Annotated in this window: 87 protein-coding genes, 1 tRNA gene and 1 pseudogene (1 of these 89 running past the window's edge); 22 read left to right on the top strand and 67 right to left on the bottom strand. The window is 54.5% G+C overall.

Features of this window, described 5'->3' with window-relative positions; genetic code table 11:
- The 7 genes and pseudogenes from B3M32_RS11440 to B3M32_RS11470 all read right to left on the bottom strand — a co-directional run.
- Positions 1–472, bottom strand: a pseudogene (locus tag B3M32_RS11440) (serine hydroxymethyltransferase); the annotation flags it as partial.
- 86 nt (positions 473–558) lie between these two features.
- Entirely contained in the window at positions 559–2247 is a 1689-nt protein-coding gene (locus tag B3M32_RS11445) for a right-handed parallel beta-helix repeat-containing protein (RefSeq protein WP_290747009.1), read from the bottom strand.
- Complete coding sequence (locus B3M32_RS11450; protein WP_290747013.1) at positions 2237–3148, bottom strand: TIGR02147 family protein; 912 nt, start codon at positions 3146–3148, stop codon at positions 2237–2239. The genes B3M32_RS11445 and B3M32_RS11450 overlap by 11 nt, the downstream gene beginning before the upstream one ends.
- A 102-nt stretch (positions 3149–3250) precedes the next feature.
- The gene (locus tag B3M32_RS11455; protein WP_290747015.1) at positions 3251–4984 is read right to left on the bottom strand and encodes a GDSL-type esterase/lipase family protein; all 1734 of its coding nucleotides are present in this window, start codon (positions 4982–4984) and stop codon (positions 3251–3253) included.
- Positions 4985–5089: 105 nt separating this feature from the next.
- Positions 5090–6943, bottom strand: coding sequence for a GDSL-type esterase/lipase family protein (locus B3M32_RS11460; protein ID WP_290747018.1), 1854 nt, complete (start codon positions 6941–6943; stop codon positions 5090–5092).
- A gap of 26 nt (positions 6944–6969) precedes the next feature.
- Positions 6970–9558 carry a rhamnogalacturonan lyase gene (locus B3M32_RS11465; protein WP_290747021.1) on the bottom strand — a complete coding sequence of 863 codons (2589 nt, stop codon included), beginning with the start codon at positions 9556–9558 and terminating at the stop codon, positions 6970–6972.
- Positions 9559–9616: 58 nt separating this feature from the next.
- The gene (locus B3M32_RS11470; RefSeq protein WP_290747024.1) at positions 9617–12283 is read right to left on the bottom strand and encodes a carbohydrate-binding protein; all 2667 of its coding nucleotides are present in this window, start codon (positions 12281–12283) and stop codon (positions 9617–9619) included.
- A gap of 269 nt (positions 12284–12552) precedes the next feature.
- On the opposite strand from B3M32_RS11470, the gene B3M32_RS11475 reads away from it, so the two are divergent.
- The 3 genes from B3M32_RS11475 to B3M32_RS11485 are packed head-to-tail and all read left to right on the top strand — an operon-like array spanning position 12553 to position 16561.
- The gene (locus B3M32_RS11475) at positions 12553–13563 is read left to right on the top strand and encodes a YihY/virulence factor BrkB family protein (protein WP_290747027.1); all 1011 of its coding nucleotides are present in this window, start codon (positions 12553–12555) and stop codon (positions 13561–13563) included.
- Positions 13538–14161, top strand: coding sequence for a hypothetical protein (locus tag B3M32_RS11480; protein WP_290747030.1), 624 nt, complete (start codon positions 13538–13540; stop codon positions 14159–14161). Before B3M32_RS11475 ends, B3M32_RS11480 begins: the two co-directional genes overlap by 26 nt.
- Positions 14162–14197: 36 nt before the next feature.
- Entirely contained in the window at positions 14198–16561 is a 2364-nt protein-coding gene (locus tag B3M32_RS11485) for an ABC transporter (protein WP_290747032.1), read from the top strand.
- On the opposite strand, the gene B3M32_RS11490 is transcribed toward B3M32_RS11485, so the two are convergent.
- The 4 genes from B3M32_RS11490 to B3M32_RS11505 form a co-directional block, all read right to left on the bottom strand.
- Positions 16562–17737 carry an iron-containing alcohol dehydrogenase gene (locus tag B3M32_RS11490; protein ID WP_290747035.1) on the bottom strand — a complete coding sequence of 392 codons (1176 nt, stop codon included), beginning with the start codon at positions 17735–17737 and terminating at the stop codon, positions 16562–16564.
- 123 nt (positions 17738–17860) lie between these two features.
- Positions 17861–20422, bottom strand: coding sequence for an InlB B-repeat-containing protein (locus B3M32_RS11495; protein WP_290747038.1), 2562 nt, complete (start codon positions 20420–20422; stop codon positions 17861–17863).
- Between the two features lie 110 nt (positions 20423–20532).
- A complete protein-coding gene (locus B3M32_RS11500; RefSeq protein WP_290747040.1) occupies positions 20533–22035 on the bottom strand; it encodes a glycosyl hydrolase 53 family protein in 1503 nt (500 codons plus the stop codon).
- 42 nt (positions 22036–22077) lie between these two features.
- Positions 22078–24621: an InlB B-repeat-containing protein gene (locus B3M32_RS11505; RefSeq protein WP_290747043.1), complete on the bottom strand. Its 2544-nt coding sequence runs from the start codon at positions 24619–24621 to the stop codon at positions 22078–22080.
- Between the two features lie 84 nt (positions 24622–24705).
- On the opposite strand from B3M32_RS11505, the gene B3M32_RS11510 reads away from it, so the two are divergent.
- From B3M32_RS11510 to B3M32_RS11530, 5 genes are all read left to right on the top strand, one after another.
- Complete coding sequence (locus B3M32_RS11510) at positions 24706–26076, top strand: THUMP-like domain-containing protein (RefSeq protein ID WP_290747045.1); 1371 nt, start codon at positions 24706–24708, stop codon at positions 26074–26076.
- Positions 26077–26158: 82 nt separating this feature from the next.
- On the top strand, positions 26159–26836 hold the full coding sequence (gene ung / locus B3M32_RS11515) for a uracil-DNA glycosylase (protein ID WP_290747047.1): 678 nt from the start codon (positions 26159–26161) through the stop codon (positions 26834–26836).
- 25 nt (positions 26837–26861) lie between these two features.
- Complete coding sequence (locus tag B3M32_RS11520) at positions 26862–27191, top strand: DUF4321 domain-containing protein (protein WP_290747049.1); 330 nt, start codon at positions 26862–26864, stop codon at positions 27189–27191.
- A complete protein-coding gene (gene gatA, locus B3M32_RS11525; RefSeq protein WP_290747051.1) occupies positions 27191–28609 on the top strand; it encodes an Asp-tRNA(Asn)/Glu-tRNA(Gln) amidotransferase subunit GatA in 1419 nt (472 codons plus the stop codon). Before B3M32_RS11520 ends, gatA begins: the two co-directional genes overlap by 1 nt.
- Positions 28609–29487 carry a hypothetical protein gene (locus B3M32_RS11530; protein WP_290747053.1) on the top strand — a complete coding sequence of 293 codons (879 nt, stop codon included), beginning with the start codon at positions 28609–28611 and terminating at the stop codon, positions 29485–29487. The genes gatA and B3M32_RS11530 overlap by 1 nt, the downstream gene beginning before the upstream one ends.
- A 108-nt stretch (positions 29488–29595) precedes the next feature.
- Here the strand turns inward: B3M32_RS11530 and guaB are convergent, their stop codons facing one another.
- The 7 genes from guaB to B3M32_RS11565 form a co-directional block, all read right to left on the bottom strand.
- Complete coding sequence (gene guaB / locus B3M32_RS11535) at positions 29596–31053, bottom strand: IMP dehydrogenase (protein ID WP_290747055.1); 1458 nt, start codon at positions 31051–31053, stop codon at positions 29596–29598.
- A gap of 101 nt (positions 31054–31154) precedes the next feature.
- A complete protein-coding gene (gene pth, locus B3M32_RS11540) occupies positions 31155–31709 on the bottom strand; it encodes an aminoacyl-tRNA hydrolase (protein WP_290747057.1) in 555 nt (184 codons plus the stop codon).
- Between the two features lie 2 nt (positions 31710–31711).
- The gene (locus B3M32_RS11545; RefSeq protein WP_290747059.1) at positions 31712–32734 is read right to left on the bottom strand and encodes a hypothetical protein; all 1023 of its coding nucleotides are present in this window, start codon (positions 32732–32734) and stop codon (positions 31712–31714) included.
- A 121-nt stretch (positions 32735–32855) separates the two neighbouring features.
- Positions 32856–33506, bottom strand: coding sequence for a 50S ribosomal protein L25 (locus B3M32_RS11550; protein ID WP_290747061.1), 651 nt, complete (start codon positions 33504–33506; stop codon positions 32856–32858).
- Between the two features lie 33 nt (positions 33507–33539).
- Positions 33540–33611: transfer RNA gene (locus tag B3M32_RS11555), tRNA-Gln, on the bottom strand.
- 62 nt (positions 33612–33673) lie between these two features.
- Positions 33674–34552 (bottom strand): 4-(cytidine 5'-diphospho)-2-C-methyl-D-erythritol kinase, encoded by an 879-nt coding sequence (gene ispE, locus B3M32_RS11560; protein ID WP_290747063.1) that lies wholly within the window; start codon positions 34550–34552, stop codon positions 33674–33676.
- 151 nt (positions 34553–34703) lie between these two features.
- Positions 34704–37568 carry a DNA translocase FtsK gene (locus B3M32_RS11565; protein WP_290747065.1) on the bottom strand — a complete coding sequence of 955 codons (2865 nt, stop codon included), beginning with the start codon at positions 37566–37568 and terminating at the stop codon, positions 34704–34706.
- A gap of 60 nt (positions 37569–37628) precedes the next feature.
- Between B3M32_RS11565 and B3M32_RS11570 the strand changes: the two genes are divergently transcribed.
- Complete coding sequence (locus B3M32_RS11570) at positions 37629–40694, top strand: CHASE2 domain-containing protein (protein WP_290747067.1); 3066 nt, start codon at positions 37629–37631, stop codon at positions 40692–40694.
- 37 nt (positions 40695–40731) lie between these two features.
- Here the strand turns inward: B3M32_RS11570 and panC are convergent, their stop codons facing one another.
- Genes panC through folK form a run of 3 tightly spaced genes read right to left on the bottom strand, consistent with a single transcriptional unit; the run spans position 40732 to position 42759 of the window.
- Complete coding sequence (gene panC / locus B3M32_RS11575; protein WP_290747069.1) at positions 40732–41583, bottom strand: pantoate--beta-alanine ligase; 852 nt, start codon at positions 41581–41583, stop codon at positions 40732–40734.
- 13 nt (positions 41584–41596) lie between these two features.
- Positions 41597–42250, bottom strand: coding sequence for a deoxynucleoside kinase (locus tag B3M32_RS11580; RefSeq protein ID WP_290747071.1), 654 nt, complete (start codon positions 42248–42250; stop codon positions 41597–41599).
- The gene (gene folK, locus B3M32_RS11585; RefSeq protein ID WP_290747073.1) at positions 42250–42759 is read right to left on the bottom strand and encodes a 2-amino-4-hydroxy-6-hydroxymethyldihydropteridine diphosphokinase; all 510 of its coding nucleotides are present in this window, start codon (positions 42757–42759) and stop codon (positions 42250–42252) included. The genes B3M32_RS11580 and folK overlap by 1 nt, the downstream gene beginning before the upstream one ends.
- 292 nt (positions 42760–43051) lie before the next feature.
- On the opposite strand from folK, the gene rho reads away from it, so the two are divergent.
- The 3 genes from rho (at position 43052) to B3M32_RS11600 (ending at position 47218) form a co-directional block, all read left to right on the top strand.
- Entirely contained in the window at positions 43052–44875 is a 1824-nt protein-coding gene (gene rho / locus B3M32_RS11590) for a transcription termination factor Rho (protein WP_349679873.1), read from the top strand.
- A gap of 61 nt (positions 44876–44936) precedes the next feature.
- Positions 44937–45743 carry a pyrroline-5-carboxylate reductase gene (proC, locus tag B3M32_RS11595; RefSeq protein ID WP_290747076.1) on the top strand — a complete coding sequence of 269 codons (807 nt, stop codon included), beginning with the start codon at positions 44937–44939 and terminating at the stop codon, positions 45741–45743.
- Positions 45744–45904: 161 nt separating this feature from the next.
- The gene (locus tag B3M32_RS11600; RefSeq protein ID WP_290747078.1) at positions 45905–47218 is read left to right on the top strand and encodes a sigma-54 interaction domain-containing protein; all 1314 of its coding nucleotides are present in this window, start codon (positions 45905–45907) and stop codon (positions 47216–47218) included.
- Here B3M32_RS11600 and B3M32_RS11605 read toward each other — a convergent pair.
- The 3 genes from B3M32_RS11605 to B3M32_RS11615 are packed head-to-tail and all read right to left on the bottom strand — an operon-like array spanning position 47215 to position 49777.
- Positions 47215–47934 (bottom strand): ABC transporter ATP-binding protein, encoded by a 720-nt coding sequence (locus B3M32_RS11605; RefSeq protein ID WP_290747080.1) that lies wholly within the window; start codon positions 47932–47934, stop codon positions 47215–47217. The two genes, B3M32_RS11600 and B3M32_RS11605, sit on opposite strands and share 4 nt — an antisense overlap.
- A 2-nt stretch (positions 47935–47936) precedes the next feature.
- On the bottom strand, positions 47937–48950 hold the full coding sequence (locus tag B3M32_RS11610; RefSeq protein ID WP_290747082.1) for a FecCD family ABC transporter permease: 1014 nt from the start codon (positions 48948–48950) through the stop codon (positions 47937–47939).
- Positions 48951–48967: 17 nt separating this feature from the next.
- A complete protein-coding gene (locus B3M32_RS11615) occupies positions 48968–49777 on the bottom strand; it encodes a hypothetical protein (RefSeq protein ID WP_290747084.1) in 810 nt (269 codons plus the stop codon).
- 99 nt (positions 49778–49876) lie between these two features.
- Between B3M32_RS11615 and nspC the strand changes: the two genes are divergently transcribed.
- Together nspC and tsaE are read left to right on the top strand one after the other, a co-directional pair.
- A complete protein-coding gene (nspC, locus tag B3M32_RS11620; RefSeq protein WP_290747086.1) occupies positions 49877–51004 on the top strand; it encodes a carboxynorspermidine decarboxylase in 1128 nt (375 codons plus the stop codon).
- 73 nt (positions 51005–51077) lie between these two features.
- Positions 51078–51476, top strand: coding sequence for a tRNA (adenosine(37)-N6)-threonylcarbamoyltransferase complex ATPase subunit type 1 TsaE (gene tsaE, locus B3M32_RS11625; RefSeq protein WP_290747088.1), 399 nt, complete (start codon positions 51078–51080; stop codon positions 51474–51476).
- A gap of 10 nt (positions 51477–51486) precedes the next feature.
- On the opposite strand, the gene B3M32_RS11630 is transcribed toward tsaE, so the two are convergent.
- Entirely contained in the window at positions 51487–52047 is a 561-nt protein-coding gene (locus B3M32_RS11630) for a deoxycytidylate deaminase (protein ID WP_290747089.1), read from the bottom strand.
- A 75-nt stretch (positions 52048–52122) separates the two neighbouring features.
- Entirely contained in the window at positions 52123–52857 is a 735-nt protein-coding gene (locus tag B3M32_RS11635; protein ID WP_290747090.1) for an SDR family NAD(P)-dependent oxidoreductase, read from the bottom strand.
- 318 nt (positions 52858–53175) lie between these two features.
- On the opposite strand from B3M32_RS11635, the gene B3M32_RS11640 reads away from it, so the two are divergent.
- Positions 53176–55803: a type IA DNA topoisomerase gene (locus tag B3M32_RS11640; protein WP_290747091.1), complete on the top strand. Its 2628-nt coding sequence runs from the start codon at positions 53176–53178 to the stop codon at positions 55801–55803.
- A gap of 2 nt (positions 55804–55805) precedes the next feature.
- Here B3M32_RS11640 and B3M32_RS11645 read toward each other — a convergent pair whose 3' ends face one another.
- The 3 genes from B3M32_RS11645 to B3M32_RS11655 are packed head-to-tail and all read right to left on the bottom strand — an operon-like array spanning position 55806 to position 62503.
- The gene (locus B3M32_RS11645; protein WP_290747092.1) at positions 55806–57608 is read right to left on the bottom strand and encodes an FISUMP domain-containing protein; all 1803 of its coding nucleotides are present in this window, start codon (positions 57606–57608) and stop codon (positions 55806–55808) included.
- 1 nt (position 57609) lies between these two features.
- The gene (locus B3M32_RS11650; RefSeq protein WP_290747093.1) at positions 57610–61083 is read right to left on the bottom strand and encodes an FISUMP domain-containing protein; all 3474 of its coding nucleotides are present in this window, start codon (positions 61081–61083) and stop codon (positions 57610–57612) included.
- Between the two features lie 13 nt (positions 61084–61096).
- Positions 61097–62503 (bottom strand): hypothetical protein, encoded by a 1407-nt coding sequence (locus B3M32_RS11655; protein WP_290747094.1) that lies wholly within the window; start codon positions 62501–62503, stop codon positions 61097–61099.
- 197 nt (positions 62504–62700) lie between these two features.
- Between B3M32_RS11655 and sufB the strand changes: the two genes are divergently transcribed.
- Entirely contained in the window at positions 62701–64116 is a 1416-nt protein-coding gene (gene sufB, locus B3M32_RS11660; protein ID WP_290747095.1) for a Fe-S cluster assembly protein SufB, read from the top strand.
- A 143-nt stretch (positions 64117–64259) separates the two neighbouring features.
- Complete coding sequence (locus B3M32_RS11665) at positions 64260–65690, top strand: aldehyde dehydrogenase family protein (RefSeq protein ID WP_290747096.1); 1431 nt, start codon at positions 64260–64262, stop codon at positions 65688–65690.
- A 102-nt stretch (positions 65691–65792) separates the two neighbouring features.
- Here B3M32_RS11665 and B3M32_RS11670 read toward each other — a convergent pair whose 3' ends face one another.
- On the bottom strand, positions 65793–66224 hold the full coding sequence (locus B3M32_RS11670; RefSeq protein WP_290747097.1) for an acyl-CoA thioesterase: 432 nt from the start codon (positions 66222–66224) through the stop codon (positions 65793–65795).
- A 199-nt stretch (positions 66225–66423) separates the two neighbouring features.
- On the opposite strand from B3M32_RS11670, the gene glgB reads away from it, so the two are divergent.
- The gene (gene glgB / locus B3M32_RS11675; RefSeq protein ID WP_290747098.1) at positions 66424–68640 is read left to right on the top strand and encodes a 1,4-alpha-glucan branching protein GlgB; all 2217 of its coding nucleotides are present in this window, start codon (positions 66424–66426) and stop codon (positions 68638–68640) included.
- Positions 68641–68646: 6 nt separating this feature from the next.
- On the opposite strand, the gene B3M32_RS11680 is transcribed toward glgB, so the two are convergent.
- The 8 genes from B3M32_RS11680 to B3M32_RS11715 all read right to left on the bottom strand — a co-directional run bounded on the left by B3M32_RS11680 (position 68647) and on the right by B3M32_RS11715 (position 81374).
- The gene (locus B3M32_RS11680; RefSeq protein ID WP_290747099.1) at positions 68647–70284 is read right to left on the bottom strand and encodes a hypothetical protein; all 1638 of its coding nucleotides are present in this window, start codon (positions 70282–70284) and stop codon (positions 68647–68649) included.
- Positions 70281–71477, bottom strand: a complete 1197-nt coding sequence (locus B3M32_RS11685) for a hypothetical protein (RefSeq protein ID WP_290747100.1) — start codon at positions 71475–71477, stop codon at positions 70281–70283. Before B3M32_RS11685 ends, B3M32_RS11680 begins: the two co-directional genes overlap by 4 nt.
- A 59-nt stretch (positions 71478–71536) precedes the next feature.
- Entirely contained in the window at positions 71537–74695 is a 3159-nt protein-coding gene (locus B3M32_RS11690) for a carbohydrate binding domain-containing protein (RefSeq protein WP_290747101.1), read from the bottom strand.
- A 98-nt stretch (positions 74696–74793) separates the two neighbouring features.
- Positions 74794–75528: a DsbA family protein gene (locus B3M32_RS11695; RefSeq protein WP_290747102.1), complete on the bottom strand. Its 735-nt coding sequence runs from the start codon at positions 75526–75528 to the stop codon at positions 74794–74796.
- 74 nt (positions 75529–75602) lie between these two features.
- On the bottom strand, positions 75603–78329 hold the full coding sequence (locus B3M32_RS11700; protein WP_290747103.1) for a TIGR02171 family lipoprotein: 2727 nt from the start codon (positions 78327–78329) through the stop codon (positions 75603–75605).
- Between the two features lie 18 nt (positions 78330–78347).
- Positions 78348–79913 (bottom strand): peptide chain release factor 3, encoded by a 1566-nt coding sequence (locus tag B3M32_RS11705; protein ID WP_290747104.1) that lies wholly within the window; start codon positions 79911–79913, stop codon positions 78348–78350.
- 77 nt (positions 79914–79990) lie between these two features.
- Positions 79991–80452: a 23S rRNA (pseudouridine(1915)-N(3))-methyltransferase RlmH gene (locus B3M32_RS11710; RefSeq protein ID WP_290747105.1), complete on the bottom strand. Its 462-nt coding sequence runs from the start codon at positions 80450–80452 to the stop codon at positions 79991–79993.
- 193 nt (positions 80453–80645) lie between these two features.
- On the bottom strand, positions 80646–81374 hold the full coding sequence (locus B3M32_RS11715) for a metallophosphoesterase family protein (RefSeq protein ID WP_290747106.1): 729 nt from the start codon (positions 81372–81374) through the stop codon (positions 80646–80648).
- Positions 81375–81447: 73 nt separating this feature from the next.
- Between B3M32_RS11715 and B3M32_RS11720 the strand changes: the two genes are divergently transcribed.
- Complete coding sequence (locus B3M32_RS11720; protein ID WP_290747107.1) at positions 81448–82071, top strand: FKBP-type peptidyl-prolyl cis-trans isomerase; 624 nt, start codon at positions 81448–81450, stop codon at positions 82069–82071.
- Positions 82071–82760, top strand: a complete 690-nt coding sequence (rpiA, locus tag B3M32_RS11725) for a ribose-5-phosphate isomerase RpiA (RefSeq protein WP_290747108.1) — start codon at positions 82071–82073, stop codon at positions 82758–82760. Before B3M32_RS11720 ends, rpiA begins: the two co-directional genes overlap by 1 nt.
- Positions 82761–82848: 88 nt before the next feature.
- Here rpiA and B3M32_RS11730 read toward each other — a convergent pair whose 3' ends face one another.
- From B3M32_RS11730 to B3M32_RS11770, 9 genes are all read right to left on the bottom strand, one after another.
- On the bottom strand, positions 82849–83478 hold the full coding sequence (locus B3M32_RS11730) for a hypothetical protein (RefSeq protein WP_290747110.1): 630 nt from the start codon (positions 83476–83478) through the stop codon (positions 82849–82851).
- Positions 83479–83732: 254 nt separating this feature from the next.
- Complete coding sequence (locus tag B3M32_RS11735; RefSeq protein WP_290747112.1) at positions 83733–84836, bottom strand: glycosyltransferase family 4 protein; 1104 nt, start codon at positions 84834–84836, stop codon at positions 83733–83735.
- A 49-nt stretch (positions 84837–84885) separates the two neighbouring features.
- A complete protein-coding gene (locus B3M32_RS11740; protein ID WP_290747114.1) occupies positions 84886–86133 on the bottom strand; it encodes a pyridoxal phosphate-dependent aminotransferase in 1248 nt (415 codons plus the stop codon).
- Between the two features lie 101 nt (positions 86134–86234).
- A complete protein-coding gene (locus B3M32_RS11745; protein ID WP_290747116.1) occupies positions 86235–87020 on the bottom strand; it encodes a fibrobacter succinogenes major paralogous domain-containing protein in 786 nt (261 codons plus the stop codon).
- A 31-nt stretch (positions 87021–87051) separates the two neighbouring features.
- The gene (locus B3M32_RS11750) at positions 87052–87396 is read right to left on the bottom strand and encodes a hypothetical protein (protein ID WP_290747118.1); all 345 of its coding nucleotides are present in this window, start codon (positions 87394–87396) and stop codon (positions 87052–87054) included.
- Positions 87397–87408: 12 nt separating this feature from the next.
- Entirely contained in the window at positions 87409–88980 is a 1572-nt protein-coding gene (gene leuA2, locus B3M32_RS11755) for a 2-isopropylmalate synthase LeuA2 (RefSeq protein WP_290747120.1), read from the bottom strand.
- A gap of 257 nt (positions 88981–89237) precedes the next feature.
- Positions 89238–89444 (bottom strand): type II toxin-antitoxin system Phd/YefM family antitoxin, encoded by a 207-nt coding sequence (locus B3M32_RS11760; RefSeq protein ID WP_290747122.1) that lies wholly within the window; start codon positions 89442–89444, stop codon positions 89238–89240.
- 4 nt (positions 89445–89448) lie between these two features.
- Positions 89449–90582 (bottom strand): OmpA family protein, encoded by a 1134-nt coding sequence (locus B3M32_RS11765; protein WP_290747124.1) that lies wholly within the window; start codon positions 90580–90582, stop codon positions 89449–89451.
- Positions 90582–90971, bottom strand: a complete 390-nt coding sequence (locus tag B3M32_RS11770; RefSeq protein WP_290747126.1) for a hypothetical protein — start codon at positions 90969–90971, stop codon at positions 90582–90584. The genes B3M32_RS11765 and B3M32_RS11770 overlap by 1 nt, the downstream gene beginning before the upstream one ends.
- A 142-nt stretch (positions 90972–91113) precedes the next feature.
- Between B3M32_RS11770 and xseA the strand changes: the two genes are divergently transcribed.
- Positions 91114–92427, top strand: coding sequence for an exodeoxyribonuclease VII large subunit (gene xseA, locus B3M32_RS11775; RefSeq protein WP_290747128.1), 1314 nt, complete (start codon positions 91114–91116; stop codon positions 92425–92427).
- Here xseA and B3M32_RS11780 read toward each other — a convergent pair.
- Positions 92405–93700 carry a bifunctional folylpolyglutamate synthase/dihydrofolate synthase gene (locus B3M32_RS11780; RefSeq protein ID WP_290747130.1) on the bottom strand — a complete coding sequence of 432 codons (1296 nt, stop codon included), beginning with the start codon at positions 93698–93700 and terminating at the stop codon, positions 92405–92407. The genes xseA and B3M32_RS11780 overlap by 23 nt on opposite strands.
- 120 nt (positions 93701–93820) lie before the next feature.
- Here B3M32_RS11780 and B3M32_RS11785 point away from each other — a divergent pair, with 120 nt between their 5' ends.
- Positions 93821–94573, top strand: a complete 753-nt coding sequence (locus tag B3M32_RS11785) for an endonuclease (RefSeq protein WP_290747132.1) — start codon at positions 93821–93823, stop codon at positions 94571–94573.
- Here the strand turns inward: B3M32_RS11785 and B3M32_RS11790 are convergent, their stop codons facing one another.
- From B3M32_RS11790 to B3M32_RS11880, 19 genes are all read right to left on the bottom strand, one after another.
- Positions 94574–95674, bottom strand: coding sequence for a type IV pilus twitching motility protein PilT (locus B3M32_RS11790; protein ID WP_290747134.1), 1101 nt, complete (start codon positions 95672–95674; stop codon positions 94574–94576).
- Entirely contained in the window at positions 95667–98030 is a 2364-nt protein-coding gene (locus tag B3M32_RS11795) for a tetratricopeptide repeat protein (RefSeq protein ID WP_290747136.1), read from the bottom strand. The genes B3M32_RS11790 and B3M32_RS11795 overlap by 8 nt, the downstream gene beginning before the upstream one ends.
- On the bottom strand, positions 98031–98309 hold the full coding sequence (locus B3M32_RS11800; RefSeq protein ID WP_290747137.1) for a Trm112 family protein: 279 nt from the start codon (positions 98307–98309) through the stop codon (positions 98031–98033).
- A 58-nt stretch (positions 98310–98367) separates the two neighbouring features.
- Complete coding sequence (locus tag B3M32_RS11805; protein WP_290747139.1) at positions 98368–99996, bottom strand: glycosyltransferase family 2 protein; 1629 nt, start codon at positions 99994–99996, stop codon at positions 98368–98370.
- Between the two features lie 7 nt (positions 99997–100003).
- Positions 100004–100717 carry a polyprenol monophosphomannose synthase gene (locus tag B3M32_RS11810; protein WP_290747141.1) on the bottom strand — a complete coding sequence of 238 codons (714 nt, stop codon included), beginning with the start codon at positions 100715–100717 and terminating at the stop codon, positions 100004–100006.
- A gap of 29 nt (positions 100718–100746) precedes the next feature.
- Positions 100747–101673, bottom strand: coding sequence for a glycosyltransferase family 2 protein (locus B3M32_RS11815; RefSeq protein ID WP_290747143.1), 927 nt, complete (start codon positions 101671–101673; stop codon positions 100747–100749).
- Between the two features lie 10 nt (positions 101674–101683).
- A complete protein-coding gene (locus tag B3M32_RS11820) occupies positions 101684–104776 on the bottom strand; it encodes a DUF2723 domain-containing protein (RefSeq protein ID WP_414655181.1) in 3093 nt (1030 codons plus the stop codon).
- The gene (gene nusB / locus B3M32_RS11825; RefSeq protein ID WP_290747147.1) at positions 104776–105216 is read right to left on the bottom strand and encodes a transcription antitermination factor NusB; all 441 of its coding nucleotides are present in this window, start codon (positions 105214–105216) and stop codon (positions 104776–104778) included. The genes B3M32_RS11820 and nusB overlap by 1 nt, the downstream gene beginning before the upstream one ends.
- Positions 105217–105218: 2 nt before the next feature.
- Positions 105219–105683: a 6,7-dimethyl-8-ribityllumazine synthase gene (gene ribH / locus B3M32_RS11830; protein ID WP_072811412.1), complete on the bottom strand. Its 465-nt coding sequence runs from the start codon at positions 105681–105683 to the stop codon at positions 105219–105221.
- Positions 105676–106926, bottom strand: a complete 1251-nt coding sequence (locus tag B3M32_RS11835; RefSeq protein WP_290747150.1) for a bifunctional 3,4-dihydroxy-2-butanone-4-phosphate synthase/GTP cyclohydrolase II — start codon at positions 106924–106926, stop codon at positions 105676–105678. The genes ribH and B3M32_RS11835 overlap by 8 nt, the downstream gene beginning before the upstream one ends.
- The gene (locus tag B3M32_RS11840) at positions 106913–107512 is read right to left on the bottom strand and encodes a riboflavin synthase (RefSeq protein WP_290747152.1); all 600 of its coding nucleotides are present in this window, start codon (positions 107510–107512) and stop codon (positions 106913–106915) included. The genes B3M32_RS11835 and B3M32_RS11840 overlap by 14 nt, the downstream gene beginning before the upstream one ends.
- A gap of 58 nt (positions 107513–107570) precedes the next feature.
- Entirely contained in the window at positions 107571–108860 is a 1290-nt protein-coding gene (locus B3M32_RS11845; protein WP_290747154.1) for a hypothetical protein, read from the bottom strand.
- A gap of 26 nt (positions 108861–108886) precedes the next feature.
- Complete coding sequence (locus tag B3M32_RS11850; protein WP_290747156.1) at positions 108887–110113, bottom strand: bifunctional diaminohydroxyphosphoribosylaminopyrimidine deaminase/5-amino-6-(5-phosphoribosylamino)uracil reductase; 1227 nt, start codon at positions 110111–110113, stop codon at positions 108887–108889.
- A 124-nt stretch (positions 110114–110237) separates the two neighbouring features.
- Positions 110238–110675 (bottom strand): rhodanese-like domain-containing protein, encoded by a 438-nt coding sequence (locus B3M32_RS11855; protein ID WP_290747158.1) that lies wholly within the window; start codon positions 110673–110675, stop codon positions 110238–110240.
- Between the two features lie 21 nt (positions 110676–110696).
- Positions 110697–111959, bottom strand: coding sequence for a hypothetical protein (locus B3M32_RS11860; RefSeq protein ID WP_290747160.1), 1263 nt, complete (start codon positions 111957–111959; stop codon positions 110697–110699).
- A 14-nt stretch (positions 111960–111973) separates the two neighbouring features.
- Positions 111974–112681: a hypothetical protein gene (locus B3M32_RS11865; protein ID WP_290747162.1), complete on the bottom strand. Its 708-nt coding sequence runs from the start codon at positions 112679–112681 to the stop codon at positions 111974–111976.
- Positions 112665–114080, bottom strand: a complete 1416-nt coding sequence (locus B3M32_RS11870; protein WP_290747163.1) for a lamin tail domain-containing protein — start codon at positions 114078–114080, stop codon at positions 112665–112667. Before B3M32_RS11870 ends, B3M32_RS11865 begins: the two co-directional genes overlap by 17 nt.
- A gap of 76 nt (positions 114081–114156) precedes the next feature.
- Positions 114157–115077 carry a M23 family metallopeptidase gene (locus B3M32_RS11875; protein ID WP_290747166.1) on the bottom strand — a complete coding sequence of 307 codons (921 nt, stop codon included), beginning with the start codon at positions 115075–115077 and terminating at the stop codon, positions 114157–114159.
- Between the two features lie 209 nt (positions 115078–115286).
- On the bottom strand, positions 115287–115343 hold the 3' end of the coding sequence (locus tag B3M32_RS11880) for an FISUMP domain-containing protein (RefSeq protein ID WP_290747168.1). It continues 888 nt past the right edge of the window; only the last 57 of its 945 coding nucleotides appear in the window; its start codon lies off the right edge, out of view — the gene reads right to left on this strand; its stop codon occupies positions 115287–115289.

Here is a 115343-nt window from a genome sequence, read left to right on the forward strand (position 1 = left end):
GGACCTTGTCCATGTCGATGCGGCCCGTTTCCTTGTCGACTTCGTACTGCACGAAGTTGTAGAGCATGCCGGAGAAGTTCACCGGATGGCCGTGAGAAAGGTGGCCACCGTGGTCGAGCTTGAGGCCGAGGACCTTGTCGCCCGGCTTGAGGACGGCGAAGTACACGGCGGCGTTGGCCGGAGAACCGGATAGCGGCTGGATGTTCACGTGGTCGCAACCAAAGAGCTTCTTGCAACGTTCGATGGCCAAAGCTTCCATCTTGTCGATCACTTCGTTACCACCGTAGTAGCGCTTGCCCACGTAGCCTTCGCTGTACTTGTTGGTCAGCACGGAGCCCATGGCTTCCATGACGGCCTTGGAGGTGTAGTTTTCAGAAGCGATGAGCTCGATGCCGTATTCCTGGCGTTCGGCTTCTTCCTGGATGATGTTATAGATTTCCGGATCGGTCTGTTGCAGTGTAGATTTGAGCATTTAGCTACTCCTTGGGATTTTTGTACGGGGGCAAATATAGCATTTTTTGCCCCATTGTACAGGAATAGCCCCGGCAGACCAAACTCTTATCTCGGACCGGCCTGCGTCTTTACACGGACCGTAAGATCCGCATCTGCTTGATCCACAACGACTTTATAACTCGGTTTAAACCTCGGAGTCTTCTCCGAAACGTCGTCCCCGCCGTTCCCGAACCAGTTGTCGAGCATATAGGGGAATCCCTTCGTCGCCATATCCGGTGCGCCAGCCTCGGTTACAAGACGGTAGTCGGCAACCGGAGTCTCGTTGTTGAAGACGTTGCTTTCGATGTAGCACGAAGCGGAATCCGAACACTCAATGCCCGCCTGCGCCACATCGTAGAAGAAGTTGTCATAGGCATGCATCTTGCCGTACCGCGCCACGACACCGCGGGCGTCCAAGCCGGCAAAGTAATTGTGGTGCAGCGTAAACGTCTGCAGGGAATCCACGAAGATATCCGGTTCGAGCCCGAACAGAATACCCGTCTGCGCATTTTCAAAGCGGGACCAGGAGACCGTCACATTATGCGAGCCGCGTTTCACGTCGAGCTGCACGAGCGGGTATTCCTCGAAGGTGCAGTGGTCCACCCATACGTGGTGCGAACCGTTATGGATAGAAAGCGCACGGCGAGAGCTCGTATCAAGCGCGGTAATGGCAGGAGCGGTAAACATGAGGTTCTCGAATACCAGATTGCTCGAAACATCGGTCAGCACGCCCATGCCAGCGATACGGATATCGCGGCCGCGGCCGTCAATCGTCTTGTCGTTCTTGAGGCGGAGCGGGGCCTGCAGATTGTATGTACCGCTCTTCTCGAACAGCACCCACGTAGGGCCGTCCCTGTAGGCGCAATCGCGCAGCGAGCCCGGCGCAATTACCGCCGTAGTCGTCGCGTTGCCCGCAGAATCCACCTCGGTAGTATCTTCGACTATCAGGTAGTCCTCCGTCGTCGTCACGATGCAGATTTCGCCTTCGGCACTCGTGATATTGCCAAGGCTGTCGGTGACGCCCGAAGCGCCGAGCGTCCCGACCGCATATCCTTCGATTTCCGCGAGCAACGATTCATGTTCACTCCAATCCTTCCCAGGATACTCGCTAATTGCAGATTTCTCCGGCTTGACAACATTGATATTCGAATCGGAACAGTCCACGTAAAGCGTGTCGCCGGCAACCGCCTCGACAATCGCCGAGCGGGCTTCCAGCGGATTCCCGAACTGCACGTCGAAATTCCCTTCCGGGAGCGAATCGATGACGAAATGTCCCGTGCTGTCGGGAACTACATAACGGTCGAGGCCCGCAACGCGGACCACGGGAGCGGATTCGCCAAGCAGTACGAACCCTTCGATAGAAGAAAGCGCGCCCAGCTTGACCGTATCGACCCTGGAAGCGGAAGCGTAGCCACCATAGGCCACCTGGCGCACGGCGCCCGTCGCCATCGTCCCGTCCACATGGCGGGCTTCCAGCGTATAGTCGCCCGGTTCCAACACCATCTCGACAAAACCGTTCCCGTCGGCCTCCTTCCACTGCGCCAAAGCGGAACCGTCACTCAGATAATTCTCCGGAAGCACGCGCACGCGCGCATACGGCGCCACGCTCCCGTCCGAACGCTGCACATGGAATGCTAGCGTCGACTCGGCTTCCGTACCGCCGGCAACCTTGTTGCCCTCGCTGCTGGAGCAGGCGGCAAGGAATGAGACCGCGAGAGCCGCCGGGCCCAAAATCCATACACCCTTATTCATCATCCACACCCTCCGATCTTTCGGCCCCGGCATCAGCAATTTCCTGCCCGCGAATACGGCGCTTGCGGCCACGGCGCTGCGGCGGCGGATACGGATCCGAAAGCGGGAACAGCTGCATTCCCATCTGGAACACGCGATTCGGCTTTTCACACTGCGAGACCTTCGCAAGGATTTCCCTGCGGAACCTGCGCACCATCTCCACGAGCTCGCCGTATGTAGTCTCGTCGCAGGCGAACGCGAGCGTCGAAAGGTTGCGTTCGTCCTTGCCAAAGCGGTCCATGGCATCCTGCGCCACGTTCAGGTTCTGCTGGATATACGAATTCACCGCCGTGCTGTACGATTCGGAGCCGCTCGAAATAAGGCCCTGCGTCTGCTCGTAAAAACCGGTCCCGGGATTCTTGCGGATCATCGAAAGCCGTTCCAGGAGGGCAATCGACGAGCGCACCTGCGAAGCGGTAATCGGCGGACGCACCATGAGCCCGAGAGCCGCATCGTCGCCCACGTACGGGTAGAACGTCACGAGTTCGCGGATAACCGCATGGTACCAGTGGTCGAAATACTCGAATTGGTCCTTGGCCACGTTCTCGACCTTGCACTCCTTGGTCGCCACGAGCTTTTCCAGAAAACGCCTGCTCTCGGAATGGTTCTTCGCCTGGTTGAAGGCGACCATATCGGCAAAATACGCCTTTTCGCGTTCGTCATTACAGAAAATATCGGCAAAAACAGAAACAAGCCGGGCAGTCAGATTGCGCTTGCCCTGCAAAATCTTGTTGAACATCGAGGCGTCGATCCCGGCGCGCTCGGCAATATAGCGATGGCTAAAGCGCCAGTCTCCCGCATGGCGCTCCTCGTAGGCATCGCGCAAAAATTCGCGATAATTCAAATACTTAAACAAATCAGTCATTTCGTAATGAATATAGCAAAAAAGTCCACGTTTTGAACAATAAAAAGTCTACAATTTGCAAAGTGTGAGCGAAAGCAAATTCATTCAGAAAGAAACCCTGCCCTATCGGTTGAAATAACGCCCGCGCGGGAGCCCCTTGAGCTTCTGTCCCGCCGGAACGGACTGCCCCTTCGCATTGAACGTCCCCGTCGCGGCGCGATGTTTCTGTTCGGCGGGCATGCGCACGATGCGCGTCGTAGACGTATCGCCTTTTACCTTTGCCGGCTTACCACCCAAACGATAAACATTATCATTGGTAAACGCCACCATATCGATATTAGGGCCGCCATCGCTAGTGAGCGACGTAAATATCAGGTCAAACTCGCAAGCATCCAGCCAGATTCCCTCCACATAAGCCGTATCCCAGGTATCCCAGCTTCCCGTTGACGGGAATTTAATTTCGTATTCCTTGGCGTCAATTTTCACCTTCATGTTACGATCAGACGAACCAGAAAAAGCATAGCGAACCATCATTCTTGCATCAGTTGCAGAACGATCCGAAACAAGCTTATAAGCAGCATAACTGCCTACTTCATTATAAACATTAACGAATCCATTTCCCACATACCCCGCATGATCCTTATCAGTCGACCCCGTTACATCATCAGGATCAGCCATATCAATGGGCGAGCGCCACACCGAAGTTCCTTCCAATTCTGCATAGGGACTTTCTATGTCACTAGATGAGCCCGGCACAGAAGAAGAACTAGAACCCTGCATTTCAGAAGAAACGGGATCATCCCCCGAGGCAGTCGCCACACAAGCAGAGCCACCCTTAAACATGGCCGTATATGTTACATCTCGACCGGGTGTATTAAAGCCGTAATACAACTTATTTGTTGAAATCTTGTTGCATTTGTCATCGGCCCAATATTCAAAAGTTTCTCCATTTGCCGGAGTCACACGGAGCGTCATCGGGGTTCCCGCTGGGAATAGCTGATTCTGCGTAATCAAGCCCTTTGTTGCTATATTCGCTTTTACAGTCACTTTGAAGCGAGGCTTGATTGCGGACACGAGCGTTGTAAGTGCAGTTTTAGATTCTGCCGAGAGATAGCTTGCAGAAAGTTCTTCCTGCAGTTCTTCCACAATCATGCCGCAATGACCCAGCGACCCCATAATCTGGAAATGCGTATTTCCATCGGTACTTCCATTCGGGAAATGCGGATACAAGCCGGCATCCAGTTTCAAATACAAATACGTAGTCACGTAATCGGGAATATTCTTGTACGTGACATTGTACGTATTATACGATTTCATATTCAAATCTACAAATGGAATCTTGTTGGATTTGGCCAGTTGTTCCATTATACCACGAGCATCATAGTTATTTGCCCCAGTTGAGAATATATTGCGGGAACCATTCATGTTCATTGGAGAAACAAGCACCGGGGTTGCACCATGCTTCAGGGCCACGTCTATATACTGCTGCATATACTTCGGAAAATCTTCAATAGGAGTATAGCGATCTTCTTTGGTATAATCTCGGTCATTATGGCCGAACTGTACAAAAACGAAATCGCCCTTCTGGATAGAAGGCTCAAGAGCCTGCAAACGCCCTTCGACAATAAACTTCTTGGAGCTCCGGCCTCCAATTGCAGCATTGTTAATTTTTACGCGGGCTCCATCAAAGAAATAATTAAGAACCTGTCCCCAACCCGTTTGAGGGTATGCCTTATTGTGATCGTAATTGCAGACCGTAGAATCGCCTATCACGTGAATCGTAAAGCTCGTGGAATCGCTCACGGCGACACCCGCGAACACGGCCGCGGCGATGAGGAATTTGACCAAACGTTTCATTTTTCAACTCCCATCGTCATTCTGAGGGGCTTCGCTCCGAAGAATCCAGTCATTAAATATGCAGGTCTGGATCCTTCCGCTACTTCGTAGCGTCAGGATGACGTTCTAATTTTTCACCTTTATCCAGTTTGCGTTGAACTTTTCACTACCCGAACGGACAACGACGCGGTAAAGCCCCGCCGTGCGCACCATCTTCGACAAGTCCACCTCGCCCGCAGACATGGACTTGCGAACCACCAGGCGACCGCGCATGTTGAACACGCTCACTTCGACATCGCGCGAAAGCGCAAGCACGTTGCCACGCAACTTCGCTCCTGCCGCAACAACAGTCGACCGCGGCATAGCAATCGTCCCGGTAGAATCGTCGCAACCATCGCTTACGCGGCACACTCCATCGATGCTGAAACCGAAGGCATCGATATTCGGCGCACCGTCACTCGTAAGCGAAATAAACTTGAGTTCCGCCTCGCCAAGCGGGGCATCTATCACCACATAGGCGGTATCCCAGTTTTCCCAGCCACCCGTAGGCGGGGCGTTCACTATGTAATCGTGATCGAGATAAGCATTGAACGTACGGTTTGAATTTCCGCCGTTCGCATAGCGCACCGCAAGCGTCACGTTGCCCGCACCCGGGAACTTCATCTTGTAGCTGGCAAAAGAGTTCATCTCGTTCGCCACGTTGAAGAAGCCGAGTCCCGTATGCGCCCAGTTGGTATCCGATGTTCCGATTCCCGTATCGGGCTTGTAGGCGTCAAAGAACTTCTTGATATCCTTGTCGACCGGCACGGTCGTCTCTTCGCTCCCACCCGGCGTGGTGTACGGCACAAACGTCACATCGTCCAGGCTCTTGGGCGTCGTTATCGGGAAAGCCTTGAGGGCAGCCCCGTCACCCGTGTATTTCTGTGCCGTACCGCCTTCATATACTGCGGTAAACTGCGTTGACGAGCTACCCATCACGAACGTATGAATGTACGGGGACTTCACCTCGGAACGGCTCGATGCGCCGACCTTGTTGCCGTTGCCATCGTACCAGCCCAGGAATTTTTTGCCACTCTTCGGAATCGTCTTGAGCAACACGGTCATGCCCTGCGGATAATACGCATTTATCGATGTCGCCTCGGCAGAGCCTTCCGGAGAGACCTTCACATCCACCTGGTACATGGGAGCCATGTACTCGCCCAATCTTTTCACGGTCGTATCCGAGTGGGCGCGCATCTGCTCGGTAATGATTCGTCCGAAGGCGTTCGCACCGTTCATCTGCAGGTGAACCTGGTCGGCCTGGTCGCTCTTGATATTAGAATACTCTTCACTGGTCGCATAGTAGTAAAGGAATTGCTGCGCATAACGCTCGCCCACAGAAATCATGAGGTTCGCGACCATCTCGCTCATGTCGATAAACGGAACATTCAGTTCGTTGGCAAGTGTCTGGTTAAGCGCCGGATAACCGCGATAGCTGTTATGAATCTGCGTCGGGGAATCAAATAAACAACGGCGAATCGGGCTCATGATGATGGGGTTCGCCCCCTTGGCACGAACATCATCGACCATCTTTTTCATGTTGGACTTGTAAAAATCCTCGGTACTGTAATTGTTGTCGTTAATCCCGAACTGGATGACAACAAAATCGCCGGGCTGCAGTTTTTCGGCAATGCAGTTCCCGTTGGAACAGCCCTTCTTGAAGAACATGTCGTAGTAACCGACAGCCGTCCCACCGTTCTTGTCTTTGCCGCCGCCACCCAGCGACATGCCGCCCTGGCCGCGGTTCACTACCGTAGCCTTGGCCGGGTCAAACCAGAATTGAAAATCCTGGCCCTGGCCCTGCTTGGGAAACCAGCCTACGGCCCAGTCCTGCATGGTGGAGTCGCCGCACATATAGATGGTCACCTTCGCCCACGCGAGCGGGGCGACAATCATCGATGCGATAACGGCGGAGTGCCAAAGTTTAGTAAAGCAGTTCATAACATCCCATACCCTATTTTAGTGAATCAGTTTTTTATACTGAACATTCCCTTCTGCTTCTGCAGTCCATCCATTTTCACCTTCACCACGTACATTCCAGCCGGAAGTACGCCGTGTTCAAGTGCAAGCACGCTCTCGCCTGCCGTCACGTTGCGCGAAATGGATGCACGTACATGGCCGGAAACATCGTAGAACAAAATCTCGACAAAGCCGGGGACCGAAGTAAAGAGCGTTCCCTTCGCCGGGCTGTAGTAGAATCCCCTATCCAGGTTCACGACCGGAAGGGCATCCTTCTTGTCGCCAGTCTTGGTAGAGTCGGTCTTGGCGGTATCCTTCTTGGTCGTATCGGGCTTGACCTCGGCGGCCTTCACCACGATCTCGCCCTTAGCCGTAGAGTTGCCGGCCTTGCTGCCCGTCGTGGTCAGCGTGAACGCAAACGTTCCCGCCTTGCTCGGCTTACCAGAAATCTTGAGCGTCTTCGCCGCAGAATCCACCTTGGCAGAAACACCTTCAGGCAGGCCGTCCACCTTGACTCCCGTACAGAAGATGAAACTGTAGGAGATATCGCTAATCGCGTTGTTCACGGTGACAGTCTGCTTTTCGTTACCGACGCTCTTGGTGATGACGGCATCCGGATACACCGCATACTCGTTTTCACCCACAGCATAAACATTAGGCTTCGTGAGCTTCTTGACCATATCCGGCAGGTAGTAGCTCGGATGCGGCGGCAGGTTATATGCCGTATTCTGCCATGCAACTGCCTTACGGTACTGAACATCGTGCATCAGCGTGTAAAGGCGGTGCGGAGTCGTCACCGGAGTAGAGAAAATGTATATCTTGGAGGAATCGCTTTCCGAACGGAAAATCATTTCTTCACGCCAGTCGCCAAAGATGTCCGCCACCAGGTTCGGATAATTTTTCGCACTCTGATTTCCTATCAACCCAAGCGACGTCTCGCCATCAAAATAGGTTTCGATTTTCCTATTCTGCTGATTAAACTTGCTCACAACCGGGCCGTTCAGGAGTTCGTCCTGAAGGTCGCCGTCGAAATAAATCCTGAAGCTCGTCGGAATCACGCGCCCCAAATAGGGATCTTCCGGATCGAGGGAATCGGAGAGCTTAATCGGCGTTCCCTTGGCCGAATGCATTTCACTCGGCACGTAAGACCACAACTCGTAACCGCGGCTGGTGGAATCGATATCGGCAGCCATGGCACGGCCATTTTCCTTCTGCATAGAAGACAAGTCACCAAACAGGAATTTACCCTTGTCATCGCGAAGCTCGGCGACATACTTGGTACTATCAAAATGCGAGTGAATCGCCCAAACTTCTAGGCCCGCATGGTCCGGGTCAAAATCACCGACATAGGCGACATAGCCAACACCAAGCCCGGTTGAATACCGCACCGTTCCGTCGTGATTCAGGGCCGCGGACCCATACACGATTTCATCGAGGCCGTCGCCATCCAGGTCACCCACAACGATATTGAGGTTGCCCTGGCCAAAGAGTCCCTCGCCCGGAGTTTCGGACTTGTGGAACCAGCGCTGCTTCAGGTTCTTGCCGTCAAAGTCATAAGCCACCACATAGGCCGCCGAATAGTAACCGCGGGCAGTAATCAAACTCGGATGGACGCCATCGAGGTAAGCCGTCGCCGAAAGGAATCGGTCGCAGCGGTTACCGTAGGAATCGCCCCAGTTGAGGCCCAGGGAATCATAGGGGCCAAAATTTCTGATATCGCGCGACGGGAGATAGTCAATCGTCGTGATTTCAGAGCCATCGCTACCCCTGAACACCGTCAAGTATTCCGGACCCGTAATAATCATCCCCGACGCATTGCGGTAATCCTTGGAAGAATCCCCGATGACCTTGCCCTTGCCGTCAATGGTTCCGTCTCCGGTCTTCATGACAATTTCGGCCTTGCCGTCACCGTCATAGTCATACACCTGAAACGGCGTGTAGTGCGCACCCGCACGGATGTTCCTGCCGAGGCTTATGCGCCAAAGTTTTTTACCGTCGAGCTTATAGGCGTCGAGGAAAACCGTTCCCGTATAGGAGCCAACCATCGACTGCGAATTGTCCTTGAAGTTGTCCGGGAACCACTTCACGATCAGTTCATATTCACCGTCACCATCCAAATCGCCGACACTCATGTCGTCCGGATAATAACCGCAGACCGTATTTACGGAATCAGGCATTACCTGGCTTGCAGGGCGGTCCAGCTTAAGCACCTTGTACGGGAAGGTCTGGCCGCCAAAGGCAACGGTCGAATCGAAAACAAAGGACACGGCCTTCTTTTCGCCTTCCTTGCCGTCTACAACAGCCGCAACCGAGTACTTGGACGTAATCTTCCCATCCTTGTCCAAAAAGTTGGTACCGGCAGTCTTGCCGATTGTCGCAATCTTTTCGCCGTCACGGTAGAGGTTGAATTCCGTATCGGAGCTTTCGGTGCCGAGGAGGCGCCACGAAACGAGCATCCCCGCCTTGCCGACATTCGAGACGAGAAGGCCTCGGTCGAGGGCCTCCATCTGGCGAGGCAACGCGAAGGAAAGAAGCGGCAGCGCAAGGACAAGCGCCGGAATTACCGCAAGAAAACCTAGACGAGGATGTCTTTTCATAATTTCTCCTGACATTTTTGGTTATGAACCAAACATCCTTTATCCTTAAGCAATTATACTAAAATCTCCTATATACGGACTTCTGCACAAGCTTGCCATCGACCTTGACTTTCAACACATACACGCCCTTCGGGAGCATTTCGGAATCAAGATTCAGCGATGTTAAACCAGAATTTACACTTCCCGAGACGCCCATGCGCATCGTTCCCGACATGTCGTAGAAATAGACCTCGGCAAAACCGGCACGCGGCGTGAAAAGAACGCCCGTGGACGGATTGAACGAAGCAATTCCCTTGAACGGAACCGTCGGCAAGCCATCCGTAGAATCCGGAATCTTCTGGGTACCATCGTAAATTTCAACGCCGTCGATACCGAAGGTGAACATGTCGAAGTTCGGGCCGCCGTCGCTCGAAAGCGAGCTGAACTTGAACGTGTTCACGCCGGCCGCCAAAGTCACGTCGACCTTCGCCTCGGCATAAGTCGTCCAGTCTCCCGTCGAGGGGAAGCTCATGTTACCGGCAGATTTTCCGTTCACGCTCAGCGCCATGTTGCGGGAATCCGCACCGCCGTTCGTGAAGCGCACCGTAAGCGTCGTCTTCGCCTCGGTCTTCGAGAAGATTTCCCAGGTGCCGTAGCTCGTGAGCGAATTGGCAAAGTTGTAGTAGCCGTTCTTGAGAAAGCCCTCGTTAGACGACTCCGTAGCACCCTCGCCATCCTTGGGCGTAGAGGCGTCAAGCTCGGACTTACCGGTATTCACCGCGGGAGTCGTGTCAATCGGGTTCGAAACTTCGCCTACAACGGAGATGGACGGCTGCTTGAGCGACTTGACCATATCGGGCAAGTAGTAACCCAGGTGAGGCGGCTGGTTGTACGCAACGTTCTGCCAGGCTATCGAAACGCGGTAAGTAGCGTCGTGCATCAGGGTGTAGACGCGGTGGGGCGACGTAAACGGAGTCGTAAAGACAATGACCTTCGAAGGGTCGGAACCGGAACGTACGATGAATTCCTCGCGCCAGTCGCCAAAGAGGTCGGCCACAATACAGGGGGTAGCCTTGGTCCAGTTGTTGAGCGAAGCGCCTTCCACGCTGTAGAAACTGAACAGGCGGTCAACGGTCTTCTTGCTGGAATTGTACTTTTCGATCTTTCCGCCAGTGGCGCCACCGTTTTCCACTGTCGGGCTGCCGGTGCCATCCATCAGTTCGTCTTGCAGGTCGCCGTCAAAGTAAATGCGGAAGTTCACGGAAGGCTTGGTCGAGTTGAGGCGTTCCCCCTTCACCGTGCGAATGCCGCCGCTGGTGCCCGACCACATTTCGAAACCGCGGTTAGTGGAATCGATATCGGCAGCCATGCCGCGACCGTTGTCCACGTTCCCGGCCTCGGTCTGGGTCGTCCCCCAAATCACCTTGCCGTCCTTGTCGCGGAATTCCTCGCTATACTTGTTCTGTTTTTCCTCGTGCACGTCGTAGAGTTCCAGGCCCGGATGGTCCGGGTCCATGTCGGAGAGGTGCATGGCATCGCCATGACCGAAACCCGTGCGGTAACGGAGCGTTCCGTCGGAATTGAGCGCCGCAGCACCAAAAACAATCTCGTCCTTGCCGTCGCCGTCGATGTCGCCCACGGTAACGTTGTGGTTTCCTTCGCCGTAGAGGCCCTGGCCGGACTTGTCGGACGTATGCTTCCAGCGCTCAACGAGCTTCTTGCCGTCGAAATCGTAGGCGGCAACGTATGCCATCGTATAGTAGCCGCGCATCATCACCACGCTCGGACGTACGCCGTCAAGGTAGGCAACCGCCGCAAGGTGGCGTTCGCTCCGGTTTCCGTAGGTATCTCCCCAGGAATTCGTAACATTGCGCTTGGGCCAGTAGTCGATAGTCGATATTTCTTCGCCGGTATTGCCCTTAAACACCGTCAGGTACTCGTTGCCGCTCATAATGCGGCCTGCGGAGGTTCTGTAGTCCTTGCTCGCGTCGCCAATGACCTTGCCCTTGCCGTCAACCGTGCCGTCGGAAGTCTTCATCACGATTTCGGCAATCCCGTCGCCATCGAGGTCGTAAACCATGAACTGCGTGTAGTGCGCACCGGCGCGGATGTTCTTGCCGAGGTCGATTCTCCAGAGGCGCGTGCCGTCCAACTTCATGCCGTCTACAAAGACCGAGCCCGTATAGCCGTCCTTCGAGTTGTCCTGCGCGTTGCTCGGGTCCCACTTGAGGACCAAATCCAGCTGGCCGTCGCCGTCGAGGTCGCCCACGCTCATGTCGTTCGGGGTGTAGTTACATGTCGAGCCGTCGGGCATCTTTTGCGACGCAGGGACATCGAGCTTCAAGACCTTGTAGGGGAAACTGACGCTGCCTTCCTTTTTCGAATCGGTAAAGACGACTTCGGCAGCAACCTTTTCGCCTTCCTTGCCGCCCACTACGGCGGCAACCGTGTACTTGGACGTAGCTTTCCCATCCTTGTCCAGGTAGTTGGTTCCCGCCGTCTTGCCTATGGAGGCAATCTTCGTACCATCGCGGTACAAGTTGAACTCGGTATCCGGAGCTTCCGTACCGAGCAGGCGCCAGCTCACGAGCACTCCCGAGCCCACGTTAGCGACCGTAAGCCCGCGGGTAAGGTTCTCCATCTGGCGCGGTGCGGCCCCGGCGCTTTGCGGAAGGCCCGCAAAAACAGCAAAACACGCCATCATCGACAGCGTTCCAACAAACTTTCCCATATCCTTTTTCGACATACAAGTCACTCCCTACAAACAAATATCATTTACTAATCTATTCTTGTCTCATCCAAAAGCGATTTTTCCGTTGATTATTTATCAAAAATTTACCTTTCTAAAATATAAGCAATTTTTTATAAAAAGTCTACGTTTAAAAGATTTTTTTACATTATTTGGCGTTTTTAGCGTATTTTAACTAATTTAAAAGTCTACAATATTTTCGAGTATCCGGGCAAAGGGTCCAAACCGTCCCGAAACCCCGTTCCATTTTCTATAATTGACCCCGTATGCCCAATTGGTGGACGAATTTTTCATGGGAAAGGCTGTTTGACAATATCGCCGAGCGGTCCCCCACTTTTGTAAAGGTCATGGTCGTGACCGGGAAATCGTTCCTGTACTATCACGGGATGACCCGAGCCGCCAGCCTCACCTACACCACGCTCGTGGCCGTCGTCCCCCTGTTAATTTTGCTCACTTCCATTACGCTCTCTGTCGGTTTCGGCAATTTCATGAGCGACTACCTGCCCATCATCCTCGACATGCTGGGTCTGGACTGGCCCACCGACCAGGTGCAGGCCATTGTCAGGAACGCCGAGCACATTCCCATCGGCAAGCTCGGCTTTATCGGCGCCCTGGGTCTCTTTGTTACCTTCATCCTAGCCTTCGGCAGCCTGGAATCGAATTTCAACGTCGTCTGGGAAGTCAAGACTTCGAGAACGGTCATCCGCCAGATACAGGTCTACACCCCGTTCCTCGTGATTTTCGCCGGTTTTATCGGGATGTTCGCCGGATTCGTAAACCACGTGCAAGACGTGCTTTCCATGATTGTGGTCGACGGGTTCCATTTTTCGCCGGAACTGCTCAAGATACTCATCACGGCGTTCTGGTACGTCGCCTTCCATTTCGCGTCGATGCTCCTGATTTTCCTGATGCTCTACGCCCTCCCGGCCAGGAGCCTCCGGCAGCGCGAAACCGGAGTCATGCCTCCTTACCGCAAGCGCAAGCTGTTTGCCGTCTCGCTGATGGCGACCTTTTTCTCCTGGATTGCCATCAACATTTACGTAAAGATCCTCATGCTCATCCAGACCGCCATGGTCACGCGTATGTCCATTTTCTACGGATCGCTCGCCTTTATACCGCTGTTCCTTTTCTTGCTGTTCGGAGTCTGGTCCATCATCCTTTGCGGCAACAGCCTCGTATGGACAATCTGTTACTGGCCGGAATCTTCCGAAAAGAAATGGAACTGGAAAGCAACCCTGGAGGATGTCCACAATGAAAAATCTAGCAGCGAAAATTAGCGCATTCAAGTTCGCCACCATGTTTTTCATGGTCCTGGCGATGGCGGCTTCCAGTTTTGCAGAACTGGCCGGCATGAACGACAATTCAACCACCGAATCGGGCAGCAGTAGCGCCATGACCGCGCTCGTCGGGCTCGGCGGAGGCAACTCCATGATTGCCGACGACGGCGTAATTTTCATGACGCTCCGCATCGGTGTCGACGTGAAGCAACTGTTTGCTACGGGAGCCTGGTTCACATCCACCATCGAGGACGTCCGCAATTACAACGTCGGACACAAGCAGATGCTGAACTACAACGCCTTCGGCGCCTTCGTGGAACTGTTCCCGCTGCGCTTCGACAAGTTCGCCGTTTCCGTACCCATAAAGGTCGGCGGCGGCGCGGTGAACGCCATGGACAAGGGCGACGAAGCTTTTGAATCCGAGGAATATTTCTTTACGGCCGACATGGCGGTGCATTTCAACTACCGCCTGACCAAGATGCTCGAAGTCTCCGTCGGTGGCGGCTACCGCATGTTCGCCGGCATCGACAAGAACAACCTCGAGAACATGGACTTCAACACTCCGTTCGGAGAACTGAGGTTCACGATTAAGGAATGATCGATAATTGATGATTGATGATGGATAATGTAACTCGTGGCTGATTCAAGTTTCATTTCCATACGCGGGTGCAGGCTGCACAACCTGAAGAACGTAGATGCCCAGTTCCCGCTGGGCAAGATTACGGTTGTTTGCGGGCCTTCGGGCTGCGGGAAGTCGACGCTCGTGCTCGACACCCTGCACGGGGAATCCAAGCGCCGCTACCTGGAAACGCTCTCCCCCTTTGCCGCCGAGCTCCTGGGCGGACGCCGCATCATCCCGCTCGACAGTGCCGAAGGATTGCCCGCAAGCCTGGCCGTGGGGCCAAGCCACGGAGAAGCCCCCGCAAAAGCGTACGCACTGAGCCTTTCGGAATGCGACAATACGTTGCGCAGTTTGTTCGCCAGGTTCGCCAGGCCCGCCTGCCCTATTTGCGGCAAACCCATGGAAAGCCAGAGCCGCGAAGAGATTATCAAGGAAATCGCGGGGCTGCCGCAAGGGAGCAAGCTGCAGTTCCTTGCAAGAGTCGCGCCCGAAAAACGCGCCAACCTCGACAAACTTTCGGCGGTGTTCCTGGCGCAAGGCTTCACCCGCGCTTTCGCCGACGGCGTAAGCTATTCGCTCGCCGACCTCACCGAGAACGAAAAGAAAGTCGTCCCGCAGGAATTCTTTATTGTCCTGGACCGAATCATTGTCCGCGAAAATACGCGCACCCGCATTGCCGAGGCCGTAGACGGCGTGTTGAAACTCACGCACGGCGAACTCACGCTGGATATTGGCGGCGAGCGCAAGCTCTACAGCACGGCGCCGAGATGCCCCGACCACGGAGCGCAACTGTCCCGTCCGCTCCAGTCCGAAGACCTGTCGCCCTACTCGCGCACGAGCGCCTGCCCCACCTGCGGCGGCACGGGAATTATCGAAAAAGACGACACGACCGAAGACTGCCCCGACTGCAAAGGGCTCAGGCTCAAGCAAAATTTGCTCCAATCGGTCATCGACGACTCCACCTGGAAGGACTTGCTCGAAACGCCGTTCGACACGCTCGGGACAACGCTGCACCAGCTGTTCGGCAAGCGCCTGAACGCGAACCAGAAACCCGCCTTCAACGCCCTCCTCGACCGCATCGAGGCCATAAACGAGCTCGGTATCGGCTACCTGACCGGCGGCCGCAGCGCCGCGACCCTCTCGGGCGGCGAAATCCAGAGGCTCAGGCTTTCGAGCCTCAGCACGGGGCACCTGAACAACCTGCTTATCGTGCTTGACGAACCGGCCAGCGGACTCCACCAATGCGACGTGGAATCGCTTTGGAAAGTCCTCAAGAAAGTCCAGTCCCGCGGAAACACGCTCGTGCTCATCGAGCACAACCCGGGCATCATCAAGAAGGCGGACTGGATTATAGAAATGGGACCGGGTGCCGGCGAAAAAGGCGGCGAGATTTTGTTCCAGGGGACAGCGAAAGAAGTGCTCGGGAACAGCGAATCGCCGACGGGGAAATGGATTAGAGAATTAGGAATTCGGAGTTCGGAATTCGGAATCAATAATTTGAAAATTAAACCGAAGGTTCCAAAGAAAAACGCCGCGGTTATCGACATCAAGAACTTTGCGATGTTTGACATGAAGCCGGTCAGCGCCCAATTCCCGGTGCAAAAGTTCAGCGTCATCACGGGCGCAAGCGGTAGCGGCAAGTCCACGCTCCTGTTCAAAAACCTCGCCCCCCGCGCTAGCCAAGGCGAGTTCGAAGACCTCGGCATCCAGGCGCTCTCCATCCTTTCGACAGGCGATTTTCACGGGAACCGCCGAAGCACGGTCGCCTCGGCCATCAACCTGAACACGCCACTCCGCGACCTTTTCGCGAAACTTCCCGAAAGCAAGGTCCGCGGCTACACCGCCAGCAAGTTCGCGACGCACGCCCCCGGGGGCCGCTGTGAAAACTGCAAGGGCGAAGGCGTCCTCTACGATCCCGCCGGTTACGAAGAAACGGAATGCCCCGTATGTCTCGGCAGGCGTTTCAAGGACGAGATTCTCGAAGTCCGCTTCAAGTCGCTCTCCATCGCCGACATTCTCGACATGGAAATCGGCAACGCCTACAAGCTGTTCATCAACATGAAGCCCTTTGCCGACAAGCTGAAACCGCTCGTGGATACGGGTCTCGACTACCTGAAACTCGGGCAGACCACGGCACACCTCTCCGGCGGAGAACGTGCGCGCCTGCGCCTTTCCATCGCGCTCGCCCGCGCGAAGGCACCGAATACATTATTCTTGTTTGACGAACCCGCCCGCGGGCTCCACAAGGCCGATATCGAGCACCTGCTTGCACTGATCCACGGACTAACAGAGGCAGGCCACACCGTCATTGCCATCGAACATGCGCAAGACTTCGTGAACGCCGCCGATTATGTGGTGGAACTTTCTCGCAAATAGTTAAAGCGTCGCGTGGGCCGCAATCTTGTAGATTTCGGTGACGTCCTTCGCCTTGAGCGGAACAAAGCCCCAGCCGTCGCCCGGATTGAGCTTTTCCACCATCTTCGGGATGTCTTCTTCCTTCGCGCCGAGTTCTGCAAAATTGATGGGCATGCCGATGGAATGGAGATACCGGCGGAAAGCCTTGATGCCTTCGAGGGCGGTAGCCTTCGGGTTCTCGAAGTTCATCTCGCAGCCGAACACGCGGGTCGCCATCTGGGCAAAGCGCATCACGTTGTGGTCCACCACGTATTCCATCCAGGCGGGCATGATGACCGCGAGGCCCGCGCCATGGGCGCAGTCGTAAAGCGCCGAAAGTTCATGCTCGATGGCGTGGCTGTTCCAGTCCTGACTGCGCCCGCAGCCCACGACGCCGTTGTGGGCTACCGTTCCCGCCCACATGATGTTCGCACGAACCTGGTAGTTGGCGGGGTCGGCAATGGCGCGGGGGCCCTCCTTCACCATCGTCAAAAGCACCGCTTCGCACAGGCGGTCGGTGATTTCCACTTCGAGCGTATTCGTGAAGTAGCGTTCAAAAACATGGGCCATGATGTCGGTAATGCCGCAGGCCGTCTGGTAGGCGGGCAACGTGCAAAGGAGCGCCGGATTCTGCACCGCGAACTTCGGGCGGATATGCTCGCTGCTCGCACCGCGCTTGAGCATGCCGTCTTCCTTGGTCACCACGGAGTCCCCGCTGCCCTCGGAACCGGCAGCCGCGATCGTCTGCACTACGCCAATCGGGAGCGCGCGCGCCGCCGAGGCCTTGCCATCGTAAAAATCCCAGAAATCGCCATCGTAAAGCGCACCCATGGCAATGGCCTTGGAGCTATCAATCGTGGAGCCGCCGCCCACCGCCAAAATAAAGTCGATGCCGTTTGCACGGACAATTTCAATGCCCTTGTACACGAGCGAATCGTGCGGATTCGGCTTCACGCCGCCGAGTTCCACGTGCGGGACACCAACAGCATCGAGGCTAGCCTTCACGCGGTCAATGAGGCCCGAACGCACCGCAGAGCCACCACCGTAATGGATCAGCACCTTCGTGCCGCCATACTTCTTGACGAGCGCACCGCATTCATTTTCGCGGTCCTTACCGAATACAAATTCCGTGGGGCTGTAGAAATTGAAATTATCCATATTCCATCCTTTTTCTTGTTTTTTGCCTAAAATACAAGAATTTTGCCGAAAATGCGCACAAATTCGGCTTTTTTCTGTGTACAAGGGGAAACAGGAATTCTTTAACCCGCTGCGGCGAGGGCGCTATTTCACATTGACCCTGTGCGCCTGGCGGCCCACTTGAACCAGATAACTGCCGGCACGACGCATTTCGAGCGCAACGTTTCCGGTGGAGCCCACCAGCCCCTTGGCAATTACCCGGCCCTGCATATCGAACACGCTTACCTTTGAGCCCGCATGGGCGCCATAGACTTGCAGCAGGCGACCCGCGGCATTGACGCCGAACGAAAGCGTCTTGGAAACTTCGCGAAGCGATTGCCTTATACTGTTCGACCAGATGGTACCTTCGTATGTGTTTACGCAACTGTTCAGGAAATTTGGGAAGGAGCCCTTACCATCCGGATGCCAGAAAAATTCTTCCCATACGGACTGGCTGTAATAATCGTTGATGAATAGTCCCGAAACACTATGGTTGTTGGCATAATAAACCAAAGTATTGCCATTAAGCAGTACACCAATGGGCTGCCACAGTACGATTCCGTCCACCCAATTGCTGTCGGCATCCACGAGGGCCTCGTTGACGACAATGTCGTTTGTTTGCCAGGCACAGGGGCGGGTTTCTGTAAGTTTGGCGCTGTCAAGTTTGTTGCTCGTGTACAGTGCAAACCAATACAGTTCTTCGCGATTTGAGATGAGGTAGCAGCCGTTTTCGTTTGTGGCGGGCTTCTTGGGTTCGGGGTACCAGTGCGCATAAAGGTCGAAATCGCGGCTGTAGTAGGATGTTTTCCCGAAACTCTTGATTTCGCTGGAATAAGTGAGTTTGTCAAACCAACCTACAAAAATAAAGCCTTTACGGGTCGGTTCTTTTAAGGTGATGTCGGTGTCGAAATTGAATGTTGCCGGATTAGCGGGGTCATTCTCGCCACCGTTCAAGTGGTACGTGATCTTATAGTTGTTCGTTATCCACTTTGCATATAACGTGATATCGTCGCGGCGATCCTTCGCAAGCTCTTTCACAGGCGTTTTGAACGTGGAATCGGCATACCAGCCGTCAAAAGTGTAGCCTACTTTTTCAAGCCCCTTTAATGTATAGGCCGCGGAATCCGAGGACCAGCGCGAGGGATTGATTTCGGGCTCCATGCCGCCATTGGCAACATAGGTCACAAGATATTCGCTCTCCCACCTGGCGTAAAGGGTATAGTATTTTTTGGTACCGGCCTTGATGGTGTCAATCCGTTCCTTATACAGGCTGTCGGCAAACCATCCTTCAAAGGTATCGCCCTCCTTTGTGGGACTTGACAGAATAACGGCGGAATCGATTGTGTAGTACTCCGGGTTTTTGTCGCTGTTCACGCCACCGTTCAGTTTGTAGTCAAGGTAATACCTCACATTGGAACTTAAAACCGGGTATGGATCTATGCCCACGCGTTGTTCCCATGCGGCACCATAGGTGCCCTCCTGCAATTTCCCTAGAACGGTCCCGTCCCTGAATTCGTCCGCAGTCGCCTTTGATCCACCGTATTGGGCTGCCCCATCGCCGGCATAGTAGGTGTTCTTGATTTCAACATGGTGGCGGGAACTGTCATAGTAACACCATTCAAGATTATGAAGGCCAAAAATGGCATCGCCGCTATCAGAAACCGTTCCGATGTTGAATACGTTCTCGAGGGTTAAATCCTGCGCTTGACCGACAATGCCTCCGGCTCCATCATATAGGCTAAATGCACCGGAAACGCGGCCCGCATTGTAGGCGTTGATAATCTGAGTCACGTTGCTCGGGTTCATCGTGGGCCATTCGGGCTTTGCTAGGGCAGGCTTTGCCAAGGGAGGCGGAGCACAAAGGCACGACCAGTCTTCCTCGCTTATAATTGCACCGGCAATGCCGCCGGCGTTACCGCGCGCGACAACCGTCGCCTCGCTAAAAACATTGACAAGAAGCGCCGACTGGTCTATATAGCCGACAATACCTCCTGCATAACGGGTACCTTCAAAATAGGAATCCTTAATACCCAAGTTCCTTACGACGGGGGGCTTGCCGGCGCCTTCATAAAGCTTAGAGAAAAACCCGGCTTCATACTGTTTTTTAGTATAAAGCCCCGAAATGGTGTGGCCGTTGCCCTCAAATATTCCGCCAAATTCAAAAGGCTGCCAGTACATGATGTCATTGCGGGTGGAGTCCGGGTTCCCTTCCGCATCCAGCAGATTTTCATTGACCACGATATCGTTCTGGAGTTCTATGCAAGCAAAGGTGGAAAGTTTGGGGATGGCGTAAAGTTCCTCCTTGGAGGTGATTTGGTAACAGCTGTCAGCACTTAACTGGGGTTCCTTGACTGCAGGGGCCCAAAGCGCTATCAACGTGTATTTGTCTCCACTGCAACGGGATATACTTTTTTGGGGAGCGTCGTAAAAAACACCGGTGGGAGCTTCTTTAAACCAGCCCAGAAACCGGGAACCTTCGCGGGTCGGCTCCTGGAGCGTAATCGTGCATTCACTAGAATCTGCTTTTATGACGACATAGCTATCCGGGTTCGCGGGGTCATTCACGCCCCCGTTCAGGTAATAGGTGATAGTCCGCGTGTCGCCTACCGCGGCAAAGCCGAAGCCAGCCAATAACAACAGCAAAAGCATGGAATACAAATACTTCATACCCTTAATATAATCACAAACAAGTTAATCCGGACAAAAAAAAAGGCAGAAAAACACGTAATTTCACGGAACGACGCACCATCTTTGTGCCATCTTCGGTGTAAAAAGAACTACCGCATCGGGAATTCTTCGAAGGCCTTGCTGTTCGCCTGCATGTCGTTGCCCTTCCAGTCAAAAAGCGCGGGGCCCCAGGCGCCGCCGAGCGTAGGTTCCCAGAAGAAAGTGCCTATCCAGCGGTCCATCCCCTTCACCATCTCGTTCGTGCGCTTGCGCGAGCCGTCGAAATTGTAGTGGTTGTCCGCATCGCCGCCGTTGTATTCCGCGACGATGAATTCCAGATTTGGATAGCTCGAGGTGACCGTCTGGAAAAGCGATTTCCAGTTGTCGGGAGGCCCGTCGTCGTAAGCCGTGTAGGCAGAAAAGCCCATCACGTCGGCAGGGACCTTCTGGTTCTTGAAGATTTCCGTCATCCACCAGGTGACGGTATTCGCCTGGCGTATGCGTTCGATGTGCAGCACCGTCTTGGTATTCGGTGAAACTTCCTTGACGGCCTTGATGCCCGCCTTGAAGTACTTGGCCGCGTTCGCCTTGCCACTCGAGGTGCCCATGTCGCCGTTGATGGCGGTAGAAGCCTTGTCTACATTGTTGCCCCAGCAGTCCGTCCTGCTGTTCGGCACGTGGATGAGAATGCCCGGAGTCGTCTCGTTGCCAATCTGCACCATCGCGGGGAGCGAATTCACCTCCTTGAGCGCATTCATCAAATCGAGGGTGTAGGCGTAAACGGAATCGGCTAGCGCATCGGAACTTCGTACGGAGCGCCAGCGCTCGGGGATAATCTGCTTGCCGGGATCGGCCCAGTTATCGCTGTAATGGATATCGAGCAAGAACGCCATGCCGGCGGCCTTGATCTTTTGCGCATAGGCGACGATGTGGTCCTTGTCGGCGTAGGCCTCGGCCTCATGACCGCAACCCGATGCGGCATAGCCATACTGCGCCTTGGGGTCTACGAAGGTCTTGAGGCGGATGGCGTTGAAGCCGTGGTCCTTGAGGAGCGTGAAGATGTCCTTCTCGACACCGTCAACGTCGAAGAACTTGGTCTTATTGCGTTCGTATTCCTGCACCGTCGAGATGTCGGCGCCGGTGTAGAACTGAAATTCGATAGGCGCGTCGGCCGACTGCGTCGCGGAAGACTGCGGAAAATCTCCCGTCGAAGAAGACGGGGGCTCCGATGCCGAAGAATGCGGGTCGCGGGAAGATGAAATCGCCGGGTTGGAATCCGAGGACCTCCGGGGTCCGAAGAAAGAACTGGAACTCGGATAGGGGTCCCACAAAATCAAAGACGAGGAAGAAAACGGCGAAGGCACAGAAGAAGACTGCGGGTCAAGCGAACTGGACGAAAGGGCCGCATCGGACGAGCCCTGGATAGCCGAAGATACCGGAACAGCCCCCGATGACGCCGGAAGCGTTCCCGAAGAAAGCGCGCCCGCGGACAGTTCCTCCGCAGATATCGTTCCTTCGGCAGACGACGTCGATTCGCCGCTACAGCCAAACAGGACCAGCGCCGCAAATGCGCCAGCCGAAACCAAACCAATTGAACCCTTGCGATAACCCATGCTTAAAATCTATACTAAAAAAACACTCATAAATAAAAAACTTCACCGAATAGTCACAACTCTGGTTTCATTTTCATACCGAATCAAGTATTTACCCGCATTTGGGAGGTCAATAGTCATTGAAGATTCCGTTTGCAATTTGCGCAGAATCCGTCCTTGAGCATCCATAATGAGAAGCTTTTTTTGGGGAACGAGACCGGATAAACATATCTGTTTTCCACTTACCTTAACAAGCAATTGTTCTTTTAATATTTTGTTCTGAATTATCCATTTTGGAGGTTTTATATTCGCCTCACTAATAGTAAAGTTATCAAATGTCCCATAACCCCAAACATAAGAATCATTTATTATAACATCTTTAACATTTTTTAGATATCTAACGTAACAAAACAACGGGCCATAAACTTCTTCATAATCCGATTTTTCGTTGCTAAACAAACCAGAAATTGAATATCCATTTCCATAAAACTTCCCTTTATAGTCATCATCATCATTTTTTCCAATGCAATCCCAAATAAAATACTCCTGCATCGCCCAGCCGTTATTAACATCATTTATGACATTTTCATTAACAACAATATCATTCTGAAGAGACGCACACGCATACGGATTGCTGCTGTGTCCTTTCAACGTTCCGTTAACCAGGCCTGCAAACCAATACAATTCTTCTCGGGACTTAAGAAGATAACATCTGTTAGAATCTAATTCAGGTTCCTGCGGTTCTGGCATCCATTCTGCGTACAAATTTAGATTTGCATCACCTTTTATTTCTGTCACAGGAATTGAAGAAGGTTTATCCTTAAACCAATTGTAAAAAACGGCCCCCTCTCGAGTCGGATCTTTCAACGATATTGCTGAATCTATTATTGTAAAAGTAGTTGGATTGTCAGGGTGATTCACTCCTCCATTCAAGTGATACGTCACGGTGTAAGTATGTAATTTCCATTTGGCATACACGGTAACATCTTCCGCATTCCCTGCTGGAATCTCCGTAATTTTTTGCGTAAAGAGGGAATCCATAAACCAACCTTCTAAATCATACCCAGTGCGATATGCCAAAGGAAACGTTCTTGCGCCTGAATCAGCAGACCAATATATTTTATTCTCTGGAACATAATTGTAAAAATTTCCACCATTCATAACAAAACTTAAAACATATTGGCTACCCCATTTTGCATAAACAGTCCAATCACCTAGATTCTCTGTTTTAATCGTGTCTATCCTTGTTTTGAATTTACCATCTATATACCAGCCTTCAAATGTGTCGTTATCCTTTTGCGGTGATTCTAGTATAATACGATTATCCCCTTTGATGTAACTAGAGGGATTAGACTCACTATTCACACCACCATTAAGAACATATTGAATATTGAATTTAAGGACATCTTCGACGAAGGGAAAAGAATCAACACCCACACTTTGTTTCCAACTAGTCCCATTTTCCCCGTTTGATAAAATATCAAGCACAGTCCCATCCGCAAACTGGGCTCGACTTAGCGACATTGCCTTAGAAACGGATGTGTCTTTAGATTCCATACACACAGCATTTTCTATTTCAAACACATGCTCGTAATCAAAGCAGGTAGATCCGTGACTAGGAACAATACAATCTATTTCTCCGCCTTGCAGTTTCCCAGCAAAATAGACATTCCTTAAAATAGCGGCATCCATTTCTGCTGTAATGCCACCGGCAATATCCCCTTCAACATAGCTATGACTGTAGGCATTTTCAATAACAACCACTTGTGTTGTATCAATTTCCCCATTTCCAGATGTAGGACCGAGTGGACAAGCATCATTCGTTGCACTAATTGTTCCCACCAATCCCCCAGCAAATACTCCACAATGAATCGACGCTTCTGCATAGACATTATACAATCTTGCAGGGCTAGCTATTGTACCTACAATTGCACCAACGGCCTCATCTGCAGAAAAATAAGAGTCTTTTATTCCTAGGTTTCTTACGACACTTTTTGTTCCATCAAATCCCAAATATGAGATGAAACCCTCTTCACCTCTCAATCCAGAGATATAGTGACCATTACCCTCAAATACTCCAGAAAAGTCCCAAAACGGCCACCATACGAAATCATCAGTGGAAAGATTCCCATTTTTATCCAAAAGGTTCTTGTTGACGACAATATCATTTAAGAGAGAAACACATCCGCTGGCATAGACACTAGTCAATCCATAGAGTTCCTCAGCAGTATTAACTAGATAGCATCCTCGTTCATCTTTTTCAGGAATTTTCGGAATCAAGCCCCATCTGGCAGATACCGTAAAATCACCAAGATAAGTTGAAATAGTATATTCAGCTTTGCCCTGATATTCACGAAAATTAGAATTTTTATAAACCCTTTGATTTGGATCTTTTGGTTCGATAAACCAACCCAAAAAAGAATAGCCTTCGCGAGAAGCTGGTTGCAACCTAACCTTTGTGGTCACTGCATCTCCGTAACTTGTTGGATTATCTGGATGGTTAATCCCTCCGTTTAAAATGTAATTGATGGTATACGCGTTAGCAACAGTTGCTGCCGACAGCAATAAAATGAAAAACAAACAGATTTTGCGGAAATCACACAGCATAACAGCATTCCAACGTTCTCTATATTAATATATACAAATAAGCAGGGAAAAGCATTTTCTATCAAAAAATTGTAAATTTAAGCTATGCAACCATGGGATTTGCTCGCATCTGACTCCGTCCAGGGCTTTATCGAAGAAGCCCATGCGCGCAAGTGCGATGCATTGCAAGTTTCGACCGCACTCAACAAGGCGGGCTACAGCAACGAAGACCGCGCCGCCATCATGGACTACATGGCGCTCGTGCCCAAGTTCCGCGAAAAATTCTGCTCCGGCAAAAATGCAAATAAGGATTCCGCCCGCGGGGTATTCCTCCTGTGCGACAAGCTCGCGTTGGAACAGAGTACCGCACAAGATATCGGGCGCTGGAAGGCGAATCTGTGGCCGCACGGAAACGGCGAAAGCGCAGAAGTACACGACCTGTGCTGCGGCATGGGCGGCGACAGCTTTTTCTTGCCGGCCGGGCTGAAAGTCACCGGAGTCGATCTCGACGAAAACCGCCTCGCGATGTACAAGCATAATTTGCAGGCGTTCGGAAAAGACGCTTCCATCAAGTGTGCCGACGTGCGAGATGTTGCACGCGAAAACGGCACAAAGATGGCCGTCTCCGCGGGCATGACGAAAACAGACTACTTCACCATCGACCCGGCCCGCCGCGCGCTCGAAGGCGAAAACCAGCGCGACCTGAGGAACCTCACGCCCACGCTCGAAGAAGTCGTGGAAATCAACAGGCATTACAAGGGCGGCATGGCAAAACTGCCTCCAGGCTACCCGCCCGCCGAAATCCCGGACGGCACCGAAATCCTGTACCTGGGCGGCCACGGCGACTGCCGCGAATGCTTGGTGCTGTTCGGGGAACTCGCGAAACATCCCGACACCGTCCGCGCGGTCATTGTCGATAAGAACGGCGAAACCGTCGCCGAATGGAGCCGCAGGCGCGACCGCTCGCTCGAGACGCTCGACGACGACCTGCAGGAGAAACTCGACCGGAACGACAGCCTCGAAGGCAAGGACCGCACCTACCGCACCGCGACAAGCAAGAGCGACCTGTCCCTGGGAGAAATAAGCAAGTACATCGCGGAACCCGCGCCCGTGCTCATCCGTAGCCACCTCTTCAACGCGGCTGCCACCGTCCACGATGCCGATGCGCACCTGATTTCGGAAGGCATCGCCTACGTGACCAGCGAAAAACCACTCCCTGCACCAGGATTTGCCTGCTACGAAGTGCTCGCGTATACCGAAATCGCGACGGGAGCCGTCCGCAGCATGCTCAAGGAACACGATGTCGGGAAAATCACGCTCAAGCTTCGCGGCGTAAAGCTCGACCCCGATGCAGAAATCAAGCGCCTGAAGCCGAAGGGAAAAAACACGGCCATCCTTTTCTATACCCGCGCTTATGGGGAGAAGGTTGCTATACTTGCTGTAAAGACGAAAGAACGCTCGCAAAGCTCGCTATAGACTAAAGACGAAAGGAAAATCTTTTAAATCATTTTGTATCTTTCAATCATCCTCTATCGTCTTTCGTCTATCGTCTAAACATATGACCGTAAAACTCGAAGAATCTTGGCTCCATTTGCTCGCCGACCAGTTCGAGCAGCCGTATTTTAAACAAATTAAAGAAAAGCTTTTGCAGGAGAAGGCGGAACACCACGTGGTCTATCCGCCCGGCTCCAAGATTTTCGCGGCGCTCGACTACTGCCCCGTCGACAAGGTCAAGGCGGTCATCATCGGGCAGGATCCGTACCACAATCCGGGCCAGGCGCACGGGCTGTGCTTCTCGGTACCCATGGGTATCGAGCCTCCCCCGTCGCTCGTCAACATTTTCCAGGAACTTCACGACGACCTGGGCATCAATCCGCCCCCGCACGGGAACCTCGAAAGCTGGGCGCACCAAGGAATCCTATTGCTGAACGCATCGCTCACGGTACGCGCCCACATGGCGGCAAGCCACGCCGGAATCGGCTGGCAACAGTTCACCGACACCGTCATCCAACGCCTCTCCGAAGTGCGCGAGAACCTCGTATTCTTGCTGTGGGGCAGTTTCGCCATCAAAAAGCAGGCGCTCGTGGCCCCGAACCGCGGCCACCTGATTCTAACCGCGCCGCACCCGAGCCCGCTTTCGGCCTACCGCGGTTTCTTCGGTTGTAAGCATTTCAGCAAGGCGAACGAATACCTCAAGAGCAAGGGCCTAGAACCCATCGACTGGAGCATTAAGTAGAAGTTCTTTTTCTATATTAACTAACATGACTAACAGAAACTCTCTCGGACGACTCATCCTCTTTATCGTGCTCGGCCTCATCATTGGCGGGGTACTCGGTGAATGCCTCGGGCTCCTCTTCGGGGAACTCGGCGAACTCATGAACGCCGGCGGTTACGACAACATCGTCCGTAACTTCTTCGTGGCGTCCTTCGACCTGAACCTGGGATTCCTGGGCGACAAGGCGGACCCGATAGTCATCGACCTTTACATGATCAAGCTCGCCCTGGGCTTCGGTCTCAAGATTAACGTAGTAAGCATCGTCGGCATGATCGTGGCCATTTACATCATGAAATGGTCCGGAGGAAGCAGATAATGGAAACCATCAAGGATTTGAGCGACAAGCTCGCAAGCGGGGAAACCTCCGCGGTCGCGCTGGCACAAGCCTCTCTCGCAAAGATTGAATCTACCAAGAACCTGAACGCCTATATTTCCGTACTGAACGAACGCGCGCTCGCCAAGGCCGCGGAATCGGACAAGAGACGTGCCGAAGGCAAGAGCCTGGGCGCGCTGGACGGCATTCCCGTGGCCGTGAAGGACAACATGTGCCTCGAAGGCACGCGCACCACGGCGGCCTCCAAGATTTTGGACAATTTTGTAGCCCCCTACACCGCGACCGCCGTCGAGAAACTCGAGGCCGCCGGGGCAGTCATCGTGGGCAAGACGAACATGGACGAATTCGCGATGGGCTCGAGCAACGAGACTTCGTACTACGGGCCGGTGAAGAACCCGCTCGACGAATCCCGCGTTCCGGGCGGTTCCAGCGGCGGTTCGGCCGTAGCCGTGGCCAGTGGCACGGTCGCCTGTGCGCTCGGCTCCGATACCGGCGGATCTATTAGGCAGCCTGCCGCGTGCACAGGCGTCGTGGGCCTTAAGCCCACCTACGGCCGCGTGTCCCGCTACGGGCTCCTGGCATACGCAAGTTCTTTGGACCAGATCGGCCCCTTCGGCGCAACCGTCGCCGACTGCGCCACTCTCCTTAACGCAATCTGCGGTATCGACCCGCACGACAACACCACGAGCACCCGCGAACCCGAAAACTTTACCGCCAAGCTCGACGCGGGCGTGAAGGGCAAGGTCATCGGCGTGCCGAAGGAATACTTCGCCGAAGGTCTCGACCCGGAATGCAAGTCCGCTATTGAAAACATGCTCAAGAAGATGGAAGCCGAAGGCGCCACGCTCAAGGAAGTGAGCCTCCCGCACATCGGTTTCGCAGTTTCTAGCTACTACATCATCGCAACCGCCGAAGCGAGCAGCAACCTTAGCCGCTACGACGGCGTGCGCTACGGCTACCGCAGTAAGGAAGCCCGCAAGCTGTTCGACCTGTACGCCAAGTCCCGCAGCGAAGGTTTCGGCAAGGAAGTGCAGCGCCGCATCCTCCTCGGAAGCTACGTTCTTTCCGCCGGCTTCTACGATGCCTACTACGTGCAGGCTCAGAAGGTGCGCCGCCTCATCACCGACGACTTCAACAAGGCCTTTGAAAGCGTGGACGTGATTGCGAGCCCCACGATGCCGGGGCTGCCGCTCAAGTGCGGCATGAACGAGTCCGACCCGATGGCCGTGTACCTCTCCGACATCTACACCGTTAGCCTGAACCTCGCCGGTCTTCCGGGCGTGAGCGTTCCGTGCGGCATGGCAGGCGGACTTCCCGTCGGCCTCCAGTGGATCGGCAAGCCGTTCCAAGAAGCGGATTTGCTCAGCGTCGCCGCCGCGACCGAAAAGCTGAACAAGTAATGAAAACATTCGTCAAGGCAATCTCGCTCGCCGTCGCACTCCTCGCGCCGCTCTCGTTCGCGCAGAAGTCCAGTTCGTCGGCTGTCGATGTTTCGTCATCGTCCGTTGAAGTCGTTTCTTCGGCAGTTGTCGAATCTCCGTCGTCGGCGATAGAACCATCGTCAGCCGTCGAAATTTCGTCGGCTATCGAATCGTCATCATCGGCAGTCGTCGAATCGTCATCGTCCGAAGACGCCTTTGCCAACTTCATGGACCAGCCGTCGGCAGATCCGTTCGCCTCTTCTTCGTCCACGGAGTCCTCCTCTTCGGCCGAAGAATCTTCATCCTCGAACGGCGACGGAGGCCTCGTGCTCATCGGCGGAGACGAATCGTCTTCTTCGTCGCGCCGCATGGTCTATGGCAGGGACGCGCCTGTCTACACGTTCGTCGCAACCGCCGGCCTCATGTCTCCTAGCCGCGGCATATTCTCGTTCGAATACGTAGTCTCGCAAGAAATCTTCAACGTAGGCATCCACTTCAGCGACTACACGAGCGAAGTTTTCCAGATAGGCGTCTCCGCCATCTACTACCCCATGGAAGTCCGCTACTTCTACATGTTCCTGACTTCCGACTGGGTGCACGGAACGTACGAGAGGGACCGCGACATCGGTGCCGGAGTCTACAAGGAATTCGAGGAAACCGAAAACTACTGGCGCGTCGTCTTGGGTATCGGTACCGAAGCCCTCTTCCTCAAGCACTTCGGGCTCTATGCCGAAGTCGGCTTCGAGTTCTTCGCCGGAGAGGGCGGCTACTACACGCACCTGAACAAGGAATACGGGCGCCTCGACAACGACAAATTCGAATTGCCCTACGGCATCGGCATCCTGATACCATTCTAGTATCCGCGAGGCTCTGAAATCCAGGCCAATCCATTTGCAAAACAAAGACCCGCGACCTGAGCCGCGGGATTTTTATATTCGAACAAAGAGCGGATTAGTCGACCAAGCCTAGTCGCCCGTCCTGTAGTTCGGGGCTTCCTTCGTAATCGTCACGTCATGCGGATGAGATTCACGGAGGCCCGCGCCCGTGATGCGGACGAACGTCGCCTTCTTGTAGAGTTCTTCGAGGTTAGCAGCACCGGCATAACCCATAGCAGAGTGGATACCGCCAATGAGCTGGTAAACGGTGTCGCGGAGCGGTCCCTTGTAGGGCACGCGGCCTTCGATGCCTTCCGGAACGAACTTGCGCGGTTCCTGGACGCCACCCTGGAAATAACGGTCGGCGGAGCCAGCCTTCATGGCGCCGAGGGAGCCCATGCCGCGGTAGCTCTTGTAGCTACGGCCATCGGCGAGGATGACTTCTCCCGGAGCTTCTTCGGTACCGGCAAAGAGCGAACCCACCATCACGGCGTGACCGCCGGCAGCGAGAGCCTTGACGATATCGCCAGAGAACTTGAGGCCACCGTCAGCGATAATCTTCACGCCGACCTTGCGAGCCATCTTGCCGCATTCCACGACAGCGGAGAACTGCGGGTAACCGACACCGGCCACGATACGCGTGGTGCAGATGGAACCCGGACCGATACCCACCTTGACGATGTTGGCACCGCACTTGGCGAGTTCTTCGACAGCTTCCGGCGTGCAAACGTTACCGGCGCAAATCGTGAGCTTCGGATATTTCTTGCGAACGGTCTTCACCATGTTGCGCACACCGATGTGGTGGCCGTGAGCCGTATCGATAATGAGCAGGTCGACGCCGGCGTCCACGAGGGCGGCGACGCGTTCAAGAGTATTGGCAGATGTGCTGACAGCGGCACCCACGAGCAACTGGCCGTTCTTGTCGAGGCTAGCGTTCGGGTTGTTTTCGCGCTTCAAAATGTCTGTCATCGTGATGAGGCCCTTCAAGGCACCGGAAGCATCCACCAACGGGAGTTTTTCGATACGCTTTTCGGCGAGGATTTCCTTCGCCTTCGCAAGGCTCACCTTCGGGCTTGCCGTCACCGGATTCTTGGTCATCACGGTGCGGATCTTCACGTTCATGTCGCTCACCGTGCGAAGGTCGCGGCTCGTGAGCATACCGACGAGCTTACCCTTGGAAAGAATCGGGAAACCGCTCACCTTGTTCTTGGCGCGGAGTTCAAAAGCAGCGGACACCGGCTGGTCCGCATCGAGCGTCACCGGGTTGGTGACGATACCGGACTGCCACCGCTTGACCTTGCGGACTTCTTCGGCCTGGTCTTCGACACTCATGTTCTTGTGGATGATGCCGAGGCCGCCCTGCAAAGCGAGCGAAATAGCCAAGGGAGCCGTTGTCACGGTATCCATGGCGGCACTGATTATAGGAATGTTCAGCTTGATATTCGGGGCGAGCTGGGTGCTCACGTCGGTCTGGGCCGGCAAGACAGAAGATTCAGCGGGAACTAGGAGGACGTCGTCAAACGTCAAAGCTTCTGGCAAAAGTTTCATAAATTACCTCTTTTGCGTATAGAATATAGCAAAATTAGTTATTAGTTAGTAGTTATCAGTTACTAGAAATATGTAAAAAAAGCAGTTATTAGCCACCGCGACTATTTCCCGTTGTAACGTTCCATGCACTTTTCGATGCCGAGCTTGAAGTAGCATTCCACAAGGGCGGGCACTTTTGCAATGGCCTCTTCGAATACGGGGCGGTCTTCGGACGAGAACTTCGCCAAGACCCAATTGCTGAGGTCAAATTTCGGGGGGCACTTGCCCACGCCAAAACGGATACGCGGGAACTTGTCGCCCACATGCTCGATGATGTTGCGGAGCCCGTTCTGGCCACCGTGACTGCCGTCCTTGCGGCAACGGATACGGCCTACATCCAAATTAATATCATCGCTAAACACGAGCAAATGATCGACCTTGACTTTATACCAAGTCATCAACGCCTGCACGGCCTCGCCCGAGAGGTTCATGTACGTCTGCGGCTTGGCGAGCAGGCACTCCTCGCCCGCTATAGTCACCTTCATGGTGAGCGCCTTGTGTTCGCTTTTCCAGTCCTTGTTCGGGTCGGCAAGTTTTTCGACCGCCATGAAACCCGCATTGTGGTGGGTGTTGGAATACTGCGTACCGGGATTTCCGAGACCGACGATAATGTACATGATTACTTGAGACTCCACTTGTTGAGGTCATTGCGCCATTCGTCGAACCAGTTGCCACCGGACACTTCCTGGCCCAACGATTCCATGACTTCCTGTTCACTGCCGGCACCTATCGCCGTCACTTTCGAATTCAGTTCAAAGGCCTGTTCCCCCTGGCAGGTTTCCCCCTTCAGATGGATATCGGCCGAACAGGCTACGCCGACATTCGCCGTTTCGCATACCACCGGGAAGACATCGATAAGGAGCTTGACGCCAACCTTGCATTCCGTCTGCTGCACTCGGTAATCTCTCGAGATGCGCGAAAACACCAGCATCTGGATCTTGTCGGAATCGGGCGTATCGGATGGCAGCGCCTGCTTCTTGTAAAAGAAGGAATTGCTCAAGAGAAGTGCGTTGTGCTCGCGGTTCACGCGGGCGAACAGGCTGTCCGCCGCGCCATCGACGGGAGTCCCGAGCGAGACCAGGATTCGGCGCAGCGCCATCATGCGGATATAGACGTTCTTGACATCCTTGTAGGCACTGTTCTTTTCGACAGGCTTTTCAAGGCCGTCCAGGCCTTTTACCAGATTCTCCAAGGAATCGCCGAAAGCGGCATACTTCTTTTTAAAAGGAATCGCCGCGTTCGCCTTGGCCATGCAAGACGTCACGGTGAACTTGCCCGCGTTTTCTACGGAAGAATCCACGCGGACATTTTCAGGATTTTCCAGACGCGACAGGAACTGCTGCTGCACCGCAAGCGAGGCTTCCATCATCTCGCGCTGTTCCACGTTCATGCCGGCATTCCTATCGGGGCTGGAATTCGCCAGCGAATCCATCTGCTTGGCGATATCCCTCTGGGAAAGCATCAGGGCGGTCTGGTAAGAACCGGCAAGTCCCGAACCGTAAAGGCTTTCGCCCTGCGGGCACTCGGCCGCACCGACGGTCACGGCCTCGGATTCGGCGGAATCCCCATTTTTCGACCCTGCACAGCTACAAAGGCAGGCTACCGCAAGGCACAGGAACAAACGAAGCGAAAGCTTTTTCATGCTGTAAATATACAAAGATAAACGGGATTTCATGACCAGGGCGCAAAGTTTATTTTTTCGAGCAAAAAAGAATCCGCCGGACAGATGTCCGACGGATTCAAAAGCAGGTTCCAGGAACCGATTACTTCGCGGCAGCATCGGCAGCCGGAGCAGCGGCAGCCGGGGCAGCGGCAGCGGCCGGAGCGGCTTCAGCAGCGGCAGCATCGTCCTTCTTCTTGCTCTTGGAGGAAATCGTGAAGATCACGGTGCGCGGGCCAGAAGCCAGTTCGACGCCTTCCGGGAGCTTGAAATCCTTGGCATAGAAGGTAATGTTGGTTTCGAATTCGGAAATGTCCATTTCGAGAATGGTCGGAATGCAAGCCGGCTTGGAAGCGAGCATGAGGTAGCGGGTTTCCTGGGAGAAAACACCACCCTGGGTCTTGACACCGACCGGAAGGCCGTTCAACTTGACAGGAACGCGGACCTTGACCATGGAGTCTTCTGCGATCTTGAGGAAGTCGATGTGCGTAATCTTCTGGGTGATGGCGTCCTTCTGGTAGTTGTAGACGACGGCCGGATTGCCAGCCTTGCCATCAATTTCAAGGTCGAGAAGCGTGTAACGCTTGCCCGGAGCGAGGACCTTGCGCAAGTCGATTTCGCTTACGGCAATGTTCTGCGCTTCCATACCCTTACCATAATAGACGGCCGGAATCTGACCAGCCTTACGCAAACGGGCGTTGTCGCGGTTTGCACCTAGCACTCTCGAGGTAGCTTTGAGCGTTGTGAGTTCCATTTTGTTATCTCCATTTGGATTAAGAAAAATTCATTGGGGTAGCTGGATTCGAACCAACGAATAACGGAATCAAAATCCGTTGTCTTACCACTTGACGATACCCCAATGGTGGGGACAAATTTAGCAAAAAAAGCGATTTTTCAAAGGGGTGAACAGCCGAACAAACGCTAATTATGCCAGAATTTGGTCAAGACGAGGTAGCGCGTGTAGGGTTCGAGGGCGACCGCAGCCGCCTCCGCAGAGGACCTGTCCGCAAAGATGCCGAATACGGACGCACCGGACCCGCTCATGAGAGCGACCCGCGCTCCGAGGTCAAGGATCTTGTCCTTCAACGAGGCGACCAGGGGATGCTTCGGGAACACGGAAACCTCGAAAGCGTTGAAAAACGAGCCGGAATCGAGCAGGCTGTAGCCAAAAGACCTTTCCGCATCGGTTCCGCAAGCCCAGGCGGTCTTGTAGGCTTCCCAGCGGTCCGGGCCGGACTTGGGCACGCCCGCATAGGCGTCCTTTGTCGGGACGGCGTCGTGCGGAGTCGCGATAAGCAGGACTTCCCCTGCCGGAAGGTCCAGCGGGTCGATAAAAGTCAGTTGTTCGCCGATGCCCTCGGCGAAAGCCGTGCCGCCTCTGACGAGGAAGGGCACGTCGGCACCGAGCCTGGCCCCGATGCGTTCCAGTTCCGTGGGCGACAGGTGCAACTCCCAGAGGCGGTTCAGCAACCTGAGGGTTGCTGCGGCATCGGCGCTACCGCCTCCAAGGCCGGCACCGAGAGGCATCACCTTCTCGAGGTAGATATCCGCACCGAGCAGGGGATTCCCCGCCTTGACGCGCAGGGCAACCGCCGCCTTGTACACGAGGTCCGATTCCACCGGGTATTCCTGCGGCTTGTTGTACGTAAGGTTGATAGTCCCGTCTTCGCGCGGGGTCGCCGTCACGGTATCGCCGGCATCGATGGTCTGGAATACTGTACCGAGGTCATGGTAGCCGTCTTCGCGCTTGCGGATGACATCGAGGAAGAGATTGATTTTAGCAGGAGCAAATTCTTTCATAAGAAGTAGGAAGTAGACAGTGGTTAGTGGTTAGTGGTTAGTGGTCATCCTCCGAGCCTAGCGAGGAGGAACCATCACTCTCGAAAGCCGCATTATGAACTGGATGGATCCTCGCGCAGCGAGGATGACGTATCACACCCCTCATTTCACATTACCTGAACGCGCCGGAGCGTTCGAGTTGCATCAGTTCGTCCATGCCGATGAGCATCGCGCGGGGCTTGGAGTTGCCGGTACTGCGGGCGCAGAGTCCCATACCGAACAGCTGGTCCACGATCTTGCCCGCGCGGCTGTAGCCCACGCTGAAATGGCGCTGCACCGCCGAAGTAGAAAGCCCGTTGCCGCATTCGATGGCCCACTTGGCCACCTCGAACAGCAATTTGTCCTTCTTCTCGTTCATGGCGGCATTGCCACCTTCGCCATCCTCGCCTTCCCCGCCTTCGCCTTCCACTTCGAAGGACTCGAGCTGCGGGTAGCATACATTCTGGTTAGAGCAGGCATCGGCGAGCTTTTCTGCCTCTTCGTCGCTGAGGAACGCACCGTGCAGGCGCACCGGATCGGGAGCGTTCACGGCCTTGTACAGCATGTCGCCACGGCCCAGCAGCTTTTCGGCACCGGCATGGTCCATCACCGTACGGGCGTCCACCTGCGAAGCCACCTTGAAGCTGATACGCGTCGGCAGGTTCGCCTTGATGTTACCGGTAATCACCTTCACCGACGGACGCTGCGTGGCAAGCACCAGGTGGATGCCCACGGCACGTGCCTTTGCGGCAAGTCTCGAGACGTTCTTCTCGATTTCCTTGCCGGCGACCATCATCAAGTCGGCCATTTCGTCGATAATCACGACGATGAACGCCATGCGACGACCGCGATCCTCTTCGGGAACATCTTCGGGCAGCTCGCCCGCATCGAATTTTTCGTTGAAGCCGTTGATGTTGCGCACCTTCGCCTTCGCGAGCACCTCGGTACGGCGGTCCATCTCGTAGCAGAGCCACTGCAAAGCCTGGATGGCGACTTCGGGTTTGGTAATCACGGGCGCCAGCAAGTGCGGGATGTTCTCGTACATCTTGAGTTCCACCGCCTTCGGGTCCACGAGAATCATGCGGAGTTCGTCGGGAGTCTTGCTCAAGAGCATGCTCGCCATGAGCGCGTTGATGCAGACGGACTTACCGGAACCTGTCTGGCCCGCAATCATCAAGTGCGGCGCCTTCGCCAAATCCATCGCGAACGGTTCGCCCGAAATATCCTTGCCGAGCGCCATCACGATCTTGTCGGGACTCGGCTTAAACGCGGCACTCTCGAAGATGTCGCGGCCGTAAATCGTCTGCGTCTTGCGGTTGGGAATCTCGATACCCACGGCGCCCTTGCCCGGAATCGGAGTCAAGATGCGGATGGAAGTCGCCTTCAAGGCCATCGCGAGGTCATCTTGCAGCGAACTGAACTGCGAAACCTTCACGCCAGGCCCCGGTTCCACCTCGAAGCGCGTAATCACGGGGCCCGTCTCGCAACCGACCACCTTGCCCTTCACCTTGAAGTTCTCGAGCTTTTCTTCGAGCATGCGGCCGATTTCGTTCAGTTCCTCTTCGGTATAGTCGGCCGGCTGCGGCTCGTGCGTATCCAGAATCTCGTCGACCGTGGGCACCTTGTACTCGTCGTAATGGACGGTCGGGTCCAGCTGCGGGATTCCCGTGGACTCAGCCGTCCCGATGCGGTTGGGCGGCACGTAGGTCGGATCGCGGTCCACTTCGTCAGCGCCGACGATTTCGGGCATGAACGTTTCGTCTTCGTCGTTGCCTTCCACGACAGGATTTTCGTCTTCTTGCGGTTCGTCTACGGCAAAATCTTCTCCGTGGCGGGCAGCGACAACCGTCTCTTCGGTATAGGGGTTCGGCTTTTCTGCCTCGGGCTGCGGCTCTCCGCCGCGCACCGCTCCCTTCACCACGATCTTGTTCTGGTGCGCCTTCTCCCAGTTCAACAGGTCGCGCGCACGCCTGATTTCGGCAATCTTGTCGCGGATTTCCTTTATCTGCAAGGCGCTCATGCGGCCCTCGCCATCGCGGAGTTCCTGCTCCAGGCGAAGGATTTCGGGATCTTCCTGTTCAGAGGCGGCAACCGTCACCTGGTCGGCGGCGACAACGGTCTCGTCATCGCCACGGAATCCCGGAGGCGCAACCGTCGTCACGTCCGGAGCATACGGATTTTCGGCAAGGCCCTTCTCGTACGGAAACGGGGCGGCATCTTCTTTGGCGCCCACCATGCCCATCACGCCACGCCTAACCTTGAACGGCTTGATATCGGCCTTGTCCCTGATATTGTAACCATCCGGCACGGAATAGATGGTACTGTCGTCGACAAGCATGTCCTTGCGGCCCTTGCGGGCTTCACGGCCCGTCAAGGAAGCCTGGACATCGTCTGCGACGGGGGCTTCGGCATTCTTTTTATGGAACAGGCCGGCAAACCATTTCAACGTCTTCGCGATGAAGGCGAAATGCCTCGGGCGTAGTCCAAACGAAAGCACGAGAATCAATCCCAGCGTGGCCACGAGGATAATCAGGGGCGCCACAACGGACACCGTCCCGAACACCGAGACAAAAACGTACTGCATAAAGAACTGCCCCAGCACACCGCCGTTGCTGAACAGGACCTCGCGCGGGAGCCCCGTCATGCCATAGGATTTCAGGGAAAGCAGGCACGAAAGGTCCAGCGTCAGAAGCGTCATGCCGATGCTAAAGCTGAGCAGGCGGGGACGCAAAACCTTCAAGGCAATAAAAAGACCCCACAGGACCAAGGACAAAGTAAAGAAGATGACAGGGAGGCGTCCGAAAACAAACGTAAACGTATCAGGGACCAGCTTGCCAAAAAAAGGACCAAGCCAATTGCCGTTTTCGCCGCTATAGACCGAACTGATGCACCCCAGCAGCAGTATTACGCCCACCGCAAACAGGAACCAGCCCGAAACAAGCCCAAAAAACGGGGTTTCTTGCTCAATTTTTTTACTTTTCTTCTTGCTCGCTGCCAAAATATGCTCCTTCACTATATAAAAGAAATATAGATTAAGTCCTTTTATTATAATTAGAACATGCAGAAAAAAGTATCGAAAAAAATAAAGAAATTTTCTGTCGGCGTAAGCATCTCGGCAATGCTCGTCTTTATCATTTTGTTCTTCGGCAACGTCCAGGACCCGAACCTGTATTTCGCAAAGTCCGGAGCTGAATCGCTAGAGTACCTTTTTTACGACCTCTTCTTTAAAACCCGCACCGGCAAGATTACCGACACCAACAAGGACAACAGCGTCGTCGCTGCGGACAACTACGACCCCAACATTCTGATTGTCGATATCGACGAACCTTCCCTGACCAAGCTTGGCCCCTACACCACCTGGGAAAGAGACTTCCACGCAGATGTCACCAAGAACCTCACCGAAGGCGGGGCGTCGGCAATCGGCTTCGATATCATGTTCAAGACGGCGGACTTCGGCAAGAAGAAAACCGACAACAACATGGTTCTCATCAACAAGCTCAAGGAACAGAACGCCCTTATCCTGGTGAACGATTCCGCGGTCATGGAAGGCACGCACTCGTTCTTCAACTACGATTCCATGCTGGTCACCGCCATCAAGGAGAGCGGGAACACCATCATGTGCTACGATTTCGGCGAATGGGGCAACTACAAGCACGAGTCGCAGTGGCGCCCGATCAGTTCGCTCGACTGGGCCAAGGATATCGGTTTCGGTTCCACGTTCACGCAGAGCCAGATTGACCATCCCGAAAATATCGAGAACAAGGACCTGCTCGACAACATCTTCCCCGAAATCGCGCACGCGAGCAAGTTTATCGGTTCGGTGAACGCCTACCCCGACGAAGACGGCGTGGTGCGCCGCGTCGCCATGCTCTACCGCTTCCCCAACAAGGAACTCAACGATTCCCTGCAAGAAAGCGACGTCCGCATCTACACGACGATGTCCCTGATGACGGTTTTGCACCTTTACCGCCAAAAGCCGGAAAACGTCATCATCAAGATGGGCAAGTATATAGACGTAGGCAAGCCTTTTGGCGTATACCGCGATGACAACGGCGAAATTCAGACGACATTCCCGCGCTTCACCTACCCCATGTTCACCTCGCTGCAAAAGAAGCTCAAGGCCGCTGCCGAAAAAATCCGCAACACGTCCAAGAGCAAGCGCAAGGCCGAATTCATCGACGTGTCGTCAAAGATTATCGCGAGCAAGGACGAAGACGGATCCATCTCGTTCGACATTTTCGAAGGCCAGACCATTTCGGACAGGTTCTCCACCATAGTCCAGACCATGGACACCACGATATTCGGCAAACTTGAAGGACACGAAGAAAAGGAAATCGAAGAAAACATCACCATCAAGAGGGACTCGCTCGACGATAACCACTTTGTCATCACGGATACCGAAGAAGAAGACGAAGTCATCGTCACGCCCTTTGTCGTAAGCACCATCCAGAGCTATGCGGACTCCCTGAAAGACCTGGAACCGGGCAGGCTGCTGCACCTCGCCATGGACATGGACATCCGATACGACTACAACAAGAAGGCCTGGAAATCCAACATGGTCATCTTGAGTTCCGATGTGCTGCAAGACATTCTCAACACGCCCGAATCGGCTATCGAGAACCTGAAGAAAGGCGAAGAACTCCGTTTCGGAAACGTCAAGCGCATTCCTATCGACAAGTACGGCCGCTACCTGGTGAACTACCAGGGCCGCTACAATACCATCGACGCCCAGAGAAGTTTCCAGCACCTTTCTTACTACGACGTATTGAAACACCGCGTAGACCCCGGATTCTACCAGGGCAAGACATTCATTCTCGGTTCTGCCGCGGCGGCCATGTTCGACTTTGTGTCAGGCCCGCACGAAGAACACTACCCCGGCGTGCTCGTCCACTCCACCATTCTCCAGAACATCTTGAACAACCAGTTCATCGTGTTCCTGCAAGAGCACTACCAGCAAATCATCGTTCTCATCCTCGCCATCCTCTGCACCTTTGTCGGCCTCTATATCCGAAGCTACATCGCCATATCGTTCGCCCTCATCATGATGTTCGCCTACACCATCGTAGCCTACTTCTACTTTGTAAACGGAACGTACATCGGCGTTTCCAAGCAGCTGCTGACGATTCTGCTTACAACCATTTCTGCCCTGATTGTCCAGTTCTACTTTGAATCCAAGGAAAAGAACTTCTTGAACAACGCCTTCAAGCAGTACATTTCTCCGGAACTTATAGATGCGATGGTGACGAACGAGATTATGCCGACCCTCGGCGGATCCAAGTCGAACATTACCGCCTACTTTACCGATATCGCAAGTTTCTCCACCTTCTCCGAAAAGATCGGTGACCCGAGTAAGCTGGTCGACCTGCTGAACGAATACCTGACCGCCATGACGGATACGCTGCTCGGCAACAAGGGAACGCTCGACAAGTACGAAGGCGACGCCATCATCGCGTTCTTCGGAGCGCCCATGCCGCTCGAAAACCACGCCCAGAGCGCCTGCAACTCGGCCATCGACATGCAGAACAAGCTCAAGAAGCTCCGCAAGAAATGGAAGGGCGAAGGCGACAAGTGGCCGGAAGTCGTCCACAACATGCACATGAGAATCGGCATCAACTCCGGCGACATCGTTACCGGAAATATGGGCTCTTCGATGCGTAAGAACTACACCATGATGGGCGACGCCGTGAACCTCGCCGCACGTTTGGAAAGCGCAGCCAAGCAGTACGGTGCCTACATACAAATTAGCGAAGACACGCAAAGCCACCTGGAAGACGGCAAGTACATCTACCGTTCTCTCGATACTATCCGCGTAGTCGGCAAGAGCAAGCCCGTCAAGACATTCGAACTGCTGGAACGCAGCGGCTGCGACAACGAGGCCCAACTCAAGAAACTCGTCGAGATTTGGGAACAGGGCCGCAGCGCCTACCTCAACATGGAATGGGACAAGGCGAAGGAACTGTTTACCCAGTGCCTGGAATACGAGCCGCACCTGCCCGAACACGACCCGGGAAGCAAGACTTGCCCGAGCCTCGTGTACATCCAGCGTTGCGAGAACTACAAGATAAACCCGCCCGTGCCCGCAGGCGAAACCTGGGACGGCGTGTTCACGGCTACGAGTAAATAGACTGGATCCTTCGACAGGCTCAGGATGACACAACGTGTCAGTTCAGTTCGATATTGTCGATCAGGCGGGTCTTGCCGAAGAAAGCCGCAACGAGAATCACGACCTTGACATCCGGTTGAAGTACCGCAGAGAACTTCTGCAGGGTCTTCTGGTCCACCACCTCGACATACTGCACCTGGCCGCGATTCGCGAGAATCGACTTGATGACGACATCGCGCAACAGGGCGACACGGCGTTCGCCCTTCTCGAACAGCTCCTTGGCCTGGTGAAGTCCGTTGTTGATGCTCAGCGCCTGCGAATGTTCCAGTTCGGAGAGGTATTCGTTACGGCTAGAAAGAGCCAAGCCGGATTCTTCGCGCACAATCTTCACGCGGTGGATCTTGATGTTGAAATTCAAGTCGCGCACCATGCGTTCGATAAGGAAAACCTGCTGGTAATCCTTCTCGCCAAAGTAGGCGTGGTTCGCACCGGTGATAAGGAAAAGCTTAGAAACGACAGTGAGTACGCCGCGGAAATGTCCCGGGCGGTAGGCTCCGCAATAAAGGCTTTCGAGGGATTCGTCGCGAACCAGGGTCAGCGGGTCTCCTTCGGGGTACATCTCGGCAACGCTCGGCGCAAAGACAAAATCGGCGCCAATGGATTCTGCAAGTTTGGCATCGGCCTCCAGGCGCTTGGGATACTTGTCCAGATCCTCGTTCTTGCCGAACTGGATGGGATTCAAGAAAACGCTCACGACCGTCACGTCACAGTCCTTTACCGATTCCTTGATCAAGGCGGCGTGGCCATTATGGAGGGCGCCCATCGTCGGAACGAGACCGATGGACTTATCCTGCATTACATACGGTTTCAACGCTGCACGAAGGGCATCAATTGAATGGATTACTTGCATTACTTTAACCTTTTTATCTTACTTCGGGAACAAAATATGTCGTCTGTCTGGGACATTCGGCAATAGCGTTCAGAACCATCTGCAAATGGCTCTCGTTATGGACAAAATCGATATTGTCCGTATTGATAATCAGCACCGGGGCTTCCTTGTAGTGCCAGAAATGGTGGTCGTAGCGTTCCTGCAATTCCCTGAGGTAGCTACCCTCGATAGACTTTTCCATGGCACGGCCGCGCATCTTTACGCGGTTCAGCAACGTGGGGATGCTGGCCTGCAGATAAACCACAAGGTCCGGCTTGGGCATATCGCGGCTCAAGGCCCTGGACACAGCTTCGTACATGGCGTACTCGCTGTCGTTGGTGAGGTTCTGCGAGGCAAATATCTGGTCTTTATCGTAAGTGTAGTCGCTTACGATCAAATCGTGGAACAGGTCGTTCTGGAGGGCGGAATTCTGCAATTGCTTGTGGCGGTCGAGCAAGAAGAACAGCTGCGTCTGGAAAGCGTAGGCTTCCCTATTTTCGTAGAACTTCGGGAGGAACGGATTTTCTTCGTAATTTTCCTCGATACAAAGAGCGTTCCAGCGCTCGGCGATCAGGCGGGCCAAGGTAGTCTTCCCCACCCCGATGACGCCTTCTATGGCCAAAAAACGGACACCTTTTTCGGTAAGCATTACGGTTCCTCCCCTGTAATGGTGCGGAACGGGATTTTTTCTTCCCGCGAGAGTAAATCGGAAAGCAATTCCTTGACAGAACAGCCGTTCAAGGGGTCTTGCCAATCAGGAGCAATATCGTTCAACGGAACAAGCACGAACTGCCTGTTCGGAATTTCTATGTGAGGGATGGTCGGTCGGCCAGCCATGGTCTTGTTGCCGAAATACAGCAGGTCGAGGTCGATTTCCCTGGAATTCCAGTGGCCGCGCGGCTTACGGCCCAGGAGCAATTCCGAGCCCTTCAGGTAATAAAGCAGGTCTTTGGGCGTGCCGGAATACCAGAAACTCACGACCTGGTTAAAATACGGTCCCTGGCCGCTCGGTCCTACGGGCGGGGTCTCGTATATGGGGCTTTCGAGCCAGCCACCGCTTGCAACGCGGCGCAACATATCGCGGCCTTCCCCCAAGCGCCTGGAGCGCGGGGCCAGGTTGCTGCCCAAAGCGACAAATACTCGTTCCAAAGATTCCACGATATTAATATAGATATTCACAAAAACAAAAAAATGTCATTTTCGCCCAAAAGCTGAACCAAAATGTTCCAAAAAAATTTTTTTTGAGAAAAACATGGAAATACACCCCATTTTTATGACAAAAAACACTTTTTTAACTATCTTGTGAAAGTCTCCCTAGAGAAGGGACCAATATTTCCCATTACATATTTCACAGTGTGCATTTAATGCCCTGTTCCCCCCCAAAAAAAGACTACAACTCTTTTTAAAGTTTTTCAAAGAAAATCATACAACATAATAAAGGATATTTACAGTGCCTAGAACAAAAAAGATTTCCGATACAGAAAACGAACTGCCCATTGACGCAGCCCCGGCCGACGACGCCGTCAAGAAAAAGCGCGGACGCCCTGCCAAGAAAAAGGCCGATTCCGAGGCTCCTGCAGAAGAAGTAAAGAATCACAAGGAAGAAAAGGAAATCAAGGAAGTTAAAGTCGCAGCGGAAGCTCCGGCACAAGAAGCCCCGGCAAAAGCCGCTCCCCAGCCGCAAGGCGATGTAGCCCAACCGCAAGCCGAAGGACAGCAGCAGTCCGCCCCCGCAGAAGCAGGCGCACAGAACAACGGCCAGCAGGGCGACCAGAACAACCGCCAGTTCCGCAACAACAACCAGAACAATCAGAATAACCAGAACGGACAGAACAACCGTTTCAACAATAACAACAACAATAAATTCAACAAGTTCAACAAGTTCAAGAATCGCCACAACCGTAACCTCCCGCAAGACGATTTCCTCGACGAAACCATCCAGTTGCCGCCCCCTGACCCCGAAAAGGTCGCCGCGGCAAAGGCCAAGTGGAAGGAACTGCGCGGGCTCCCGATGTTCGAATTACAGCGCCAGGCCGAAGAACTGGGCATTGTCGACTTCAAGAAGATGCGCAAGCAGGCGCTCGTCTACAGCATCCTGAGCGCCATCACCGGCGAAGACTGCCCCATCTATACCGAAGGCGTCCTCGAGATTATCCCGGACGGCGGCCACGGATTCCTGAGGAACCCCGAGCACAACTACCTCGCCGGTCCCGACGATATCTATATAAGCAAGAACATCATCCGCCGTTACGACCTCAAGATGGGCGACACCATCACCGGTCAGGTGCGCCAGCCCCGCGAAGGCGAAAAGTACTTTGCGCTGCTCCGTATCGATACGGTCAACTTTGAACCGCCCGAAAAGACGAAGCGCCGCGTGTCGTTCGAATACCTGACCCCGATCCACCCGATCGAACGCCTGAACCTGGAATTCGACACCCAGGAATACAGCACGCGTCTGATGAACCTCTTCACCCCCATCGGCAAGGGCCAGCGCAGTATCGTGCTCGCTCCGCCGCGTACCGGTAAGACGGTCCTTTTGCAGAACGTCACGAAGGCCATCACGGCGAACCACCCCGAAGTGAAGCTCATCGTGCTCCTGATTGACGAACGCCCCGAAGAAGTGACCGAAATGCGCAAGCTCATCGACCGCCTCAAAGAAGAAGGCACCGCTCGCGGCAACAATATCCAGGCCGAAGTGCTCGCCTCTACCTTCGACGAAGAACCGGGACGCCATATCAAGGTGGCAAGCCTCGTGCTCGAGAAGGCGAAGCGCCTCGTGGAACACGGCAACGACGTCGTCATCCTGCTCGACTCCATCACCCGTTTTGCACGCGCGAACAACATCGCCATCCCGCATTCCGGCAAGATTCTGAGCGGTGGCGTAGACGCGAACGCCATGCAGCTCCCCAAGAAGTTCTTCGGTGCAGCCCGCAAGATCGAAAACGGCGGTAGCCTCACCATCATCGGCACGGCCCTCATCGAGACGGGCAGCCGCATGGACGAAGTGATTTTCGAAGAATTCAAGGGAACGGGCAACATGGAACTTGTGCTTGACCGCCGTATCGCCGAAAAGCGCATCTGGCCGGCTATTGACATCTTCAAGTCCGGTACCCGCAAGGAAGAACTCCTGCTTACCGAAGAAGAAATGCGCCGCGTCTGGGTGCTGCGCCGTTACCTGCAGGATATGACCACCGTCGAAATCATGGAATTCATGCGCGACAAGCTCAAGCTCTACAAGACGAACACGGATTTCTTGAGTTCGATGAACGGATGATCATTAATTGATGATTGATAATTGATGATTGATAATTGATTTTTCTTAAAGGATTAGTCTTATGAACCAAAAAATTTTCTTCGCCGGTATCGGCAACATGGGCGGAGCCATCCTCCGCGGGCTTTTGAACGCCAAAGTCGACCCCAAGTCCATCTTCTTCTTCGACCCGAACGACAATGCCGCCAAGGCCATTACCGACCTGGGCTGCGTCCGCGTCAAGAATTTCGCCGAAGGCGTCAAGAAGGCGGACATCTCGTTCCTCTGCGTGAAGCCCCAAATTTTCAAGATTGTCGGCGCCGAATGGAAAAACGCCGTCAAGACCATCAAGACGACCAAGACGTTCATCAGCATCATGGCCGGCGTGGCCCGCAAGAACCTCGTCGACGTACTCGGCGCCAAGAACCAGGTGCTCCGCGTGATGCCGAACTTGCCGCTGACCGTAGGCAAGGGCACCGTGGCGCTCGCCACGGACGGCGTCAATGAGGCTACCCTCAAGGCCGCCGAAGAAATTTTCGGGAACATCGGTGTCACCTGCCGCGTCGCTGAGAGCCTCATGGACGCCGTCACCGGACTTTCCGGTAGTGCCCCCGCCTACGTCTTCGAGTTCATCGAAGGACTTACCCGCGGTGGCGTCAAGGCCGGCCTCACCCGCGATGTCGCGCTCAAGCTCGCCCTCGGCACTATCGAAGGCAGCGTCGAACTCGTGAAGCAGTCGGGCAAGAGCCCGAGCGACCTCTGCGCGATGGTCTGCTCCCCCGCTGGCACGACAATCGCCGGCGTGAACGCGCTTGAAGAAGGCGCTTTCCGCTCGAGCCTCATCAAGGCCGTAGTCGCCGGCACCGAACGCAGCAAAGAGTTAGGTAAATAACATCCAAGGCCGTCATTCTGAGCCTGCAAAGGCGATATAGAATTGTCAGCAACTTGTTGCTTTACAATTCTTAGGTTCGTAGGAGCAGAATCCAGTCAAAAAATCCCCTGGATCCTTCGACTCCATGCCTTCGGCATTGCGCTCAGGATGACACAACCAATATGTCCTCGATCGACCTTTTCTCGCAAGACACGGACACGTCCTCGTTTATCCTGGACGTCCTTTCTTCCGTGAACTACGCGGTCGAGATGCATTCCTCCCCCTCCATAAGCGCACCGCTTTCGCCCATTGTCATCTGGGACCTGGATTCCTTTACCGCCGAAAACACCGCTGCATTGACAAACATCCGCATGCAGCATCCGGACACGATGGTGCTCGTCTACGCCGAAGATCCCGAACGCTATGCGAAAATCCCGAACAACCTGTTCGACATCATCCTTTCGACAGAAGCGGTCAAGTTACATTTAATGAGCAAGCTCGCGAAGCTCAAGGAAATCAACAGCGCCAAGACGATATTCCGCGAAAGGATGAGCCACCTTGTCGGCAAAAGCGAAGCCATGCAGCGGCTCCGCAAGACGGTCGAACGCGCCATATTGCATACGGGTCCCGTGCTCATCCAGGGCGAATCCGGAGTCGGCAAGGACCTGATTGCCCGCGCCATCGCCTGCGTGTACGACAAATTCGTAACCGTGAACTGCAGCGCCATCCCGGACACGCTTTTCGAAAGCGAGCTGTTCGGCCACACGCGCGGGGCCTTTACCGGAGCGCAAAACGAAAGGATTGGGCTTTTTGAAGACGCAAACGGCGGTGCCATATTCCTCGACGAAATCGGCGATATGCCCCTGCAGGCGCAAGTAAAGCTGTTGCGCGTCATCCAGAATCACGAAATCCGCCCCATCGGAGCGAACAGGACGCGCCATGTGGACGTGAGAATCATCGCCGCCACGAACCGTGACCTCAAGGAAGAAATCCGCGAAAAGCGTTTCCGCGAAGACCTCTACTACCGCCTGAACGTGATTCCCATGCAGCTTTCGCCGCTCCGCGAACGCAAAGAAGACATCGAAGATCTCGCGAATTACTTTATACACCAGTACGCCCCCGCCGGCGAGCCCTACAGGCTTTCACCGGAAGCCCTGCAGAAGTTGCAGGACCACAGCTGGCCGGGCAACATCCGCGAACTGGAAAACACCATCCAGCGCACGCTCTGCTTTACCGACCCCGGCATCATCAAAGCCGAGGACCTGCAAATCGACGACGCCCCCGTAGCCGAAAAAAAACGCCCTGTGGCAAACAGCTACGACGAATTCCGCGAAATGCAGTTCGAAGAAGAGCGCGAATTCCTGAAAGAGACCATCCGTAAATGCGACGGTTCCGTGAGTCTCGCCGCCGAAAAGCTCGGCATGATTCGCACGGCCCTATACAACCGACTCGGAAGGCTCGGTATAAACGTCAAGGAGATTAAAGGGAGCCACTAGGCTTCCGCCCAATCGAACAGGCCTTCGGCGCGGGCATTCTTTGCCGGCGCGATACGGGCCCGTCCCTTGTTCACGACCATGATGCGGTCGCAATAGCTTTCGGCATATTCTATGGAATGCGTTGACACGACTATTCCCATGTTGCGGTTCTCGACGAGGTTGCGCAACATGCGGAACAGCGCTCGGCTGCGGGGAATGTCCAAGAAGGCATTCGGTTCGTCGAGCAATAGCACGTCTACCTGCTGCGCCACGGCTTCGGCCAGGTACACACGGCTGCGTTCGCCATCGCTGAGCTCGGCCAGCGGGCGCTTCGCGAAACTTTCCACATCCAGGAGTTCCATCGACTTCTGGACAATGGCATCGTCTTCGACAGAACGGCTGTCCAGCATGCCCGAGTACGGCGAACGGCCCAGGCTGACAAATTCCTGCACTGTCATGCGGGCAGGAGATTCCACAGACATGCGCACCAGCGCAATGTGGTGCGCCCGTTCGCGCAAGTTCCAGTTCTCGAGAGATTCTCCGCAAACGCGTACGTTTCCGCCCAATGGAGGGACTATCCCGCAGAACGTCTTGAGCAAGGTACTCTTGCCACTGCCGTTCTCGCCCATCAGCGCGACGACTTCGCCGCAGCTCAGCGAAAAAGAAACTTCGTCGACAAGGGCTGGGCCATAGCCAACGCAAAGGTTTTCACATTCCAGGAGGAGTTTTTCGGACATCGCTACACCCTCTCCTTGGAACCGCGCAGCATTACATACAAAATAATCGGAACACCGACTACGCTCAATACCGCATTGAGCGGAACGCTTACCGGGAAGAGTCCGGCCACGAGCGCCAGGAGCGCCCCGCAGCAAGCCGAGCCGGGAATCAGAACGCGATGGTTGGTCGTCTTGAACAGCATGTAAGCGAGATGCGGCACGGCAATTCCGATAAACGCCACGGGTCCGCAGAAGGCCGTCGCAGCACCAGCCAGGATGCTCGAACCAAGCAGTACGCATTTCCGCGCAACAGAAACATTCACGCCAAGACCGCGCGCAAAGTCATCGCCCATGCGGGCGGCGTTCAGGTAACGGATGGAGCCCGCCACCAGCGCAAGGCCCACCGCGACAGCGCCCGCGAAAAGATAGACGGAATCGATAGTCAGGCGACCGAAACTGCCCATGCCCCAGGCCACATACACCTGCAAGTTCTCGGCTTCGGAACCCGCCATGATCACGCTCACCAGGGCGTCGATGAAATAGCCGAACAGCAGTCCCGCCACCAGCAGCACGGAGCTACGCGTAAAGCAAGATGCGATTGCCATTATCACGAGCGTCACGGCGAACGCGCCGACCGAGGCCGCACCGAGTACGCCGAAATGACCAAAGCCCATTCCCGCCAAGAGAGCAATCGCCACGCCGAGACTCGCGCCGCTGCTGATACCCAGAACGAACGGGCCGCACAGCGGGTTGCGGAAGACCGTCTGCAGCGACAGGCCCGATACGGCAAGGGCGCTTCCCGCCAATACGGCGGCCACTACACGCGGCACCCTCAGGTTCCAGAATATCCGATGAGAGACATCCTCGCCCCCAGGTTCGGCCAACGCATTCAGCAAATCTGCCAAGCCGAAACTCACCTTGCCGGTAACCAAGGTCAAAAGACAACACACGACAATCGCCGTAAACAAGACGGCAAAACAAATTGAGATACGGTGATTGCGTAGGAACGGACTACCTTGCCCGGTAACTTTGGACATACCGGCCCCTCGGTGTCCTATTTCTTTTTATTGGCCTTGGACTGCTCGTATTCCTTGGTCATTTCTTCGGAAGACTTCTTGTCGCGAATGTAAAGTTCCGGAGGAATGTTGTCGAAGCCCTGGAGCGCATTGAGCCAGTTATCGTTCAAGTCGCGGAATTCGAGCTTCTTCAGGTTGTGCTTGAGCGTATCGCCCTTGATATGGAAGCGGATGTAGTCCCAGCGAATGACTTCGCGGTCCAGGAACACTTCACGGGTAACGAGGGACGAATCATTGTCAAAACGGTAGCGGGCCTTGTAGGTGTACTCGCCGGTCATCTGGTAGCGGCCGGAATCGGAGTAGGTACGGGTCACACCGTAGAGGGTGTCGTTCATGCCGAAGCGGAGTTCCGCGTCGCGGAATGCATGGCCGTGGGCGACAATCGGAGTACGCCATACGCCGAAGGTTTCAGCCTTCATGGACTTCTGGAAAACCGTGTCGACCTTCCAGTGGTCGAAGTTGCTCTTGTCGTACCTGGCACGCTGGACATACTTGCCTTCGCGGATCAGGCGACGGATGCTGTCGGCCTTGGCCTTGGCGAGACTGTCGGCATTGACCTTGACCACAGGAGCCGCCTTCTTGCGGTCCATGGAGTCAAGCTTGGCCTGGATCATTTCGTCGAGGGTAGTCGTTGCACCGCGTGGAGCCACGACATCGGTATTAGCAACAGCGGGCTGTGCCGGAGCAGCGGGAGCCGAAGCGGCGGGAGCGGACTGAGCGAAAGATACCCCTGCAAAAGCGAGGGTTAAAATAGAAGCAAAAAAACACTTAGAATAAGACAAAATCATCACTGATAAATTTAGTTTAAAGGTTTTTCCCAATGGTAAAAAAAACAATAAAAAGCCCCCTTTAAAGGGGTAAAATGGCCAATAAGCTATATTTGGACCATGATCGATTATTCTCAAGTCAAATCTCCCTGCTATGTGCTCGACGAAAAGCGGCTCCGCAGGAATATGGAAATTCTCTCCGACATCCAGCAGAAGACCGGCGTCAAGATTATCTGCGCCCTCAAGGGCTACAGTTTCTGGCGCAGTTTTCCCATTATAGCCGAATACCTCCCCGGAGCGACGGCATCGAGCCTCAACGAGGCCAGGCTCGCCAAGGAGGAGATGGGCAAGGAAGTGCACGTATTCGCACCGGCCTACGAAGACGGGGAAATCGACCAGATACTTTCTCTCGCCGACCACATCACGTTCAACAGCTTCAGCCAGTGGACGCGCTTCAGGGACAAGGCTCTCCAGGCCGGCGTAAGCTGCGGCATCCGCGTGAACCCGCAGTACTCGACCGTCGAAACCGACCTGTACAACCCGTGCGGCAAGTTCAGCAGGCTCGGAGTCACCGAAACGGAGTTCAAACCGGAACTGCTAGACGGCATTGACGGACTGCATTTCCACGCCCTTTGCGAACAGGACGCCGACGCCCTGGAAGGCGTGCTCGCCGCTTTCGAAAAACATTTCGGAAGGTTCCTGCCGCAAATGAAATGGGTGAACTTCGGCGGTGGCCACCACATTACCCGCAAGGACTACCACCGCGACCAGCTCGTCGACCTGCTCAACGATTTCAAGAAGCGCCATCCTCACCTGCAGGTTATCATGGAACCGGGCGAAGCCATAGGCTGGCAGACAGGCGAGCTCGTGGCGAACGTCGCAGACATCGTGCACAACGAGATGGACATCGCCATACTGAACGTGAGCGTGAGCGCCCACATGCCCGACTGCCTGGAAATGCCGTACCGCCCGAACGTGACCGGAGCAGACCTTCCCGGCGTCAAGAAGTTCACATACAAACTAACAGGTAACACCTGCCTCGCTGGCGACCAGCTCGGCGATTTTTCGTTCGACAAGCCGTTGCAAGTCGGCGACACGATTATCTTCGAGGACATGATCCACTACACCATGGTGAAGACGACATTCTTCAACGGGGTGCGCCACCCGAACATCGGCATGTTCGACATGGACGGCAAGTTCCACCTGCTGCACGAATTTACGTATGAGCAGTTTAAGGACAAACTTTAATAATTGATGATGGATAATTGATGATGGATAATGATGTTGCGGGTTGCGAGATGTTTGTTGCGGGAAGGATGTAATGATTTTTAACAGCGAAGAAGAGACATACCGCTGGGCTGTGGAATTCGGCAAGACGCTCAAGCCCGGCGACATGGTCGCCCTGTACGGGAACCTCGGTGCGGGCAAGACCGTCATGAGCCGCGGCATCTGTGCCGGACTCGGCTTCACGGGCACCGTCTGCTCGCCCACCTACACGATATTGCACGAATACCCGAACACTCCGCCCATTTTCCACTTCGACCTCTACCGCCTCGAAGGCGGCGCCGACATCAACGAAATCGGCATGGATCCCGACTACCTCTCAAGCGGCATAAGCCTCATCGAATGGCCGGAACGCCTGGACGACACGTCATTCATCACCAAGACCATCAAAATAAAAATCCTCTCCGAGACGGAGAGGGAAATTACTCTGGAATAATTTTCGCGAATCACTTCTGCGGTTTCGACACCACAGGGCGGATCCTCTTGCCGCAGAGCGTCACCACGATGCCCGCCTGAGCGAACATGTAGTAGGCCGTATCGCGGCTGTTGTTGAGCGTGGACTTCGGATCGTAATCGTCCTTGGTCACGAAGACTTCGGCAACGCCGGAGAGGCTCACATCCAGCGCGCAGCGTTCGCACGGGAACCCGATCACGTACAGCTTGGAGCCGGGAGGCACCTTGCCGCGGGCATAGTGCAGCGCGTTGATTTCGGCATGCACCATGAAGGGGTACTTGTTCGCCTCGAATTCATGATGGCTCAGCAGGTCGCCCGTATCGGCATCGAGCAGGTCGTAGGCGAGCAACTGCTTTTCGCGGGTGTACGGGACGGTTTCGTCGTCGAAACCCGCCGGGGCACCGTTGTAACCGGTACTGATAACGCGGCCCTCGGCGCTTACGAGCACGGCGCCCATCTGTGTATTCTGGTCCTTGCTGAGGCGCGCCTGGGCGCACATCATCTGGGTATAGACTTCGTCACGAAGCTTGCTGCGGGATTCTGATTTGTTCATGCCTTAAAATATAGTATTGAACAAAAAAAATTGCCACGGGACCCGCGGCAACTTTGTAGGAGATATGAAAAAAGACTATTCTACCGACTTGCCCTTCTCGACGGCGTCGGCGAGGGTCATGCCCGTAAATTCCTGGGCGCTGAACCAGCGGCCGCTCTTCTTGTCGTCGAGCATCACGGAAACCATCGAGCCCGGAATCACGCTTTCGGGGGCGTTGGGGGCGTTGGGGCCACCAAGGTCGGTGCGCAACCAACCCGGGTCCATCACGTTCATCATCACGTCGGTACCGTTCAGCTTGCAGGCGAAATCCTTCACGAACTTGGTGAGGGCGGCCTTCGCGCAGGCGTAACCCATCAGCTCGGGTTCATTGGCGATGCCGCTCGTGGTGAGCTGCATGCGGCCAAAGCCGCGCTTGATCATGCCCGGCAAGAAGTGGTAGGCAATCTTGATCGGGGCGAAGAAGTTCACGGCCATCGCGTGGTGGAAATCATCCATCGTGTTGGTGAGGTAGTCGGTGAAGTAGTGGCTCATGAGGCCCGCATTGTTGAACACGAGGTCCACCTGCACGCCCCAGCTGTCGATTTCGGCAAGGGCGGCATCGATTTCGGCTTCACTTTCGAGGTTGCAGCCCACGGCTCGCACCTCGACACCATACTTCCTGATTTCTTCCATCACCGGTTCCGCATGGGACTTGTCACGTCCCTGCAGAATGATGTTCGCGCCGAGTTTTGCCATCTCGATGGCGGTGAGACGGCCTACACCGCGGCAGCCGCCGGTAACCAAGCACCATTTACCCTTAACGTCGATCATATTGTATCCTTTGCGCACTTGCGCCGTTTTGGAATAAAATAGACTCTTGCGCGAAAGGCCGGAGTATTTATGGCAGAAAAAGCGTTTACAGGCGTAAATGCAGGAACGCAAAAAGCCCCTGCCGGGGTGACAGGGGCTCTTTTTGCAAACGATCGACCCGAGGTCCTCACGTTTACATGAATAAATGTAGCAGATTTTTTCGCCAAGTGTATGTAAAATATTGATTTACAAAGGTAAGCCGTTCCCGCAACGTTCGCTCTTCCCTCCCACAACGCAGTATAAAATTTGACACTACCAGAAGCTATATTTTCAGCTGAAATGATACTGCTCGTCGCCGAAAAACCGTCTGTCGCCAACCAACATTACCGCCCCATGCTGGAGCGGCTCGAAGGCGAGAAGTTCACGCAGGGCGACGGCTGCCTTATCGGCAAGAACCACTGCATCACCTGGTGCGTGGGCCACCTGATTACGCTCGCGCCGCTCGACGCCTACCCCGGTTACGAAGGCGGCTGGCGACTTTCGAACCTGCCGCTCTTGCCCGAAAAGTTCCGCCTCATGGAAATCGAGAGCACCAAGAAGCAGCTGAACGTGGTGCGCCAGATGATGGAAAAGGCCGACGTACTCGTGAACGGCGCGGATGCCGGCCGCGAAGGTAACCTGATTTTCGACCTGGTGCTCGACTACACGCCCGCCTTCAAGCAGAAGCAGATCAAGCGCCTGTGGGTGAACAGCTACGTGGCCAAGGATTTGGACAAGGCGTGGAAGAACCTGGAAGACGCCACGCAGCGCGTGAACCTGAGCTATGCCGCAAGGCTGCGCCAGCGTGCCGACTGGATGGTGGGCCTCAATGCGACACGCGCCTACACGCTCACGGCAGGCCGCGGGAAGATGATTTCGGTAGGGCGCGTGCAGACACCGACCTTGAACCTGGTCGTGGAGCGCGACGCCCTGGTGGAGCAGTTCAAGGAACTGTACTACTACAGCGTCGTCGGGACTTGGAAAGGATATCAAGCACAATACGTATTAGACGATAGACGAAAGGCGAAAGACGAAAGAGATGCTTCTGCAAAGGAATCTGACAAGAAGAGCGAAGGACTGAAAGTCGCGGTTTTCGAGAAAGAGGCGGAAGCGAATGCCGTCGTGGAGCGCTGCAAGCCGCCCGCACCGGCGACCATCGCAAAAATCGACACGCAGCAGAAAAAGCAGTTCCCGCAGAAGCCCTTCGACCTCACGGAACTGCAGAAAGAAGGCAACAAGCGTTTCAAGTTCAGCGCCCAGCAGGTTTTGGACTGCGCACAGAACCTCTACGAAAAGAAGCTCCTCACCTACCCGCGTACCGACTCGCAGTACCTGCCCGACACCATGAAGCAGGAGGCATACTCACTCGCCCAGAAGCTCGCAAGCCCCGAACAGAAGGGCGTAATGCGCAACGAAAGCGAGAATTTCGTGTTCATCAACTCGAGCAAGGTCACCGACCACTTCGCCATCATCCCGACCGGAGAAACCCCGAACGGGCTGCCTGAAATGGAGCAGAAGATTTACGACTTGGCGAAGGAACGCTTTGTGCAGGCATGGCTCAAGCCGTACGTATGGAGCGAGATGGAGGTGGTTTTAGAGACGAAAGACGATAGACGAAAGACGAAAGAAGGCGTCATCCTGAGCGAAGCGTCAGCGGAGTCGAAGGATCCAGACCCGAAATCAAAAAATCCAGACCTGTTCCGGCTGAAGCTGAAGCGGAACGAAGATTTAGGATTCCGCGCGCTGGTAAAAGAGACGAAAGACGATAGACGAAAGACGAAAGGAAAGAAGGGCAATACCGGCGAGATGGCGGATCAAGCCCGCCATGACGAAGCCGCATCTTCTGATTCCAAGGGCGACGGCGACGAAATCACGAACCTGGTCGAAGCCTTCCCGGAATGGAACGCGGGCGACACCTCCCCTTTCGACAGCGTAGAACTGCAGAAGAAAAAGAAGAGCAAGCCCAAGTACTACACCGAAGCGACGCTCCTTGCCGCGATGAAGACGGCGGGCAAGCAAATCGAGAACGAGGAACTCGCCGAAGCCATGAAGGACCGCGGCCTAGGTACTCCGGCCACGCAGGCGGGCATCATCGAGACGCTCAAGAAGCGTGGCTTTATCGAAGCACAGAAGAATTATCTGGTCAGTACCGCCCGCGGGCGCGAAGTCATCGCGCTCATGGACGAGAAGGTGAAATCGCCCGAGATGACGGGCGAATGGGAGTACAAGCTCTCGCAGGTCGAGAAGGGCTCCCTTTCGCCGGTCGAATTCCGCGACGGCATCGTCAACTACGTGAAGGAACTCTTCGAGCACCTGCGGGAGAAATACGGCAGCCAGTTCGAACGCGAGACCGTGACCGAAGCTATTGCGTGCCCCAAGTGCGGCCAGCCGCTCGAAATCGCCCCGTGGGGATACGTGTGCAAGAACGCCGAATGCGGTTTCAAGACGGGCCATACGATTGCGGGCCGCATGCTGAGCCACAGCGAAATGAAGCAGCTCCTCGAAACGAGAGCAACACCCGTACTGGATGGGTTCATAAGCAAGAAGGGCACAAACTTCAGCGCAATCCTGAAGCTCGACGAAGAATTCAAGACCGTATTTGAGTTCCCCAAGCGGGCCTTCCCAAAGAGGGACCTTCCCTGCCCCTGCTGTGGCGACCAGCTCAGGTTCCGCAAGGGTACCGGCGAAAAGGGAGAAAACCTTTCCGCGTTCGTGTGCCCGCAATGCGGCTACGGCATACCGCAGGTGTTCTACCAGCGCAAATTCTCCGACGAAGAAGTGGAAGGCTTGCTCAAGAACAAGTTTACGCCCGTCCTCGAGCCGTTCAAGAAAAACGAGACCACCTTCCGTGCGGCCCTCGAAATAAAAGAAAACGGCAAGCTCGCATTCAACAAGCTCACCGTAGAAATCATTTCACAAAAGAAATAAAGCTAGTCGTCACTGACGCAACGGACGGAGTATGCCCAGTCCTTTTCACCTTCACCCATTTCCATAGAAACGGAAACGGGACCAGCGCCAATTTCTTGAATAGCCATACGATATCCATCAGTAGAGCTCCAAAACGCTGCCTGCGAGCCCATTTCACCAGAAGCTTCACTAGCAATCACTCCGGCAGGCAGTGCAGAAAAGCCTTCACAGTCAGTCGTTCCAGACAGATGCCATCCGTTAATAGTCATTAAATTTCTCGCAGCATTCTCCCCCCCTGCCTTATAAACTAATTGAGTAAATTCGTTTTGCGAGGGCAAATGCCAACCATCCGGGCAAACATTCTGGGCGACATCCCACGTATAGAGCCTGCCATAAACATTGCAGTTCTTGGGATTGTCATCATAGCAATAACTTATCGTATCGCCGCCCGGCGCATAGTTCAAGTTCTGCGCCATCCAGGTCTGTTCACCAATCTTGATGGTCCTGTAAAAATGACCATCTCGTTTGTCCCGAATCAATTCATACGTACTGCTTGGATTCAGGTAGCTCCATGTAGACAGATTTGCAACACCGCCTTCTTTCTTTTTCGTCAAGCGAATAATATTGAACTTTCCAGTACTCCCATCACTTCCCTGAATCTTGAAGGCAATATCCTTAACATACGTTGCAGCAACATCTCCCGAAATTTTCTCCGCTCCCCAACCAGCCTGAATAAATTTCGACCACTCAAAACATTTTTCGATAGCATTACTCTGTTTGAGCAAACTCACAAAGGGAACATCATATCCCATTTGGCGTTCCAATGCGGAATCTGGATGAATTACCAACGAAGCAGCAATGTCAGACGTATAGGTGATGCATATTCCGCCCCAATCAGTCAAATCGGCAGGAAGATTATCTGTCGATGTTTGAGATTTTCCAGCAATGCTGAACCCAACCTCGACCCACGGATCATAAACCAGATTTCCTTTATCCAAATTATAAGTCCCGCACATGCCCTTGCAATAGTCAATAATCCCGTCAAAAGCATCAGGTGAGTATCCATTACCCCGCTCAACGGGCCATTCAATAACTGATTTTCCACCATCAGCAGCATCATCAATCACCCACCAGTAACCGCCTTCGTCTTTGCCGGCATCAACGCCAGTCTCTACGCGGTACGATTCGTTCTTGCACCAAAGATCGGTACTTCCGCAAGTAACATCACCGCTGCCGGGCGTTGAATCATCCACTACAGTCAATTCCGAACAGGTTATCGTACCCGTCTGGTTTCCTGCTGTGAATTTTACCATAGCCTTTTTCTTTCCGGCAGAGGTATAGGTAACTACCCCCGACCTCAAATCGGCTTTCACAGTCCGCGTTTGCGGAGAAGCATCTTCTCCAAACGTCCATACCAAATTCCCCGAATTAAATAAAGCTGAGCTAACCTTCTCTCCTTTTGTTATCACCCAATTTGTTGTATTTCCAACACTTACCGACGGATTACCGGGCTTACATGTTCCCAACTTATCGGAAATATCAATCATCTCCGAGGAACTGGACTTCGCACTGCTACTCGATTTTGCGGAGCTGCTGGAGCCGTTGCTGCCACTCGAATTCACGGAACTGCTAGACTTGGCGCTATCGCTGGATTCCTCGCTGTCGCTGGACTCGGTGCTATCGCAGGATTCGGCGTCACCGCTGTGCCTCTGTTCATACAGTTCGGCATCGCCGTACTCTGCTTTATAATCTTGTTCATACTGCTGCACATAATCCGTACATGCAGCAAATAGCAACCCGATTGTGAACAAGCCCAGTTTTTTCATGTTAATCCTTTACGCAGCGGACAGCAAAACCCATTTTTTTGGGATTATTCGCCCCTATTGTAACTCCATCCGAAACTTTGGTGAAGAAAACATAATTCGCATGATCACTATCATCTTCTGTCGTCGTCCAGAACTGTGTACGGTTTCCTCTATTAATGAAGATCCTATCATCGTCTGAACCCACTTCCCTATAACCTGTCGGTAAAACGGAGAAACCGAAATCATCCGTACCATTACCGGAATCATTCCAGCCCGTTATTTTTTTAAGTTTAAGGGCAGCAGAAGAGCTTCCCCCAATTTTATCGAGCAACGTGTTCCACTCCGATTTACTTGGCAAATGCCAACCATCCGGACAAACTCCACGAACCCTGGATCCTATAGAACAAGTTTTTCCGAAGCCGCATCCCTTGCCATCATTAGAAAAGATTGCAGCGCTGTCCATTGCAGCCGACCACACATAAAGCCTACCATCCGTTGCACAGATATCAGCTTTGTTACTATAACAAAAACTTGATGTATCTGCATCCAAAGGTCCAGTCAACAAATGGTAATCATAGTTCAGGTTCTCGGCCATCCAGGTCTGGTCACCAATCACAGTCGTCTTATACACTCTGCCATCACGAAAGTCTTTCAAGGTGCCATTTTTTGCATCGTACGAGCTTCCTCTTACGCAGCGGATGCTGTATTTTGTTCCACCATCAATATAACCCTGGCCAAGTTCTGCACCATTATTCGTGTAATGAATCTTCACGTAATAATGGTACGCATCTTCATCGCCTCTTTGACCCCAAAAATAAGCCGCTTTCCCCGGGAAATCCCTAGAAGTGCCATCTTCATCCGCATAGCCCGCCGGAACGGCCGAAAAGCCAAATTTATCTGTCGTTTTGCGAACATAGGTCCCTCCACCGTTCCATCCATACAAGGATTTTAGATTCGATGCAGAGGAATCATCGGAATCATCGGTTTTGGCACCACCTGCCGAGGCAATCAAATCTTTAAACTCTACTTCATTCGGCAAATGCCAGCCATCCGGGCAAAGATCCCATCTGGGCGAATAAAGACGCCCAAACTTAGCACAGTTCTTCGGATCGTTACCAGAACATACGCCCTCAGAGCCGTCGTAGTTCAAGTTTTCGGCCATCCATTCGTAGTTGCCAATTCTTACATACTTATAGGGCTGTTTGTCACGGGAATCAATTATGGTATCATAAGTGATATCCGGATTCAAGAAATCCCATGCAAGTTCACTCTTGCACTCCGTACACTTGCCGATAGCAACAATCTTGAAATTTGCATCGTAGGATTCCGGCAGGAATCTGAATTTCACAGAATTGACTTTATCAAGATAACGTCCATCCTTTAATGTCGCCCCATACGTGTACGCCCCGAAATCGAGCCACGAGAAACAGGCTTTCCTCAAGGTATCTGTCGTCGGTTCCAACGGTATCGTATCCCGGATAGCTGTTACGTTGCTACGGCCTAATTGCAGCCACATTTTTTTATCCGAAGAATAAGTCACGCATAATCCGCCCCATTCTTTAAGATTAGCCGAGGGCGCAAATTCAAAAAATATGGCGGCAGTTCGGAATTGAGCCCCTCCCTCCACAATAGAATGTTTGACCGTTCCGCAAACACTGCCATTGCAATTGCTTATGCGCTTGTCCGCATTGTCTTCAGCAAATTGGAGATACGAGTCGTACTCGTAATTAGGATAATCATACTCCAAGCCTGTTTGGACACGATAAGAAGTGCCTCCCTTTATCTTGTTGCCACCATACCAAAGGAGATTTTTCTTGTCAATCAAGGGCGCATAGGGTTCTATGTTGAGCTTAGAGCTATCGATGGCGGCATAGAACTTACTCCGGCTCCATGTCGGTATATTCTTATCCTGAGTCGGGCCACATTTACCATAGCTTCCTATTTCATAAATATTGAAATACTGTGTCTTGCCATAGTTTCCATATTCTCCATCGAAATTAATCTCAATTTTGCGAAGCTTTTCCGCAATTGCAGGTCCAGAAATTGTACCCTTAGCCCACGTCGGCTGTTTGAATTGATCCCATTTCAGATGTACTGTCGCAAACACCGTATCCTTGTCTGCTGTCGGCGGCAACTTGACCATGGGCATTCCATTACCATACAGGGAATCCGCCAGTCCCATACTGAGATACAAGGTAGCGGTATCGTTGGTTGCATACGTAACGCAGACGCCACCCCACCTATCAGAGACATTAGCCTCGGTACCGTTGGCAATATCGAACGATATGCTGGCATAGGGAGCAACAGTATCGGCGCCATTAACGTATCCTGCACCAAAAGACACCAGGCCACATTGACCCAGACAAATTTCGTAGGGGTCCGGTTGCGGACGCAAAACAACCGTCTGGTCACCCGGATCCGTGTAAACGGCCCATGAATCAGAACCAAAGTCCGTCTCTACATAATTGCTCTTATCCGCACCGCGCCAGAGGAACCCTGTATCAGCGGAACTGCTGGACTTTGCACTGCTGCTGGTCGTAGTCGTACTGCCGTTAGACGTTACAGAACTGCTACTGGATGCATTGCCGGAGCCACCGCTACTGCCCGAGACATTAGTGGCAGAAGAACTGCTGGACTTCGTGCTATTACCGCCATTCGAATTCGCCGAGCTGCCGTTCGAGCCGCCTTCGCTGCTGCTAGAGTTTCCTTCGTTTCCAGCGGAATACTTTACACCCACGGCATAAACCATCAGGCCCTTCTTAGAGTCGGAACATCCGGAAAGCCCCACCTCGAAGGTGTTCGCCTTTTTCAAGAAATCCTCGTCCTTTTCGCCAGCCGTGTAATGGAGGTCGTCAAATTCCAATGATGTATAGACTTGTTCGCCCACGGACAGTTTGTCCCAGCGGTATTCGCTGACCGTATTTCCGGCATCGTCTACGTATTTCAGGCCGGCAAACGCATCGGCACATTCGTTCGTGTAGAGCAGGACCATTGCGGGGTAAATGGACTTGTCGAGTTCGTCGTTCTGCAACTTCACCTGCACGCCAGCACTGAATTCGCCGGACGCCATGGCCACTTCTAAACGAAGCCCCCCGTTACTGCGGAGCATGTGCAAAACGTTATCTTCGGTAAGGAGGTTTGTCGTATAGCTGTGCCCACCATTGTCCGTTCCGGAGAACACAAGACGCGCGTCGCCTTTGACAAACGATTCCCAGGACGCACCAGCAAAAGTGGCAGGCGCATACTTGCCATCGCTTGCAAAGCACCATTCCCAAATGACGTCGCCGTCCTGGCAATCCGGCTTCCAGTCCCACTTGGAGGCGTCGTTTAACCTGCTTTCGAACACATCGGCATTACCGTAGTCGGCCCTATACTCCGATTCGTATTCCTCGACGTAGTCGGTACAGGCAGGGAACAAGGATGCGGCAAACAGCGCGAGAACAGGCGCCTTAAGTGTCGCAAATCCCCCAAAAAACTTTTGTCTTTCGCCTATCATAATCCGCCTACCGCTAGAACAGGAATGTCACGCCGACACCGATTAAGCCAAGTGCTGCGATTCCCAAAGAAATGTTGCGCATGTTCTGGTTGTTCTGAATCTTGTCGTGCTGGTCGCTGTACTCTTCGGGATTCGAAGGAGCCTTGTCACGTTCTGTCTTGGCCTTGTTGTTGTACACGGCCGCCAACACGCCACCGGCCACCGCCACGGCACCAGTAATAGCCAGCGGAATCCAGTGAATCCTTATCCCGGAATTTTCCTTCGCGGCAGCTTCCTTGGCAGCCTTCGCCGCGTCTTCCTTGGCCTGCATTTCGGCAAGGTCCTTCTTGAGCGTATCTTCGGCAGAAGCAACCGCAGGAGCCGGTTCAGCCACGAACTCAGCATCGGCATCGCTCGAATCGCGGATAACGGCCACCTTCTCGGCGGCAAGTTTCGCGGAATCGCCCACGGCAATCGTCGTAGATTCTTCCTTGATAGACGCCATGACCTCGGTGTAGGACTTCTTTTTCTTGGGCTTGCCCCAAGTCCAACGACCGACCAAGTCCTTGTCCTGGTAGACCGACGTAAATTCCACGCGGCCCTTGAAGTTCTGCATTTCGCCATCGGTACCCAAGGGCAGGTTCACCTTCTTTTTCGGGAGGTTCACGATGATATGGGAATAGTTACGGCCCGTAGGCAACGCGGCCACACTGAACAGCTGGGTACCATTCAAGTAATAGTAGCCCGGCACGGACTTGTTCATGTCGAGGTAGAAGTCCAGGAATTCCGGTTCGACGACAATCTTCACGTTGGCCTTGGCCTTCACGAGGGAGTCGTTGATGATATTCACTGACTGCAGGAAAAGCGGGGCGAACTCGTCACCGGACTTGCGCAGCACGATATCGCCGCACTTGTTGAGCCAGCGTTCCATCATGCGGCGCTGCTGTTCCATACGGCGGGAATCGAAATAGAGGTTGAAATTATAGGTGGCGTCGAAAGCGCCTTCCAGGTTCAGCGGTTCCAGGTCCAGCGAGCCGTTCAGCTTGAGCAACTGTTCCTTGGAAACGACAACGCCGCCCAGGGCCGTGGCACACACCTTGATCTGTTCCGTACGTTCTGCCAGAGAGTTGCCCATCGCGATGGAGCCCAGGCGGAGTTCGCCGGTCACCTCCATGTACTTGGTTTCGAAGGCGGGAAGTTCTACGGCATAAAAGTGGCTACAGGCTTCGTCCAGGACTTCGTTGATGGAAATCATCGAGCACCGGTCGTTCATTTGCGCAATCTTGTTGGCCTCGTTCCACAGGGAATCCAGCTCGGCACTGCTGCCCAGTCCCTGTTTCAAGCTTTCGAGGTCCTTCCGGATAGCCGCAAATTCTTCGGCATCTTTCACGAAGATGGATGCGGTAGGGTCAGCCCACGTCACAGACACAAGAACGGTCAAAAAGAATAAAAATCCAAGGTGTTTCATAGTCGCCTATGGGTCCTTTCTGTTGTCAAAAATTTTGTAACTAAAATGTATCTTTTTTTTAGCTGGAATGTACCTAAAGCGCCCAAAAAGTCCGCACAAATCGGGAAAAAGTGATTTTCGTTATATTTTTCTATATTAGGAGCGCATTTCGACCGCCCAGAAGGGGAAAAATGAGCGAAAACTACAAATACGGTTTTGTAACGGATATCGAGAACGAGGCCTTCGAGAAGGGCCTGAACGAAGATGTTATCCGCAGGGCGTCCAAGCTCCGCGGCGAGCCGCAGTTCATGCTCGATTTTCGACTGAAAGCGTATGAAAAGCTCAAGACCATGAAGCAGCCGAACTGGGGCGAACTGAACTTTGCGCCGGTCGATTTGCAGGACATCGTCTACTACTCCGCCCCGAAGACCAAGAAGAGTCACGAGAAAATCGAGGACGTGGACCCGGAGTTGCTCGCGACCTTCGAAAAATTGGGCATTCCGCTCGACGAACAGAAGCGCCTTGCCAACGTGGCCGTAGACGCGGTCTTTGACTCGGTAAGCATTTATACCAGCCACAAGAGAAAGCTCATGGAGATGGGCATCCTGTTCTGTAGCATCAGCGACGCCATCAAGGAATACCCCGAACTCATCGAGGAATACCTGGGAAGCGTGGTCCCGGCTGGCGACAACTACTTTGCGGCCCTGAACAGCGCGGTGTTTGGCGACGGAAGCTTCGTGTACATCCCGCCCGGAGTCAAGTGCCCGATGGACCTTTCCACCTACTTCCGTATCAACAACAAGGAAGCGGGCCAGTTCGAACGCACATTGATTATCGCCGACGAAGGCGCTAGCGTGAGCTACCTCGAAGGCTGCACCGCGCCGGAATTCAGCAGCAAGCAATTGCACAGCGCCATCGTGGAACTGGTAGCGAAGGATAACGCAAGCATTAAATACTCGACCGTGCAGAACTGGTACGCGGGCGACCGCGAGACGGGAGCCGGTGGCGTGTACAACTTTGTCACCAAGCGCGGAAAGTGCGCGGGCAAGAACAGCCGCATCAGCTGGACGCAGGTGGAAACCGGTTCCGCCATCACCTGGAAATACCCGAGCTGCGTGCTGCTGGGCGACAACTCCGTCGGAGAATTCTACAGCGTGGCCCTCACCAACGGGCACATGCAGGCCGATACCGGCACCAAGATGATCCATATCGGCAAGAACACCAAGAGCACGATCATCAGCAAGGGTATCAGCGCCGATTACAGCAGCAACGCCTACCGCGGCGAAGTGAGCATCCGCAAATCCGCCACGGGCGCACGCAACTACACGCAGTGCGACAGCATGCTGGTTGGCGACAAGAGCGCCGCGCACACGTTCCCCTACATCACGGTCGCAAACGCGAGCTCCACCACCGAACACGAAGCGACCACGAGCCGCATCAGCGAAGACCAGCTTTTCTACTTCGAGAGCCGCGGCGTCAAGCGCGAAGATGCCATACAGGCGATGGTCGGCGGGTTCTGCAAGGACGTGTTCAAGGAACTCCCGGGCGAATTCGCGACCGAAGCAAGGCAACTGCTGACGCTGAAGCTCGAACACAGTGTAGGCTGATGCATCGTAACGCGTCATCCTGAGTGGCGAAGCCGCGAAGGATCCAGGACCGATTTACTTCCAACACATTACATCATAATGACTGGATCCTTCCTCCCTACGGTCGTCAGGATGACGACTCCTTTTTTCTATAATATCAAACGATGAATACTTTGGAAGAAATTTTCGAGGCGCAGGGAAAAAAGCGCTGGGCAGTCGCGGGTACGACCGCGAAAGAACGCATCGCCAAGCTGAAAAAACTGCGCAAGGCAATCGTCGCACGCCAGCAGGAATTCTACGACGCCGTCTGGGCCGATTTCCACAAGCCGAAGACAGAAGCCTGGCTGACCGAAGTCTTCCCCGCCCTCGAAGAGATTGACTACGCCATCAAGCACCTCCGCAAATGGATGAAGGACAAGCCCGGCAAATGGAGCTGGCTTTTCCCCTTGAACAAGAGCATAAGTCATTTTGAACCGAAGGGACGCGTGCTCATCATGGCGCCGTGGAACTATCCCTTCCTGCTGTTCATCTCGCCCATCGCGGCAGCCATTGCCGCAGGCAACGTCGTCATCGCGAAGCCCAGTCACAAGACACCGCATGTTGCCGCGTTCCTTGAATCGCTTATCGCAGAAGTGTTCGCGCAAGACGAAGTCGCCGTAGTGCAGGGAGCCGGAGCCGAAGTCGGAGACGCATTGCTCGCCCTCCCCTTCGACCATGTATTCTTTACCGGGAGCCCGAGAATCGGCGCGCACGTCGCGGAATGTGCAGCGAAGGTCCATGCCGGCGTCACGCTCGAACTCGGCGGCAAATCGCCAACAATAATCCTCGAAGACGTAAATGTTGCAGATGCCGCCAAGAAAATCGCCTGGGGCAAAAGCCTGAACGCAGGCCAGACCTGCATTGCGCCGGACTATATGCTTTGCCCGCGCAGTCTTGTGCAACCGCTCGCCGATGCGATTGCAGACAACATAAGGAAAATGTACGGTGATACGGAAGATACCCGCAAGAATTGCGAAAACTTCGTGCACATCGTCGAGAGCAAGGCAGTCGAACGCCACAAGGCGCTCATGGAAGATGCGGCTAAAAAAGGCGCGACAGCCGTCATCGGCGGAGCAGTTAATTGCGAGATTGCGGGCCGCTATACGCCCGCGACCGTACTCACCGGCGTTACGCCCGACATGGACATCATGCAGTGCGAAATTTTCGGGCCCATTCTCCCGATTGTCGCCTACGACACGCTCGAAGAAGCTATTTCGTTCGTGCAGAGCCGTCCAAAACCGCTCGCGCTGTACATCTTCGGGAAATCAAAGCGCGACACCAAGCGCGTGATGTGCGAAACCACCTCCGGTTCCACCTGCGTGAACCACTGCATCTTGCAAATCGAGAACCTCTCCGTGCCTTTCGGTGGCGTGGGCATGAGCGGCACAGGGAATTACCACGGGATTTACGGGTTCAAGACATTCAGCCACGAACGCAACGTGATGCACCAGGGCACATTCGACCCCATGCAGTTCTTCTACCCGCCCTACCACAAGGCAAGCGACAAGAGCCTCCGCGCCAAAATCCAGCGGATAGCAAAGAAGATTCTAGGGTAACAGCGCCATCCCGAATGCTGTATTGAACAGTGTCATCCTGAGTGGCTAAGCCACGATATACGAAACTAGGCAATTTATTGCCTTAGTTGAGTTAAGCTGGGCCTACCCTTCCGTATACAGTTTCTTCATCTCGTCGGTGATGGCCATGGGGCGGCCGCGGTTCAGGTCCACGAGCACCCACTGCGTCTCGGATTCGAAAATCACCTTGCCGTCGGAGATGCGCTCGAACTGGCACTTGCGCAGGCACGCCACGCGGCCATAGGCAGCCACCCACGTAGTCCCGCGGATTTCATCGCCCAGAAAAGCCTGGTTCTTGTATTCCACGTGCTGCACATGAATCATCCAGCCTGCGCCGAGGTTCTTCATCAGGGCCGTACCGCCGACCGATTCGGAATGCGCGATGGCGATATCCTGGATCCACTTCACCGACCAAACGTTGTTGAAGTGGTGATTGTCGTCAATCATCTCGGGCGTCACCTTGAAAACCTGAGAGAACTGCATCGGGTTCACGGTATCTTCCATCGCAATAGCCATAATAACCTCCGTTTGGGAGAAAGATAAAAAAGTTACTAGTTCCTAGTTACTAGTTTCTAGAAAAACAAAAAAAACTACAGTCAACTAACAACAAGAGACTAATGACTAACAACTATCGACCAAAAACTATTTCTTAATGTTATATTTACAAAGAGAAGCATGACGCCGCGTTTTTCGCGGTCCGTCTAAAGGAGTATTTATGGATTGGAACGACTTTACGAGCCTTACCGCAGAAGATATGCGGGCGATTTGGGATTTCAATACGAAGGACCCGTTCTCCATTTTGGGCATCCATCCGCTCGAGACGGACAGGGGAATCAAGACGGTCATCCGCACATACCAGCCGCAGGCAGCCTTCATCCGCGGCGAATCCTGTGACGGCGAAGTTGAATTCGACTTCGTGAAGCTCGGCGATACCGGATTCTTCGAAGCCATCCTCGACATGGAATACGAGCCGTTCTTCTACAACCTGATTATCAAGCAGGGCGACGGCATCGAGTACACGCTCACCGACCCGTACGCCTTCCAGCCCGTACTTAGCGAATTCGACCGCCACCTGATTTCTGCAGGCACGCACTACGAACTCTACCGCAAGCTGGGCGCGAACCTCGTGGAACACCAGGGATTCAAGGGCGTACAATTCGCCGTGTGGGCCCCGAACGCCCGCGCGGTCTCCGTCGTCGGCAACTTCAACAGCTGGGACGGCCGTCGCCACCAGATGCGCATGCTCGGCAGTTCCGGAATCTGGGAAATCTTCATCCCGAACCTCGGCGAAAACGAACTCTACCGCTTCGAGATTCACGGTGCCGACGGAAACCTGCACGTGAAGGTGGACCCGCTTGCAAAACTCGCAGAAGTACGCCCGGCCACCGCCTCCATCACGACGCACCTCGACGGCTATGAATGGGGCGACGACCTTTACATGAAGACTCACTGGGCAACCAAGGTTTTTGGAAGCCCGATGAACATCTACGAGGTGCACGCGGGCTCCTGGAGGCGAGACCCCGCGAACCCCGACCGCTTCCTCAACTGGGATGAACTTTCTGAACGCCTCATCCCCTACCTGAAGGAGATGGGCTACACGCACGTGGAATTCTTGCCGCTCGCGGAACACCCGCTCGACGAATCCTGGGGCTACCAGGTGACCGGGTACTACTCCCCCACGAGCCGCTACGGCACGCCCGACCAGTTCCGCCACTTTGTGGACCTCTGCCACCAGAACGAAATCGGCGTGATTCTCGACTGGGTCCCGGCACACTTCCCCAAGGATGCGCACGCGCTTGGCCGCTTTGACGGCACCGCCTGCTACGAGCACGCCGACCCGCGCCAGGGCGAACACCCGCACTGGGGCACTTACATATTTAACCTGGGCCGCAACGAAGTCAAGAACTTCCTCATCGCGAACGCGATGTACTGGCTCAAGGAATTCCACTGCGACGGCCTCCGCGTCGACGCCGTGGCATCCATGCTTTACCTCGACTACGGCAAGGGCCCCGGCCAGTGGGTCCCGAACAAGGACGGTGGCAACATCAACTACGATACCATCGAGTTCCTGAAGCACCTGAACAGCATCATGGGCCGCCTCACGCCGCATGCCATCCTGATTGCCGAAGAATCCACGAGCTTCCCCTCCATCACGCGTCCGCCTGAACAGGGAGGCCTCGGATTCCACTACAAGTGGAACATGGGTTGGATGAACGACTTCTTGAGTTACATCGAGCACGAACCCATCCACCGCAAGTACCACCACAACCAGCTGACCTTCAGCATGATGTACGCATACAGCGAGAACTTCATCCAGGTGTTCAGCCACGACGAAGTGGTGCACGGCAAGGGCTCCATGCTCCGCAAGATGCCGGGCGACAACTGGCAGCAGTTCGCGAACCTGCGCCTCACCTACGCGTTCCAGTACGCGCATCCGGGCAAGAAGCTCAACTTCATGGGCAACGAGTTCGGGCAGTGGCGCGAATGGAACGAGAAGCAGTCGCTCGACTGGCACCTGGTCAGCTGGGACAGCCACGGAAAGCTCTTGCAGATGATGAAGGTATTGAACCACATCTACAAGGAAAACGCGCCGTTCTGGGAAATCGACCACTACTACACCGGTTTCGAATGGATCTGGTGCGACGACGCCGACAATTCCATCGTGAGCTTCGTGCGCAAGGACGACCACGGAAACCAGATCCTGTGCGTTTTCAACTTCACGCCGGTGGTCCGCAACGACTACCGCCTGGGCGCCCCCTCGCGCGGCGCCTGGAAGGAAATCTTCAACACCGATTCCGACATGTTCGGCGGTAGTAACGTCGGGAACTTCGGCGAAGTCTGGACGCAAGACATTCCGTGGCAGAACAGGCAGTGGAGCTTGAACATCCAGCTCCCGCCGCTCGCCGCTGTGTACTTCAGGCTGGAACGATAACTGCTGTCAGTCCACCCAGACACAGTCAAGGGCTATGGGGCCTTGATACGTCTGTCGTGGTCTGTACATAGGTACTCCAGTAGCATTAACTTTGACAAAATGCCAAACCAAGCCCAACGCGACATACGGCGTAAAACCTTGGGCTTCGTGGATATCGGAGACGTTCATGTTATGGAAAGCGAACTTCATGCGAACACTGAATCGCTGTACAAGAGTCTGCCTTGGTTGAATAGGCTCCCCAATATGGTTCGGTAAAATCAAATCCAGGTAACCACCCGCGCCATACCGGAAATAGCTTTCCCCATCATACGTATCGTCATGTCGGAAATGCTTTTCCAATTTCGAAAAGCCTAGATTGCCAAAGACAGCGCTTTCTACATACCTTGTCTTTAGCCATAAATAGCCGAACATTAAATTGGCACCAAAGTCCGAAAAACCGAAGGCGTCGTTTTTGGAATCATAGCGGCGGATATCGGTTTCCACACCAAGAATTCCGCGGTTTATATAAACGCCGAGTCCCAGGTCTACACGCCACTTCGGTTGCATATCCTGGAAATCCCCCAGCAAAAACTGACGTCCCAAATCCATTGACATGTTAAACCTGAAGCGCCCTTCTTCCTTTACAACCAGTCCTGGCAATTCAGAATTCACGATTTTCTTTACCGCATCACAGACCTTTTTTCCATCGGCCCTAGAATCCCTTTGTGCAGCATCACAATACGAGCCGTCTTCATACACCGCTCTCACGTTCCTCGCCAAAACAGAGTCAAGTTCATCCGTATAAAAGAATTCATTGTAATCGTCGTTGTAGTACCTTATCGAATCCCGATTTTCAATAAAACCGTAGTCGCGAAGCAGAATTTTGAGAAGGATTCTTGAACGTGGCGACATGTCCGCAGAATCGGCAAGTTCCCCCGCAGCCGCGAAATTTCCACTTTTGACAAGATCCTTCATCTTTTCGCGCACCATAACGGAAGGTCGTAATACGACATCGTACTTTATCCGACGCGGGAAAAAGCGAAGCGTATCAAGCTTGGCATTTTCTAACGAAGAATCAATGCTTCCCGAGAATCCATCCAAGAAGAATATCCTTTTTTTGAAGTCACAGTTGTTTTCTCTTATGGTATTTATCATCCGCTGCGACAATTTCCACGACAATGAGTCACGAGTAAAATCGGGTCCAACATAGGCAAACGCAAAGACATTCTTCATGGATTCTTCGGGTTTCGGTTGCACCCAGGCCTTCATTTCCTTATCAAAAAAGCGTTCCACCCGAATCACCTGGTGCAAAAGCACTGCACCCTTAATTGTCAGGGCGGCATAGCGTTTTTCATACATGTCGCGCAAAGGCTCGGAAACCTGCGACAAAGACGCATCCACTTTTTTCGACTTGAAATCGCTCCACCCCAAGAAAGCCTTATACACCTTCGGGAACTTGTCAATAAAATTCTGGCCCGGTACATTCAAATTACTATAGACCGTTTCAGATGAAATCAATCCATAATAAGCAACAGGCGCCATTTCAAGCTTCTGCAATACAGTCTGCTTCTGAGAAAACTTGTCTGCGACTAAATCAAACTTGACATATTCTTCTGCAAAGCAGAAAGGCAGAAGTACAAGGATAAGCACTACAAGTTGTTTCATTTTGCCGCACCCACGCCATTCTTGAATTCAAATTCAACATTCTTTTCTTTATAGCGAAGCATCACAAGCTCAATAGATCCACCCAACCGGTATCCGGATGCATCTACAAGGTGATCGGCTTTAACATTCCTCATCCCGCCCCTCAACCGAATTCCATACCAATAGTTTCCAAGCCTTGCAAAAAGGACATCGGCCATGCCTCCGGCACCATACGTAAAATAGTCTTGTCGAGAGTCATCATTGCATTTTTCATCATCATAATCGTCGCAAGCCAATTGGCCAATTCCAATGCCCACCGACAGGAACCCATAAAGGTGTACACGCCTCTTGCTCAAAAACATATAGCCAAGATTAAAGCCAACATTCGCATCAAAGAAATACAAGGAATCTACATCCCTATATTTGCCCGAATATGCATCCAGATTCCATCCGAGCAAGAAATCCTTATACAACATATCTATACCCGTAATTCCGCCAAAACCGGGTTTTACCTTTTTTTCGAGGTCGCCAAACAACTTCGAGAAAGGAAGCCCAAAAGAAAAAGTCGCGAAATTATGCAGGTCCGGTTCGCGCATACTCCAATATTGATCAACAAGATATTTCAACTGCTTCTGATTTGTCAGTTTTGATCTATCCTCCGCAATCTTTTTCGATACCGTCTCCTTATCTTCAAACAATCCCGCAAATAGAATGCGGACAAAAGCCCTGTCGCTCCCATTTTCAATTTCCTTGAGAGTTTCTTCAAAAACACCCGATTTCATCTGCTCGCGAAGATTTGTAGCCCCGAGTCCGTATTGTGGTGAAACAAACATCTTATAGCGGGCAACGGAATCAACATTGCAAAGGAAAGCGAAATCCTTCGCAAAATACTTTACTACAAGTATATCAGCATCATAAAAGACTCTATATGGATATTTTTTTTCGAACTCCTGAGTTTCAGCATAAATCCTCTTGAAATCGTCATAGCGTTTTTCGTGCATAGCGGAACGTGCAGAATCATGCAAGAGGATTGCCGCCCCCATTTGTTCCAACCTCTTTTTAGACTCAGTCTCTTCCGCAGATTCTTGATAATCCTCTACGAACAGATCCATCACGGAATTAAGCGAGAGGGAATCTGCCTGTGCAAAGGAGTTCCCCCAAAAGGCGCCCCATATAAGCAACACGACAAGAATGCGATTTAAGCAAATTCCCATACCTCAAACATACAAAAAGCCCCGGCAAAGCCGGGGCAATTCTTTTCGCGTTTCTGCGATTACTCGAGAGTGATGAGCGTCAGCGTGCGCTTGCCGACCTTGATACCCTTGGAGATATCGACAGTCTTAGCCTTCTTGGACGGATCGTTCGTCCAGCCTTCCTTCAGCTTCTCGGAGGTCTTGTCCAGGGTCTGGACCTTGGCCTTGCCCTTGAAGCCCGGAATGTCGAGCTTGATGTCGAAGTCGCTGTAGGGGCTCTTGTTCACGAGCAACAGCTGGTTCTTCTTGCCCTTCACAGTCCAGTAGGCCGTGAGGAGAGCATCTTCGTCACCGGAAATCGTCGTCTTCATGAGCTTGCCGCGGAGAGCGTCAGAAGCCATCTGGAAGGCCCAGTAGCTCGGACGCGGGCAGTTCATGCAGTTTTCACCGGAACGGGTCAGGTAACCGTAGTCACCGCCTTCCGGAGTGATGTCGTTGTGGATATCCCAGTACTGGGCGTTATCCACGTTTTCGGTGGCGAGCATACCGAGGTAGTCAGCGACGAACAAGCCGTTCTCGACAGAGAGAGTCTGCGGGCCCGGGTTGAAGTCGACGGAGTTCCATTCGGTGAGCCAGAGTTCAATCTTCTTATCCTTCTTGTAGTGGGCCGTCCACTTGTCCACGACCTTGTGCAGGCGTTCGTAGATAGCGGTGAGAGTCTGCGGAGCAGAGAGGAGGGCGAAGTCGTTTTCTTCACCGAAGTGCTGCGGATAGTGGTGGACAATGAGACCATCGGCGATGTCACCGGTTTCCTTGAGCACCTTTTCATTCCAGTCGCCTTCGAGAACGCCGAGCACAGCGACCTTGATGGTCGGGTCAACCTTCTTCATGGCTTCGATGAACTTGCGGGCGCGCTTACCATAGATGGTACCGCCGTCCTTACCATACTTTTCGTAGTACGGGTGCCAGTTACCGTAGACTTCGTTACCGATTTCCCAGTAGAGGATGCCGGCCTTCTTGTCGACGTTGGTGTGCTTCACCCATGCAGCAGCTTCCTGTTCGGTGCCGGAACCGAAGTTCACGGTGAACATGGCGTTAGAGCCAGTCTTCTTCAACCATTCGAGGAATTCGTCGGTATCGACCATCCAGTCGTGGTTGTCGAGGATTTCCTTCCAGTGGTCGTCATCAGCACGGAGACCACCCGGGTAACGGACGATACCGTGGTTGATGCGCTTCACGAATTCGCGAGTCTGCACCTTGAAGTTCTTGTTGTCGAGCATGTCGCCATCCCAGAGGGCGGCGTTGATGCCGAACAGGCCACCGGAGATTTCCGGGTTGAGCACGTCGCTTTCACCCTTCACCACGACCTTGATAACAGCCGGGCGTTCCTTAGCCTTGATTTCACGGAGGTTGGTAAGCTTGATGTTGTCTATCTGGAAGCTACCGGCAGTACCTTCACCACTCGGCTTGAAGTCGAGAGCGACGACACCCTTCAGGTCGAAGATGCCGTTTTCCTTGGCGTTAGGCGGCTGGTAGTACGGGAACTTGCCGAAGGTACGGAACGGCACGAGGATCGTGGTCTTGCCCTTCGGAGCACCGACGTTGGAAACGAAGATTTCGTTGCCGGCGTCCTGCACCTGCACGGTGATGGACTGCCATGCCTTTTCGGAGTACACGTCGAACATGATGCCCCAGTGCTTGGTCCAGTCACGGTCGGCGGCCGGGCGCTTGCGCTTTTCCATGTCGAGCACGACGTCGACCCAGTCAGCGAGGAGGTAGTGTTCGATCTTGAGGCAGTTGCCGTTCATGTTCGGGCAGGCGCCAACGCTATGCTTCAGCTGAGACTTCGGACCAAAGGCCGGTTCCCAGAGTTCGTTTGCGTACTTGCCTTCGAAGTCGGAAATCAGGAGGTCCTTCTCGTTGGACTTGAAGTTATCCCACTTGAGGTCCGGGTCAACCCAGTCGATGTTCGAGGTGAACGTGATCTGGTCCACAAAGACGGTCACAGGAGCCGGCTTGCCCGGTTCGCCCTGGTTTTCGCCCTTGCCCACGGAGAAGCGGATTTCCTGAATCTTGCTCCACTGCATGTCCTTCGCGACTTCGGCCTGCTTGTTGGCGTCCCAAGCCTTGCCCTTGTCCATGAAGCGCTTCAGAGGAATCTTCACGAGCTGCCAATCCTTGCTGACCTTGATCCAGTCGTTGAGGCCGACCTTGGTCTGGCTCTTCACGTCGTTGCCCTGGTTGTCGAGGATACCCACATACAGCTTTTCGCCGCCGAGCTTACCCTTGATCCAGAAGTAGAGGCCGCCCTTGTTGCGGACCTTGGAGAGGTCGATGTACTTGCCTTCACCGAGCGAGTAGGTCACGCCGGACCAGTCGTTGTTGTCGATGTACATGGCGAGCACGTTGGCATTGCCCTGAGTCTTGGACTTGGCTTCACGCTGGGCGGTAAGGCCACCGTAGCTGTAGCTGAAGCCCTTGAGCTGGTTGTCGTAGAACGTGGCGAGGGTCTTGGCCTTGCCGTCAAGCTTTTCCGGGTTCTTCGGGCCGTCGATGACGTCCTCGTTTTCATCCCAGTAGATCATCTTCTTCTTCGGCGGAGCCTTCTTGTTGCCCTTCACGATCTCGATGTTGTCCACCCAGATGTTGAAGTCGCTGGCGCCGCTCTTGTCGATGGAGAAACGGATTTCAGCAATCTTGTCCCAGTCGATGCGGGCCGGGAATTCGGACTTGCGGGTGTTGTCCCAGTAGAGACCACGGTCCGGGAAGTCCACGAGAGGAATGGAAACCTTCTTCCAGTCCTTCGTCACGGCACCACCCTCGATGTACTTGTTCATCGGGAGCACGACCTGCGTCTTCTTGCCGTCGCTGACTTCTTCGTCGAGGAGGCCGATCTTCACATTTTCGCCGCCTTCCTTGCCCTTGATCATGAACTCGACCTTGGAATCAAGCATGTACTTGTTCAGGTCGAAGAATTCGTTGTAAAGGCAGACGGACGCACCGGAGTATTCCTTCGGGTCCAGGTTAATCTGCAAGGCAGCCTTGGACTTGTAACCGCCATCCTTCGTGATGGTGATGCCCTTGCTCTTGCCGCCGTACGCGTAGTCGAAACCACCCGGACGATACTGCTCGTCGAAGAACTTGTAGACGACCGTCTTCGGCTTCTTCGGCTGAGCCATTGCAGCCACGCTTACACCCAGGAGGATGACAGACGCGACTTTCAATGTTTGCTTGATCATATGTCGTTCCTTGTTTATTGTTTGTTTCTCTTGAATTTAAAAACTTGAAATAAAAAAGGGCACACGCCTAGCGATTTAAGCGTGTACACCTGAAAACACTACTTGGCTTCCTTGAGGAGCTTTTCGACGAGGTCCGGAGAGAAGCGGTCCTGGCGCTTGCCGTTGATGTAGAAGTTCGGGGTACCCTGGACGCCGACCTTCACGCCCAACTGGAAGTCCTTGTCGATGCGGGCATCCATGGCGGAGTCGAGGACCATGTCCTTCTTGAACTTTTCGACATCGAGGCCGATTTCCTTGGCTACGGCGAGGTAGGTGGAATCGCTGAGTTCGCGGCTATGCGGAGCGAGGGCATAGCGGAATTCCCAGAACTTGCCCTGCTTGTGGGCAGCGATGGAAGCGGCAGCGGCAGCCTTGGCATTGGCGTGGAAGCTGAGCGGGAAGTGCTTGTACACGAACTTGATCTGGTCCGGATATTTCTTGTTGAGTTCCTGCATCGTCGGGGCGATACGGGAGCAGTACGGGCACTGGAATTCGGTAAATTCGACGATGGTGAGCTTCGGGTTCTTGGTATTGCCGAAAACCGGGCTGTCTTCGTCGGGGATGTCCCAGACCTTGTTGTCGGCTTCCATTTCGGCACGGGCGGCCTCGAGCGAGATGCCGCGCTTGTCGAGAGCGTACTTGATAACCTCGAATTCTTCCTTCAAAGTGTTGAATTCCTTTTCAAGATTGTCCAGTTTGGCCTGGGAACCGAAGGTTCCGCCAGCAGAAGCCTGGTTACAAGCGACAAGACTGATGGCGATAATGGCCACGGCAATAATAGAGAGACGTTTCATTATGTGTCCTTTTGATGTGAATGTCCAGCGGGCGCAGTCCGCCCACATATCCGGGAAAAAATATATAAAAAAGCCTAAAACGAATGTAACGCGGAATCGATTCGCGGGGTAATCATGACGCCACCCCCGTTATGGAGATGGTCCCAGTCAAAGGCCAAGGAGTCCGGATAATCGTGATCTCCCATCTTATTTTCGTCCAAAAGCCTAAAATTGGGGTATTCTGCCGACAAGGCGTTAATTTCTTCGATCAGGCGGGGCGCTTCGGACCTGCGGAGGCCGTACCGACCGTAAGACCCGGTCTCCCTGTAGATGGGGCTCTGCGGGAAAATGACCCCGAGGACCTTGATGCCGTTTTCGCGGGCAGTCGAAAGCATCGAGACAAGGTTGTTGAAATTCCTGTAGTAATCCGCCGCCAGGTTGTCCATCCAGTTGCTGTCCACTTCAAAATCCGGCTCGGCGCCCCAACCGATATTGGGCGGCGTAATCTGCATACCACGATTATAGGTATACTCCTCGATAGCCTTGGGCGGGTTGTAGCTAATCTCGTTGTATTCGCGCATTCCCTTGGGGTATCCCGATTTCCAGAAATCGTGATTCTCGTCGTAGACATACCCGGGGCAACGTTTGTAATCTTCGGCAAAGAAATTGTACTGGATCGTCATTTCTGAACGATACCAGCGGTCTATATCGAGCCCAACGACAATCGCCTTCACGTTATGCGCCAGCGGGACGACATAGTTTTCAAACAAAAAGCGCGATTCGTACATGATGTTCGGGACATTCGACATGTTGATGGCGAAGATATCCGGACCGAACAGAGTCGCATCGACCCCACAGGACGGTCTAGAAGATCCGAAGACGACTACGTTGATAGAGTCCAGGTACTTCCAGAACAGGTACATCTTTTCGCGGAGCACCAGCGTCTTGACATCCGAAGATTCCAGCAAGTAGACAGCGGCGCTGTCCGGGTCCAAATCCGAGACGGACGGATCCAGGGCATACCTCTCTCCCACCCGCATGTCCGGCAGCCACAGGTCTTCGCCGGAAACCAGTTCCAGGATTTCGGATGTTTCCATATCGACCAGGACAATCTTTTCGTGAGCCCCGTTGGGGTTAGCGAGAGTTGCAATGGCCAGCTTGTCCGAAACCCATTCCGTGTGGTCGAACGAATACCCTGCCGGAGCCCGCACGGACTTGACCAGGCGTCCGGCACTGTCGACAACGAGAATCCTTTCGTGCGTCCCATATTTTTCGCCGGTAAATTCCCGACCACGGCTGCCGCCAAAATCCAGGAAAAGCGTCTGCGCCGTCTGGGCCTGCAGCGAGGCGTTGCAAGCCTGCAGGCTATCGTACCATACGTACAGGGAATCGCCCCTGCGGGCACGGAGAAGCCGCGCACCGCTTACGGCAAGGTTTCCGTCTGCCGACACGCCTCCGTTAAAAGTTCCGTCATGGATTTTTTCGGGAGTCCCGAAACCGCCTAGACCAAAACGCACCTGCCATGTCGATTCTGCAAGCCAGGCGGTTCTGTCGGTATTGTCGCCCGTCCCGGAAACATACACGATAACCGTATCGCCACCCGGCAATACTCGCCAGCGCGGAATGGCTGCCGACTCCACCTGCAAGCGCACCGCCGCAGAAGTGTCCGTTCCCAGACGGCGGACGTACAGCGAAGATTTCCCTGCGACGCCTTCCATCTTGGTACAGAACGCGACCCATTTCCCGTCCGGAGAAATCGCCGGATGGTACACGTCCAGCGTGTCCTCGATTTCTTCTACGACATTGCCACCCGAAGCGTAATCGATGTAGGCCAGGTTGCCCGTCATCTCGTTCCTGAAAGCAAGCTTCACGCTATGGGTGCCGGTCATCGCCTTCAGCGTCGCCGACGACGCCAGCATGTTCAGTTTGGACTGCCTCATCTTTCCCGTAGAACTGAGCCATGTTCCATTGGGAATAGCGCCCAGAGCCAGGCGGAACCCGACATAAGAGAACTTGTTCGACGCATTCACGACATAGACATCGCCACGGGAGTAGGCCTTGATCCAAGCCGAGCCCTTGCCTACATGGCCGCCCTTCACTAGCCTTTCGTTGAGAGCCCCGCCGTTTTCGGAACCCAGGTAGTTGTTGGCGACAACGCTACTGTCCAGGGGGCCCATCCAGTCATTAATCCATTCGGCCACGTTGCCTTCCATGTCGCAGACACGGAAACCGTTCTTTCCGAGCGAGCAGACTACGTGCGAATGGCCTTCCGAATTGTCGAGGTTCCAGCTAGACGAGACATTCCACCCGTTCGACGCCACAAAAATCCATTCGGCCTCGGTCGGGAGCCTGTACGCCTCGACTTCGGGATGGAACACCAGAGATTCCATGTGGATGCAGTTGCCCGCGGAATCGAACTGGAGACCGGTATAGCTATAGGCGGTATCCATTCCCTCGCGGACGCTACGGGCGTTGGCATACAAGAAGGCGTCGTACAAGGTGACGTTAATCGCGGGGAGCGAGCTCCCGACATTCCAGGGGTTCGCATCCCGGACAGTCTTGTCCATGAGCGACAGGTATTCTTCCTGGGTGACTTCGTGCTCCGAGATGTAGAAGTCGTAATCAAACGTAACCTTCGCCTGCGGGCGTTCCTTGGCGGTAGCTTCCGGACTATTGGTCCCCAGGTAGCCGGACTTGCCGGCGGCAGCGATTTTCACCATTCCCGAATACGGGGAGACTTCCGTTTTTTCGACATATCCGTCGGTACTGTTCGAACACGCGAACAGCAAGACGCCTAAAGCAAAAAGTCCAATAGCACGCATACCCACCCCAGAAACTGTTTAGCCCTGCGAAGTCTCGGCGAATTTCAGGTTTTCGTAATTCTTGACAGCAAGGTTCAGGCGGTATTCATTGGGGAAAAGGCAGACGAGGTTCCTTTCCTTGTCCATCATGCAGTCCATCGCGTATTCCTCGGCGAACTTGCCCAGGTCCTTCTCGGGGCCGGTGACCCAGCGGATGCCATGAGCCGGAACGCGGTCGAGTTGCACGTCGGCGCCGTATTCGCTCTGCAGGCGGAACTTGAGCACGTCGAACTGCAGCTCGCCCACCACACCAATCACAGGTATCGCGGACTTGAGCGGTTCATAAAGCTGCGTCGCGCCCTCTTCGCTGAGTTCAGCAAGGCCCTTCGCCATCTGCTTGCTCTTGAGCGGGTTCAAAAGCGTCACGCGGGCAAAGTGTTCCGGGGCGAAGTCCGGGATGCCGGTGAAGTTGATCTTTTCGCCGTCGGTCAGCGTATCGCCGATGCGGAAAAGTCCCGGGTCGTTGATGCCCACGATGTCACCCGCCCAGGCATGGTCGATGACTTCCTTATCCTTCGCGAGGAACGCCGTCGGGGCGGCCAGGCGGATTTCGCGGCCGGTACGCACGTGAAAAACTTTCTCCCCGCGGGTAAAGCTTCCCGAACAAATTCGCAGGAAGGCCGTGCGATCGCGGTGCTTGGGGTCCATGTTGGCCTGGATCTTGAACACAAATGCGCTGAAGGCATTTTCGTCGGGGCTTACCGGGCGCTTGTCGGTCTCGCGCACCATCGGGGGCGGCGCAAGCTTGGCAAAGGCGTTCAACAGCTGACGCACGCCGAAGTTGTTCACCGCGGAACCGAAGAACACGGGGCACATCTCCCCCTTCAGGAACTTCTCGTGGTCGAACGGGTCCATGCCGCCGGTGACCATCTCGTATTCTTCCTTGAACTGGTTCACCCAGTTCTCACCGCACATTTCAACGAGGCGCGGATCGTCCGGGCCTTCCATCTGGATGATTTCCTGGTGGCCTTCTTCCTTGTTGAAGGTATGGAAGGTGTTCTCGGCGATGGAATAGACGCCCTTGAAGAGCTTGCCCACGCCAATCGGGAGCGTAAACGGCGCCGTCTTGATATGGAGTACGTTTTCAATCTGGTCGAGCAAGTCGAGCACGTGGCGGCCATCGAGGTCCATCTTGTTGATGAACGTGATAATCGGGGTGTGGCGCATGCGGCACACGTCCATGAGCTTGATGGTCTGCTTTTCCACGCCGTTCACGCTATCGATAAGCACGAGGGCGGCATCCACGGCGGTCAGGGCGCGGTAGGTGTCTTCGCAGAAATCCTGGTGCCCCGGGGTATCGACGAGGTTGAACATGCAACCTTCGAACGGGAAATTCAAAACGGAACTCGAAACCGAAATACCGCGCTGTTGCTCGATTTTCATCCAGTCGCTCACCGTGTAGCTGCGGTTCGCCTTGGCGCGCACGTGGCCCGCCTCGCGGATGACGTTCCCGTACCACAGGAACTTTTCGGTGATGGTGGTCTTACCCGCGTCGGGGTGGCTTACGATGGCGAAAGTGCGGCGTTTTTCGATTTCTGCGTTCATAAAGAGTCCCGTTTTTTACGCCGCCAAATATAGAAAAATGGATGCTAGATGGCGGGTCAGGCCCGCCATGACGATGATTACCTGTGATGGTACGGGTGGTTCTGCATCACCATCTGAACGCGGTAGAGCTGTTCGGCAAAAAGCACGCGGGCGTGGTCGTGCGTAAACGTAAGCGGCGAAAGCGAAAGCAGCAAATCCGCCGTCTTCTTCAAATTTTCGTCGATGCCGTAGGCAGACCCGATCAAGAACACGATATTGCCCGGAAACCGGTCGCGGAGCGTATCCGAGAGCTTCACCGTGTCCATGAGCTTGCCCTCTTCGGAAAGGATGACGCGGCGGTATTCCGACTTCGGAAACTTCTTGTCAAAAAGTGACGCTTCTTGCGCCAGCGCCTGAACGCGGTCGTCGATTTTCGATTCCTTGAGTTCCACGACCTCGAGCGGGTAGACTCCCCCACGCAGGCGCTTCACGTACTTGTCCACCTCGTCCGCGATAAACGGCGAGCCGGCCTTACCGAATACTGCTAGAACCCATTTCATATTAGACGAAAGACGAAAGACGAAAGACGATAGAAAAACTTGTTAGACGATAAGAAAACTTGTTAGACGAAAGACGAAAGGAAAAGACTTTAGACGAAAGAGAAACACCTCTACAACATCATATATTTTTTTATATGGAGTACTCATACCTAAAATCTTTCGTCTATCGTCTACCAGCGCAGCGGTCTTTCGTCTATCTCCCTACGCTCAGGCGTTCAATAAGGAAACTCGGCATGCCGGCCTTCTTCATGCGCTCCTGCGTCTGGAAAACGTCGTAATCGACGCGAATCAGCCGTACGCACTTGGTCTCGGTATCGAGCAGGCACCAACAGGCGCGCGGATCGCGGTCACGCGGTTGCCCCACGCTGCCCACATTCACCAGCAGGCGTTCCGTATCGGCAATCACGTATTCATATTCGTCCAGGATCTTGGGAATCGCCATCGGACGGCTAGCGACAATCACCGGGCTGTGCGTGTGGCCGACAAAGCAGTAGCGGCCCGTAAAATGGTCAAACGCGTCAAGCGCGCCTTCCAAATCGGTGATATACACCCAATCGGCCGGAGAAAGCGGAGAAGCATGCACAAACGTGATATCGTTTTCTTCGTATATGTACGGCAACGATTTCATGTAGGCGACAGACTCCGCACTCAAGTGCTTCTGCGTCCACTCGATAGCCTGCTTGGCATACGGATTGAAGCCGACGCTCGATTCGTACTTGATGCCCACGCTATCGTGGTTGCCGATAAGACATACATCCATATTTTTCCGTGCCAACTGGACGCATTCGTCCGCATCGACACCGTATCCAACCAAATCCCCAAGGCAAATTCTCTTTTCGACACCGTTTTCCTTCATGGACTGGAGGACGGCCTCAAAAGCAACGGCATTGGAGTGTATATCAGAACATATTCCGTAAAGCATAGCGAAAAATTTAATAATATCCCCAATAACTAAGAACAAGGAACTATTAACTATTAACTATATTTGCGCCCGTATGGAAACTGTTCAAGACAAGCTCAAGGTCAGCATTGCGTATACCCTCAAAGAAATGACCGGACGCATTCTGGAAGAAGTCCCTTCTTCACATCCTTTTGTCTATATCCACGGCTACGAAAACATCATCCCCGGCCTCGAAACTGCCCTGGAAGGCAAAAAGGTCGGAGACTCCTTTACCGTAGAAATACCCTACAAGCTGGGTTACGGCCCCTACAGGGACGATCTTGTTCTCCAGGTTCCCAAGGCGGAACTCCAGGAAGTCGGTGAACTCTGGCTCGGCATGGAACTCGAAATGTTCCAGGATGGCGACATCCGCGAATTCCAGTTGCCCGACACCGCCGACGAATTTTGTGACGACCTGCATCTCGACGAAGACGAAGAAACCGACGGCATCTACGTAGTCAAGGAAATTTACAAGGACACCGTCCTCGTAGACGGGAACCACCCCTTTGCCGGAAAGGACCTGATATTCGAAGTCCAGGTAGTCTCCATAGACTCCCCCAGTTTTACCGAACTCGAAAGCGGTTTCCCGGACGGCGAGTTCGACGACGAATCGTTTGACGAAGATTTTGGAGAAGGTTACGACTCCGACAACGACAACTACAACAGGAGATGGCGCTAATGGCATCGATGGACGAACTCAAGAAAGCGGCTGGCGTACGTGCCGCCGACATGATCAAGGACGGCATGACCGTGGGGCTCGGTACGGGTAGTACCGCCGCACACATGGTGAACCGCCTCGCCGAACGCATCAAGACCGAAGGCCTCTCCGTCACGGGCGTGAGCACCAGCTGGAGCACCACGCTGCAGTGTCGTAGCCTGGGCATCCCGCTCAAAGAAATGGGCGAAGTCAGCCACCTGGACATGGTGATTGACGGTGCCGACGAAATCGACGACCAGAGGAACCTGATCAAGGGCCGCGGTGCCGCCCACCTGCTCGAAAAGATTGTCGCCTCCATGACCGACAACTACGTGATTATCGCGGACAGCGGCAAGAAGGTGAACAAGCTCGGCGAAAAGTTCGCCGTTCCGCTCGAAATCATTCCGGGAGCCATCGCCGTGGTGACCGAACGCGTGAAAAAGCTGGGCGGAGACCTCAAGGTGCGCATGGGCGCTCCCGGCAAGGACGGCCCGGTGATTAGCGACAGCGGCAACCTGATTGCAGACGCCAAGTTCGGGATTATCGAAAATCCGGACAAACTAGCACGCGACCTGGAACATATCGTAGGTATCGTGGGCCACGGACTTTTCGTGGGCATGGCCACCAAGGTGATTCTCGCCGACGCCGAGAAAGGCCTAGTGGAATTCTAGTCCAGGCAATCCGTTTAAGAAACAGAAAGCCTCCGGTCAAAAGACCGGAGGCTTTCAATTTTTGCGCATTCGCGCGTGTTATCGCGAATTAGGCTTCGTCGTCAGCGAGTTCCGGAGCCTTCTTGATCACGTTGCGACGGCCATAGCGGACCTTGGCGGGATCAAAAGTGGTTTCGGCAACTTCGACAGGCGCTTCGGCAGCAACAGCCGGAACGGCAACCGGAGCAGGAGCAACGGGAGCGGCCGGAGTTTCAACCGGGATACGCGGTGCGAGCGGACGACGGGCTTCTGCAGCGGGGGCTTCGGCAGCAGCGGGAGCTGCTTCGGCGGCAACGGCGGCAGCAGGAGCTTCGGCATTGTTGAATTCACGACGCGGGCGATCCGGACGGCCTTCACGGCGGTCACGGCGAGAACCACGGTTCTCACGCTGTTCGTTGCGGTCACGGTTCTGACCCTGCTGGGCCTGGCCGTTCTTTTCACCGCGGTTTTCTTTATTCTGACGATCCTTATTGCGATTGTCCTTGTTGTTGCGTTCCCCACGCTGGGCCATTTCCTGGGCGCTAACGGCGCGACGGGAATTCGGCTTCAGGTTCATGTCCGGGGTGAGCTTTTTAACAATCGGGGTATGGAGATTGTCGAGAATCTTGCTAACCTTCGAGAGGATAACGATGCACAGAATCACTGCGATGAGTGAAAGTGCGAGAGCAATGTATTCCATCTAGGCACCTCATAAGTAAGGGTTAATCCACAACTGCAAGCTGGAAAAGACCGGCAGAAGGGGTGATTGCGATTTTTTGGTTGATTTGGGCCATCTTAATAGCGTCTCATCGAGACTTGACGGCCAGGGGGGACTCCTATCCGGCGGACCTGGTCCAGCTCAGGAAATCGGAGCAAGCCGGTTTTCGCCGCAGCGACAAACCGAGAGGGGGCAATCACGGGCGGAAATTTAACAAAATTTTGTGTCAAAAAACGTTATACAAACGCTTTTTCAACAACTTTTTCCATTTTATCGGCCATGGCGTCCCAGCTCATGGCCAAAGCGCGTTTTTTCGCGTTATTTTGCAATTCCTCGAGGTGGTTCCGGTCGTGCAAGACAGCCGCGGCCTTCTGGCAGAACCCTTCCGGATCGTCATTTTCGTACAGGAGCCCGGTCACGCCGTCCACGACGGAGTCCTTGAGGCCGGCCACGTTGTTGCTCATCGAGATGGTCCCGCAGAGGTTCGCCTCGATATTGTTGATGCCCCAGCCTTCCTTGAACGAGGGGTTTATAAACAGCGAGGACCTGCTCAGGAGGTCACGTTTCTCGTCTTCGGAGACGCGGCCCAGGAACTTCACGGAGTCGCGCACGCCAAGCTTATCGACCAGCTTCTCGAGTTCGGCGCGGTAGTCCCCGCCACCGGCCACCTCGAGCACGATTCCCGGAACGAGTTCGCGCAGGCGCGGCATGGCGTTGATGACAAACTGTGCGTTCTTGTACTTCATGAGGCGGCCCACGTAAGATATGACCGGAGGATCGGCCTTCGGCTGGGTCGGCTTGAAGTATTCGGTATCGATACCCGGTTCCACCACCTCGGTCCACTTGGACTTGATGCCCATGTCGGCAATCTCGTCGGCGGTGCTCTGCGAAATGGCGAGGAACTTTTCGCCCTTGTAGAACAGCGCGACGGCACGTTCCATCAGGTACACGTACAGCGCCATCGGGAAAAACGCCTCGCGGAAGATGGACTTGCGGAAAAAGTGCATCACCATGTGCAGGCGCTTCGTCTTGGTCCCGAGTTTTGTGAAGAACGGAATCTTGTTCAGGTCTTCGACGATAAGGTCGTATTCCTTCTGGTGCTTGCGGGCGTAGAAAAATGCGGAATAGTTGAACAGGAACTTGTTACCGATACGGATGGTACGCATGCCATCCACGGTTTCTTCGTCGGGCAGGCCCTTCACGCGGTGCGCAAGGACCGTCACCTCGTAGCTGCGCGCATTGAGCCGCTTGAAAAGTTCATGGAAATACAGTTCGGCGCCGCCCGCTTCCGGGTTCTTGATATCGCGCCAGTTGATAAGCAAAATCTTTTTCTTTTCCACGTTACAACCTAATTTTTATCCGCGTGTAATATACAAAAATATTCCCGCATCATCCTTGAGCAAGCGCGCGCATCCTCGCTACCGCTTCCTTGAACTGCGCCGGTTCCTGCAACAGAGAGACCACCACCCAGCCGTCCTCGTCGAAGTCGAAGAAGAATCCCGGTTGCACGAGCACGTGCTTTTCCTTGAGCAGGCGGAGCGTGAGTTCCTCGTCGTCTTCGCCCAGGCGGACTACCGCATACCAGCCGCCGAGAACCTCGGGGCAGTACTTGGAGGGGAATGATTCGCGGAGCGTCTGCCAGTTTTGCAAAAGGCGTTCCTTGACACGCGATTCGTAAGCCGCGGCCTTGGGCAGCAGCGAAATGCCAAGTGCCTGCGCCGGGGCGGATACACTCAGGTAGGCGTCTTCCACAAACTCGAGTGCCGCGCGAATTTCTTCAAACTTTTCGCGGGGTGCGTAGAAAGCCATCCAACCGAGCTTGAGCTGCGGGGAGCCCACGGCCTTGCTCAGGCCGTTCAGCCAGAAGATGGGGCACTTGGGGCCGCCTTCGGGAAGGTTGATGAAGTCGCCGCCTCCCGCATCCCATATATTACTTTCGTCTATCGTCTTTCGTCTATCGTCTAATGCATATTCCCAACTGCGGCGGACCTCCGGCGAAAAACCGTAATCACCGAAGACTTCGTCCACCACGAGGATCAAGTTGTTCTCTTCGCAAAAATGAACAGCCGCATTCCATCCTTCGCGGGAGACGCAATGCCCCGTCGGGTTATGCGGTGAAACGAGCAGCAGGATTTTCGCACGCTCCGGCGCGGCCAGCAGGCTGTCGGTATCAAGCACGAAACGGAATTCTCCCCCGCAAGTCTTTCGTCTAAGTTCAAGGAAATACGGTGCGCATTCCAGATGTTCCAGCTGGGCAAGCGTATCGAGCAGCGGATAGCCCGGCATCGGCGTGAGGATTACGTCGCCCGGGTCGCAGAACGCCTTGAACAAGACGGAATAAGCTTCGCTCGTACTCGCGGTAAGGATAATCTGTCCCGCATCAAAGTTGCCGCCACGTTCGCGGTAATATTCCACCACCGCCTCGCGCGCCGACTTCCAGCCCGCCGCATCTGGATTCCAGCAACCGAAAGATTCGCGACCTTCATCAACCGCCGCATCCAAGTCAATCGGTAGTCCCGCCTTCACCGGGCTGCTTACCGTCATATCGATAAACGGCGCAGACTCAGCCTTCGCGCGCTCCAGTTCGGCAAAGAACGGAGACGGAGAAAGGTCTTTAGGCAAGCGGGAAGAAAGCATAGTGAGTGGTTAGTAAACCGTGGCTAGTGGTTAGGAATGAGGCTATTGGGGTTAGTAAAAATTTAGAAAACAAAATCGATTCACCAAGTAGTGTACAAGCACTAGTCCTTTATGCAACGGACTGAGAACGCTTCGTTATCATCCCACCAATATGAATTTACGAAAAAAGTATCATACGACATATCAATCGCGATGCGCAGCCCTTCGCTATGATCGTCGCGACACCAGAAATAGGTTTCACGGCCCGCATTCTTAAATCCTGGACCCGACATACGATACCCCGCAGGCAATGCCGTAAAACAGGTCGCATTGGTCGAAGCCGGCAAATAGACATCTCCGTGAAAAGGCTTGGTATAAGGTTCCCAGCCTTCGGTGGCCTTTAACGCAAATGGCGCCATGTAGTAAGACCAATCTTCGCTTTCTTCGTTTATCCTTTCAGACAAGGGCCTCATGAGAATGTCAAATTCTTCCCTGGTAGGCAGATGGTATCCAGCAGGGCACGCTTCGTCAGCAGTATAGTAGGTATAGAGCCGTCCGTATTTTTCACAGCTATCCAAACTGTTCATGTAACAGAAACTGGAATCCATCTCATAGTTCAGATTTTCGGCCATCCATACCTGGTCACCGATTTTTATTGTCTTGTAGGTCTGTCCGTCACGCTCATCAAGCAAAGTTCCAAATTCGCATTCGGTCGGATCCTGTGGCAACACCGTCTGGGAGTTCGACGAACCTTTCGAGCTGCTACTGAATTTCGCGAAAGAACTGCTGCTAGGCACGTCAACGGGTTCGCTTAGCCCCTGTTCTATGCCAGCAGATGTCTCGCTGTCACCGCAAGCGCCGAAGAAGAACGCGAAAAAAAGGAAAGCAAACGAAATATGCTTACGCATAAGATCCACCTCCACAATGGGCTTAACGAAGTTATTTTTTGCGTTTTTTGATAAAGCTTGCAAGCACGACCGCGATGAGGATTCCGGCAGGGAGCACAATCGCGATTGTCAACAGGATGAGTTTCTGGAAATCGGAGAGTCCCTTCATCGATTTCTTGAAATCCTTGAACTTCGCGATCAGTCCGGGTTTCTTGCCGCCCGAGGTAGAACCGTCGGCCTCCTGCCCCAAGTCCTCGGAACCCGCAAAAGCCGCACCCTTCGGAATCATCGCATATAGCTTGGACACGGATTCCTTGACAGGCGCGACAAATCCATTCAGCTTACCACGGTACTTGTCGTAGTGGCGCTTGAAAGGGCGTGTCAGCGGTTCGAGCATGGGGCCTCCGAATTATTTTTTGTACAGCAGGTTCACGCCACCGAAGAGGGCACGCATGTTGGCCTTGAGCGTATCGCTACTGACACCGCGGCCTTCGACCTCGGTATCGCCCGCCTTCAACAGCATGCGGCTGAGACCACGGCCCGCCCACAGCTTGTCCTTCTCGGGAACGACGAGCTGGCGGTACTTCACGAGTTCCACAGGCATGCCGATTTCGCGCATGAGCATGAGGGCGGCCTCGATCGGGCCTTCTGCCGTAATAGACCTCACCAGCGCCTCGCCATCCTTCTTGAAGTGGAAAATGAAGCGGTTCTCGTCGGGGATGACCTCAATGTTGTTGAACACCAGGCGACCGTTCACGTTCACGCGCTGCTCGCGGAACACGTCCAGCACGCGCTCGGCACTGAGTTCGCCTTCCTTTTCACTGTAGGACTTCAGAATCGGCTGCAGTTCGGCGGCTTCGGCAAGCGTCATCTTGTAGCCGAACTTCGTGATAATCTCGTACACGGCGGTGCGGCCGCTCTGGCTCGTGAAGCTCAGGGTGTCGTTCTGGTGGCGGCCGATGATGGAATAGTCGATCGGGCGGTAGGCGCCCTTCTTCATATCCTTCGTCTTGGAGGCGCCATCCTGGTGGATGCCGCTACGGTGCACGATGGCTTCGGCGCCGATCAGCGGGGCGCGACTATAAATGCTGATACCCGACCACTGCGAAATCAAGATGGCCGTCTCGTAGATGCGTTCCATGTGCAGTCCGGTCTCTACGCCGGAATTGTGCAGCGCGACCGCGACTTCGTAAAAATTCGTATTGCCGCAGCGTTCGCCGAGGCCGTTCAGCGCGACTTCCAGCTGGGTAGCACCAACGAAGAAGCTTTCGACGGTGGCGGCAGTCGCCATGCCCAAATCGTTGTGGCAGTGCACCGAAATCGTGATGTTCTTAGGCAGAGCCTCGTACACCTGCTTGATCTGGTTCACGTACAGCGAGGGACGGTAACGTTCCACCGTGTTCGGCAGGTTGATGGTCGTCGCACCGGCTTCGACCACGGCCTTCAGCACGTCAATCACGAAATCCATGTTCTCGAGGCAGTCGCCGAAGTGCTCGGCACTGAATTCCACGTCGCCCTTGTCACCCACGAGCGACTTGGCAAACTTCACGCAGTGAACCGCCTTCTCCTTCACCTGTTCGGGGGTCAGGTGCAGCACGTGCTCCATCGAGAGCGGGCTTGTCGCGAGGAACGTATGGATACGCGGGTGCGGCGCAAACTGCACAGCCTCCCAGCAACGCTGGATATCGCTTTCCACGCAGCGGGCCAGGCCCGAGACAACCACGCGCTTTGCCACCTCGTTGCCTTCCTCGGCCATCTTCGCGGTGAGCTGCGCCAGTTCCTTGCACGATTCGAAGTCCATCTCGGACGAAGCCGGGAAGCCGACTTCGGCACCCTGCACGCCAAGTTTCAGCAGCTGCAGGTAAACGTCCTTTTTCTGGGCGTTGTTCCAGGGCTTCGGGAGCGCCTGGTTGCCGTCACGCAGGGTGACATCGTAAAAGAAAGGTTGTCTGTTCGCCATATCGGCACTTACATTGCTCATTTTTTATCTCCTTGCCGGCTTCCATGCGCCGCAAAGTCCTTTTTCCTGTTCAAAAATAGCATTTTACCATAAAAAAGAACCCGCTTCGTCACGGAAGCGGGCCTTTTAAGTTAATTCCTATTCAAAACGAAATAGCCTAAAACCTCGCTCCGTGGGCGATACCAAGTAGAAGTCGAAGGTTAAGGTTCTTTCTCATGCTATAGAATATACAAAGTTTCGTGTGGAATGGCAAGGTACCGGTTTCGGGATGCCCGCGACTAGCGGATTTCCCAGATGTCGTTCGGCAACTTGCCGATATCCCGGAAATCCAGTTCGCCGCCATTCGAAGCCGAAGAAACGTTCACCAGGCGCGCAAGCGGCTTGCCCGCACGCTCGATGACTATTTCTTCTTGCGAAAGCGAGACCTGGTTCAGCAAGTTGCCGAAATTCTGCCTCGCCTCCATGGCGGTAACGGTCTTTGCCATAAGGTTACTTCGCGGGCTCAGCGGCAGGGGCGGCAGCCGGTTCTGCAGGAGCAGCGGCCGGTTCAGCGGCAGGTGCTTCGGCGCCTTGCTGCAGGGCCTTGTCCTGGATGACGAGGTCCACGCGGCGGTTCTTCTGGCGGCCTTCCTTGGTGTTGTTGTCGGCAATCGGCATGGTCATGCCGAGACCCGTGGCGGTCAAGCGGTTTCCGTCAATGCCCTGCTCCACCAGGAACGCCTTCACATTGTCGGCGCGCTGCTGAGAGAGCTTCATGTTGTGGTCCGCAGAACCCGTGTTGTCGGTGTTGCCTTCAATGGACACGTTAAACTGCTGGTACACCGAGAGGATGCCAGCCACCTTGGCAAGGCTCGTCTTCAAGTCCTGCTTGAGGGAAGCCTTGTTCACGTCAAAGAGGATGTCGCTCATGGAGAGAATAATGCCGCGGGCGTCCTTGGTCACCTGGATCATCTTAGACTGGAGCTCGTTCAGCTTGTTCATGGCTTCGGCCTGGCGGGCTTCGGCCTTGGCGCGTTCTTCGGCGAGAGCCTTCTTTTCGGCCTCGAGCTGCTTCTGGAGGTCAGCCTGCTGCTTCTGGAGGTCGGCTTCGCGTTCGTTGGCGGCCTTGAGGGCGGCTTCCTTGGCGGCAGCTTCGGCCTGGAACTTTTCCTGGTTCTGCTGCATTTCGGCCTGGAGGCGGGCTTCCTGGTCCTTCATCTTGGCCTTTTCGGCTTCGAGGTCGTTCACCTTGCCGCTACGGGCCTGGCCAATCTGTTCCTGGATAGCTTCGATGGAGCGGGCCGTGGCGGCACGCTTTTCCCAGTTCTCGGCCATGTGGTTGCGGAGAGCCTGCGTTTCGGATTCCACGCGGACAATCTGCACGTACAGGGAGCACGATGCAGCAAGCGCAATGGACTTCGCAGATACCGGATCGTCTTCGACGGCGGCCTTGAGGTCTGCCGCGACACCTTCCGCTTCGACAGCAGAAAGCTTGGCAGAGACTGCGTTGGCAGGCATCTTGGACTTCACGACATCGAGAGCGTCACGGCACATGTCGTACAGGGACGGGATAGAAGATTCTTCTGCGGCAAAGGCAGAACCGAGTGCCAGTGCACCGAGAGCGAAAAGCTTATTCATTTTCATTACTTGGCCCCCTTCGTTTCCTGGTCCAGAATGCTCTGGTAGATCAACTTGCGTTCCACGTCGTTGCGGAGTTCCTTTTCGACGCGTTCGTCTTCTTTCTTAACCGCATCGCGTTCGGCATTCGCAATCGCGAGCCTGTATTCGAGAGCGCTCTGTTCGGCAAGAGCGGCAGCCTCTTCTTCTTCGCCATCGGCGAGCTTGGCCTTTGCGGAATCGAGTTTCACCTTGGCGGATTCAGTCTTCGACGCATCGACCTTCGCTTCGTCGGCGACACTCGCCGTAGATTCGGCAATGGAAACGGACTTGTTGGCATTCACACTTCCGGCACAACCGGACAGAAACGCAAGAACAGTCACAGCAAGGCACGCTGCAAAAATTCTGGATTTCATCGCATACTCCTTATAGTGGTATTCAAATCGCTGAAAAGAATATAGTAAAGAGGCCCTGGCCTGACCACAAGCCCCTGACAAACCTGCGATTCAAGCCACCATTTTCAATTTCTGTAAAGAAAAATTTTTCTATTGTTTCGTCATGGAGCAGCCCATACGCACATACTCGGTCTTGCAGTACATGACCTCCATCAGCAACAAGCTCAAGGGCACGCCGCCCGTCTGGGTCCACGGAGTCATTACGCAAATCGCCGAAAAACAGAAAATCGTCTACATGAGCATCGCCGATTTTGCCGAAGGCGACGTGAAACCCATCGCGACTATCGCGCTCAGCTGCTTCGCGGGCCAGTTCGCCGCCCTCCGCCAAAAGACAGAGAACGCCCCCACGCCGTTTACCATCAAGGAGCAGCTCAAGGTCTGCCTGCTCATCCAGGCCGACGTGTACATTCCCTTCGGCAAGCTACAGGCGAAGGTCCTCGACATCGACCCTGTCTACACGCTCGGCGAACTCGCCATCACCAAGGCGGCCATCCTCAAGAAGCTCGCCATCGAAGGCCTTCTCGAAAAGAACAAGTCCATACCGCTCCCGCCCATGCCGTTGTGCGTAGGGCTTATCACCGGCGAAGGGACTGCCGCCTACAAGGATTTCACCACGAGGCTTGCCGCCTCCCCCTTCCGCTTTAGCGTTGTACCGGCGTATGCCAAGATGCAGGGGAACGATACGGAATCCAGCGTCATCGCCGCACTGGAATCCCTGACCGCCAACCCGGAAATCGACGTCATCTGCATCGTGCGCGGAGGCGGTTCCAAGACAGACCTGAACTATTTCGATAGCGAAGCTCTCTGCCGCGCGGTCGCGAACTGCCACATTCCCGTATTCACGGGCATCGGTCACGAAATTGACAAGAGCCTGCTCGACGAAGTGGCGAGCGTCTCTTGCATTACGCCGACAGACTGCGCCAAGCGCCTTGTAGAACGGGCGACAGAGGGTTGGAACAGGCTGGAGCAATGCGCTCTCGATGTCGTAAACTGCGCCAAGGAAAAACTGGCCGAAGAAAAATCCTACCTGACATCGCTCGGGACGCAGTTGCAACGCGGAGTCATAACGCGCCTGCACCGCGAGAACGCGCTGCATATCCAAATCTGTACGTCGCTAAAGAAAGACATCTCGTTTATCGTCAAAACCGAATTCGAAAGGCTCGACCGGAACGAAGAAGGCCTGCGGCAAGGTTCCCGCAAGATCCTGGACCTGGAAAAGTCAAAATTCGATCTAACGGAAACCCGCGTCAAGGCGGTCGACCCGCAGACGATTATCGCGCGAGGCTACACGCTCACGCTCGACAGCAACGGCAATTTTGTACGTAACGCCAGGCAGCTAAAAGAAGGCGACGTATTAAAGACGAAATTTAGCGACGGTTCCGTAGAATCGCGCGTTACCGGTGTTCATTCGAACTAGGTTCGAGCCCGCGGAAAAATTCCAGCCCGGCGAGACGGTCCCTTAAGAGCAGGATAGCGGCCCCGATCATGTAGAGGCTGCCCGTAATGAGGAGCGGCGTCCCGGAATCGGCGGCGGCCTCCATGACCTTCTCGACATACTCGCCAGAGAGTTCTGCGGCGCTGGCCGTCACAAGCCCGGCGTTCTGTAGCTCCGCCTGCAAGTCTTCGAGTTCGCGGAAACGCACGTAAGGCGTCTTGGTGACATGCCAATGCGAAACGTACGGAGCCATCAGCTTAAGCATCTCCCCCACGTCCTTGTCCTTGAGCGCCCCGAAAAGGCAATGGAACTTTTGGCCGGGGTAATACTTGGCCAGGGTTTCGACTAGGCGACGCACAGCATGGGAATTGTGCGCCCCGTCCAGAATGACCCGGACCTTGCCCGTAACATCCGTGAGTTTCTGCATGCGGCCAGCCCAGGAGCGTGTTGCGAGAATCTTGAGTGCCAGGGCGTCATCGTAGTGGCCGCCGTTACTTTGTATAAAGCACGATGCCGCCGCGAGCGAAAGGCTCGCATTCTCGACATAATGACGTCCCAGGTTCAAAAGCTCGATATCGTCGCGGATTTCAGGGACAATGCATTCAGCACGATGCGAAGCGGCAAAGGCCTGCGCTTCAACAAGCAATTTTTCGGAAAGGCCACCAACAACAAACGTCTTGCAGCGCGACGCCCTGGAATCGGCTTCTACTACGGCCATCTTTTCTTTGAGAATCGCTTCTTCGGTAGGGCCCAGGACTTCGGTATGTTCAAGCCCTATGCTCGTAAGCACGGCGATATCGCCGCACGCCACGGCGGTACTGTCCAGGCGGCCGCCCATGCCCGCTTCCATCGAGACCACGTCTACGCCGTTCTCCGCGTAATAGAGGAATGCGACAAGCGTCAAGACTTCGAAGAATGTCGGCTCTAGGGAAGCCCCGCACGCGGCCGCCTTTACGCGAAGGAGCAACCGTTCCAAATCGGCTTCGGGAATCGGTACGTCGTCTATGCGAATGCGTTCGCGCAGGCTCACCAGGTGCGGACTCGTAAACAGGCCCGTCTTGTAGCCGTGCGCCTGTAAAATTCCAGCAAGATAGTAACTCGTGGAACCCTTGCCGTTCGTTCCGACGACATGGATAGTACTGAATTTCTCTTGCGGGTTTCCAAGCGCCTCGCAAAGCTTGCGCGTCGATTCGAGTCCAGGAACCATCCCGAACATCAGGCGCGACTCAAGGTATTCCATACCGGAGGTTTGCATGCGCCAAATATAGTTACTGGGGCCGCTGCGCGGCAGTTCTGAGTTCCATTAGGAGTTACTAGTTCCGAGTAACTATTTACTATTATTTTCATCAACCTCTTTACAATTCCTATTGCCTATATGTTTAACGCTTTTAAGCCAATGCGCCGTGCCGTCATTTTTTCGCTTTCCCTGATTGCGCTTTTCGCAACATTTTCCGAGGCGCGCGTCGATCCCGAAGCACCGCCACAGCACTACAACTACCGCGACGCAAGCAAGCAATTGAGGCGCGTGTACTACGGCGAACTGCAAGAAACGCTTTACTGCGGCTGCAAATACAACGACAAGAAGAGCGTCGATTTTTCTAGTTGCGATTTCAAGCCGCGCGACAATCCCAAGCGCAAGAGTTTCAAGCGCGCCGAAAAAATCGAATGGGAACACATGGTGACCGCGCACAACATGGGGCACTTTCTCCCCTGCTGGAAAGACGGCGGACGCAAGAACTGCAGCGCGAACGACACGACCTTCAAGCTGATGGAAGGCGACATGCACAACCTTTGGCCCGCTATCGGCGAAATCAACGGCGACCGCAGCAACTTCATGTACAGCCAGTGGACCAACAATCCCGAACCGATGTACGGCAACTGCAAAACCATCGTCGACTTCAAGGAAAAGAAGGCGCAGCCCCGCAAAGAAGCCCGCGGCATCGTCGCCCGTGCCAGTTTCTACATGGAAAAAACTTACGGCGTAAAGTTATCGAACCAGGACCGCAAGCTCTTTGAAGCCTGGGACAAGATGAACCCCGTCACCGAAAAGGAATGCGAGCGCGACCGCCGCATATTCAAGGTGCAAGGCGACCACAATCCGTTCGTCTACGAGAAATGCCCGCAGTAGCTACATCCAGCCGCGGTCGGAAGTACCGGAAATACCGCGAATCTTGAGGTCGAAATCGTCCTTGTTCGTCGCGGCGTTCATCGCAGTCTCGAGCGTAATCTGTCCACTCTGGTACAAATTCAGCAAAGCCTGGTCGAACGTCTGGCTGTGATACTGCATGTGGCCTTCGGCAATCGCCTGTTCCACGAGTTCGAGCTTATCCTTGTCGCGGATGTATTCCTTGATGGCAGCCGTATTCACGAGCACTTCGGCAGCGGGAACTCGTCCCTGTCCATCGGCAGTCGGCAACAGGCGCAGCGAAATGATGCCCGCAAGGACTTCGGCCAGCAGCAAGCGGATTTCATCGTGCTGGTGCGGCGGGTACATCGAAAGCACACGCTGAATCGTTTCGGTAGCGTTCGTCGTATGGATAGTCGCGAACACCATGTGGCCCGTATCGGCAGCGGTAAGCGCAATCTGCATCGTTTCGAGGTCACGGATTTCGCCCACGAGGAGCACGTCCGGATCCTGACGCAGGGCGGCACGCAAGGCGTTCGCATAAGAAAGCGTATCCACGCCGATTTCGCGCTGCGAAATGATGGCCTTTTCGTCCCTGTAAAGGTATTCGATCGGGTCTTCGACCGTAATGATGTTGACGGCTTCGCGCTGGTTGATGTAATCCAGCATGGAAGCAAGCGTCGTCGACTTTCCGGAACCGGTCGTTCCCGTCACAAGCACCAGGCCGCGGCGGGTCAAAGCCATATCGCGGATAATTTCGGGCAGGTGAAGTTCCTCGAATGCGGGGATCTTCGCCTTGATATGACGAATCACCACGGCAATCGTACCGCGCTGGCGGAAAACGTTCACACGAAAACGGCCCATGTCACGGGCGCCCACGGCAAAGTCGCATTCCTTATTTTGTTCAAAACGCAACTTCTGGTCGCGGTTCATGATATCGTCCAGGAAGGAATCCATCATGCCCGGGTCCACGCGGGTTTCGAAAATCTTGGTCAGCGCACCATTGATGCGGTAAATCGGCGGCACGCCCGTCCTGATATGCAAGTCGGACGCCTTGTGCTCGACCATCGCTCGCAAGAGCTGTTCAATCTTCAAATCAGCCATTCGACTCGCCTCCGAACTTTTCGCGGTACACCTTCTCTATTTCGGCGAGGCGGGTCGTAATTTCTTCGTTGTCCGGTTCCTTGCGGGCCAGATCCTGGTAGATATCCAAAGCCTTTCCGTACAGGCCCTGCTCGAAATAGATTTCGGCAAGCGTCTTCGTGTTCAGGCTTTCGTCCAGGTCGGTAGCACCGCGTTCCAGCGGAGCAGAAGGATCCTTGATAAGACCGCTGGAGACCTCGTCGTCGGAATCATCGGACATCAAGAAATCAACGCCCTTGTTGCCCGCGGCAGATTCTTCGGGCAGGGAATCGTCATCGGATTCGAACAGGCCCTTGAACGCACCGTCCACGGCACTTTCGAGAGACTTCGTGTCGACAGCGGCAGGAGCTTCCTGCACGGGAGTTTCTTCTGCAGAAGCCTGTTCGGTCTTTGCAGCAGCACCTTCTTCGGGAACTTCATCTTCACCGAAGAGCATGTTGAAGGACTTGTCCAGGTCGGCTTCGAGAGAAGCCTGCTGCAGCGGGGCTTCCTCGACGGCAGCACCCGTATCTTCCTGGGAAGGTTCGGCTTTTTCTTCGTGCTTCACTTCCGGGATGTCGAGATCGTCATCGTCGTTACCGAAGATGCTGTTGAGTGCGCCACCCATTTCCTTCGCAAAATCTTCAGTTTGATCCTTGGCCGGTTCCGGTTCCGGAATTTCCAGTTCAGTTTCCGCCTGACTCACCTGTTCGGCGAGAGTTTCTGCGGGCTGTTCCAAGGCAGGTTCGGCAGCCTGTTCTTCTACAGGCTTTTCTTCGGGAACTTCGTCTTCGCCAAAGAGGGCGTCAAAGGCGCTATCGACGCTGAAAGGCTTGTCGTCTTCCGTTGCAGCCACAGCGGGCTCTTCGGCCGCGGCGGGTTCCTCCAAGGCAGGTTCCGCCTCGAGCGGTTCTTCCAGGGCGGGTTCAGCCGGAGCTTCTTCGGCAGGCCTGGAATCAAAATCTGCAGACTTCTCGAACAGGGAGTCTTCCGGCTCCGCGGCAGAAGGTTCGTCGCTCTTGAAAGCAAAATCTTCCGCAGACTTTTCGAACAGGGAATCTTCTTCGGCAGACTTCTCGAACAAGGAGCTTTCCGAAGATTTTTCAAACAGGGAATCGGCAGCCTCGGCAGGCTGTTCGGCAGCGGGCTGTTCGGCGACGGGCTTTTCTTCGGGAAGTTCATCTTCGCCAAAAATGTCGTTGAACGCGCTGTCCACGCTCTGCGGCTTGTCTTCGGCCACCGGTGCGGGCTGCGGGTTTTCTTCGGGAAGTTCATCTTCGCCAAAGATGTCGTTAAATGCGCTGTCCACGCTCTGCGGCTTGTCTTCGGCCACCGGTGCGGGCTGCGGCTTTTCTTCGGGAAGTTCATCTTCGCCAAAAATGTCGTTGAACGCGCTGTCCACGCTCTGCGGCTTGTCTTCAGAAACGGCTTCGTCTCCGAACACGGTCTGTGCAGAGGACTTGTCCGCAGCGGGTTCATCGTCCAGGGACGTCGGCAAATCCAATTTTGCAAACGGAGAGAGCGGGGCTTCCGGTTCGAGGTCGTCGGCTTCGCCGAACATGTCGTTGAAAGCGGCGCCCACGTCGTTGCCGGAGACTTCTTCGTCTGTCGGGAAAACTTCCGGAGAAGAAGGCTCGTCGCTCATCATATCCTGCATCACGGAATCCAGGGAATTCTGGAGGGTATCCATGGCAGAGTCGTCACCGCTGTCCATCGAGGCCGAAAGCGAAGCAAATGCGGCGAACGGATCGTCTTCCGTAGCGGAATCGTCACCCGCAACGTCTTCCGTAGCGGCAGTTTCGGTGCCTTCGGCAGTTTCCGTTGTAGCAGTTTCGGCAGAAGCGGCAGGCGTTTCGGTCGCACCGAAGTCATCGGGCATGGCAAAATCGGCATCCGACATAGCTGCGGCACCGGCCACGGCGGCAGCTTCGGCCACGACATCTTCTTCTACATGGTCATACTCTTCTTTCCAGAACGTATCGAGCGGGTCCATGTCGTGCACGCGGCGGTAGCACTTGTTACGCTCGTTCTCGTTGCCCAGCTGTTCGTAGGCATCGCCCATACGCTTCTGCGCCGAAAGGCAGAACGGGTCGAATTTCAGGGCTTTCTCGCATTCCGCGATACATTCCTCGAATTCACCCTTCTGGAAAAGAATCATCGAACGGACCAGCATGGCGGGAACATCGTTCGGGTAGAAAGTCAATCCACCATCCACACGGGCAAGCGCGGTTTCCAGGTCACCCGACTCACGTTCCAAGTCGGCAACCCAGGAGAATGCCTGGGACCTGTTCTTCTTGCCAATGCTCTTTTTCAGGGAATCTAACAAAGCGGTAGCCATTTATGCCCCCACGGGAAGAAGGATAGCTTCATCGGACAGCAAAACGGGAATGCCTTCGCGGACCGGGTAGGCACGTTTGCCATCCGCCGAAACAAGGGCTTCTTCCATTTTTTCCGAAACAGTTTCGCCGGCGGCGTTCTTGAGGGTCCCTGCATCAATCGCCCGATTGAGGGACTGGAGGCAGGAGTCGTCGGCCAATTTCAAAGATGCCCGAGTTACGGGGCAACAGAGGATATCCAAAAGATTCGTATCAAACATAAGACCTTTATAATCAACCACTTAGATTATAAGGTAAAAATAACTTCATTTTAAGGAAAGGGGTCGTCCCCTCTGCCAATTAATGCAAGTATTTCAGGTTTACGAGGGCAAAATTGCCGTTTTTCCCGTTCCCGATGAGCAAATAGACCTTCAATTTGAGCTTTTCGAGCCAATCGATGTCAAAATCCTCGCGATATCCCGAAAAATTGGACACCACGAGCAGTTCACGGCACCCGGTCCTGTTGCAGATGGATTCCATATCCGAAAGCGGTCCCAGGAGGTGCTGGCGGTTTTCTTCGCTAATCTTTTCGGGCTCACCGCTCACGCAGCCAAGAATCTCGATACCGGGAATAACGTTATAGCTATCAAACCAGGTGGTCAGGGAATCCTCGCGGCCACCGAGCAGAATGGAACGGTGACGCTTTTTGGCAAAGATACGGTAAAAATAGTTTATCCAAAATGCGATACGGCGCCATGCGAAGAGGGCTAGCGGGATGAATAGAACGGAACTCACCACAAAAACGGCTAGACCCGGGAAATAAGGTATGCCATCTACGGCATCGCCAATGGACGGACGTCGCGTAAGGTAAGCGAAAGTCTCGTAGCCCGCAATCGCGAGGATATTCAGCGGCACTAAATAGCGCAGGAACTTTTCTCCCTTGAGGCTGGATTCCGTATATTCCCCGCGAAAAATAAGGAACACCATGTTCACAAGAGCAACGACACCAACAAGCCTCCAGTCCATATACATGGAGAAGTCACAAATACCAGAATCAACAGCGGAAGCGGCGTTGCTCAGACCAACAAACGCCCACAAGGCAACCACGCCCAAATCGAGGAACATCTTCCAGAACTTCGGGATAAGGCGCGAGAACATGCCCACGTACGCCGCGAACAGGATACCGAACGACACAAGGAAATTGGGAATGACGTAAAGATCCCTGTGCTTTTTCACAAAGATAAGCATCGCCTTGTAGAAGTCCACATAGGACCCCCAACGACGCGTACGGCAGCTCTGGCCCTTGAAATGCAGGATATTTGTCGAAGGCGTATAGTAGTTCTTGAATCCCGCCGCCTTTGTCCTGAAACAAAGATCCAGGTCTTCGCCGTACATAAAGAAGTCTTCGTCGAAACCGTTCAGGGATTCGTACAGTTCGCGCTTGATGCAGAAGAACGATCCACTGATGGCGTCCACCTCGATCATCTCGTCGGGATCGGCATAAGTCATGTTGTAGCTGGCGAGCAGCTTGTTCTTCGGGAACATCGTCGCAAGCCCGATGGTCTTGGATACAGCCGAAATAATCGTCGGGAACGACCTACGGCAAGCCCACTGGATGGAACCGTCTTCGTTCAAGATGCGGCAGCCCACGGTACCCGCATCCGGATGGCTTTCCATGAACGCGAGCATCTCGCGGAAAGAATCCCTGGAAATAACCGTATCGGGATTGATAAAAAACAGGTAGGGCTTGGTCGCCTGCTTTTCGGCCAGATTGCAGCCCTTGCCAAACCCCAAGTTTTCCTTGGAATCGAGCCAAAGCACTTCCGGGAAATAAGCCTTGATTTCGGGGAGAATCGGGTCCTTCGATCCGTTATCGAGCACTATAATCTGCGCATCGATACCTTCGCAAGCGTCGCGAACCGACTTCAAGCAAGCGGGAATAAAGTCGCAGGAATTATAGGCAACGATGATGATGGAACAGGAGTACATTTTGGAACTAGGCGAGCCCGAGTCTCAGTTTGAGGACGAGGAAGAATGCTTCGGAAATAATGCCACCGCTCATCTTGGAAGTGCCGCGGGTGCGGTCCGTGAAGACAATGGGGATTTCCTTGACGCGGAGTCCGCGCTTCCATATCTTGAATGTCGTTTCGATCTGGAAACAGTATCCGTCACTCTTCATCTTGTCGAGGTTCAAGGCCTGCAAGGCCTCACGGCGGAAGCACTTGAAACCGCCCGTCGCATCGCTAATCGGGAGGCCCGTCACGATACGGGTGTAAACGTTCGCTCCGTAGCTCAGGATAAGGCGGCGCAGGTCCCAGTTCACCACGCTAATGCGGCGGTCCAGGTAACGGCTGCCCAGGACCAGGTCCGATTCTTCTGCAGCTTCAAGGAACCTGTTCAAATCCGTCGGGGCATGGCTGAAGTCGGCGTCCATCTCAAAGACACGCTCGTAATCGCGTTCCAACGCCCACTTGAAACCCAGGACGTATGCGGAACCGAGTCCCATTTTACCCTTGCGGCGGACAAGATGGATGCGAGGATTCTTTTCGGCTTCGGCCTGAACCATGTCGCCCGTCCCGTCCGGGGAACCGTCATCCACCACCAGAATGTCGATGCATTCATTCTGTTCCAGAATGGCAGACATGATAAGAAGGATATTTTCCTTCTCGTTGTAGGTCGGGACGATTACCAAGCTCTTAGGATGCACCATAATGAAAAACTCCATCCATAATCTACAAATCAAACATCTCGCAAAGTATCCGAAATCGGGAAACTCTGCTTTTTATTGCCGACCATCATCTCGCCAAGCAGGCCAAGAGAGCCGAACTGGACGCCCATCACGAGCGAAAAGCCGCCCGCCAGGAGCAACGGACGCACGTGCATGGCGCCGGTCTGCAGCCATTCGTAGCCAAAGTACCCGCAAACGCCGAGTCCAAGCATCACGAAAATCAGCCCGACAAGGCCAAAGAAATGGAGCGGTTTGGCAGAAAAACTGCGCATGAACATGAGCGAGACGAGGTCCAGGAATCCCGAAACCAGGCGCGAAACGCCGTACTTGGAAACCCCGTGGACGCGGGCGCGGTGCGCGACCGGCATCTCGGTGATACGGAAACCCTGCCACTTGGCCATCACCGGGATAAAGCGGTGATAGTCACCGTAGAGTTCGATATAGCGTACCACGCAGCTGCGGTAAGCCTTGATGCCGCAGTTGAAATCGTGCAGGCGCTTGCCGCATACGGCCGAGACGGTCAAGTTGAAAAGCTTGGACGGGAGCGTCTTGTGCCACGGATCCAGGCGACGGACCTTCCAGCCCGAAACAAGGTCATAGCCGTCTTCAAGAATCTTGATCATCTTGGGAATTTCAAGAGGGTCGTCTTGCAAGTCACCGTCGAGCGTCGCCACGTACTTGCCCTGGGCCTTGGAAAAGCCCAGCGCAAGGGCTGCAGCCTTGCCGCAGTTGAACTGGAAGCGGTATCCGCGCAAGAAGGAGTATTCCTTGGAAAGATTTTCCAGGACTTCCCACGTATTGTCGCGGCTGCCGTCATCGATAGCGATGACTTCGTACGTGAAGCCGGTCGGTTCCATGGCGGCGACTATTTCTTTCAACAATTCCGGAAGGTTTTCGCTTTCTTCCTTGACCGGAATGACCATGCTTAAATCCATCATGACCTCTAAACTAGTTCGCCGAAGCGACCACCGGGGCTGAATCCACGGCAGCGGAATCCACCTTGGCGGAATCCGTTTCGGCGCGTTCTTCTTCTATCTTAATGGGATCTTCCGGCATCTGCGAAATCTGCTGGACACTCATCTGCAAGCGGGCACGTCCACCCTCGTCAAAGGCGGGAACCATCTTGAGACCGCGTTCGAGCACTTCGAGGGCACCCTTCTTGTCGCCACCCACCTCGTAGATAAACGCGGCCGCCCAGTAGTTACGCCATTCACGCGGGAACTGCTTCATGCCGAGTTCCAGATACTTGATCGCCGTGGCAGAAAGGCTATCCAGCTCGGCCTTCTTGGCGGCCGTGAACGGAGAACTCTGGCGGAGGGCGCCCATCTTTTCGCGAATGGCGAACGAAATCTGCAAGTACAGCGAGACATAGCTAGAAAGGAGACGTTCCGTTTCAGAATTGATATAGGCCGTTCCGTCGCCGAGGCCGCGGAACTTGAACGTGCTGTCGATGAGATTTGCCGTGAAGGTCTCGTCAAAAGAACGTTCCCTCGGATTAAGGTCACCCTTCACAAGGTTGTACACGAGGCCTTCCTGGACCATGTACTTTTCGAGGCCCATGAAGTTCGAAGTACCGACCGTCGTAGAAATTTCGATAGGCTTGTCCATGTTCTGCAGGGCAAGGTCGATGACGAGCTTATGCTGCGTGAGCATCATGCTGCTGCGGGTGCGCTTGGCCCATTCGTGGAAAGAATCCCAAACCTGGTAATGCACCTTGAACTGGAACAGCTTGGCGGAATCGGCAGCGGAAAGCTGCTGGCCTTCCATCTGGTCAATGCGTTCCTTGAGGCGCGGCATAAGCACTTCGGCCCTCTTGACCCAGGTAGCCGTAGCATGGTTCGGGTTAGCGGCGCTGCTGTTGTCGAGCACCATGTCGCGGTCGATGGCGGCCTTGTCGTAGCTCAGCTTGAGGATAGGCTCGTTGTCGAGCATCTGCTTGATATACCAGTCGGTATTGCCGAGCGAGAGGTTCACCACGCGCACGTCCTTGCGGATACCGGCCACTTCCTGAGCAAACCACAGCGGGAAGGTGTCGTTGTCGCCGTTCGTAAAGAGAATGGCGTTCGGGCGGCAGCTGTTCAGCAGGTTGTAGGCGTAATCCCAGGGAACCCAGAGACCAGAGCGGTCATGTTCCTCGTAGTTCGAGATGCAGGGCACCGCAAAGGACACAATCGCGAGCAACGCGGCAAGCGGAGTCGCAAAGGCAACCGTCGTCGCCGTCGTGGCGCAGGTCAGCACCAGGATACCGGCACCGACACCAAAGATAAGGCTCATGAAAATGAAAGCCGGCGTATAGAAATAGTCACGTTCGCGGACTTCCATGTGGACCGCTTCCGGGAACGGTGCACGCTGGCCGGCCTGGGCAAAGGCGCTTTCGATCTTGCTCCAGTTGCTCCATGCCGTAGAATTCTGCAAGTCCGAAACTTCGCGTTCGTACTTCGCGATCTTGTCTGCCGGGGCTCCCCTACGACGGAGGACATCCGCACTGATCTTGGCGCGTTCGATCTTCTGGCGCAAGTCGATCAGCTCGTTGGGATCCGGGAGCGAAGATATGTTCGCACCGCTGCGGTTCAGGTCGGCCACGTTACGGCTCATCACGGAGACCCAGTAATCGTGGTCGCGCTGTTCCATGCGGGAACCGTCGGCAAAGTTGATGTAGAACAGGAGTCCCAGGGAGCAAAGGGCGTAGAGGACGCCCATGTAGATACCCACATGGCGGTTACGCTTGCCCGCATAAACGCAGACCATCACCAGGAGGCCGTTCATGATGAGGAAAATGAGGAACTGCGGAAGGAATTCGTCGCCCATGAAGCTCATCTGGGTCGGGAACTTGAATCCGAAGCGTTCAATCGGTTCGTTCTCGGAAGCGTCGAACGTATAGACTCCGTTCGCGTAGTTCACGCCACCCACCTTGTAAGGCAGGTACTGGGCCATCTGGTAGCCACCATAGCTCATGCTCGGGAAGGCGAGCACCTGGTGCGCAAGCTGCGAGCGGCGGTAGAACGCGCGGGTGAGCATGCTTTCGGAACCGTACTGCTTACGTTCCACGAAGTTGTTGAAGGCTTCCCAGTTTTCGCTCTTGAACAGGTTACCGAGCTGCAGGTTGCCCTGGTCGTCGCGGATGTTGATTTCGGGATTGTTCTCGTCGATAATCGGGTTCAGTTCGGAACGGATAGGAATGTAGAGGTGCGTGCTGTAACCGATCAGCGCAAAGAACGCAAATGCGAGCGAAAGACGTACGGCCTTGTTCACGTTAGCATTGAAGGGCTTCGCCACGCTCAACACGGCGAGTACGACCAAACAAGCGAGAGAAAGTTCGATAAAGGCAGACACCATGTAGATGACGGAACAAAGCAGCACACCCGTGATCCAGATGGGAATGCGTTCCACAATCTTCCTGGGCTGGGCAACGAGCAGGAGCACGAACACGGCCGGAACCGTAAGCATCGTGTAGAGGTGGGCACCCACGCCGAGGAAAGCGATGTAGCAGATAAAGATAAGCAGGCGGTCGCTACCCTCTTCGTCCCTCTTGTTGTACCAGATGAGACCGAGGTAAGAAATGAGCATCAGGATGAACATGGCGATGCCGTAGACTTCGGCTTCGACCGCGTTGAACCAGAACGTATCGGAGAAGGTCAGGAGGAAGCCTGCCACGAGGGCGGCAGTGCCGAGCACGATGGTGCGCACCTTCTCGGAAATCTTCTCGGCGAGGCTGTCGCTCTTGAGGACAGTGGCAAGGAGTTCCCATGCGAAGAGGGCTGTCAGGTAGACCGTCGCGGCGGAGCTCACCACGGAGATGTAGTTCACGCGCTTCGCGATTTCACCCACGAACGGGAGCAGCACGATGACAGCGCGGGCCAGGAACACGAAGAAAGGCGTTCCAGGAGGATGCGGAATACCGAGCGTATTGGCGCAAGCGACAAATTCGCCGCAATCCCAGAAGCTCACTGTCGGAGCCATCGTCATCATGTAGACAATCAGCGCCACCAAGCTGGCGACACCCGCAAAGATATGCTTCAACCACTTTTCCTTAATCACGATTACGATTCCTTCTTTGTAGGTTTAGTAACAATTCCTTTTTTCTGCATGAAACCGGCCAAGAGACCGTTCACGAACGAGCCCGATTCTTCCATGCTGAACTTCGTTGCAATTTGGACTGCCTCGGAAATGGCGACCTTGGTCGGGATATCCGGAACATAGAGAAGCTCCACCATCGCGATACGGACGACAATCCTGTCGATTTTCGCTATGCGGTCGATTTCCCAGTGTACGGAAGCAGCCTTGATTTCTTCGTCGAGTTCTTCGCGGTGCGCTTGCACCAGGTCGACAAGTTTCATCCCGTATTTTTTCTGATCATCGTGGATGGGCTGCGAATCGAGGACTCCCGGAAGGGCCTCCCCTGCAGTCTGCCCGGCAACTTCCATGGAGTAGAGCAGCTGCATGGCAAAAACGCGCGCGGGTCTGTAACTTATTCTCGGCATAATTAGATGACCTTGTACAGGTTAGCCATTTCGACGGCGGTGGATGCCCAGTTGGCACCGAGGTTACCCGCCTTGAGGCCGGCGCGGTTCATCGCCTGGTCCACGGTATCGGTCGTGAGGATTCCGAGAATCACGGGAAGCTTGCCTTCGGCAGCGATGCTTGCGACACCGCCGGTAGAGGCGTTCACCACCACGTCGTAGTGGCTCGTCTCGCCGCGGATTACGGCGCCGATGGCCATCACGGCACTGTACTTCTTGGAATCGGCGAGCCTGCGGCACACGCCCGGGAGTTCGAATGCGCCCGGAACGCGCACGACGGTCACGTCCTTGTCGGCAACGCCCAGCAGTTCGAGCTGGCGGAGCGCCCCTTCCAGGAGTTTGTCGGTCACCACCTCGTTGAAGCGGGCGACCGCGATTGCAATCTTGAGGCCAGAGCCATTCAGGGAATTCTTGATTTCTTTAGCCATCTTTTTTTTCCTCTTTCAAATTCTCTTGGGGGACCGCGCCGTCGATATGCAGCTGGTGGCCCATCTTCTTCTGCTTGGTGAGCAGGTAGAACAGGTTTTCCTTGTTCGGCTTGATTTCTATAGGAACGCGCTCCACAATCTTGAGCCCGTAGGCGGTAATGCCCGAAATCTTGCTCGGGTTGTTCGTCAAGAGGCGCATCTCGCGCACACCGAGGTCCGCAAGAATCTGCGCGCCCGTACCATACTGGCGGAGGTCCGACTTGAACCCGAGGTGCAGATTCGCCTCGACCGTGTCCATGCCCTTCTCCTGCAGTTCGTATGCACGCAACTTGTTGCAGAGGCCTATGCCCCTACCCTCCTGCCCGCGCATGTAAAGGAACACGCCACCGTGCTCGCCGATGAACTTCATGGCAGAGGCGAGCTGTTCGCCACAGTCGCAGCGGAGGCTACCGAAAATGTCGCCCGTAAGGCATTCGCTGTGCACGCGCACGTAAACCGGCTTGCTGAAGTCGGGATTGCCCGCAACCCAGGCCACGTGTTCCACGCCGTCGGTCTTGCTCTTGTAGGCGTACGCGGTAAAGTCGCCGTACTTGGTACTCACATGCGGGGCGGCCACGCGCTGCACCAGTTTCTCGTTCTTGAGGCGGTAGTCGATGAGGTCGCGGATAGAGATAATCTTGAGATTGAACTTCTTGGCGACTTCTTCGAGTTGGGGCATGCGGGCCATCGTGCCGTCTTCGTTCATGATTTCGATGAGGGCGGCCGCGGGCCTAAGTCCGGCAAGCTTAGCGAGGTCGACGGCGGCCTCGGTATGGCCAGCGCGGCGCAAAACGCCTTCTTCTTGCGCATACAGGGGCGAAATATGTCCCGGACGGCCAAAGTCGCTCGGCTTGGAAGCAGGGTCCGAAAGTGCAAGAATCGTCGCCGCACGGTCGTGGGCAGAAACACCCGTAGTGCAGCCTTCAATCTTGTCGACCATGATGGTGAACGGCGTACCCAGAATCGAGGTATTTTCCGCAGTCTGGCGGGTCAAATTCAGTTCATGGCAGCGCTTGATGGGCAGCGGGCAGCAGAGCACGCCACGGCCCTCGTGGAGCATGAAGTTCACCTTCTCGGGCGTAATCTTCTCGGCGGCGATTACGAAATCGCCTTCGTTCTCGCGGTCTTCGTCGTCGACCACGATCAAGAACTTGCCGTTCTTAAAATCTTCTATGGCCTCTTCAATCGTATTAAGCAAGGTCACGTTCCTTCAGATAATTTTCAATGTACTTGCCGAGCATGTCGACTTCCACGTTCACGATGGTCCCGGCAACCCAGTTGCGCAGGTTCGTGCGGGCAAGCGTCTCGGGGATGATGCACACGCGGATGGAATCCTCGAACTTCTCGGCCACCGTGAGGCTGATGCCGTTCAGGGAGATGGAACCGCGGCGGATAATGTAGCGCTTGAGGTCCGCAGGCATCTTGAGGTCGACTTCCACGCCCGTTTCGCGCGGAACCACCTGGATGACCTCGGTAACGCAGTCCACATGGCCCATCACAAAATGCCCGCCCATGAAGCTATCGGCACGGCACGGAAGTTCCAAGTTCACCAGCTTGCCGACGGCAGCCTGCTTGAAGGCGGTGTTTTCGACCGTCTGGTGCATCAGGCAAAAAACAGCTTCATCATCGGTACAAGATTCAATGGAAAGGCACACACCGTCGTTCGCGACGCTGTCACCCAGTTTGCAATTCTTGAAAAATCCTGGCGACTTGAGACGCATCGAGAGGGCATCACCACGAGCCTCTATCGAAACGATTTCGCCGGTAGATTGAATAATTCCCGTAAACATACGGGGACAAATTTAGAAATTTTCCCGGTGGCAATCCGCGATTTTACGCCTAAATCGATTAAAAATCGTCTTTCACGCACCGTGCAGAATGCGGATACGTTTTGGTAGTCGTGTTCACGCCGAAGGTTTCAAATCTCTGCGCCGCCTCGTAACTCATCGGATGGTAATTGACGTATGCCACCTGGACACTGTCAGCACCGCTCTCGGAAGAAGTCCACCAAACCGAAGAGCCTATGGCACCACCTTGCAGCCTCATAACGGACGCATTGGAAGCCCTGTAATTCATCGCCTTGAACAAGGACATCCATTCTACAGACGTGGGAAGCCTCCAACCACTCGGGCAAAAGTCCTCCGCAGAGACTTCATCCCAATAAAGGCGTGCCGTATCCGCCTGCATGTTATCCCTCATCCAATACAATCCGGCCACCTTCGTCGCCCTGTATTCCTTGTCGTCGCTGGAATCCTTCACAATGAGCTCATTCAATTTCCATTGGCTTGAATCGCAGACATACTCAAAAATAGACCCCGCCTTGACGAGTCCGTCATTATCGGTTCCGCAAAGTCCGCATTCCTCTTCGACTTCCATGGGGTAGCGCCATTTTCCATGGTCGCACACATACATCTTACCCGTTGTTGAATTCTTGATTTCACGGTAATCGCTACTGTCGCAATCCTGCTTGTAAGTATTCACCTGGAGGTCGCTTGCCCTTATCCAATTGATTTCGCTATTGAAGCCTTCACGCTTATCGGTACAGATAAAGTATCGACCTGCAGAACTCAGCGAATCCTTGTTTTGCGTAACGACGTTAAGGGAATCCCAGTTGCAAGGCCCTACGCCAAAATCATCTTGCCAGAACTTGTAGAAAGCCGTCTTGAAATCCTGATAATTCAAATCAAGATCTCTTTGAACGCGATATAAACCAGATGGGATAATCACATCACCTTGCAACTGTTCAAAACTCATTGAATATGCGCAATCCGCGAGCCTGGTCGTCGCCTCGCCAAAGTTCCCCTCTTTTTCGTACACGTCCAAAAGCGAATCCGCCATCGAAGAATCGCGCGAACAGGAGCGGGCAATTGCATTAATCGCCGCAATCTCTTCGGGCGTCTTCGCGGAAGTTTCGGAAGACGACGATATTTCGGAGGACGACGAAACACTAGAAGATGACACCTCAGAGGATGACGATTTTTCAGAAGATGACGACGCCCCGGAAGAAGATTCTTCAGAAGATGAAGAAATTTCTTCATCCGAGCTGTTTGAAACAGAATCCGAGGAACAAGCCAAAAACGCCCCACAAAACAGAATGTGGAGAATAACAATCCAAAAGACTGGATTTCGCTTGTTCATAATTTAAATATATACAATTTTTTCGCTTACGGACAATAAACCGTCAGCACATCGGGCCCGATTATCGCAGATTCCTTGGCAACGGCAGAAGAAGGGAGCCCCGGGAACTCAAGGCCACATTTCGCCGTACCAGAATCAATCAAGCGTTCGAGAGACGCTTCGACGGACGGATCCGTGGAACGCCAAAGGTCCAGGCGGTTCCAAAGGGGCATTTTTGAATCCAAACTGGAGGAGAAAAGTTCGCGTGCTAGACCTGCACCCGGCTCCACCATCAAACGGTGCATCCCGCGGGCAGAGAGGTCGTCAACCATCATGCGCCAGTTTTCAGCAAACGATTCGCGACGGAGTTCAAGGATTTCTGCGCGCCCATCCAGATGCGGCTGCGCCACACAGCTGAAGACGATAGGCAAAAAGGCCCCTTCGGCACACGGAGCAAAGACGCGGAGCGACTCGACTTCTGCCTTGGTAAACTCGTGATGGCCCGCCCACACGGCTTTCACGGGGCTGTTTCCCTGCGCGTAACGTACATTTAGGCTCGGGTTGTCGGCAAGGAGCGTGCCCGCGCCGACCAATACGGCATCGCTCATGGCGCGCAGCTCATGGTTCCAGCAGTTTGCGCCCTGGCCCGTGATTTTAAGCGGCAGGTGACGGCCGTCCGCAGCGACGCCCCCCATAAAGCCGTCTTGCGATACCGCGGACTTTATTTCTACAAAAATACGCTTGTTTCGTACAAAATAATCATAAGCTTCAAAGAAGCGTTCTATCTCGCAGAAGACGGCATGGCCATCGTTTTCGCAAGCATCTTCTTCTACGAGCACATGACAGTCCGCACCGCAACCGCCGTCCTCCCATGACGCATTGGCGATCGCCCTGATACAAGCGTCTTCGCCCTCGTACACCGCGATGCCCGCCTCTTCGAGAATCTTACGCGACTTGCCGCGCACCAGCGGATTCGGGTCGGCATGCGCAAAGTAGACTTCGGCGATACCGGCGTCGATGATGGCCTTTGTGCAGGGGGGGGTGCGGCCATAATGGCAGCACGGTTCGAGCGTCACGTAGATGGCCGCCCCGCGGGCGAGCTCGCCCGCGTCACGCAGCGCCATGACCTCGGCATGGGCACTGCCGGGGCGCTGTGTACGCCCCCTGCCCACGATAATCCCGTCTTTCACCACGACGGCACCCACCGCCGGATTCGGGCGGCTGATTCCGACTGACCCAAAGGACAGTTCTAATGCCGTTTGCAAGAAGTTCATGGTAGTAAGCAGTGGTTAGGGCGTAGCCCGTAAACAGTGGTTGGTGGTTAGGGAAAATGTGAGTTATGGGCTATGGGCTTTCACCCCAAAGGCGCAACGCGCCGAGCCCATACCTCATTCCACATTACTGTTTTGGGAACGCGAGGAATCCGCCGACCACGTTGAACACGCGTTCGTAGCCGTTCTGGATAAGGAAGTTCGACACGGCCATGCTGCGCTTGCCGCTGCGGCAGAAAATCAGCAGGTCCTTGTCCTTCGGGAATTCAGCCAGGCGCTGTTCAGCTTCCTGGAGCGGGATGTTGATGGAACCCGGGGCGGTACCTTCGGCCACTTCGCCCGGAGTACGCACGTCGATCAGCACGCCACCGGCCTGCTGCATCTCGAGAGCCTTCGCCCAGTCAATATTCGTAATCTGCGCCTTCGGGGCTTCCGGAGCGGGAGCGGGAGCCGGGGCGGCGGCCGCCGGCTGCGGTGCCGGAGCTTCCTTCTTTTCTGCCTTGGCCTCGTTGCAGCCGGCAAGCATGAACACGGAACACAATAACAAACCGAATAATTTTTTCATCATTTTCCTCTTTTTTTCTTGTTAAACAGTATCGCTAAAAGAATCCTTGTCGAGGAACAGGTACACCGCCAACACGTTGTGAACCATGTTGTTCTCGTTCTTCAAAGGCACCGCGTTGAACAAAAGCAGTCGATCGCCACCGCCGAAAGCACCCTTCCACGACACGCTTCGCCCGGAATTGAAAACTTCCGAAACAATCTTGGAAATGAACGGCAAGAAATCCTGATTCACCACCTGGTGCAAGTCCTTGCCATAAGTCTCGTGCGGGTTGATAATCTGGAAGTCCGTCGCAAAAGCCTGGTTGCAGCCGATAATCTTGTAATCCCTGTCCACCCACAGGATACGGATATCCGGGAACGCCAAAGTCGCAGAGAGCATCGCGTCGCGATCGCGGTCATCGCCAAAAACGGGATTGTCGAGAACGACATCCATCCGTCGGGCAGTTCCCTGGAGCACCAGGCGGTCGTTTTCGTCCATGCACAGCTTACCGCGGAGCCCGTACCATACGAGTGTCTTGTCCGGCCCATAGAAACGCACCTTGATGGTCTCGAACGGGTCTCCACGGAAACCGAAATTGCGGAAATCCTTCACGCGGTCGTTCAACACGCTATCCAGGAGCGCATAGTCCCCCTCGGGCATCATCTTGTGGATATCAACATAGCCCACCGACTGCGGGATTACGCGGTGTTCATCATCCACCATCGGCGTCAAAAGCTTCATGCTGCGGTCTTCGACATCGAAACTCCACAGGAAATCCCCCGTATTCTGCAAAAGGGAATCGAACCTATCCTGCAGCTTTTCCTTTTCGCGACGGCTCTCATTTTCCTTGGATATGTTCCTGATAAAGCAGACGTAGTAGAATTCTTCGGCGTTCAGCCTTTCCAGCGAGACATGCATCTCGTACCAGGTCGGCCGCGAACCTTCATCGCTATCCTTGTAGTCGGACAGCAGCGAAAACAGGAACGGCATCTCGAGATGCTTCTCGATTTCTTCGAAATAGCTTTTCATGCGGTTCCAGCTGCTTGTACCGAGGATTTCCGCAAACGTGCGTCCATGGCTCAACTGATAAAAAAGCTTGTCGGACATGAACATCGGCAGGCCATACAGGAACTCCATCTTTTGCGTAAGCACCACGATGAACTCGTTCAGGTTACCCTCGAACTTCTTGTATAGGCGCTGGCGGTTGCGGCTATCCCTGATAAGCATAACGCATATCACCGTCGATATTAGCAACACGGCACAGATAAACGCCCAGACAACGGTTGAAGCATGCGATATCATCATACCCGTTAAGATAATCATTTTTTCAGGTTCTTGTTCACCCAAAAGGTATTCCAATCCAAATCATCACCACCAAACAAGCGATTTCCGCCAATATTCCATCCGTTTTTCCCGAAATTCAATCCGACAGAAACAGCATAGCCGGGAATGCGACAGGCAAAATCCACCCGCAAGAAAGAGAACAGCAGCGAATAGCCCGCCATCACCCGCGAAAGCGACGATTCCGCAAAGACCCTGAATCCCGAAGAAGGCGACCAGAACAGCGCCCCGACAAGTTCAGGGACTTCACCAAAATATCCCTGCAGCCCCAGGTCGATACCGACGCCATGGTCCTCCCCATAATAGGCAAGCACCCCCGCCCCATAGCCATGCCGGGTCCAAAGAGCCGTCGCGGGAATCCATTCCACGGAAACCCCGTAGGCGCCCCGCACCCCGAAATGCCTGCCGACAAGGGCCACGGGCAATGTCCACTCGCTTTTCCGGTACAGCGAATCCAGTTCCGAATACTCGTAAGTAAACGCTCCGCGATAGAATCCGTATTCCCACTCGCCGTAGGCATGGACATGGTATTCGTCCACATCTTCGCCGGCAGTCCGGTACAACAGCCCAAATCCCGGGCCGGCATAGACAAGGGTCGAAGGAGAAAAAGCGAACGGGACCTCGGCCGCGCGTGAGCCGATCGCGAACGCCAGGGATACAGCCAGCAAGTTACGGACGCACGACAATGCCCACCACCTTTTCAAAATTCCCCACGGAAAAAGACACGTAGCAGACGCCCAACCCGCAATGTTCCATCACGGGGACCTCCATCCACGAAGCCGACATCGCGCCGACATGCGCACTCCACACGCCATGCCCCGCGGAATCCAGCAACCGCAGGCTCACCTCCGATTCGCTCACGACGGACACCCGCAGGGGCGGCCCCCTCCGGCTGACCACGCGCGAAGACAACTTGTACGAAAGCGGTTCTTCCAGGGAGGCGCTTCCTGCGCGCTGGAAACCGGGGGTATTCTCGGCACGTCCGTAAAGCGGATTGAATCCTGCCGGGCAGGCTACGGTATTCTTTGTCCAGGCAACGCTGTCGACGGCCACGGAGTCGAGACAGAGCGACACGTTCCCGGCAACGTTGTTCAGATAACCCATTGACACCTGGGCGATACGCACATCCTTGAAGCCAAGCGACTCGCGGAGCGAAGCCGAGTCCTTGGTCAGCAGCAAGCTGCCGTAGGGTTGCAGGGAATCGGACTCGCCACCCACGGTTCCCCCGCGTCCGCAAAGGCGCAAGCGCGAAAGCGGCAATGCATAGCGGGAGGCATTGTAGATTTCGACCCATTCGGGCATCGGTTCCGAGGGGCAATGGTGAATTTCGGTAATCGAAACCGGCGAAAGGCCATCCGGCACAAAGATGCGGTCGAGCGTATCGTTGCCCGGAGCGGCATCTTCAGGAAGCGTCATCCGGACCCAGGCCGCCCCCCTGCCCGGGATTTCCACGTCGAACGTCCCCGAAAGGGAAACCTCGCGCCTTTTCCAGTTCCCCGCAGACGACATGTCCAGGTATTCCAGGCCGGCCTTCGCGGAATCGCAGCCGCCCAGCATCCCGCGCAAGGACCACCCGACACCTTCCCGCCATTCCGCGCGGAGAAGCCGAATGCCGCAATCCCGGATTCCCAGCTCGTAGTCCGGATTCGCCACGCCAGGCGTAGGCTCCGACGGCACCCACTCGTCCGTCTCCCCTATGCGCTGCAACGCCTTCCCCGCCTTGGGCGACGGAAGCACGACCGAATCGGAACAGCTGCCCGACCGCAGGACCCACCCGCTCTCGCGGGAATTCGGAAGCGCATAGGAGTCAAGCCCCCCGCAAGCCAGGGAATCGCGCACGGGGCAAAGCGTGGAATCGTGTACCAGGAGCAGGCGGTTCGCCGAACGCGGGAACGGCAGGCCCAACGGGGGCTTCTGGTCCATCCCGACAAAAACCGAATCGGCCCGGAAATCGTCCAGGCGGATCTCGACGAACTCCCCGTCGGTATCCGAGACCTCGGTCGGGTCCGGAAAGAACTCCACGAACATCGGACAAGCGAGCGAGGACCCAGCCATCGCCGCCAGAGCAGCCAGTATAAAACGCAAAATGCCACCCCCAGGGGTGTTTCCCGCAACAACCGCCGGCTATGCCGGTCGCCGCCCGAAGGAGCTGTCCGCGGGATCAGTCGACCGAGTGGTCGCCTGGAAGCATGTAGGCAAGAGGATTCACCGGGGAATTGTGGACCCAGACCTCGTAATGGAGGTGCGGACCGACTGAACGACCGGTGTTTCCCATATAACCGATAATCTGGTAACGGTGCACGAACTGGCCCGGCTGGACCAGGTACATCTGCATGTGCCCGTAGCGGGTGCTGATGCCGTTGCCATGGTTCAAGGTCACGAAGTTACCGAAACTACTGCTAAGCTGGGCCACCTCGACCACACCGTCGGCAGACGCGTAAATCGGGGTCCAGCGGTCGTTGGCAATGTCGACGCCCTGGTGCATCTTGCCCACCTCGCCCGTCACCGGATGGATACGCGGACCGAATGCGGAGGCATAGCGGCCGCTCGTCGGGGAAATCGACGGGACATAGCGCCACATGGCATGGTTCTGGTCGATATAGCGGGTCAGGGAACTGAACGAAGCATTGTTGTTGTCGAGTTTGCCCTGCAGACGCTTGGCCGTTTCGCGGACCATGGACATCTTTTCGAAAACCGGGGAAGACTTGCGGAGCAGCGCCGTATCCGGGGCGATATTGCCGCCCGTAGCCAGTTCACGGGACTCGGCCTCGGGAACCGGCAGGCCGAACTTGGAATGGAGGCGCTGTTCGTCCTTGAGGAACTCCGCCGACGTACCGGAGAGGTAGTCCAGCGTACCCTCTATCTGGGAAAGGTCCTTGTTCAGGCGGCTGCGGTCCGAAATGACATGGTCCAACAGCCCCTCGTAGACGGTCGTCGTCGCCAGCTGGACGGCAAGCAGCACAAGACCCACCACCACGAAGACCCTGAGAACCGGCCATGCCTTGAACAGGATCGCGGGCACGTGCAACGTCATGGACGAAGACGAGTTCTGGAAGTGTATGGTAGTCTTGTAGAACTTCACGGCATCGAAAAATAGTAAAAAGGTCTTTTTTTCACCCCTACAGTAAGAAAAAAATAAGGAGAGGCCGTGTTTTTCGCCAAATTTCCCCCAAAAAATTTTTTAAGCAGTTTTTTGGCAACTCCTTGAGCATCAATGAGTTACATTGTTCAGCCAACCATAAAACCGCACAAAACCGTTTCGTTCAAAAACTATTACAATAAACAAAAAAACTATTCGTCCTTTATGCAACGGACAGGAAGGGCCATTTTTTCTGCATTGAACGCAAT

This window comes from Fibrobacter sp. UBA4309 (assembly GCF_002395745.1).
Taxonomy (GTDB): Bacteria; Fibrobacterota; Fibrobacteria; order Fibrobacterales; family Fibrobacteraceae; genus Fibrobacter.

Excerpts from the sequence above, each read along its gene's own strand:
- B3M32_RS11460 (WP_290747018.1), bottom strand. The coding sequence starts at position 6,943 with ATGAACTGCTTTACTAAACTTTGGCACTCCGCCGTTATCGCATCGATG.
- sufB (WP_290747095.1), top strand. The coding sequence starts at position 62,701 with ATGAGCGAAAACTACAAATACGGTTTTGTAACGGATATCGAGAACGAG.
- B3M32_RS11630 (WP_290747089.1), bottom strand. The coding sequence starts at position 52,047 with ATGAACAAATCAGAATCCCGCAGCAAGCTTCGTGACGAAGTCTATACC.
- B3M32_RS11850 (WP_290747156.1), bottom strand. The coding sequence starts at position 110,113 with ATGAACTTCTTGCAAACGGCATTAGAACTGTCCTTTGGGTCAGTCGGA.
- B3M32_RS11635 (WP_290747090.1), bottom strand. The coding sequence starts at position 52,857 with ATGATCGACGTTAAGGGTAAATGGTGCTTGGTTACCGGCGGCTGCCGC.
- B3M32_RS11640 (WP_290747091.1), top strand. The coding sequence starts at position 53,176 with ATGATACTGCTCGTCGCCGAAAAACCGTCTGTCGCCAACCAACATTAC.
- B3M32_RS11520 (WP_290747049.1), top strand. The coding sequence starts at position 26,862 with ATGACTAACAGAAACTCTCTCGGACGACTCATCCTCTTTATCGTGCTC.
- B3M32_RS11770 (WP_290747126.1), bottom strand. The coding sequence starts at position 90,971 with ATGAAATCCAGAATTTTTGCAGCGTGCCTTGCTGTGACTGTTCTTGCG.
- B3M32_RS11715 (WP_290747106.1), bottom strand. The coding sequence starts at position 81,374 with ATGCTTTACGGAATATGTTCTGATATACACTCCAATGCCGTTGCTTTT.
- B3M32_RS11615 (WP_290747084.1), bottom strand. The coding sequence starts at position 49,777 with ATGATTTTGTCTTATTCTAAGTGTTTTTTTGCTTCTATTTTAACCCTC.
- B3M32_RS11505 (WP_290747043.1), bottom strand. The coding sequence starts at position 24,621 with ATGCTGTGTGATTTCCGCAAAATCTGTTTGTTTTTCATTTTATTGCTG.
- B3M32_RS11685 (WP_290747100.1), bottom strand. The coding sequence starts at position 71,477 with ATGGGAATTTGCTTAAATCGCATTCTTGTCGTGTTGCTTATATGGGGC.
- B3M32_RS11455 (WP_290747015.1), bottom strand. The coding sequence starts at position 4,984 with ATGAAACGTTTGGTCAAATTCCTCATCGCCGCGGCCGTGTTCGCGGGT.
- B3M32_RS11780 (WP_290747130.1), bottom strand. The coding sequence starts at position 93,700 with ATGCAAACCTCCGGTATGGAATACCTTGAGTCGCGCCTGATGTTCGGG.
- B3M32_RS11700 (WP_290747103.1), bottom strand. The coding sequence starts at position 78,329 with ATGCGTGCTATTGGACTTTTTGCTTTAGGCGTCTTGCTGTTCGCGTGT.
- B3M32_RS11765 (WP_290747124.1), bottom strand. The coding sequence starts at position 90,582 with ATGAAAATGAATAAGCTTTTCGCTCTCGGTGCACTGGCACTCGGTTCT.
- B3M32_RS11580 (WP_290747071.1), bottom strand. The coding sequence starts at position 42,250 with ATGCTTACCGAAAAAGGTGTCCGTTTTTTGGCCATAGAAGGCGTCATC.
- B3M32_RS11840 (WP_290747152.1), bottom strand. The coding sequence starts at position 107,512 with ATGTTTACGGGAATTATTCAATCTACCGGCGAAATCGTTTCGATAGAG.
- B3M32_RS11740 (WP_290747114.1), bottom strand. The coding sequence starts at position 86,133 with ATGCTTTCTTCCCGCTTGCCTAAAGACCTTTCTCCGTCTCCGTTCTTT.
- B3M32_RS11760 (WP_290747122.1), bottom strand. The coding sequence starts at position 89,444 with ATGGCAAAGACCGTTACCGCCATGGAGGCGAGGCAGAATTTCGGCAAC.
- B3M32_RS11475 (WP_290747027.1), top strand. The coding sequence starts at position 12,553 with ATGCCCAATTGGTGGACGAATTTTTCATGGGAAAGGCTGTTTGACAAT.
- B3M32_RS11450 (WP_290747013.1), bottom strand. The coding sequence starts at position 3,148 with ATGACTGATTTGTTTAAGTATTTGAATTATCGCGAATTTTTGCGCGAT.
- rpiA (WP_290747108.1), top strand. The coding sequence starts at position 82,071 with ATGGCATCGATGGACGAACTCAAGAAAGCGGCTGGCGTACGTGCCGCC.
- B3M32_RS11670 (WP_290747097.1), bottom strand. The coding sequence starts at position 66,224 with ATGGCTATTGCGATGGAAGATACCGTGAACCCGATGCAGTTCTCTCAG.
- panC (WP_290747069.1), bottom strand. The coding sequence starts at position 41,583 with ATGCAAGTAATCCATTCAATTGATGCCCTTCGTGCAGCGTTGAAACCG.
- B3M32_RS11730 (WP_290747110.1), bottom strand. The coding sequence starts at position 83,478 with ATGGAATACATTGCTCTCGCACTTTCACTCATCGCAGTGATTCTGTGC.
- B3M32_RS11465 (WP_290747021.1), bottom strand. The coding sequence starts at position 9,558 with ATGAAAAGACATCCTCGTCTAGGTTTTCTTGCGGTAATTCCGGCGCTT.
- leuA2 (WP_290747120.1), bottom strand. The coding sequence starts at position 88,980 with ATGAGCAATGTAAGTGCCGATATGGCGAACAGACAACCTTTCTTTTAC.
- B3M32_RS11445 (WP_290747009.1), bottom strand. The coding sequence starts at position 2,247 with ATGATGAATAAGGGTGTATGGATTTTGGGCCCGGCGGCTCTCGCGGTC.
- ung (WP_290747047.1), top strand. The coding sequence starts at position 26,159 with ATGACCGTAAAACTCGAAGAATCTTGGCTCCATTTGCTCGCCGACCAG.
- B3M32_RS11605 (WP_290747080.1), bottom strand. The coding sequence starts at position 47,934 with ATGTCCGAAAAACTCCTCCTGGAATGTGAAAACCTTTGCGTTGGCTAT.
- B3M32_RS11545 (WP_290747059.1), bottom strand. The coding sequence starts at position 32,734 with ATGAAAAAGCTTTCGCTTCGTTTGTTCCTGTGCCTTGCGGTAGCCTGC.
- B3M32_RS11795 (WP_290747136.1), bottom strand. The coding sequence starts at position 98,030 with ATGGCTACCGCTTTGTTAGATTCCCTGAAAAAGAGCATTGGCAAGAAG.
- B3M32_RS11805 (WP_290747139.1), bottom strand. The coding sequence starts at position 99,996 with ATGTACTCCTGTTCCATCATCATCGTTGCCTATAATTCCTGCGACTTT.
- B3M32_RS11550 (WP_290747061.1), bottom strand. The coding sequence starts at position 33,506 with ATGGAACTCACAACGCTCAAAGCTACCTCGAGAGTGCTAGGTGCAAAC.
- xseA (WP_290747128.1), top strand. The coding sequence starts at position 91,114 with ATGGAGCAGCCCATACGCACATACTCGGTCTTGCAGTACATGACCTCC.
- nspC (WP_290747086.1), top strand. The coding sequence starts at position 49,877 with ATGATCGATTATTCTCAAGTCAAATCTCCCTGCTATGTGCTCGACGAA.
- B3M32_RS11570 (WP_290747067.1), top strand. The coding sequence starts at position 37,629 with ATGCAGAAAAAAGTATCGAAAAAAATAAAGAAATTTTCTGTCGGCGTA.
- B3M32_RS11490 (WP_290747035.1), bottom strand. The coding sequence starts at position 17,737 with ATGGATAATTTCAATTTCTACAGCCCCACGGAATTTGTATTCGGTAAG.
- B3M32_RS11695 (WP_290747102.1), bottom strand. The coding sequence starts at position 75,528 with ATGAAACGTCTCTCTATTATTGCCGTGGCCATTATCGCCATCAGTCTT.
- B3M32_RS11720 (WP_290747107.1), top strand. The coding sequence starts at position 81,448 with ATGGAAACTGTTCAAGACAAGCTCAAGGTCAGCATTGCGTATACCCTC.
- B3M32_RS11785 (WP_290747132.1), top strand. The coding sequence starts at position 93,821 with ATGTTTAACGCTTTTAAGCCAATGCGCCGTGCCGTCATTTTTTCGCTT.
- nusB (WP_290747147.1), bottom strand. The coding sequence starts at position 105,216 with ATGCCGAGAATAAGTTACAGACCCGCGCGCGTTTTTGCCATGCAGCTG.
- B3M32_RS11500 (WP_290747040.1), bottom strand. The coding sequence starts at position 22,035 with ATGGGTTATCGCAAGGGTTCAATTGGTTTGGTTTCGGCTGGCGCATTT.
- B3M32_RS11845 (WP_290747154.1), bottom strand. The coding sequence starts at position 108,860 with ATGAACAAGCGAAATCCAGTCTTTTGGATTGTTATTCTCCACATTCTG.
- ispE (WP_290747063.1), bottom strand. The coding sequence starts at position 34,552 with ATGAAAGAATTTGCTCCTGCTAAAATCAATCTCTTCCTCGATGTCATC.
- ribH (WP_072811412.1), bottom strand. The coding sequence starts at position 105,683 with ATGGCTAAAGAAATCAAGAATTCCCTGAATGGCTCTGGCCTCAAGATT.
- B3M32_RS11480 (WP_290747030.1), top strand. The coding sequence starts at position 13,538 with ATGAAAAATCTAGCAGCGAAAATTAGCGCATTCAAGTTCGCCACCATG.
- B3M32_RS11750 (WP_290747118.1), bottom strand. The coding sequence starts at position 87,396 with ATGCTCGAACCGCTGACACGCCCTTTCAAGCGCCACTACGACAAGTAC.
- B3M32_RS11810 (WP_290747141.1), bottom strand. The coding sequence starts at position 100,717 with ATGGTGCATCCTAAGAGCTTGGTAATCGTCCCGACCTACAACGAGAAG.
- B3M32_RS11680 (WP_290747099.1), bottom strand. The coding sequence starts at position 70,284 with ATGAAACAACTTGTAGTGCTTATCCTTGTACTTCTGCCTTTCTGCTTT.
- guaB (WP_290747055.1), bottom strand. The coding sequence starts at position 31,053 with ATGAAACTTTTGCCAGAAGCTTTGACGTTTGACGACGTCCTCCTAGTT.
- B3M32_RS11790 (WP_290747134.1), bottom strand. The coding sequence starts at position 95,674 with ATGGCTGATTTGAAGATTGAACAGCTCTTGCGAGCGATGGTCGAGCAC.
- B3M32_RS11745 (WP_290747116.1), bottom strand. The coding sequence starts at position 87,020 with ATGCGTAAGCATATTTCGTTTGCTTTCCTTTTTTTCGCGTTCTTCTTC.
- B3M32_RS11705 (WP_290747104.1), bottom strand. The coding sequence starts at position 79,913 with ATGAACGCAGAAATCGAAAAACGCCGCACTTTCGCCATCGTAAGCCAC.
- B3M32_RS11530 (WP_290747053.1), top strand. The coding sequence starts at position 28,609 with ATGAAAACATTCGTCAAGGCAATCTCGCTCGCCGTCGCACTCCTCGCG.
- B3M32_RS11495 (WP_290747038.1), bottom strand. The coding sequence starts at position 20,422 with ATGAAGTATTTGTATTCCATGCTTTTGCTGTTGTTATTGGCTGGCTTC.
- glgB (WP_290747098.1), top strand. The coding sequence starts at position 66,424 with ATGGATTGGAACGACTTTACGAGCCTTACCGCAGAAGATATGCGGGCG.
- B3M32_RS11690 (WP_290747101.1), bottom strand. The coding sequence starts at position 74,695 with ATGATCAAGCAAACATTGAAAGTCGCGTCTGTCATCCTCCTGGGTGTA.
- B3M32_RS11645 (WP_290747092.1), bottom strand. The coding sequence starts at position 57,608 with ATGAAAAAACTGGGCTTGTTCACAATCGGGTTGCTATTTGCTGCATGT.
- B3M32_RS11470 (WP_290747024.1), bottom strand. The coding sequence starts at position 12,283 with ATGTCGAAAAAGGATATGGGAAAGTTTGTTGGAACGCTGTCGATGATG.
- B3M32_RS11815 (WP_290747143.1), bottom strand. The coding sequence starts at position 101,673 with ATGATGGATTTAAGCATGGTCATTCCGGTCAAGGAAGAAAGCGAAAAC.
- tsaE (WP_290747088.1), top strand. The coding sequence starts at position 51,078 with ATGATTTTTAACAGCGAAGAAGAGACATACCGCTGGGCTGTGGAATTC.
- B3M32_RS11665 (WP_290747096.1), top strand. The coding sequence starts at position 64,260 with ATGAATACTTTGGAAGAAATTTTCGAGGCGCAGGGAAAAAAGCGCTGG.
- gatA (WP_290747051.1), top strand. The coding sequence starts at position 27,191 with ATGGAAACCATCAAGGATTTGAGCGACAAGCTCGCAAGCGGGGAAACC.
- B3M32_RS11710 (WP_290747105.1), bottom strand. The coding sequence starts at position 80,452 with ATGAAATGGGTTCTAGCAGTATTCGGTAAGGCCGGCTCGCCGTTTATC.
- proC (WP_290747076.1), top strand. The coding sequence starts at position 44,937 with ATGAACCAAAAAATTTTCTTCGCCGGTATCGGCAACATGGGCGGAGCC.
- B3M32_RS11510 (WP_290747045.1), top strand. The coding sequence starts at position 24,706 with ATGCAACCATGGGATTTGCTCGCATCTGACTCCGTCCAGGGCTTTATC.
- pth (WP_290747057.1), bottom strand. The coding sequence starts at position 31,709 with ATGTACATTATCGTCGGTCTCGGAAATCCCGGTACGCAGTATTCCAAC.
- B3M32_RS11600 (WP_290747078.1), top strand. The coding sequence starts at position 45,905 with ATGTCCTCGATCGACCTTTTCTCGCAAGACACGGACACGTCCTCGTTT.
- B3M32_RS11610 (WP_290747082.1), bottom strand. The coding sequence starts at position 48,950 with ATGTCCAAAGTTACCGGGCAAGGTAGTCCGTTCCTACGCAATCACCGT.
- B3M32_RS11650 (WP_290747093.1), bottom strand. The coding sequence starts at position 61,083 with ATGATAGGCGAAAGACAAAAGTTTTTTGGGGGATTTGCGACACTTAAG.
- B3M32_RS11855 (WP_290747158.1), bottom strand. The coding sequence starts at position 110,675 with ATGAAAAAATTATTCGGTTTGTTATTGTGTTCCGTGTTCATGCTTGCC.
- B3M32_RS11860 (WP_290747160.1), bottom strand. The coding sequence starts at position 111,959 with ATGATGATATCGCATGCTTCAACCGTTGTCTGGGCGTTTATCTGTGCC.